General features: G+C 39.2%; 109 protein-coding genes, 16 pseudogenes and 3 riboswitches (2 of these 128 only partly in view). Of the genes and pseudogenes, 29 read left to right on the top strand and 96 right to left on the bottom strand.

Annotation, left to right across the window (positions count from 1 at the left end; genetic code table 11):
• From RGF10_RS22190 to RGF10_RS22210, 5 genes and pseudogenes are all read right to left on the bottom strand, one after another.
• Nucleotides 1-513 (bottom strand): annotated as a pseudogene (locus tag RGF10_RS22190) (response regulator) (it extends 121 nt beyond the left edge of the window).
• Complete coding sequence (locus tag RGF10_RS22195; RefSeq protein ID WP_318505831.1) at nucleotides 506-1,552, bottom strand: sensor histidine kinase; 1,047 nt, start codon at nucleotides 1,550-1,552, stop codon at nucleotides 506-508. Before RGF10_RS22195 ends, RGF10_RS22190 begins: the two are co-directional and overlap by 8 nt.
• Entirely contained in the window at nucleotides 1,549-2,283 is a 735-nt protein-coding gene (gene liaF, locus RGF10_RS22200; protein ID WP_318505833.1) for a cell wall-active antibiotics response protein LiaF, read from the bottom strand. Before liaF ends, RGF10_RS22195 begins: the two co-directional genes overlap by 4 nt.
• Before the next feature lie 144 nt (nucleotides 2,284-2,427).
• Nucleotides 2,428-3,075, bottom strand: a complete 648-nt coding sequence (locus RGF10_RS22205; protein WP_318505835.1) for a PspA/IM30 family protein — start codon at nucleotides 3,073-3,075, stop codon at nucleotides 2,428-2,430.
• Between the two features lie 22 nt (nucleotides 3,076-3,097).
• Nucleotides 3,098-3,451, bottom strand: a complete 354-nt coding sequence (locus RGF10_RS22210; protein WP_318505838.1) for a lmo0954 family membrane protein — start codon at nucleotides 3,449-3,451, stop codon at nucleotides 3,098-3,100.
• A 186-nt stretch (nucleotides 3,452-3,637) separates the two neighbouring features.
• Between RGF10_RS22210 and RGF10_RS22215 the strand changes: the two genes are divergently transcribed.
• The gene (locus tag RGF10_RS22215; protein ID WP_318505840.1) at nucleotides 3,638-4,012 is read left to right on the top strand and encodes a DUF1360 domain-containing protein; all 375 of its coding nucleotides are present in this window, start codon (nucleotides 3,638-3,640) and stop codon (nucleotides 4,010-4,012) included.
• Nucleotides 4,013-4,145: 133 nt separating this feature from the next.
• Here the strand turns inward: RGF10_RS22215 and RGF10_RS22220 are convergent, their stop codons facing one another.
• The 11 genes and pseudogenes from RGF10_RS22220 to RGF10_RS22270 form a co-directional block, all read right to left on the bottom strand.
• Nucleotides 4,146-4,700 (bottom strand): DUF3231 family protein, encoded by a 555-nt coding sequence (locus tag RGF10_RS22220; RefSeq protein WP_318505842.1) that lies wholly within the window; start codon nucleotides 4,698-4,700, stop codon nucleotides 4,146-4,148.
• 85 nt (nucleotides 4,701-4,785) lie between these two features.
• Nucleotides 4,786-4,944 (bottom strand): hypothetical protein, encoded by a 159-nt coding sequence (locus tag RGF10_RS22225; protein ID WP_318505844.1) that lies wholly within the window; start codon nucleotides 4,942-4,944, stop codon nucleotides 4,786-4,788.
• Between the two features lie 104 nt (nucleotides 4,945-5,048).
• Nucleotides 5,049-6,269, bottom strand: coding sequence for a homoserine dehydrogenase (locus RGF10_RS22230; RefSeq protein WP_318505846.1), 1,221 nt, complete (start codon nucleotides 6,267-6,269; stop codon nucleotides 5,049-5,051).
• A 109-nt stretch (nucleotides 6,270-6,378) separates the two neighbouring features.
• A riboswitch (SAM riboswitch) is annotated at nucleotides 6,379-6,489 on the bottom strand.
• Between the two features lie 87 nt (nucleotides 6,490-6,576).
• Nucleotides 6,577-7,716: a trans-sulfuration enzyme family protein gene (locus tag RGF10_RS22235; RefSeq protein WP_318505848.1), complete on the bottom strand. Its 1,140-nt coding sequence runs from the start codon at nucleotides 7,714-7,716 to the stop codon at nucleotides 6,577-6,579.
• Nucleotides 7,717-7,868: 152 nt separating this feature from the next.
• The gene (locus tag RGF10_RS22240; protein ID WP_318505850.1) at nucleotides 7,869-9,011 is read right to left on the bottom strand and encodes a DEAD/DEAH box helicase; all 1,143 of its coding nucleotides are present in this window, start codon (nucleotides 9,009-9,011) and stop codon (nucleotides 7,869-7,871) included.
• Nucleotides 9,012-9,147: 136 nt separating this feature from the next.
• The gene (locus tag RGF10_RS22245; protein WP_318505852.1) at nucleotides 9,148-10,332 is read right to left on the bottom strand and encodes a hypothetical protein; all 1,185 of its coding nucleotides are present in this window, start codon (nucleotides 10,330-10,332) and stop codon (nucleotides 9,148-9,150) included.
• A 161-nt stretch (nucleotides 10,333-10,493) separates the two neighbouring features.
• Complete coding sequence (locus RGF10_RS22250) at nucleotides 10,494-11,654, bottom strand: HD-GYP domain-containing protein (protein WP_318505853.1); 1,161 nt, start codon at nucleotides 11,652-11,654, stop codon at nucleotides 10,494-10,496.
• Nucleotides 11,655-11,934: 280 nt separating this feature from the next.
• Nucleotides 11,935-12,954, bottom strand: coding sequence for a 4Fe-4S binding protein (locus RGF10_RS22255; protein ID WP_318505855.1), 1,020 nt, complete (start codon nucleotides 12,952-12,954; stop codon nucleotides 11,935-11,937).
• 190 nt (nucleotides 12,955-13,144) lie between these two features.
• Nucleotides 13,145-14,380: an ATP-binding protein gene (locus RGF10_RS22260; protein ID WP_318505856.1), complete on the bottom strand. Its 1,236-nt coding sequence runs from the start codon at nucleotides 14,378-14,380 to the stop codon at nucleotides 13,145-13,147.
• A gap of 171 nt (nucleotides 14,381-14,551) precedes the next feature.
• A pseudogene (locus RGF10_RS22265) lies at nucleotides 14,552-15,225 on the bottom strand (response regulator).
• Between the two features lie 51 nt (nucleotides 15,226-15,276).
• Nucleotides 15,277-16,846 (bottom strand): annotated as a pseudogene (locus tag RGF10_RS22270) (ATP-binding protein).
• Nucleotides 16,847-17,059: 213 nt separating this feature from the next.
• Between RGF10_RS22270 and RGF10_RS22275 the strand changes: the two are divergent.
• The 10 genes and pseudogenes from RGF10_RS22275 to RGF10_RS22320 all read left to right on the top strand — a co-directional run bounded on the left by RGF10_RS22275 (nucleotide 17,060) and on the right by RGF10_RS22320 (nucleotide 25,246).
• Nucleotides 17,060-17,425 carry a type 2 periplasmic-binding domain-containing protein gene (locus tag RGF10_RS22275; protein ID WP_318505860.1) on the top strand — a complete coding sequence of 122 codons (366 nt, stop codon included), beginning with the start codon at nucleotides 17,060-17,062 and terminating at the stop codon, nucleotides 17,423-17,425.
• The gene (locus tag RGF10_RS22280) at nucleotides 17,400-18,101 is read left to right on the top strand and encodes a DctP family TRAP transporter solute-binding subunit (protein ID WP_318505861.1); all 702 of its coding nucleotides are present in this window, start codon (nucleotides 17,400-17,402) and stop codon (nucleotides 18,099-18,101) included. The genes RGF10_RS22275 and RGF10_RS22280 overlap by 26 nt, the downstream gene beginning before the upstream one ends.
• A 204-nt stretch (nucleotides 18,102-18,305) precedes the next feature.
• Nucleotides 18,306-19,572: pseudogene (dctA, locus tag RGF10_RS22285) on the top strand (C4-dicarboxylate transporter DctA).
• A 249-nt stretch (nucleotides 19,573-19,821) separates the two neighbouring features.
• A complete protein-coding gene (gene atpB, locus RGF10_RS22290; RefSeq protein WP_318505863.1) occupies nucleotides 19,822-20,541 on the top strand; it encodes a F0F1 ATP synthase subunit A in 720 nt (239 codons plus the stop codon).
• A 14-nt stretch (nucleotides 20,542-20,555) separates the two neighbouring features.
• Nucleotides 20,556-20,927, top strand: a complete 372-nt coding sequence (locus RGF10_RS22295; protein ID WP_318505864.1) for a F0F1 ATP synthase subunit B family protein — start codon at nucleotides 20,556-20,558, stop codon at nucleotides 20,925-20,927.
• Nucleotides 20,924-21,487 carry a hypothetical protein gene (locus RGF10_RS22300; protein WP_318505866.1) on the top strand — a complete coding sequence of 188 codons (564 nt, stop codon included), beginning with the start codon at nucleotides 20,924-20,926 and terminating at the stop codon, nucleotides 21,485-21,487. The genes RGF10_RS22295 and RGF10_RS22300 overlap by 4 nt, the downstream gene beginning before the upstream one ends.
• A gap of 289 nt (nucleotides 21,488-21,776) precedes the next feature.
• Complete coding sequence (locus RGF10_RS22305) at nucleotides 21,777-23,048, top strand: ammonium transporter (RefSeq protein WP_318505867.1); 1,272 nt, start codon at nucleotides 21,777-21,779, stop codon at nucleotides 23,046-23,048.
• 132 nt (nucleotides 23,049-23,180) lie between these two features.
• Nucleotides 23,181-24,158 (top strand): DUF294 nucleotidyltransferase-like domain-containing protein, encoded by a 978-nt coding sequence (locus RGF10_RS22310; protein ID WP_318505869.1) that lies wholly within the window; start codon nucleotides 23,181-23,183, stop codon nucleotides 24,156-24,158.
• A gap of 3 nt (nucleotides 24,159-24,161) precedes the next feature.
• A complete protein-coding gene (locus RGF10_RS22315) occupies nucleotides 24,162-24,875 on the top strand; it encodes an exonuclease domain-containing protein (protein WP_318505871.1) in 714 nt (237 codons plus the stop codon).
• Between the two features lie 110 nt (nucleotides 24,876-24,985).
• Nucleotides 24,986-25,246: an alpha/beta-type small acid-soluble spore protein gene (locus RGF10_RS22320; protein WP_318509648.1), complete on the top strand. Its 261-nt coding sequence runs from the start codon at nucleotides 24,986-24,988 to the stop codon at nucleotides 25,244-25,246.
• Nucleotides 25,247-25,277: 31 nt separating this feature from the next.
• Here the strand turns inward: RGF10_RS22320 and RGF10_RS22325 are convergent, their stop codons facing one another.
• From RGF10_RS22325 to RGF10_RS22360, 8 genes are all read right to left on the bottom strand, one after another.
• Nucleotides 25,278-27,176 carry an ABC transporter ATP-binding protein gene (locus RGF10_RS22325; RefSeq protein ID WP_318505872.1) on the bottom strand — a complete coding sequence of 633 codons (1,899 nt, stop codon included), beginning with the start codon at nucleotides 27,174-27,176 and terminating at the stop codon, nucleotides 25,278-25,280.
• Nucleotides 27,177-27,236: 60 nt separating this feature from the next.
• Nucleotides 27,237-28,970 (bottom strand): ABC transporter ATP-binding protein, encoded by a 1,734-nt coding sequence (locus tag RGF10_RS22330; protein ID WP_318505874.1) that lies wholly within the window; start codon nucleotides 28,968-28,970, stop codon nucleotides 27,237-27,239.
• A gap of 190 nt (nucleotides 28,971-29,160) precedes the next feature.
• Nucleotides 29,161-29,511, bottom strand: a complete 351-nt coding sequence (locus RGF10_RS22335) for a DUF1516 family protein (protein ID WP_318505875.1) — start codon at nucleotides 29,509-29,511, stop codon at nucleotides 29,161-29,163.
• Nucleotides 29,512-29,525: 14 nt separating this feature from the next.
• Entirely contained in the window at nucleotides 29,526-30,218 is a 693-nt protein-coding gene (locus tag RGF10_RS22340) for a response regulator transcription factor (protein ID WP_318505877.1), read from the bottom strand.
• Nucleotides 30,215-31,687: a sensor histidine kinase gene (locus RGF10_RS22345; protein ID WP_318505879.1), complete on the bottom strand. Its 1,473-nt coding sequence runs from the start codon at nucleotides 31,685-31,687 to the stop codon at nucleotides 30,215-30,217. Before RGF10_RS22345 ends, RGF10_RS22340 begins: the two co-directional genes overlap by 4 nt.
• 18 nt (nucleotides 31,688-31,705) lie before the next feature.
• Nucleotides 31,706-32,443: an ABC transporter permease gene (locus RGF10_RS22350; protein WP_318505881.1), complete on the bottom strand. Its 738-nt coding sequence runs from the start codon at nucleotides 32,441-32,443 to the stop codon at nucleotides 31,706-31,708.
• Nucleotides 32,424-33,143: an ABC transporter ATP-binding protein gene (locus tag RGF10_RS22355; RefSeq protein WP_318505883.1), complete on the bottom strand. Its 720-nt coding sequence runs from the start codon at nucleotides 33,141-33,143 to the stop codon at nucleotides 32,424-32,426. The genes RGF10_RS22350 and RGF10_RS22355 overlap by 20 nt, the downstream gene beginning before the upstream one ends.
• 44 nt (nucleotides 33,144-33,187) lie before the next feature.
• The gene (locus RGF10_RS22360) at nucleotides 33,188-34,045 is read right to left on the bottom strand and encodes a hypothetical protein (RefSeq protein ID WP_318505885.1); all 858 of its coding nucleotides are present in this window, start codon (nucleotides 34,043-34,045) and stop codon (nucleotides 33,188-33,190) included.
• A gap of 942 nt (nucleotides 34,046-34,987) precedes the next feature.
• Here RGF10_RS22360 and pxpB point away from each other — a divergent pair.
• The 4 genes and pseudogenes from pxpB (at nucleotide 34,988) to RGF10_RS22380 (ending at nucleotide 37,479) form a co-directional block, all read left to right on the top strand.
• A pseudogene (gene pxpB / locus RGF10_RS22365) lies at nucleotides 34,988-35,547 on the top strand (5-oxoprolinase subunit PxpB).
• Nucleotides 35,513-35,701, top strand: coding sequence for a carboxyltransferase domain-containing protein (locus RGF10_RS22370; RefSeq protein ID WP_318505887.1), 189 nt, complete (start codon nucleotides 35,513-35,515; stop codon nucleotides 35,699-35,701). Before pxpB ends, RGF10_RS22370 begins: the two are co-directional and overlap by 35 nt.
• Nucleotides 35,701-36,699: a 5-oxoprolinase subunit C family protein gene (locus RGF10_RS22375; protein WP_318509650.1), complete on the top strand. Its 999-nt coding sequence runs from the start codon at nucleotides 35,701-35,703 to the stop codon at nucleotides 36,697-36,699. Before RGF10_RS22370 ends, RGF10_RS22375 begins: the two co-directional genes overlap by 1 nt.
• 12 nt (nucleotides 36,700-36,711) lie before the next feature.
• Complete coding sequence (locus RGF10_RS22380; RefSeq protein ID WP_318505888.1) at nucleotides 36,712-37,479, top strand: LamB/YcsF family protein; 768 nt, start codon at nucleotides 36,712-36,714, stop codon at nucleotides 37,477-37,479.
• Nucleotides 37,480-37,528: 49 nt separating this feature from the next.
• On the opposite strand, the gene RGF10_RS22385 is transcribed toward RGF10_RS22380, so the two are convergent.
• The 9 genes and pseudogenes from RGF10_RS22385 to RGF10_RS22430 form a co-directional block, all read right to left on the bottom strand.
• A complete protein-coding gene (locus RGF10_RS22385) occupies nucleotides 37,529-37,978 on the bottom strand; it encodes a threonine/serine exporter family protein (protein WP_318505890.1) in 450 nt (149 codons plus the stop codon).
• Nucleotides 37,979-38,040: 62 nt separating this feature from the next.
• Nucleotides 38,041-38,802 (bottom strand): threonine/serine exporter family protein, encoded by a 762-nt coding sequence (locus RGF10_RS22390; RefSeq protein ID WP_318505891.1) that lies wholly within the window; start codon nucleotides 38,800-38,802, stop codon nucleotides 38,041-38,043.
• 168 nt (nucleotides 38,803-38,970) lie between these two features.
• A complete protein-coding gene (locus RGF10_RS22395) occupies nucleotides 38,971-40,128 on the bottom strand; it encodes a CaiB/BaiF CoA transferase family protein (RefSeq protein WP_318505893.1) in 1,158 nt (385 codons plus the stop codon).
• Between the two features lie 210 nt (nucleotides 40,129-40,338).
• A complete protein-coding gene (gene panE / locus RGF10_RS22400) occupies nucleotides 40,339-41,259 on the bottom strand; it encodes a 2-dehydropantoate 2-reductase (RefSeq protein WP_318505895.1) in 921 nt (306 codons plus the stop codon).
• Between the two features lie 121 nt (nucleotides 41,260-41,380).
• The gene (locus tag RGF10_RS22405) at nucleotides 41,381-43,075 is read right to left on the bottom strand and encodes a hypothetical protein (RefSeq protein ID WP_318505896.1); all 1,695 of its coding nucleotides are present in this window, start codon (nucleotides 43,073-43,075) and stop codon (nucleotides 41,381-41,383) included.
• A gap of 344 nt (nucleotides 43,076-43,419) precedes the next feature.
• Nucleotides 43,420-44,143: pseudogene (locus RGF10_RS22415) on the bottom strand (amino acid ABC transporter ATP-binding protein).
• Entirely contained in the window at nucleotides 44,140-44,796 is a 657-nt protein-coding gene (locus tag RGF10_RS22420) for an amino acid ABC transporter permease (protein WP_318505901.1), read from the bottom strand. The pseudogene RGF10_RS22415 and the gene RGF10_RS22420 overlap by 4 nt, the downstream one beginning before the upstream one ends.
• Nucleotides 44,797-44,883: 87 nt before the next feature.
• Nucleotides 44,884-45,705 (bottom strand): basic amino acid ABC transporter substrate-binding protein, encoded by an 822-nt coding sequence (locus RGF10_RS22425; RefSeq protein WP_318509652.1) that lies wholly within the window; start codon nucleotides 45,703-45,705, stop codon nucleotides 44,884-44,886.
• Nucleotides 45,706-46,020: 315 nt separating this feature from the next.
• Complete coding sequence (locus RGF10_RS22430; RefSeq protein WP_318505903.1) at nucleotides 46,021-46,347, bottom strand: MerR family transcriptional regulator; 327 nt, start codon at nucleotides 46,345-46,347, stop codon at nucleotides 46,021-46,023.
• Nucleotides 46,348-46,536: 189 nt separating this feature from the next.
• Here RGF10_RS22430 and RGF10_RS22435 point away from each other — a divergent pair, with 189 nt between their 5' ends.
• The 3 genes from RGF10_RS22435 (at nucleotide 46,537) to RGF10_RS22445 (ending at nucleotide 48,019) form a co-directional block, all read left to right on the top strand.
• A complete protein-coding gene (locus RGF10_RS22435) occupies nucleotides 46,537-46,707 on the top strand; it encodes a Fur-regulated basic protein FbpA (protein ID WP_318505904.1) in 171 nt (56 codons plus the stop codon).
• 45 nt (nucleotides 46,708-46,752) lie between these two features.
• Nucleotides 46,753-46,890, top strand: a complete 138-nt coding sequence (locus RGF10_RS22440) for a hypothetical protein (protein WP_318505906.1) — start codon at nucleotides 46,753-46,755, stop codon at nucleotides 46,888-46,890.
• A 97-nt stretch (nucleotides 46,891-46,987) separates the two neighbouring features.
• Complete coding sequence (locus RGF10_RS22445) at nucleotides 46,988-48,019, top strand: DUF5667 domain-containing protein (protein WP_318505908.1); 1,032 nt, start codon at nucleotides 46,988-46,990, stop codon at nucleotides 48,017-48,019.
• A 66-nt stretch (nucleotides 48,020-48,085) separates the two neighbouring features.
• Here the strand turns inward: RGF10_RS22445 and RGF10_RS22450 are convergent, their stop codons facing one another.
• The 5 genes from RGF10_RS22450 to RGF10_RS22470 all read right to left on the bottom strand — a co-directional run bounded on the left by RGF10_RS22450 (nucleotide 48,086) and on the right by RGF10_RS22470 (nucleotide 52,776).
• On the bottom strand, nucleotides 48,086-48,298 hold the full coding sequence (locus RGF10_RS22450; protein WP_318505909.1) for a hypothetical protein: 213 nt from the start codon (nucleotides 48,296-48,298) through the stop codon (nucleotides 48,086-48,088).
• The gene (locus RGF10_RS22455) at nucleotides 48,261-50,774 is read right to left on the bottom strand and encodes a tetratricopeptide repeat protein (RefSeq protein WP_318505911.1); all 2,514 of its coding nucleotides are present in this window, start codon (nucleotides 50,772-50,774) and stop codon (nucleotides 48,261-48,263) included. The genes RGF10_RS22450 and RGF10_RS22455 overlap by 38 nt, the downstream gene beginning before the upstream one ends.
• A gap of 461 nt (nucleotides 50,775-51,235) precedes the next feature.
• On the bottom strand, nucleotides 51,236-52,171 hold the full coding sequence (locus RGF10_RS22460; protein ID WP_318505913.1) for a dipeptidase: 936 nt from the start codon (nucleotides 52,169-52,171) through the stop codon (nucleotides 51,236-51,238).
• 112 nt (nucleotides 52,172-52,283) lie between these two features.
• Complete coding sequence (locus RGF10_RS22465) at nucleotides 52,284-52,454, bottom strand: hypothetical protein (RefSeq protein ID WP_318505915.1); 171 nt, start codon at nucleotides 52,452-52,454, stop codon at nucleotides 52,284-52,286.
• A 109-nt stretch (nucleotides 52,455-52,563) separates the two neighbouring features.
• Nucleotides 52,564-52,776: a hypothetical protein gene (locus tag RGF10_RS22470; RefSeq protein WP_318505916.1), complete on the bottom strand. Its 213-nt coding sequence runs from the start codon at nucleotides 52,774-52,776 to the stop codon at nucleotides 52,564-52,566.
• Nucleotides 52,777-53,090: 314 nt separating this feature from the next.
• On the opposite strand from RGF10_RS22470, the gene RGF10_RS22475 reads away from it, so the two are divergent.
• Entirely contained in the window at nucleotides 53,091-53,453 is a 363-nt protein-coding gene (locus RGF10_RS22475; RefSeq protein ID WP_412176760.1) for a cytochrome-c oxidase, read from the top strand.
• Between the two features lie 84 nt (nucleotides 53,454-53,537).
• Here the strand turns inward: RGF10_RS22475 and RGF10_RS22480 are convergent, their stop codons facing one another.
• Both RGF10_RS22480 and RGF10_RS22485 read right to left on the bottom strand, forming a co-directional pair.
• Nucleotides 53,538-54,362 carry an ABC transporter ATP-binding protein gene (locus tag RGF10_RS22480; protein ID WP_318505921.1) on the bottom strand — a complete coding sequence of 275 codons (825 nt, stop codon included), beginning with the start codon at nucleotides 54,360-54,362 and terminating at the stop codon, nucleotides 53,538-53,540.
• A 283-nt stretch (nucleotides 54,363-54,645) separates the two neighbouring features.
• Complete coding sequence (locus tag RGF10_RS22485) at nucleotides 54,646-55,623, bottom strand: ABC transporter substrate-binding protein (RefSeq protein WP_318505923.1); 978 nt, start codon at nucleotides 55,621-55,623, stop codon at nucleotides 54,646-54,648.
• A 218-nt stretch (nucleotides 55,624-55,841) separates the two neighbouring features.
• On the opposite strand from RGF10_RS22485, the pseudogene RGF10_RS22490 reads away from it, so the two are divergent.
• The 3 genes and pseudogenes from RGF10_RS22490 (at nucleotide 55,842) to RGF10_RS22500 (ending at nucleotide 58,520) form a co-directional block, all read left to right on the top strand.
• Nucleotides 55,842-56,817 (top strand): annotated as a pseudogene (locus RGF10_RS22490) (FecCD family ABC transporter permease).
• Nucleotides 56,817-57,845 (top strand): FecCD family ABC transporter permease, encoded by a 1,029-nt coding sequence (locus tag RGF10_RS22495; RefSeq protein WP_318505925.1) that lies wholly within the window; start codon nucleotides 56,817-56,819, stop codon nucleotides 57,843-57,845. The pseudogene RGF10_RS22490 and the gene RGF10_RS22495 overlap by 1 nt, the downstream one beginning before the upstream one ends.
• 81 nt (nucleotides 57,846-57,926) lie before the next feature.
• Complete coding sequence (locus RGF10_RS22500) at nucleotides 57,927-58,520, top strand: MSMEG_1061 family FMN-dependent PPOX-type flavoprotein (RefSeq protein WP_318505927.1); 594 nt, start codon at nucleotides 57,927-57,929, stop codon at nucleotides 58,518-58,520.
• Between the two features lie 85 nt (nucleotides 58,521-58,605).
• On the opposite strand, the gene xerA is transcribed toward RGF10_RS22500, so the two are convergent.
• The 32 genes and pseudogenes from xerA to RGF10_RS22660 form a co-directional block, all read right to left on the bottom strand.
• On the bottom strand, nucleotides 58,606-59,448 hold the full coding sequence (gene xerA, locus RGF10_RS22505) for a site-specific tyrosine recombinase/integron integrase (RefSeq protein WP_318505929.1): 843 nt from the start codon (nucleotides 59,446-59,448) through the stop codon (nucleotides 58,606-58,608).
• 247 nt (nucleotides 59,449-59,695) lie between these two features.
• Nucleotides 59,696-59,851 carry a hypothetical protein gene (locus RGF10_RS22510; protein ID WP_318505932.1) on the bottom strand — a complete coding sequence of 52 codons (156 nt, stop codon included), beginning with the start codon at nucleotides 59,849-59,851 and terminating at the stop codon, nucleotides 59,696-59,698.
• 205 nt (nucleotides 59,852-60,056) lie between these two features.
• Nucleotides 60,057-60,245: a hypothetical protein gene (locus RGF10_RS22515; protein WP_318505934.1), complete on the bottom strand. Its 189-nt coding sequence runs from the start codon at nucleotides 60,243-60,245 to the stop codon at nucleotides 60,057-60,059.
• Nucleotides 60,246-60,557: 312 nt separating this feature from the next.
• Entirely contained in the window at nucleotides 60,558-61,136 is a 579-nt protein-coding gene (locus RGF10_RS22520; RefSeq protein WP_318505936.1) for a biotin transporter BioY, read from the bottom strand.
• Nucleotides 61,137-61,493: 357 nt separating this feature from the next.
• Nucleotides 61,494-62,141: a hypothetical protein gene (locus RGF10_RS22525; protein ID WP_318505938.1), complete on the bottom strand. Its 648-nt coding sequence runs from the start codon at nucleotides 62,139-62,141 to the stop codon at nucleotides 61,494-61,496.
• A 221-nt stretch (nucleotides 62,142-62,362) separates the two neighbouring features.
• Entirely contained in the window at nucleotides 62,363-63,025 is a 663-nt protein-coding gene (locus tag RGF10_RS22530) for a hypothetical protein (protein WP_318505940.1), read from the bottom strand.
• Between the two features lie 14 nt (nucleotides 63,026-63,039).
• Nucleotides 63,040-63,972 carry a M56 family metallopeptidase gene (locus RGF10_RS22535; RefSeq protein WP_318505943.1) on the bottom strand — a complete coding sequence of 311 codons (933 nt, stop codon included), beginning with the start codon at nucleotides 63,970-63,972 and terminating at the stop codon, nucleotides 63,040-63,042.
• A 17-nt stretch (nucleotides 63,973-63,989) separates the two neighbouring features.
• Entirely contained in the window at nucleotides 63,990-64,385 is a 396-nt protein-coding gene (locus RGF10_RS22540; protein WP_318505945.1) for a BlaI/MecI/CopY family transcriptional regulator, read from the bottom strand.
• 420 nt (nucleotides 64,386-64,805) lie between these two features.
• A complete protein-coding gene (locus RGF10_RS22545; protein ID WP_318505947.1) occupies nucleotides 64,806-65,708 on the bottom strand; it encodes a GHMP family kinase ATP-binding protein in 903 nt (300 codons plus the stop codon).
• Between the two features lie 27 nt (nucleotides 65,709-65,735).
• On the bottom strand, nucleotides 65,736-66,698 hold the full coding sequence (gene cbiB / locus RGF10_RS22550) for an adenosylcobinamide-phosphate synthase CbiB (RefSeq protein WP_318505949.1): 963 nt from the start codon (nucleotides 66,696-66,698) through the stop codon (nucleotides 65,736-65,738).
• Between the two features lie 5 nt (nucleotides 66,699-66,703).
• Nucleotides 66,704-67,327, bottom strand: a complete 624-nt coding sequence (locus RGF10_RS22555) for an adenosylcobinamide amidohydrolase (protein ID WP_318505951.1) — start codon at nucleotides 67,325-67,327, stop codon at nucleotides 66,704-66,706.
• Between the two features lie 100 nt (nucleotides 67,328-67,427).
• Complete coding sequence (locus RGF10_RS22560) at nucleotides 67,428-68,039, bottom strand: histidine phosphatase family protein (RefSeq protein WP_318505953.1); 612 nt, start codon at nucleotides 68,037-68,039, stop codon at nucleotides 67,428-67,430.
• Nucleotides 68,039-68,779 (bottom strand): adenosylcobinamide-GDP ribazoletransferase, encoded by a 741-nt coding sequence (gene cobS, locus RGF10_RS22565; protein WP_318505956.1) that lies wholly within the window; start codon nucleotides 68,777-68,779, stop codon nucleotides 68,039-68,041. The genes RGF10_RS22560 and cobS overlap by 1 nt, the downstream gene beginning before the upstream one ends.
• A complete protein-coding gene (gene cobU / locus RGF10_RS22570) occupies nucleotides 68,776-69,315 on the bottom strand; it encodes a bifunctional adenosylcobinamide kinase/adenosylcobinamide-phosphate guanylyltransferase (RefSeq protein WP_318505958.1) in 540 nt (179 codons plus the stop codon). Before cobU ends, cobS begins: the two co-directional genes overlap by 4 nt.
• Complete coding sequence (gene cobD, locus RGF10_RS22575; protein WP_318505960.1) at nucleotides 69,306-70,418, bottom strand: threonine-phosphate decarboxylase CobD; 1,113 nt, start codon at nucleotides 70,416-70,418, stop codon at nucleotides 69,306-69,308. The genes cobU and cobD overlap by 10 nt, the downstream gene beginning before the upstream one ends.
• On the bottom strand, nucleotides 70,418-70,963 hold the full coding sequence (gene cobO / locus RGF10_RS22580) for a cob(I)yrinic acid a,c-diamide adenosyltransferase (protein ID WP_412176658.1): 546 nt from the start codon (nucleotides 70,961-70,963) through the stop codon (nucleotides 70,418-70,420). Before cobO ends, cobD begins: the two co-directional genes overlap by 1 nt.
• Nucleotides 70,964-71,002: 39 nt before the next feature.
• Nucleotides 71,003-71,779 carry a uroporphyrinogen-III C-methyltransferase gene (gene cobA / locus RGF10_RS22585; protein WP_318505961.1) on the bottom strand — a complete coding sequence of 259 codons (777 nt, stop codon included), beginning with the start codon at nucleotides 71,777-71,779 and terminating at the stop codon, nucleotides 71,003-71,005.
• Between the two features lie 22 nt (nucleotides 71,780-71,801).
• Entirely contained in the window at nucleotides 71,802-72,845 is a 1,044-nt protein-coding gene (gene cobT / locus RGF10_RS22590; protein WP_318505963.1) for a nicotinate-nucleotide--dimethylbenzimidazole phosphoribosyltransferase, read from the bottom strand.
• A complete protein-coding gene (locus RGF10_RS22595; RefSeq protein WP_318505965.1) occupies nucleotides 72,842-74,359 on the bottom strand; it encodes a cobyric acid synthase in 1,518 nt (505 codons plus the stop codon). Before RGF10_RS22595 ends, cobT begins: the two co-directional genes overlap by 4 nt.
• Nucleotides 74,352-75,721: pseudogene (locus RGF10_RS22600) on the bottom strand (cobyrinate a,c-diamide synthase). The gene RGF10_RS22595 and the pseudogene RGF10_RS22600 overlap by 8 nt, the downstream one beginning before the upstream one ends.
• Nucleotides 75,722-75,814: 93 nt before the next feature.
• Complete coding sequence (locus RGF10_RS22605; RefSeq protein ID WP_318505966.1) at nucleotides 75,815-76,951, bottom strand: cobalt-precorrin 5A hydrolase; 1,137 nt, start codon at nucleotides 76,949-76,951, stop codon at nucleotides 75,815-75,817.
• Nucleotides 76,948-77,724: a precorrin-4 C(11)-methyltransferase gene (gene cobM / locus RGF10_RS22610; protein WP_318505968.1), complete on the bottom strand. Its 777-nt coding sequence runs from the start codon at nucleotides 77,722-77,724 to the stop codon at nucleotides 76,948-76,950. The genes RGF10_RS22605 and cobM overlap by 4 nt, the downstream gene beginning before the upstream one ends.
• A 1-nt stretch (nucleotide 77,725) precedes the next feature.
• Nucleotides 77,726-78,427, bottom strand: coding sequence for a precorrin-2 C(20)-methyltransferase (gene cobI, locus RGF10_RS22615; RefSeq protein WP_318505970.1), 702 nt, complete (start codon nucleotides 78,425-78,427; stop codon nucleotides 77,726-77,728).
• A gap of 1 nt (nucleotide 78,428) precedes the next feature.
• Nucleotides 78,429-79,624, bottom strand: a pseudogene (cbiE, locus tag RGF10_RS22620) (precorrin-6y C5,15-methyltransferase (decarboxylating) subunit CbiE).
• Complete coding sequence (locus RGF10_RS22625) at nucleotides 79,599-80,738, bottom strand: cobalt-precorrin-5B (C(1))-methyltransferase (RefSeq protein WP_318509656.1); 1,140 nt, start codon at nucleotides 80,736-80,738, stop codon at nucleotides 79,599-79,601. The pseudogene cbiE and the gene RGF10_RS22625 overlap by 26 nt, the downstream one beginning before the upstream one ends.
• A 150-nt stretch (nucleotides 80,739-80,888) precedes the next feature.
• Complete coding sequence (locus RGF10_RS22630) at nucleotides 80,889-81,536, bottom strand: precorrin-8X methylmutase (protein WP_318505971.1); 648 nt, start codon at nucleotides 81,534-81,536, stop codon at nucleotides 80,889-80,891.
• A 14-nt stretch (nucleotides 81,537-81,550) separates the two neighbouring features.
• A pseudogene (gene cobK, locus RGF10_RS22635) lies at nucleotides 81,551-82,338 on the bottom strand (precorrin-6A reductase).
• Nucleotides 82,335-83,318, bottom strand: coding sequence for a sirohydrochlorin chelatase (locus RGF10_RS22640; protein ID WP_318505973.1), 984 nt, complete (start codon nucleotides 83,316-83,318; stop codon nucleotides 82,335-82,337). Before RGF10_RS22640 ends, cobK begins: the two are co-directional and overlap by 4 nt.
• Before the next feature lie 39 nt (nucleotides 83,319-83,357).
• Nucleotides 83,358-84,966 (bottom strand): annotated as a pseudogene (gene cobJ / locus RGF10_RS22645) (precorrin-3B C(17)-methyltransferase).
• A gap of 366 nt (nucleotides 84,967-85,332) precedes the next feature.
• A riboswitch (cobalamin riboswitch) is annotated at nucleotides 85,333-85,525 on the bottom strand.
• A 158-nt stretch (nucleotides 85,526-85,683) separates the two neighbouring features.
• Nucleotides 85,684-85,892: riboswitch (cobalamin riboswitch) on the bottom strand.
• 80 nt (nucleotides 85,893-85,972) lie between these two features.
• The gene (locus tag RGF10_RS22650; protein WP_318505975.1) at nucleotides 85,973-86,449 is read right to left on the bottom strand and encodes a DUF3147 family protein; all 477 of its coding nucleotides are present in this window, start codon (nucleotides 86,447-86,449) and stop codon (nucleotides 85,973-85,975) included.
• Nucleotides 86,450-86,463: 14 nt separating this feature from the next.
• The gene (locus RGF10_RS22655; RefSeq protein ID WP_318505976.1) at nucleotides 86,464-86,829 is read right to left on the bottom strand and encodes a DUF3147 family protein; all 366 of its coding nucleotides are present in this window, start codon (nucleotides 86,827-86,829) and stop codon (nucleotides 86,464-86,466) included.
• Nucleotides 86,829-87,659 carry a formate/nitrite transporter family protein gene (locus RGF10_RS22660; protein WP_318505978.1) on the bottom strand — a complete coding sequence of 277 codons (831 nt, stop codon included), beginning with the start codon at nucleotides 87,657-87,659 and terminating at the stop codon, nucleotides 86,829-86,831. Before RGF10_RS22660 ends, RGF10_RS22655 begins: the two co-directional genes overlap by 1 nt.
• Before the next feature lie 313 nt (nucleotides 87,660-87,972).
• On the opposite strand from RGF10_RS22660, the gene RGF10_RS22665 reads away from it, so the two are divergent.
• Nucleotides 87,973-88,905 (top strand): DMT family transporter, encoded by a 933-nt coding sequence (locus RGF10_RS22665; RefSeq protein WP_412176659.1) that lies wholly within the window; start codon nucleotides 87,973-87,975, stop codon nucleotides 88,903-88,905.
• A 47-nt stretch (nucleotides 88,906-88,952) separates the two neighbouring features.
• Here RGF10_RS22665 and RGF10_RS22670 read toward each other — a convergent pair whose 3' ends face one another.
• Nucleotides 88,953-89,387, bottom strand: coding sequence for a hypothetical protein (locus tag RGF10_RS22670; protein ID WP_318509660.1), 435 nt, complete (start codon nucleotides 89,385-89,387; stop codon nucleotides 88,953-88,955).
• On the bottom strand, nucleotides 89,357-89,947 hold the full coding sequence (phaQ, locus tag RGF10_RS22675) for a poly-beta-hydroxybutyrate-responsive repressor (protein ID WP_318505980.1): 591 nt from the start codon (nucleotides 89,945-89,947) through the stop codon (nucleotides 89,357-89,359). The genes RGF10_RS22670 and phaQ overlap by 31 nt, the downstream gene beginning before the upstream one ends.
• Before the next feature lie 250 nt (nucleotides 89,948-90,197).
• Here phaQ and RGF10_RS22680 point away from each other — a divergent pair, with 250 nt between their 5' ends.
• Nucleotides 90,198-90,896, top strand: a complete 699-nt coding sequence (locus tag RGF10_RS22680; protein ID WP_318505981.1) for an alpha/beta fold hydrolase — start codon at nucleotides 90,198-90,200, stop codon at nucleotides 90,894-90,896.
• A gap of 60 nt (nucleotides 90,897-90,956) precedes the next feature.
• Here the strand turns inward: RGF10_RS22680 and RGF10_RS22685 are convergent, their stop codons facing one another.
• The 9 genes from RGF10_RS22685 to RGF10_RS22725 all read right to left on the bottom strand — a co-directional run bounded on the left by RGF10_RS22685 (nucleotide 90,957) and on the right by RGF10_RS22725 (nucleotide 97,803).
• Nucleotides 90,957-91,532, bottom strand: a complete 576-nt coding sequence (locus tag RGF10_RS22685) for a polyhydroxyalkanoate biosynthesis repressor PhaR (RefSeq protein ID WP_318505983.1) — start codon at nucleotides 91,530-91,532, stop codon at nucleotides 90,957-90,959.
• A 12-nt stretch (nucleotides 91,533-91,544) separates the two neighbouring features.
• Nucleotides 91,545-92,171, bottom strand: a complete 627-nt coding sequence (locus tag RGF10_RS22690) for a hypothetical protein (protein ID WP_318509662.1) — start codon at nucleotides 92,169-92,171, stop codon at nucleotides 91,545-91,547.
• 367 nt (nucleotides 92,172-92,538) lie between these two features.
• Nucleotides 92,539-93,492, bottom strand: a complete 954-nt coding sequence (locus RGF10_RS22695) for a magnesium transporter CorA family protein (protein WP_318505984.1) — start codon at nucleotides 93,490-93,492, stop codon at nucleotides 92,539-92,541.
• 407 nt (nucleotides 93,493-93,899) lie between these two features.
• Nucleotides 93,900-94,169, bottom strand: coding sequence for a hypothetical protein (locus tag RGF10_RS22700; protein ID WP_318505986.1), 270 nt, complete (start codon nucleotides 94,167-94,169; stop codon nucleotides 93,900-93,902).
• Between the two features lie 125 nt (nucleotides 94,170-94,294).
• Nucleotides 94,295-94,870 (bottom strand): ferric reductase-like transmembrane domain-containing protein, encoded by a 576-nt coding sequence (locus RGF10_RS22705; protein WP_318505988.1) that lies wholly within the window; start codon nucleotides 94,868-94,870, stop codon nucleotides 94,295-94,297.
• A complete protein-coding gene (locus RGF10_RS22710; protein WP_318505990.1) occupies nucleotides 94,863-95,786 on the bottom strand; it encodes an FAD:protein FMN transferase in 924 nt (307 codons plus the stop codon). The genes RGF10_RS22705 and RGF10_RS22710 overlap by 8 nt, the downstream gene beginning before the upstream one ends.
• Before the next feature lie 13 nt (nucleotides 95,787-95,799).
• Nucleotides 95,800-96,201 (bottom strand): hypothetical protein, encoded by a 402-nt coding sequence (locus tag RGF10_RS22715; protein ID WP_318505992.1) that lies wholly within the window; start codon nucleotides 96,199-96,201, stop codon nucleotides 95,800-95,802.
• A gap of 158 nt (nucleotides 96,202-96,359) precedes the next feature.
• Nucleotides 96,360-97,028 (bottom strand): amino acid permease, encoded by a 669-nt coding sequence (locus RGF10_RS22720; RefSeq protein ID WP_318505994.1) that lies wholly within the window; start codon nucleotides 97,026-97,028, stop codon nucleotides 96,360-96,362.
• Complete coding sequence (locus tag RGF10_RS22725) at nucleotides 96,976-97,803, bottom strand: amino acid permease (protein ID WP_318505996.1); 828 nt, start codon at nucleotides 97,801-97,803, stop codon at nucleotides 96,976-96,978. The genes RGF10_RS22720 and RGF10_RS22725 overlap by 53 nt, the downstream gene beginning before the upstream one ends.
• 356 nt (nucleotides 97,804-98,159) lie before the next feature.
• Between RGF10_RS22725 and RGF10_RS22730 the strand changes: the two genes are divergently transcribed.
• On the top strand, nucleotides 98,160-99,920 hold the full coding sequence (locus tag RGF10_RS22730; protein WP_318505998.1) for a PhoX family protein: 1,761 nt from the start codon (nucleotides 98,160-98,162) through the stop codon (nucleotides 99,918-99,920).
• Nucleotides 99,921-100,017: 97 nt separating this feature from the next.
• Here RGF10_RS22730 and RGF10_RS22735 read toward each other — a convergent pair whose 3' ends face one another.
• Together RGF10_RS22735 and RGF10_RS22740 are read right to left on the bottom strand one after the other, a co-directional pair.
• Nucleotides 100,018-101,532: a succinyl-CoA:acetate CoA-transferase ScpC gene (locus tag RGF10_RS22735; protein WP_318506000.1), complete on the bottom strand. Its 1,515-nt coding sequence runs from the start codon at nucleotides 101,530-101,532 to the stop codon at nucleotides 100,018-100,020.
• A gap of 132 nt (nucleotides 101,533-101,664) precedes the next feature.
• Nucleotides 101,665-102,310 (bottom strand): annotated as a pseudogene (locus RGF10_RS22740) (LytTR family DNA-binding domain-containing protein).
• Between the two features lie 176 nt (nucleotides 102,311-102,486).
• Here RGF10_RS22740 and RGF10_RS22745 point away from each other — a divergent pair.
• Together RGF10_RS22745 and RGF10_RS22750 are read left to right on the top strand one after the other, a co-directional pair.
• The gene (locus tag RGF10_RS22745; protein WP_318506002.1) at nucleotides 102,487-104,592 is read left to right on the top strand and encodes an MMPL family transporter; all 2,106 of its coding nucleotides are present in this window, start codon (nucleotides 102,487-102,489) and stop codon (nucleotides 104,590-104,592) included.
• Complete coding sequence (locus RGF10_RS22750) at nucleotides 104,549-104,650, top strand: hypothetical protein (protein ID WP_318509664.1); 102 nt, start codon at nucleotides 104,549-104,551, stop codon at nucleotides 104,648-104,650. Before RGF10_RS22745 ends, RGF10_RS22750 begins: the two co-directional genes overlap by 44 nt.
• Before the next feature lie 56 nt (nucleotides 104,651-104,706).
• Here the strand turns inward: RGF10_RS22750 and RGF10_RS22755 are convergent, their stop codons facing one another.
• The 6 genes and pseudogenes from RGF10_RS22755 to RGF10_RS22780 form a co-directional block, all read right to left on the bottom strand.
• Nucleotides 104,707-106,197 (bottom strand): MDR family MFS transporter, encoded by a 1,491-nt coding sequence (locus tag RGF10_RS22755; protein ID WP_318509666.1) that lies wholly within the window; start codon nucleotides 106,195-106,197, stop codon nucleotides 104,707-104,709.
• A 93-nt stretch (nucleotides 106,198-106,290) separates the two neighbouring features.
• Nucleotides 106,291-106,596 carry a hypothetical protein gene (locus RGF10_RS22760; RefSeq protein WP_318506004.1) on the bottom strand — a complete coding sequence of 102 codons (306 nt, stop codon included), beginning with the start codon at nucleotides 106,594-106,596 and terminating at the stop codon, nucleotides 106,291-106,293.
• Nucleotides 106,597-106,658: 62 nt separating this feature from the next.
• A complete protein-coding gene (locus tag RGF10_RS22765) occupies nucleotides 106,659-107,000 on the bottom strand; it encodes a hypothetical protein (RefSeq protein WP_318506006.1) in 342 nt (113 codons plus the stop codon).
• A 21-nt stretch (nucleotides 107,001-107,021) separates the two neighbouring features.
• Nucleotides 107,022-107,741, bottom strand: coding sequence for a cytoplasmic protein (locus RGF10_RS22770; protein ID WP_318506008.1), 720 nt, complete (start codon nucleotides 107,739-107,741; stop codon nucleotides 107,022-107,024).
• A gap of 17 nt (nucleotides 107,742-107,758) precedes the next feature.
• Nucleotides 107,759-108,381, bottom strand: a pseudogene (locus RGF10_RS22775) (YhbD family protein).
• Between the two features lie 142 nt (nucleotides 108,382-108,523).
• Nucleotides 108,524-109,058, bottom strand: a pseudogene (locus tag RGF10_RS22780) (acyl-CoA thioesterase).
• 166 nt (nucleotides 109,059-109,224) lie between these two features.
• Between RGF10_RS22780 and RGF10_RS22785 the strand changes: the two are divergent.
• Nucleotides 109,225-109,605, top strand: coding sequence for a YuzC family spore coat inner layer protein (locus RGF10_RS22785; protein WP_318506009.1), 381 nt, complete (start codon nucleotides 109,225-109,227; stop codon nucleotides 109,603-109,605).
• Nucleotides 109,606-109,674: 69 nt separating this feature from the next.
• Here the strand turns inward: RGF10_RS22785 and RGF10_RS22790 are convergent, their stop codons facing one another.
• Nucleotides 109,675-110,244, bottom strand: coding sequence for a DUF1836 domain-containing protein (locus RGF10_RS22790; protein ID WP_318509668.1), 570 nt, complete (start codon nucleotides 110,242-110,244; stop codon nucleotides 109,675-109,677).
• 141 nt (nucleotides 110,245-110,385) lie between these two features.
• Here RGF10_RS22790 and trhA point away from each other — a divergent pair, with 141 nt between their 5' ends.
• On the top strand, nucleotides 110,386-111,033 hold the full coding sequence (trhA, locus tag RGF10_RS22795; protein WP_318506010.1) for a PAQR family membrane homeostasis protein TrhA: 648 nt from the start codon (nucleotides 110,386-110,388) through the stop codon (nucleotides 111,031-111,033).
• A 103-nt stretch (nucleotides 111,034-111,136) separates the two neighbouring features.
• Here the strand turns inward: trhA and RGF10_RS22800 are convergent.
• From RGF10_RS22800 to RGF10_RS22815, 4 genes and pseudogenes are all read right to left on the bottom strand, one after another.
• Nucleotides 111,137-111,370: pseudogene (locus RGF10_RS22800) on the bottom strand (excisionase family DNA-binding protein).
• Nucleotides 111,371-111,498: 128 nt separating this feature from the next.
• Nucleotides 111,499-112,872, bottom strand: a complete 1,374-nt coding sequence (gene rlmD, locus RGF10_RS22805; RefSeq protein WP_318506011.1) for a 23S rRNA (uracil(1939)-C(5))-methyltransferase RlmD — start codon at nucleotides 112,870-112,872, stop codon at nucleotides 111,499-111,501.
• Nucleotides 112,873-112,884: 12 nt separating this feature from the next.
• Nucleotides 112,885-114,364: pseudogene (locus RGF10_RS22810) on the bottom strand (nicotinate phosphoribosyltransferase).
• Between the two features lie 475 nt (nucleotides 114,365-114,839).
• A protein-coding gene (locus tag RGF10_RS22815) for a diacylglycerol kinase (RefSeq protein ID WP_318506012.1) crosses the window boundary here: on the bottom strand, nucleotides 114,840-115,343 show its 3' portion. Its footprint extends 438 nt past the window's final position; the window shows 504 of its 942 coding nt (coding positions 439-942); its start codon lies off the right edge, out of view; its stop codon occupies nucleotides 114,840-114,842.

Below are 115,343 nucleotides of genomic sequence, written 5' to 3' on the forward strand. Positions count from 1 at the left end.
ATCCGCGATTTCCTGATTCGTTTTTCCCTCGGTCATCAACAGTAATATTTCCATCTCACGACTCGTCAGTTCTTCATGGGGTAACAGCGTTTGCTTCTGGCGCATTTTTAGCATCATTTTTCCTGTTACTTCAGGCTCTAGTACTGACTGCCCATGATATGTATTGCGAACCGCATCGGCAATTTCACTCGCTTTAGAGGTTTTCAGCATATAACTCGTTGCACCAGCTTCAAGTGCTGGGTACACTTTTTCATCATCTAAGAAGCTCGTTACGATAATGATTTTCGCTTCCGGCCAAGCTTCAATAATCTGTTTCGTGGCCTCAATCCCATCCATTTCCTTCATGACCAAATCCATTAAGATAATATCTGGGCGCAAAGACAGAGCGAGCTCGACACCCGTTTTGCCATTGTCTGCTTCTCCAATCACCTCAATATCAGGTTGGGCAGAAAGATAAGAGCAAACACCAATTCTGACCATTTCATGATCATCAACAAACACTACTTTAATCATTGCTTTCCTTCCCTTCTCCCATTCGAGGTATTTTTACTTCAAGACGAGTTCCTTTTTTAGGGATACTAATTATTTTGGTTGCACCACCAATTTCGAGTGCACGTTCGTATATATTTTGTAGCCCATAAGATCCTGCTTTGCTTTTCTCAACATCAAAGCCGATTCCATCATCGACGACCCGTAAAATAATAAAATCATCCCGTTCAATCAACAGGACTTCAAGCTTTGATGCTTTAGAATGACGCAATGTATTGGAAACTGATTCCTGCAAGATACGGAACAAGTGGTCCTCCACACCTTTATCTAACGAGAGCTCCTCTATCTTCCATGAGATCGTCATGGAAACCTTTTGCGAAAGCTCCTGTAAAAGCTCCTTCATCCCAACCTGAAGCGATTTTCCTTTTAATGCTACAGGGCGTAAGTGCAAAAGGAGTGCGCGCATCTCGAGTTGCGACTGATGGATCATTTGCTCAACCAGCTTGAGCTGTTTCGTTTCTCGATCATCCTGATTGGACTTCGTTTCATTAATGGCTGACATCATCATCGAAGCAGCAAATAACTGCTGACTTACTGAGTCATGAAGCTCTCTTGCTAAACGATTTCGTTCCTGTGAGATGATTGCTTGAATCTGACTTTCCTGACCCTCCGCCCTTTCGGTTGCAAGCTTTTGCGACAGCTTAACCTGTTCATTCATTTGCTTTTGAATTTTGACGACTCGTCTATTAATCGACTCTATCTCAATGTATCCAGTTTGCTCTTTAGGCTCAACAGTACGCCCTTCTTCAAGCTCATGAAGTAGTTGATCGACAGCTTGAAGCTGTCTGCGCCAATTCAAACCTGAAAAAATCCCAAAAAAGATTCCAAATGCAATGGTTATGCTCGGGATTGAAATAATAAACGGAATATCCAATACCTGCCTTTGCCAAAGCTCGCTCCAATCTGCAATTGGAAAAGCGATTAGATAGCCAATTGTAATAAGAATAAATAATAGAAGAGAGATAAATATTCCGCTAATGACTTGACGGCCTACTGTGCTCATATCCTTCTCACCTCAATATCTCCGATCATGACTGAGGTGATGATTTTTATTTTTTGCTCAGATGTTTCATAATCAGCTGTTTGAACATGAATATTTTGATTAAACATTTTCGAGCCATGATAATGCAGAATATCCACATTTCCTACCATGACAGAATGATTCACGCTTACCTCAATATCATAGGGAACTAATATTTGCACTTTCCCAATCATATTGCGGATAAAGATGACTGTTTCACCCCTTGGGAGGACCGTATAGCTTAAATCAATAACGGTATCCCCAATCCATGTTTGGATATTGATATCCTCCCATTCGTAAGTGTGCTCAGGTGTTTTTTGGTCTCCAAACATCACATTTTTAAACATAGGTTCCCGAGCAATGATTTCCTCGCCTGCTGACTCAGTTGATGGCTCCTTTACAATTGGGGTAACCATATGGGGTTGTTTCTTTGTTTGCACAAGTTGGACTAATAAATATATAAAAATAGCTAATACAAGAAAACGGAAGGTAATCATTCCTAAAATACTTACCGTTAAAAACAAAATCCCCATCCAAAATAGAAATTTGCCAAATTTCCGTTCAAGGCGCTTTCTACCGACATAAATCATTCCAGCAGCCACTAATATCGAGAAGATAAGACCTTTATTAAAAAACAAAACCTCTAATATCAAAAGTAATAAACTGATTAAAAAGAGCCAGCTAAAATAGTCATTTTTAATTTTACCTAGCATTGGTCAAACCTCCTTTCAATGACTGCTGGATGTTAAGTCGGCTAAAAAACCAGCAAAATTCTATCTTCCCATTAACTATTGTTTTTTATAGGAGTAAAAGGCGTAGAATTTTCCTACGCCTCTCTAGAATAGCAGTTTTCGAATTTAGATAGTAATATTTTCATCCTTTTTTTGTGCCTGTTTTTCTAACTGAGCGATTCTGGCATCAATGGTGTTACGATAGTACTCGCTATTTACTTGATGCTCTAAGCGATCAAGATAGGCTTCAATTTCTGTGAAACGTGATAATGCTTTGTCAGAATAGCTTGTTTCCTCAAGAACTTTGTTCATTTTGTTATGTGCACGAGTGACATTTTCTCGTCCCATTAATTCCAGACGTCGAATCTGCATGTCTTTCAATTTGTGCTTCATTTCTTCATATTTTTGTTCTAACTCACTAAGCTGATTCAATACGGTTTGCAAAGATTCATTTAATCTAACTGCTCTCTCTTCAAAATGAATCTTTTCTGTTAATGCAAATTGATAGAGGTCTGTTTCACCAGCCTGGGACGCAATGTCCGCTTGACGGCTCCGTTTTTGCGCCATTTCCTGGGCTTGCTTAAGTTCACGAGTAAATTGATCCTTTAATGAATATTGACGTTCTAGGAGCTTACGAACCTTTTCTGTTTCTAGTTCGCTTTCACGTAAGTATTGGTTTAATAAAGCTATCGGGTTTTTTTGTTCTTTTTTGTCTAACACCTCGTTTAAATCGGCTAACACTGTGTTTTTAATTCTGGTTAATAAGTTACTCATTTTCGATACTCTCCTTTATTTATTAATAATTTTTATTAAGCTGTGACCATTGTTTTTCGAAGTTTGTGAATGGATCGTTTTCTTCCACTACAACTGAGCTTGAACCGGTTTTATTCCAATTTTTATAAACTAAGTAAAGAATATAAGCAGCAGCTACCGCTAGAATTGCTGGTGCATTGGCTGCAGAAGCCATTAACAGTGCCAAACCGATTAATCCCCAACAAATTTTTGCAAGGAGCTTATCAGCCTGCAAAAACTTTTTTAACACGAAGTATAAAATAAACAAGCTGATTGCAAGACCCACCACTGATCCTAAGTTTGATAACAAGACAATTGCTGCAATTCCACCCGCTAATAGTAATCCAAATTTTTTCATTTTCGACTTCCTCCTTTCATGCTTTCATCTTACCTAGATTTCGGGTTTCTCATAACGAGCCTAAGCTTGATTTTCTAATCAGACTTAAGGCTTAGTCCAAATCAGACTGCTAGTAGTAGCCGTTACATAAACCGTATTTACCAAGGTGATACTAAGCAGAAATGTTCGCAGCGAAGGGGTTTTTTGATGAATGAAATTAATATTAGCCCAATTTCCTATATCATGTTGATTTTGGCGAGCTACCGACTGACGCACCTGATTGTGTTTGATAAAATTACTGAATTTCTACGTAAGCCTTTTATGAAAAAAATTGAAGTAAAAACAGACGAGGGCACGAAAATGAAAGAGGTTCCGAAGTCACTGTTTGGTTATTTATTAAATTGCTATTGGTGTGCGGGTGTTTGGAGTGCCATTTTTTTAGGAGGATTTTACTTACTTTTGCCTAAATACGCAATCATCCTCATTTTTATTTTATCGATTGCGGGAGCGCAAGCGATTATTGAAACCTTTGTCGGGGTTAACATAAAAAAAGTGGATTATTTAGCAAAGAAAGAGGATTAGTGCACATTTAAAATAAGACGGTTTCAATTTACTGACTGATTACTTCCCCAAGTGAAAACAAAACCTCTCCACTAATAATAAACAAGCTTGAGTTATCACCGAACTCAAGCTCATTACCCTGTATTAGATTTCATCATTGGTGTGTTAATAATCCTGGTGGTAAATAGGGAGGTGGTATTTTGAGCCAGCCTCTTTTTCTCATGACCGATTTAATCAAAGCACCATACTTCATTGCTTCTAGTTGGAATTCCAAAAACATAAGTCCAACATCGTTTCGAATAGATTGTGCAGAAGATCCTGCACAGGTGGTGATTGCAGTAGCAATCTTAATACTGACAAGATTGCATATTTCCGAGTCCGTCAGTTTAGCCCCAGCGGGTATCGCGAGCGGATCAGTAATCGGCTTTGGTTCGGATGCATCTGGTAAAGGGATTCCTTCATTCTGCATAAAAACCTTCAGTCGACTCGCTTGTGAGCTAGCCCCACCTAATGTTTTATGAACAACATTTTTGACTTCTGGATCGGTTGTCGAATTAAGACCGATTTGTTCAATTGCAACCGCTTCTTCCAAAATTGTCAAATACGTCCAGCAGGACATCACCTCTCCCACGTGCAACGGCGGCTTTGGTTCTTCATCAAATAAACTATGAATGACTTTTGATAATGCCTCAAAGGTGTGTTCAGGCAATTTTTTACGCACCTCCATTAGAAAGACTTAATAACATGGGAAAAAAAGGTGCTCATAATTTCTACCTTGAGCACCCAATTCTTATTTAGTCTTTTGATAAATCCATGTCACGATCTTTTATATCAGGTTGTCTGCTTCCCTTTTCACCTGTTGTAAACTCGACAAGCTCCTCACTTGTACGATTCCCAAGCTTACTATTATTATTTCGATTGGCATTGGCATTCCCTAATTTTGTTCTGCCCATGACTCACAACCCCTTTATTTATTTTCTCAAAGGTAGTATGAGACAGTTCCATCACCATTATTCCTATTAGTCCAACTCTTGGTTCAAAACAAATTTAAAAATGCTTAAATGGCTAGACGTTCTGAAAAATCCAGTTTCGTAATATCGCCATATACTTCATAGCATTGAAGCTCTGGTGCAGCTTGTGTGATCGTTTCAAGTTCATTTGCTGAACCAGACACAAGTAAAAGGGATGGTCGTAAGAAACCAACGATTTCGATTGTTGATGGCCAGGATAATTCCTTCAAGCCCTTGCCGAAAAGAACCCAGTTAGGTTGTTCTATTTTCGTTTCCTCCACAAGACTATTATTTGTGATGTTAGCATTAGAAGGATTCACTATATGGATAATGTCCTCTACTATCGCGCTTGCAGTTGGGTACATCCCCGCACCAGGTCCTTGGATACAAATGTTGCCGACGATATCAGCCTCAATTGAAATGGCATTTTGCACACCCTCTATCTGATATAAAGGATGGGTTGAGCTTACAAGGACTGGTTTCACAGAACAGCTAACGCCATTTGTGCTTTTTTCAATCGAAGCTACATGCTTAAAGCGTAGACCTAGTGCTGAAAATAGACCAATTTTTTCGGACGAAATTTCAGTAATCCCTGATCGCGTGACATCCGACCAATTGGGCTGCTCCCCAAAAATGACTTGACTTAAAATCATCGCTTTAAAGAATGCATCGATTCCTTCAATATCATTTTTGGGATCCAATTCTGCATAGCCTTGCTCTTGCGCAATGATTAATGCAGCGGAGAAGGAAAGGTTTTCCTCTCTCATTTTTGTTAAGATAAAATTCGATGTCCCGTTTAGTATACCTTCCACTTTTGTTATTCCATTAACATTTAACAGCGTATTCAGGGTCTGAATAACAGGAATCCCGCCTGCCACAGTCGCTTCGAATCCAATCGATACATGGTATTCATCTGCTAATGCCTTCAGCTGTTCCCCGTGATGAGCAAACATTTCTTTGTTAGCTGTAATGATATGACAGCCCTTTTTAATGGCTGATTGCAAATAAGTATACGCCAGATCTCTTCCCACAATCGCATCAATTACAACATCAAGCTTTGGTAGTTGAAGAATCTCATCAAAATCAGTTGTTAACAGAACATCCTGATCTGGTAATGAATGCTTTTCGATATTTTTTACTAATACGGCAATGATTTTCACCTCTTTACCCAATAGAGCCTTAAAGCGACTTTGATGCATCTCAATTGTTTGATAAACGCCTTTTCCAACTGTTCCATATCCTAAAAGTGCAATATTTATCGTTGCCATCTTCTCCATCTCCCTAATAGAAAATTTCATTTCGATTTATGTAGTGTCCAGGTTTATTTAATGTCGTAACAACAAAAAACCCTCTTCATAAGAAGAGGGTTTTTTCCTCCTCTTATCTTTCAGACAGCACACTGTCTGCAGGATTTAGCACCTTTTCAAGCAATGCTTGATGGTTGCCGGACTTCATAGGGCCTGTTCCCTCCGTCACTCATGATAAGAGATTATTTAATTTTTCATTTTATTAAAAATAATTAGCTTACTCTACATATTAGTTAGATTTTCGAAATATGTCAACTAAAATCCACTTTTACTTTGCAGCTTTAGTCATCGCTTGCTCAAAAATGCCAACGATATCTTCTGCATGTTCAATTCCAACCGAAATTCGGACAACCTCAAATGTAATTCCTAATGCGTCACGTGCCTCAGCAGGTAAAGCACGATGCGAGGTAATGACTGGATGGGAAACAGATGTCTCTACACCAGCCAAGGTTGGCGCAATTTTAATCCAGGAAAGATTTTTAAAGAATTCATTTACATTAACTGTGTTAGCAAGCTTGATTGTGACAATCGCACCATATCCGCTCTCGCCGTGTTCAAACGGATAATAAACCTTCTCTACAAGTTTATTGTTTTGAAGGGCAAGGGCTAGCTCTCGCGCGTTTTTGGACTGCTTTTCCATTCTTATTGCTAATGTTTTTAAACCACGCGTTGTTAGCCATGCTTCAATCGGACTTACGTTTGTGCCAAGGTTTACAACCTTTGCGGTTGCCTTTGCTAGCAAGTCCTTTTCACCTACTAGTACTCCAGCTGTCACATCGCTATGACCACCAATGTACTTCGTCGCACTATGAACAACTAAATCTACCCCTTTTCCATATGGCTGGCAATGATAAGGAGTGGCAAATGTATTGTCCACAAGAGTGGTGAGTTTATGCTTCTTTGCAATTCGGACAAACTCCTCGATATCTTGTACTCGAAGGAGCGGATTTGTAATGGATTCTGTGTATAATAATTTTGTATTTGATTTGATTTCTTTCTCAACCTGGGCAAGGTCTGTGAAGGATACGAACGTGACTTCAATCCCGAATTGGTTTAGTTCCCCTTGCAGGAGCTGAAAGCTACCCCCATACAAATCTTCTGCAGCCACAATATGATCTCCACTTTTCACCACAGCTAGTACCCCTGCTAAAATAGCTGAAAGTCCAGATGAAGTTGCGACACCAGCGGGAGCACCTTCAAGAGCTGCTACTGCTTCTGCTAATTCATCTGTATTCGGATTTCCAACACGTGAATACAAATAGTTTCCTTGTCCTTGATAATAGCCCTCTAATTCATCAAGATCAGAAAAAGTAAAAGCTGTCGTTTGATAAATTGGGGTTACTTTACTTTTGATTGGCATTTTGCTTTTTTTAACACCATGTAGTACTTCCGTTTCAAACCTGGACAAAACCGTTCACCTTCTTTTAAGAATAGAAAAACTTATCTGAAAATACATGATGACTATAACAATATCCGTTTGTTTCGTCAATCTCCTATCGGGGAAATCAGTTTTTGTAAGCGAATTCAAATAGATATTTTTATTTCAGCAATCGTTCTGGCCTATTTTTCAGGAGAAACTAATTCACCTTTATAGAAAACCTTCTTCTTACCGGTTAGACCAAGTTCTCGGTAGAATTTCTTCAGTTCTCTTTCCTCTCTATCGGTTACAATAGCCACTACAGTTCCGCTTGCTCCAAAGCGTCCAGTTCGTCCAGAACGGTGAACATATTGATTAATCTCTTTCGGAAAATCAACATGCACAACATGGGTCACTCCCTTAATATCTAAGCCACGTGCTGCAACATCCGTTGCAATCAGAAGAGCAGAATCTCCATCGCGAAATTTCTTCAGTGCAGATTGACGTTCCAGCTTCTTCAATTCGCTATGTAGGATTCCAGCAGAGATTCCTTTAAACGACATTTTAGAAATGGCTACAGATGCTGCGCCTATGTCATTCATAAAGGCTAGTGCTTTAATGTTTGATAACCTCGCAACCTTCTGTAAAATATCGATTTTGTCACGCTGTTCACAAACGATATAAAGATGTTCTACCGTTTCAGCATTAATCGTTTCATCCTTGCTTATTTTAATGAGTTCTGGATTGTTCGTTAATCCCCGCGCAAATTCCTCTGTTGCTAATGGCAAAGTCGCAGAAAAAACTAGCACCTGACGATCAGCCAACGGTGAATTGACAATATGACGTACGGTTGTTAGGTGCTCTGGAATAAGCAATTGATCGCCTTCGTCCAATACGACGGTACGTACCTCGTGCATTTTTAATTTTTTTTGCTTTATTAGCTCGAAAATCCGACCTGGTGTGCCCACGACGACCTGTGGAGACTTCTTTAATTTTTCAAGCTGTCTTTTAACGTTTGCCCCGCCAATAAAGGAAGCACTTCGAATTCCACTTCCTTCTGCCCACTTTTGAATCTCACTTAATATTTGCATACAAAGCTCTTGTGACGAAGCAAGAATAACTGCTTGGACCCCACGCTTATCAATATCGATTTTTTGTAGTACAGGAATTAAATAGCTTAACGTTTTCCCTGTTCCTGTTGGCGACTCAGCAATCACATCTCTGCCAAGAAGCGCAGACGGAATCGATTGCATTTGAACTGATGTCAGCTGTTCAAAACCTGATTTTTCCCAATTAGCTTGAAGGAATGGTTTCAATTCTTGATTATTTACTGTTATATTGATCATAATATCTCCTTTTAGTACATACCAATTTTAAACGTACTTTGTTTCATTTTATTATAACCTTGTTATTCTCGCAAAATCGGTTCAAATTTGTTATGTCAAAATAAAAAGAGGGCAGCGATCTCACTGCCCCCATGAATCATTTATATTTCATTTTGTACGTTTTTGTCCAGGAATAAAGAAGTAACCCGAATCCAAGAATAAGCTGGAGGAATACGACGATCGCATCCCAAAATTGGATAGACGAAACTGGTACGGTAATTCCAGCAACTGAATCCTTGATGACGAACATGATTTGCGGAAGGATATAACCGACTAAAAGTGTTAAGGAAAGAGCCATTCCAACTAAATAGCCTACTCCATATACGATTACAATCCCTTTTTCACCCGCAAATATTTGGTTTGATTGGTTCGGACGTTTTGATAACAGCTTACCCTTTAAATAGTTTTGCGCGTTCTCCATTAAGTTATAGCAGCCGAAGCTATTTTCAAAAACATAATAAAGATCTGTTTTCATATAAATACAGCACTGATAGATCATTCGAATGATGACATCGTATACAATGATCCCACAAATTCCGATTAATAACGATGATGTATTAGGAAAAAGGATCATGAAAAACAGGGCAAGTGTAAGCAAGACAACGTCAAAGCACATACCGGCAAGGTAGAGGCGATTTCGTTTGTTTATCGGAAGGCTCCAAACCTGGGTCATATCAGTTTCAAGTACAACAAGAAACAGGCGATGACCAATCTCCAATTTTGTCGGTAATCCAGCTGCCCGTATGGCTAATATATGTCCGAATTCATGTATGAAAACAAGCACAAAAGAGATGGCCATATAAAATAGAATATTATACATCATAACATCAAAAATAAATAAATCTTTATAATGAGGAATATATTGGGGATTAGTAATGAGGATACCTAAATTGATAAAAAATAGAAGACCATACAGCACAACTGTATAACGGTTAAAGAAAAGCATGCCAAAACGCTCAGGAATCCACAAAAACCCTAGCTTCTCTGAGTTTATCTTCGAGTATTCAATGGTTTGACCATCCACCTCTTGAATCAATTCCATTTCAATTAGCTGCTCTATAAATTCGATTAAATTAACTTCTTCCTGAGGATAAACTGCCTTTAATTCTTTTTCAATCTCCAACAAGCTGTATTCATTCTCGATCATTTCAATCGCATGAATACAAATTGCGGGCATTTCAAAGTATTCACCTGTGAGTTTATCCTCAACGATATAATTCTTTCTGTCTTCACGAATGTCAATCGGATGTAGCTGTATTACTGACTCATATGAAAGATTCAAACTACAACACCCTTATGAAAGAATTTAGGGATGCAAATCTACCAATCATTAGCATCCCCTTAACAACTCTTAATCAAATGCCTAATATTATGCACCACCAACATGTAGTCTTTACTTTATTAAGCTTTCGAATCTTCATTGTATATTCACCTCCTCTCAAGTTATTCTGATATCCCAGGATAACAACTATGGAACTCATCCCATTTTGGAAAAACTTTAATAAAGGCCTCAACTAAGCTAGGATCAAATTGTGTGCCCTTACCTTCAAGAATCCTATAATAAGCTTCAGATGTGGTCATAGCCTTTCGATAGGATCTTGAAGAAGTCATGGCATCAAAAGCATCGGCAATTGAAGTAATTCTTGCCAATATAGGAATTTCTTCTCCAGCTAATTGATTTGGATAGCCTTTTCCATCCCATCGTTCATGGTGGTAAAGTATAACATGAATTCCATTTTTTAATCCCTCAACACCCTCTATTGCTTTTGCACCGACATTTGGGTGTGTTTTAATAATTTCATATTCATCTGAATTTAATTTTTGGGGCTTCATTAATATCTGATCTGGAACATTAATTTTGCCTACATCATGGAGTAAACATGCATAATTAAACTCTTTTAATTCCTTTTTGGAAAACCTACCTAACTCCTCGGCAAGAATTAATGCATAATGAGCAACTCGTTCACTGTGACCTCGCGTATAGGGGTCTTTTAACTCCAACGTTGCAATAACACCTTTTACGATTCCTTGTAATTGAAGGTCAAATGCATTTTCAATAGCATTAATATATCCAGTAAAACGATTTAAAAAAATATAAGCAACTATTCCAAATACAAAAACAAGAATTACTGGGGCAAACACACTAGTCGTATTTAATACCAATCCAACTATAATATATTTTAACAAAGTCCCGCCTAAAACAACCCAATAAAATCGTCTGTTAATGAAAATCGGGGAAAACAGAATAAAAAATATTTCCACTCCATTCCCGCTTTTATATTGGAGTGAAGTTCCATAATAAGTTAAAAGTTCATAAGCCAAAAAAACTATTGTATAACTAATAAAATAAATATATTTTACTTTGTCCTGTCTCCCTTTTTGGACTATATATAATGCATATGGAAGTAATGCAAACATAAAAACATATGTTAAAAAACCAAAAGAACTATTGAAACTAATTTCTTTATGATAAAAAAACTTTGGTATAATAATGTAATAACTTAAGTCATAAGTAACCGATATTAAATAAAACAACGTCAAAAACCAAATTATCGTTCTTTTTTCTTCATTTACTAATGATGCTGCTGTCTTTTTGGCAAACATGTTAAATACCTCACTAGTTTTAATAAATCACTCCAAGGGGGGAATTTATTCGTCATAAATCGACACCTTGCGTTAAATTAATTATAAACCATTATATTTAGGAGTAAAATAGTCACTAATAACAACTAAACTATTTTAAGAAATGTTTATGGAAAAGTTGATTTTTTGTTCTCCATTTAGACAAAAAGCACCGAACTACAATGTATTGCTCCCAAAAGTTAGATTTTGAACTATAACTTTTATGGTGCTATACACCGTTCGGTGCTTTTATTTAGTATTATTAATGGCCAATACTATCCATCATCGGTATTAACACTTTAAAATCGTCATAGGTAATGATCGTATTCCAATGGCCTGTTAATTTTGCAACAATAATAGTGATAGTAAAAACAATAAAGAAAGAAACTGGAATCACCCATTTATTTACTTTCTTTTTACCAACCTGAACCGTCAGTGTATCCTTCACTGGACAAGCCTCAACACAAAGCATACACGCAGAGCACTCTGGCGTTAATACAGCTTTCGTTTCGGAAACACGAATGCGCTGAGGGCATACACGAGTACAGGCATTACAATCAATACAAGAATCTTCATTTCGCTTAATTTTTGTAATCCCTAGTAATGAACCGATCCCAATCAATGCACCATAAGGACATAAAAAACGGCACCAAAAATTTCTAAAGAATAAAGAAAGAACAAATAAGACTAAAATAAACTTAATTGCAAACCCACTTATATTCAAGAAAAATTGTAGCATTTTCACATCAGAGATTATGTTATAAGGGCTCATCATAAAATTTATAGCGTCTACTCCAGGCATATCAATCAAAATGTATTTAATAAAGAACCCTAATAATAAATATTTTAACGGAAATAAAATCCACGTTAACCATTTTGGCAGATCAAACGACTTTTTTTTAAAAAGCTTTTTCCCCAACTTCCCAATCCATTCACTTACTGTACCAATTGGACAAATCCAGCTGCAAAAAGATCGGCGGAATAAAAAACCTGAGCCTACGATAAAAAGTAATAAAACTAAACCAGCAGGATGGACGGGATCAAAATCACCAGACGTGATCCACACTTTAAAACCAACAAGTGCACTAACAGGTAAAAAACCTTCCACTGCCGAAGGGCGCTCAACAAAAGACTCTACCCCTGATGTTGCAAAATGATTATAAAATTGATAAAAGCGAAATCCAACAAATAATATAAAAAATAAAAATAGGAGCTGAACCGTCATTCTTGTATACTCGATCGGTCTTCTTTTTAATTTTCTAACCAACTTTTTGCTGTTCATGCTAGCCCTCCTCATTCATAGCTTATAATATAGGAAAGGAGGCGCTTTTTTCGTGATTTTTTTCACAATCTCACAGGATTTTTGAATGTGTCGAAAAGATTTCAAGAATCCTCCAACAAATGTTCAGAATTAGCGGGACCTTAATATAAAAAAGGCTTGACCACGATTTGGGCCAGCCCTTTGATTGTCTTTATTTTTGATTGATTGGAAGAATCATAGAAACTTTTGTCCCCTGTTCTTTCTTGCTTTCAAAAAGTAGTTCCCCATGATGGTCTTCTATTATTTTCTTGGTAACAAGTAACCCTAAACCCGTGCCATCCTGCTTTGTAGTAAAAAAAGGTTCACCAAGCTTTTTAAGTTTTTCAGCATCAACACCACAGCCGTGGTCTTGAACCGTTACTTGTATTTTGTTAGGACCATTTCCTGCTACAAACACCTCAACAGTACCACCATGATGCATAGACTCAATAGCATTTTTCAAGATATTGATTAAGGCTTGTTTAATTTGTTTTTCATTACACTCCACTAACGGTAAACTACCGCCAGGATTTACAACGATTTTCGACCCATAGTTATCAGCTAATTGTCTCGTTACACTGGTCACATAATCCACAATCATATTGAGATCATAAAAATTAAAATTAGGCGCCTTAGGTCTCCCTAATACCATCAAATCATCAACAATGGAGTTGATTCGATCGATTTCTTGAATCATTATCGGATAAAAATTTACATCACTTTTATCTCTTTCTTGTTGTAATTGTGTAAACCCTTTTAACGACGATAACGGATTTCTGATTTCATGACCGATAGAAGTTGCCATTCTTCCTAATACCATAAGTCTTTCATTTTGGCGCTGAACTTCAAAAACAGAAGTAATAGCTTGCACATAAGATGTAAAACGAGATAGGAAAATATACGAAACAATGGCAAAAACGATTAGCAAAACAATAGGAAATAAAAATCTAGTAGATTGAAGAACAACACATAGAAAAGCATATTTCCCTACTAAAACACTAGCAACTGTCCAAAAGAACCGCTTATTTAAAAATATAGGGACAATAACCATAATAAAAACTTCGACTACATTCCCTTCATTAACACGATCATTTCCCCCAATGTAAATTAACACATAATTAATAGCATCTAAAATGATAAAGCCAAAAGTATAAAAATACTTTACCAAGTATGGTTTTCCGGTCTTAATTAAAAAGATAGCGACAGGTAGAAACGATGTAATGATTAAATATACCCAATACCCCAAACCACCTTCAGGTAGACCTATAGGTTTTTGGTTAATTAATGGATAAAGAATAAAATAAAACGAATCATACCCAAAATAAAAAATATAGAACATCCATAAAAATAATTTTACTGATTTTACCTCTTCAGTAATCATTTGATTTGCGCGAGCTAATTCCAACATAAACAGACCCCTTGTTAAATTCACATAATTTCTACGGCGTTCGAATCTATTTTAATCCAACATTTCACTTTTCTCCATAGTTTACGAGAAAAATTCGTCATATATCTTAAATATACGACATAAATCGACATAATTCCGAACATTCCTGAGTATTTTAACCATTTTCAATCGTTATTTCGAATAGATATAGCGATTGACCGGCGTCCAATCCCACCGTATTGTATATCAATCTTTACCTTTCTGCATTTCTCTAAATACTCTAAATATCGGCGAGCAGTGACTCGTGCTATCCCTAAACCCTCTGCCACCTCTTCAGCGGAGATAGGATAGGAATTACTAGATAAATATGAAACGACTTTCTTTAACGTAACTGCATTTAATCCCTTCGGCAAGTCCACTTGTTCTTCCTCTAGCTCCTTTTGGAATAGAATACCATCCAACTCCTCTTGAGAAATATGCTGCTTCTTATTAACCTGCATGCGGAAAGAATGGTAGTTTTCTAATGCCTTTTTCATCCGTTCAAATTTAAATGGCTTCATTATGTAATCAAAGGCTCCATGCTGGAGGAAAGATCGAACGGTTTCCATATCACTTGCAGCTGTTATGGCAATCACATCAACCTCAAGCCCCTTTGCACGAATTTGCTTTAAGGTAGTTAGCCCATCCTGAGTAGGCATGAACACATCAACCAAAATGATATCTGGTTTCAATCTTTCAATGAGTTCTATTCCGTCGGTGCCATTCCCAGCAACACCGATGACGTGAAATCCAGGGACTTGATTCACAAATTCACGATTAATTTCTTGAACCATTGGATCGTCTTCAATAAGTACTACTTTATACACACCTATCACCCCCGTATGATGAAGGAAGCACTTGAACCGTCCCTCTACTTCTTAAAATGTTATTTGGAAGGATGTTCCGTGGCCCGGTTTCGAGTCGACATGAATTTTCCCTTTGCCCTTTTCGACGATTTGATTGACTAGAAACAGTCCTATTCCTCTGCCTATTCCACCTTTAGAGGAATAACCATATTGAAAAATATTATGTAAATCCTTTTCGTTGATCCCACAACCATTATCTTCAACCAGTATGTTAAGAAGCTTTTCCGTTTGACGTATACTTACATATATTTCATTGCTTTCATTGTCCGTTTGTTTGAATGAATCAAAGGCATTTTCAACGAGGTTTCCAATCATTAACACAAAATCATGATGATCCAATAAATTAGGAAAATGATGCAAATAACTGTGTCGATCTATAATCACTTGGATCCCCAGCTCTTTGCCCCGACTGACTTTACTCAACAATAATCCTGAAAGACTGTCATCCTGAATATTTTTGCTCAAAAACCTAGTCAGTTCCTCCTGTTCCTCTGTAACTTGGAACACATATTCAAGTGCTTTATCCTTATTCCCCAATTGAATCAAACCAGCAATTGTATGTAACTTGTTAATATGTTCATGATTTTGGACCCTTAAGGCATTAACAAAAGCTTTTACACCTGTTAATTCCTCTGCTAATTTTTTAACCTTTGTTCGATCCTGAAAGATTGCAATCGCTCCAACTGTCTTATTTTCTACTTTAATCGGGACGCGGTTACTCACAATCATTAAATTATTAATATATAAATCTTTATTATAAATCGGCCTTTCTAACTGCAGTATTTCTGGAAGATAAGTGTCCGGCAATATTTGTGAAATACTCTTGCCAATGACTTCTCCCTCTACACCGAGAATTTCCTTTGCCCGATCATTAAAAATTGTAATGCGTTCTTCACGGTCAATCGCAATAATACCTTCATGCATCGAGTTAAACGCTTCTGTTCGCTCTACAACAAGTCTGGCAATTTCATGCGGCTCAAGCTGAAACATTTCCTTCTTTAGTTGTCTCGCTAAAACCCATGCCCCCCAGCCACCAAAGATAAACGCAATCCCACCGGTCAGGATGATTTCTTTTTTTACATTCATTAATGTTTCGAGTATAGTCGGAAGCTTAAACCCTGCGATGATGACGCCAATCTGCTTATGATCTTCATTAATTACAGGCACAAACGCCCGAACAACAGACCCAATTTCACCTTTGGCCTCAGAAAGATAAGAATGCTCTGCAAAAGCTGCTCCTTCATCAAGACCTGTTGAGACCTCACCAACTTTATCAATGATTGGATGAGTTAATCTCGTTCGCTCCATATCCATCACGACTATATAATCCGCATCATTAATCATTCGAATTTTCTCTACTGTCTTTTGAAGCTCATCTAACTTCCAGGTTAGAGGCAGGAATATTTTTTATTACTTCAGGAAGCTCAGCCACTGTCCTAGCTGTCAGCATAGCCTGTTCCTTGATTTGATTTTCCTCTTTTTTCGTAAACTCATTTATTAAAATAATTCCTAGGAACAATAATGAGAAGCCTAAAATGAATAGAATCAAGCTCGTAATTTTCCACCGTATTGATATCCTCATACACGAAATCCCCTTCATGTTCTTAACTTCATTGTAACACGAATAATTTATATATTATTTCAAAAAGTGATATGATTGAGAAAAGTGTGAGAGAGTCAATTTGTGATTAATCTAAAATCTTATACTCTCCAGAGCATTTCAATACCTCCAGCATATTCACCACTTTATTTTTTAGGCTTTTTAGTAATCAATAAATTCTAATAGAGGGCTGCTATGAAATCATTTATTTCAATGAGTATCTTAACTATTATTCTATTAATATTTTGGATTGGGACGGATTCACTATCAAAATCAAGAACGGAAGTGTATGACGACGAGCAAGAGGGACTAAAAGACCAAATTATTATTCGCTTTAGCCATGTTGTTGCCGAGAACACGCCAAAGGGATTAGCCGCTCAAAAATTCGCAGAGTTAGTCCAAGCAAAAACAAAAGGTAAGGTCAAAGTGGAGGTTTATCCTAATGGAATCCTCTATTCAGACGACGAAGAGGTGGATGCCCTCACTCGAGGTGACATTCAAATGATTGCCCCTTCCTTCTCAAAAATGACAGAAATTGTACCAGGAGTGGAAGGTTCTTGATTTACCCTTTTTGTTTGAAAATGATGAGCATGTAGAAAAGGTATTTAACGGACAAGTAGGAAAAGACCTGCTTCAGAAGCTAGACGATAAACAGATGAAAGCCATGACCTTTTGGAGTAATGGCTTTAAACAGATGACAAGTAGCAAACAGCCGCTCTTAAATCCAGAGGACTTCAAACAGCAGCGTTTTCGCGTCATGCCTGGGGAAGTCATTATCAAGCAATTTAAACTGCTTGGAGCAGAACCGACTGCCCAATCCTTTAACAATGTCTATCACTCGTTAGAGATCAAAGCTCTCGATGGCCAGGAAAACACCATCTCAAATATTTATTCTAAAGGCTTATACAAGGTGCAGCAGCATCTTACCTTGAGCAATCATGGATACTTAGGTTATGCAGTCATTATGAATGCAGAGTTTTGGAATCAACTAACTCCTTCTCAACAAAAGCAAATAAATAGTGCAATGGTTGAAACAACAAAGTGGATTCAAGATGAAGCTAGAAAAATGAACGATTCACAGCTTAATGAAATACAAAAAAATTCATCTATTCAAATCCATCACTTAACAAGTGAGCAGCAAAACTTATGGAAGAATACATTCCTACCACTTTATTCACAAATTGAAGAAGAAGTTGGCTCTAAACTTCTCCACGATATTCAACAAACTAAACCATAAATTTTATTCGGGGTTTGGACTTCACCATGTGAAGTCCAGCTCCTATTTTTTTTGCCGTGAACAATTAAATGACCAAAAAGAACAAAAAGAACATTATCACCATAATTCAGCATTTTCTCAATTGTCTGTTAATATAAACTCATTCACACCACGTTGTTTGAAAGCGCTAACAATCGTTTTCAATAATTATATAGGGGGATGGAAATGAAAATTAACTTTCGGAATTTAACGGTTCAGGTAATTATCGGGATTTTCATCGGGATTGCCATTGGTTTTACTTTTCCGGCATTCGGAGAACAACTAAAAATAGTGGCAGATATCTTTATTAAAATGATTAAGATGGTCATTGCACCAATTGTATTCTTTACTGTTGTAATCGGCATCGGCAGTATGGGAGATCTAAAAAAGGTAGGGCGAATCGGGGAAAAGCTCTATTATATTTTGAAATCGTCACAACCTTTGCATTAGCGATCGGGATTATTGTCGTAAACTTCATTAAACCCGGGAAAGGCTTCAACACTGACTCAGTTGAAGGTGGAGACGTAAGTCAATTTACCGAAGCAGCAAAAGAGACAAGTCATGGAGCAATGGATTTCATTGTCAATATTATTCCAGATAACATTGTCGCTGCGATGGCAAAAGGCGAATTACTTCCTATCTTATTCTTTGCGATTCTTTTCGGCTTATCCTTAGCTGCTATGGGAGAAAAGGAAAGCCGGTTGTTACTTTATTTGAAAAGCTTGCCGATGTTTTCTTCGGTGTCGTTAATATGATTATGAAGGTTTCTCCAATAGCCGCTTCTGGCGCTATGGCCTACACAATTGGCAAATTCGGTCTTGGGTCACTTTTATTACTTGGAAAATTAATGGGTTCTGTATATATTACGATGTTCTTATTTATCATTGTGATTCTTGGACTAATCGCTAAATTCTACAATTTTAGCATTTTTAAATTTATTGCCTATATTAAAGAAGAAATTTTACTTGTACTTGGAACTTCATCTTCTGAATCAGCTCTTCCACGTATGATGGAGCGTCTTGAAAAATACGGTTGTTCAAAATCTGTTGTTGGCTTGGTTGTGCCAACAGGCTATTCCTTTAACTTAGACGGTACCGCTATTTATTTATCAATGGCCGCCATTTTCATTGCACAGGCTTACGGGGTTGACCTTACCTTAATGCAAGAAATCACATTGCTTGGAATTTTAATGCTAACTTCTAAAGGAGCTGCTGGAGTAACTGGCTCAGGATTCATTACACTTGCTGCAACACTTGCTGCTTTTCCAATGATTCCGGTTGAAGGCATTGCCCTTCTTCTAGGTGTTGACCGCTTCATGTCAGAAGCACGAGCGATTACAAACCTCATCGGAAATGGGGTTGCCACTGTTGTTGTTTCAAAAATGGAGAATGAATTTACTCCTTCACTAGAAGTAGCACAAGAGGGTAAAACAGGTTCACGCCAAGTAATTTAAGCAACCTTAGAAAAAAAAGCGAATCGGAGCTATCGATTCGCTTTTTGCTATGGTTACGGGAAAATAGTTTAATAAGTATTATTTCATTTATAATATTGCTTATGTAAAAATACTGAAAATTTCGAAAAAATGACACAAAAGACCTACAATCATATGTTTGTTATTATAATATAATGAAGACAGATGCTGCATGATTTTCAATTTTTCACCTACCACCTCCTGAAAATTAGCCAGAAAGGGGTAGAATATATGCATTACGAAAGGCCGCTTGTTTCATTTCTTCACGTAACCTTTGATTTATCGATTGTACTCACCAGCACCGTCACAGCCCTCATCGTCTTCCTCTTTGCATACCTAGCAACAAGAAAGATTAATCCCTCTACACCAAACAAATGGCAAAACCTCATGGAATGGCTTGTCGAATTCATCCAAAACATCATGATTAACACAATAGGCATTAAGAATAATTTATTCATTCTTACTACCTGGATGACATTGTTCTTGTTTATTTTGGTTGCAAATCTCCTTGGAATCCCGTTCTCTGTGGTCATTGATGGAGACAATCCCATTGCTTGGTGGAAATCACCTACTTCAGACGCCCATGTCACCATGACTCTCGCCATTATGATGATTGTCTATACCCATTTTCTTGACTTACGACGTCATGGATTAAAACAGTATGTGTTAGGCTATTTCAGACCCTTTAAGCTTTTGTTTCCGATTAATTTATTAGAGCAACTTGCTACTACACTAACACTTGGCCTTCGTTTATTCGGTAATGTTTACGCCTGGGAAGTCATGCTAGCCCTACTTGCTGCTACCGTTAATCATGGGGGATTTTCGGCAGTGTTTGCTTCAATTCCAATGGTAATCTGGCAAGCCTTCTGTATTTTTATCGGAGCACTACAGGCGTACATCTTTGTCACTCTGACCATGGTTTATATTGGGCAAAGAATCACAGCCCACTGAAAGGATGAACAAAAATGGGGGATTTTACAATTTTCGGACTACCAATTGCGTTAGGAACCATGATTTATCAGGCTATTCTATTCACCGTGCTATTTATTTTACTTCGCAAGTTTGTCGTTCCAAAACTTATCGCGGTTCTAGAGACCCGCAAAGGAACAATTGAAAAACAGCTGCTGCTCGCCGAAACCTACAAAAAAGAAGGCGAACAATACGCAAAGGAACAACACGAACTACTCCAAAAAGCCAAATTTGAAGCAAAAGAATTAATGAAGCGAAGTGAAAAAGAAGCGCAGAATCTGATCAAAATGGCCAAGGAAGAAGCGAATATGATCCGGCAACAAGCCTATAACCTTTCCCTAAAAGAACAGCAGCGTGATGCCGGATGAGACACACCTTTACAAAAACGCTGGGAATGGTAACTGAAAATCTCGAATTAAATATTGAAGAAAAATGGATATATGTCTTCTATACTCGGGGGAAAGTCGAAAAGACCGCCTACATCTTAAAAAACTCTGATAAAACAATTGAAGCATACATAAGTAGTTTTCTAGAGGAAAACCATATATCAGAAGATCTTAAAATCGAAATAAAAAAATTCATCAGTGCAGATAATCAAAAAAAGGAAACTGACTGGCATAAATTTTCAGTGTTCCTCATTAAGACGTTATCGGTTAATATCGTGGTTTGTTTTATGCTCGGCCTTGCGATTTTTGCAGGTTATAAAACGGGGGCAGCAGGTGATGCTAAATTTAATCTGTATCCTCTTTTCACTGTAATCGGGGTGTTATTAGGTCTGGTACTCGGTGGATATATTTGTTATGTGATAATGATGAATTACATGAAACAAGACGAAATAAATGAAAAAAAGATCCATTCAAATTTATTAGGAGCGAGTTACGGTGGTATGATTTCTTACATGAAGGAAAAAGACAATCATAAAGAATAAACCATATTTATGTTCACTTGCAAAAAGGAAACCTTCTATAAAATCTCCAGCTCTAAGACGTTACCCTGTTTATAAACATTAGGGTAACGTTTTTTCATTCCTTTTTCTATTTAGTTCCTTTTTCTCTGATAGTTCATGTTAGGTTTTTTAACATAAAAATTCAGAAACTTCAAAAAAACTATTGACTTTAGTTTTTTTTACGCTAAAATAAACGTAAAGATATCGATGTTATATTTTCTTACATCATTTTGTAAGAATTAATAACAAGAGGAAAAAGGGAGGAAGAAAAATGGATGCTACATTTTTGATGAACAGCTTATGGGTAATGTTGTCCGCAGTATTAGTTATTTTTATGATAGGCGGTTTTATCCTGTTGGAGGCAGGGTCGACTCGAATGAAAAATGCCGGTCATATTGCCGGTAAAACAATCTTCACTTTCGGTATTGCTTCATTAGTATTTTGGGCAGTAGGTTATGGTTTCATCTTTGGTACGAATTCTAATTTCTTCATTGGCTTATCAGATTTCTTTTACTCAGGGACACAAATTAAAGACGCTAGTATTTCAACACCCGTTTTCTTTCTTTTCCAATTAGCATTCGCCGGAATTTCTTTAACCATCGCCTTTGGCGGATTTGCAGAAAGAGCGAAATTATCCGTATACTTATTCTTCGCACTTCTTTTCTCAGCACTTGTATATCCTGTAATCGCCCACTGGATCTGGGGCGGCGGTTGGTTAGCTGAACACGGTAAGCAAGACTTCGCCGGTTCAACAGTTGTTCACTTAACTGGCGCTATGGCTGCATTAGCAGCAACAATCTTGTTAAAACCACGTATTGGGAAGTACAATAAAGATGGCTCTCCAAATAACATTTATGGTCACAACCAAGTCTATACCGCACTATCCGTTCTCATTCTTTGGGTAGGTTGGTTTGGATTCAATGCAGGTAGTACCGTTTCAGTCGATGGCGCATTCTTTGGATTTGTTGCTTTAAACACAAACCTTGCTGCTGGCGCAGGTGCTGTTGCTGCATTAATTATCTCTTGGATTGTTCTCGGTAAGTCAGATGTTCCGACAATGTTAAACGGCGCCTTAGCTGGTCTCGTTGCCATCACAGCATCTTGTGCCTTTGTTGAAACTTGGGCTGCAGTAGTGATTGGATTAATTGCTGGAGTACTAGTATTCTATAGTGCTAGATTCTTCGAAAAAATGAAAATTGACGATCCAATCTTTGCTTTATCTGTACATGGTACTGCTGGTGTTTGGGGTACATTATCAAATGGTTTCTTCGCTACAAAAGAATTAGCTACAGTCGGAAAACCAGGCTTATTCTACGGCGGTGGTTTCGAGCAATTAGGAGTGCAAGCATTAGGAATTGTCACTTCTGCAGCATACGCGTTCATTGTTTCCTTTATCATTTTAGCGATTGCCAAAAAGGTTCTTAACGGTCTGCGTGTTTCTGAAGAAGAAGAAATTATGGGTCTTGATATCAGTGAGCACGGAAGCTATGGTTACCCAGAAGTTTTCTTATCAGAGGATCACAGTAAAAGTGTAAATTCATAAGAAATAGAAGCAGCTCACCTAGGAGTGAGGGGTATATAATCCTCCGCTTCCCCAGCCGCTTTATCTAGATAACAAACTTGAGAGCCTCTTTTTAGAGGCTTTCATTGTTTCAAGCGTGAAGGATGTGTCGTCATGACAGAAGTATTTCAGTCATATGAAGCGATCAAAAATTGGAAGGACGAACAAATATCGCAATACCAACTCGATACCTTTACCTTAAATACATTTCATGATCTTGTTATGAAAAAGGTATTTACATTATCAATGTCTCGACTAAATATCGGAGATCCACCGTGTCAATTTGCATGGTTTATAACCGGTAGTGGCGGAAGATTTGAACAAGGACTCATCAGTGACCAAGACCACGGCATTGTGTATGAAACAAACGATAGTAAATCAAACGAATTCTTTAAATCCCTCGGGGAAGAAATATCATACGGTCTAAACATCGTTGGTTATCCTTACTGCGAAGGAAATGTCATGAGTTCAAATCCCAAATGGTGCAAACCACTTGATCAATGGAAAGAGCAGCTTTACAACTGGATGGAAGAAGGCAGCTTCAAAACAATCCGGAACCTACAGATTTTTTTCGACGCTAGATTATTAGTAGGCGAACAAAATCTCGTCCAGGCATTAAAAACGTTTATTTTTGATTACAAAGAGGAAAAACCAATGTTAATCAAACGTTTGATGGAAAATGTAAGCCATTTAAAAAGCGCAGTTGGCCCACTCGGACAAATCATAGTGGAGGAAAAAGGTATTCACACTGGGGCTATTGATCTAAAATATTCCGCTTTTCTACCATATGTAAATAGCATTCGCCTTCTTGCCATTAAGGAGGGCATTACCGCTACATCATCGCTTGATCGACTTAATCAATTAATAACCATCAAACAATATCGCGAAATACTTGAAGTGTGCAGAACGAACTTTCTTCGGTTATTACAATTAAGATTATCACTTTTTAATACAAACGATTCTTACGATGACATCCATTATCTCAATATTAAAAAGCTAAGCCGCGATGAGAAAAAAGAAATAAAACAGATATTAAAAGATGGGAAGAAACTTCATCATTACGTAAATGGGATCATCGAAAAAGGGTGTTAACTTATGGCATTTGAACCGTTTAATCACATTTTAAGAGGGATTCAAGGCGTCTTTGGTGGGGCCCAAGGACAAAATGCACAACAAATCGCCTATATGCGGCAGTTACAACGGGAAATTACATCGGAGGATAAATTAAAAATTCCTTTAGAAAAATTAAATGTTGTAATATTCGATATTGAAACAACTGGCTTCTACCCCGACCAAGGTGATGCCATTATTTCAATTGGCGCGATTAGAGTCTGCGGAAATGTCATCCAAGAAGCTGACAAATTTTATTCCCTCGTCCGCTACGAAAAAACTCTTCCCGAAAAGATTGTGAAGCTCACCGGGATTACTAACCCAGATTTGAAGGATGCACCACCACTTTCTGAAGTTCTCCTCAAGTTCTTTAAATATGTAAAAGACGACACCCTTGTTGCCCATCATGCCGCTCACGAAAAAAGCTTTATCCAACACGCTAGCTGGAAGCTCTTTCGAACGAACTTTAAGCATCGAATCGTTGATACCTCCTTCCTTTATCGTGTTGCAGAACCAACCGAAAAACTAATTCGCTTAGATGATTTTTGTACACACAACGGAATCCCGGTCATTGCCCGCCACCACGCACTTGGTGACGCTAAACTAACTGCACAGCTTTGGTGCCTCTATATGGAAAAACTACAAAAAGAAGGCTACAAGAATTTAAAAGAGATCTACGAACGAGTTGCACGACTATGAATTAGCAATAAAACCCGCCTATCATTGACGATGGTCGGGTTTTTCTTTTGATTATTTCCCCATAACAATCATGCGTTTGGACAAACTATATTCAAAAGGAGGTTGTTATGATGGCAAGGAGAAGAAATAAAATTCTTATTCCTGAGGCAAGAGCTGGACTCGATCAATTGAAGGCTCGGCTAAATAATGAAACCAATCCGGATAATGTAAAGTACGAGGTAGCAAAAGAGACAGGCGTTCCACTAAAGCACGGTTATAACGGAGATTTGACAACAAGACAAGCTGGTAAAGTCGGCGGAAAAATCGGTGGAAGTATGGTTCGCGAAATGGTCAAAATGGCCCAGCAAACGATGATGAAGGATAAGGAATAGAAAGAAGGGCGCCCATCCCCCACACCCTGGGTCAAAGCGCCTTTTCTCCCTTCAGCTGACTTTCGTATAATCCATAATAAAACCCTCTCAACTCAAGGAGCGACTCATGATTTCCCTTTTCCACAAGTGTCCCCTGGTCGAGCACTAGTATCTGATCAGCTTTTTGCACCGTATTCAGCCGGTGGGCTATCACAAAGCTTGTTCGTCCCTTCATTAAGCGAGACAACGCCTCTTGAATCTTTAATTCCGTAATCGTATCTATATTACTTGTAGCCTCGTCTAAAATTAAGATCGCAGGATCAACCAAAATGGCTCGCGCAATCGATAGTAGCTGTTTCTGCCCCTGGCTGATTCCGCCTCCATCTTGTTTTAGAATCGTATCATAACCATCCGGAAGTTTCATAATAAACGAATGAGCGTTGGCCAGCCGTGCAGCTTGCTCAACCTCCACATCACTCGCTTCTAAACGCCCGTAGCGAATATTCTCACGTATGGAGGCTTCGAACAATACGGAATCCTGGAGCACAAACCCCAATTGGCTCCGCAAACTTGCGCGCTTAATTTCCTTCAACTCATTCCCATCAATTAATAAATTCCCACCATCATAATCATAAAAGCGAGCAAGCAAATTAAGAATGGTTGTTTTTCCAGCCCCAGTTGGACCTACTAACGCAACCATCTCGCCTGGTTGAGCATGAAAACTAATGTCGGAAACAGTGTCGCTTTCTTTTTCGTAGGAGAAAGTAACATTCTGGAACAAAACATCGCCCTTAATGGTCGACACTTCGACCGAACTCGTCTTTTCATCATCCGTCTCCTTCTTCTCATCTAAAATTTCAAAAACCCGCTCAGCGCCAGCAATAGCAGATAATAGCGTGTTAAATTGATTGGCCAAATCATTCAACGGACGAGTGAATTGCCTTGCGTATTCGGTAAATACAACAATTACACCAATCGTAATCATCCCTTTTAAAGCGAGCACACCACCTACTCCCGCAATAATCGCAAAGCTTAAGTTATTTAATACATGCATCAGCTTCGGGATAAAACCAGAAATAGTTTGCGCCCAGAATCCCGACACCTTTAATTTCTCATTTCGAAGCATGAATTCTTCAATTACCTTACGCTCTTGTGAAAAGGTCTTAACGATTCGCTGGCCGGAAATAGTCTCCTCGATAAAACCGTTTAGCTCACCTAAATTTCTTTGCTGTTGCTTAAACGATTGACCCGTTCGGTTCGTAATCCATTTCATCCCCGCAAACATCAAGGGTACAACAAGCAAGGTAAACAGCGTCAATAGTGGACTAAGCCAAACCATAACGGTAATCGAACCAATCAACATCAATACACTCGTTGAGATTTGAATGACAGAACTGTTTAAAGTGGAGCTAACATTTTCAATATCATTGGTCACTCTACTCATAATTTCTCCATGCTGTCTCTTATCAAAATAATAAATCGGCAGACAGTGCAGTTGTTTGAATAAATCCACACGGAGCGTATAGACTGTTTTTTGAGCAATCCCAATCATCCAGTAGTTTTGAAGAAAGCTTGATGCAGCATAAAAAATATAAACAAAAATTAACGAGATTAATAACCACCCCAGCCCGTCAGTTTTATTAGCAACAATGTAACCGTCGACAGCTTTCCCTACTAAAATCGGACCTAAAAGACCGAGGCCCGTTGAAACGATGACTAATAACAAAACAAGGACAAACAATCCCTTTTTACGTGATAAATAAGACCAAAGCCGTTTAACCGTATTGAACCAATCATTGGGCTTCGCTCCCTTTCGACGGTTGCCCATATGAGCATGATTCATACCACCCGTACTCCCACTTTGACCGCTCACATTATCCCCTACATTATCGATTTCTCTCGAAACCTTCCGACGCGGATATTGAAATGGTTTCTTAAACTCTTCAAACATTCTTCTCACCTCTATTCGCCCTAATCTAAACATACTCAGCTCACACAACAAGACTTCAAACTAAGCCCTCTTCCACTGTTCCTTCCCAAATTGAGATTGATAAATTTGCTGATAAAGAGCGGATTCCACTAATAATGTAGAATGGTCTCCTTGTGCTAACAGCTTTCCATCATCTAGTAGCAGAATGATGTCTGCCCCCATTGCCGTACTTATTTTTTGCGTAATAATAAAGGTTGTGCAAGTGTAGCCCTTGATCGCATCAAGTAATCTTGCTTCCGTTTTCATATCAAGCGCACTTGTACTATCATCAAACAAAAGGATTTTAGGTTTTCGGATTAAAGCACGGGCGATTGCCATTCGTTGCTTTTGACCTCCAGAGAGATTGACACCCTTTTGCCCAATTACTGTCTCAAATTGTTTAGGGAGTTTTTCAATCGTATCGTAAATCTGGGCAGCCTTGGTTGCTTCGATTATCTCATCCATCGATGCATCCTCCTTGCCCCAAGCAAGATTATCTTTGATTGTGCCTGTAAAAAGCAATGACTCCTGTGGAACAAAGCCAATTTGCTTTCGTAAAAACTCCGGATTCAGTGAACCGATATCTTGATCATCTATGTAAATTGCTCCAGCATTTGCTTCATACAATCTCGGGATTAGTTGAAACAATGACGTTTTGCCTGAGCCTGTTGCACCTAACATTGCAACGGTCGAACCCGCTTCCGCCACAAAGGATAGATCATTCAACACAAATGAATCCGTCCCTGGATACCGAAAAGAAACACAATCAAATTCTACTTTTCCGGCGAATGGACGAACAGAATTCATTACGTTAACCTGCCTGCTTTCCTCACCTTTACCAGAATTCAGAACCTCAAGAATCCGTTGTCCCGAAGCTTTTGCTTTTGAAAAAACAAGAATAATCATAGAAAACATCGACAGCGCTGCGGCAATCCTCGTACCATAATTGACTACCGCAACAATCTCTCCGACCTTCGCATCCCCTGAAGCTACTTGCGTACTCCCAAACCATAAAACACCGAGGATACTAATATTGATCACCAACAATAAAAAAGGCATCGAAAAATCAATCAGCCTGAGCGCAGAAACAGTGCGCGCCATTAGCTCCTTGTTTGCCTGCTCAAACCGCGTCGTTTCATGAGGACCTCGAAGTAGCACTTTGATTAATCTCATGCCTGCAAGATTTTCACGCATAACACTATTAACTTGATCAAGCTTCGCTTGGGAGGAGCGGAACAATTTCCCCGCCTTGTTGAACGCCCATCTTAAAAATAAAATTAGAAAGGGAACCACTGCAATCATAATCAGGGAGAGTTTAACATTAACGATGACAGCCATCACCAATCCACCAACTACAAAGAGCGGAGCCCGCATCATGATGCGCAAGCTCATAAATACCGTATTTTGGATTTGCGTAACATCATTCGTTAATCTTGTGATGAGAGAAGATGCAGGAAAACGTTGAAACTCAGCAAACGATAATGATTGAACCTTCTCAAATAAGCTTTTTCGAATATCAAAGCCAAAACTTTGTCCAGCATGAGCCGCAAAAAAGGAATTCAGTACCCCGGATGTAAACGAAAGCAATGAGATTCCTACCATAATCGCTCCCCAAGTCTTGATGATTACCAAATCCTTTTGTAGGATGCCATCATCAATGATTTTAACCATAAAATAAGGCATAAGCAGCTCTACAACAAGTTCGAATAGCATAAAAAAAAGCGCAACCGCTACGGAAACTTTATATGGTTTTAAGAAAGATAATAGCTTTTTCATTAAAATACCTCCGTTGACTCCACCTTTTAAAAAAACAAGATATTTCGCCATTCTAACGAGTATGTCACAATTCATCATATCGCTTTTGGCAGGTTTTTCAAAATATCTTGATTTTCTCAATCACCACCTACACAATGACCTCATTAAAAATAAAAACCAACAAGTTTTTCACAACTCGTTGGTTTTAGACTTATAGGTATTTCATTCCTAGCGGAAGCATCATCCCTAACAAAACCACTGCTGCAAATACAACAGCAAGGGCAATCCAAAATGGACCAGTATCTTTTCCTTTTTCCTTCCAGGCAATGATCATTTCAAATAAACCAATCACAGCCACCCCAGCTACTGCCTTTAAAATATATAAAAACGTAATGTTATAGAGCGAGAAGAACATCATCAAACCGGTGATAATAATTAATACGTAAGAAGTCCTTAATACCATTTGCAAAACTTTCGTCTTTTTCCCTTGTGATTGAAGGCTGATGACAATAAAAAATAAAACTAAGGCTAAAACCATAGCTGTTAAATGAGCATGAATCATATTATATTTTCCTCCTAATAATCTTTAAAACGATAGCCCGCACCCCATACCGTTTCAATATAATCGGGATTGGACGGATCGTGTTCTATTTTTTCACGGATCTTGCGAATATGAACCGTCACGGTTGAGACATCGCCAGCACTATCAAATCCCCAGATTCGTTCAAACAAGTGATCCTTACTAAAAACCTGGTTTGGATGGGCAGCTAAAAAAGTTAATACATCAAATTCCTTTGTTGTAAAAACGACCTCTTGATTGTTAACAAAGACTCGTCTTGCTGAACTATCAATAATGAGCCCACGAATATAGATTTCATGTGTCTCCGGCTTTTGTCTCATCATTAACCGTTCATAACGCGAAAGGTGCGCTTTAACGCGAGCCACCATTTCGTTTGGACTAAACGGCTTGACTAAGTAATCATCGGCACCGAGACCCAAACCTCGGATTTTATCAATCTCTTCCTTCTTCGCTGTCACCAAAATAATCGGAATATCCTTAACACTGCGGACCCTTTTACATATTTCAAAACCATCAATGTTCGGCAGCATGACATCAAGTAAAATCAAATCATAATCACCGGTAAGCGCTAACCGAAGCCCTTCGTCACCGGTTAATACCATTTCCGTATCAAAGCCATTGATTTCTAAATAATCACGTTCTAATTCGGCAATGCTTTTTTCATCCTCAATGATTAAGATCTTCTTCATGCTATCACCTGCTGTTTCTTCGATTTAGTTGGAAGAGTAATGGTTATGGTTGTGCCAATATTAAGGGAGCTTTCAGCACGAATCGTCCCGTCATGTTCTTCGACAATCATCCTAGCGATCGATAGGCCAAGCCCACTTCCGCCCGTTAATTTACTTCGCGACTGGTCCGCACGATAAAATTGGTCAAAAATGAACGGTAATGACTCCTCCTCAATTCCCGGGCCATTATCGACTACCATTATTTCAACCTGTTCCTCTTTAGAGTTCAATATGAATTGCAGTTCTTTCACATCTTTATCCATATATTTCACACTATTAGCGACAATATTTGCAAGGACACGTTTTAATTTTTCAGGGTCAATCGGCGCACGATAGTCGCTGCCTTTTTCCGACTGGAACGAAATTTGAACGCCCTTTTCCTCCAAATCAAAACTTAATTCTTCAATAAAATCAGCTAAATAGTGGTACAAATCGATTTCCTCAAACTCAAATGGAACCTTGCCCAAATCAAGCTTCGAATAAAGAAAGAGTTCGTCAATTAAATGATCCAGGTCAATCGATTTCGAATAAATCGTTTGAATATAACGCTCTTGTTTTTCTGGTGTATTGGCAATCCCATCACGAAGTCCTTCTACATAGCCTTTAATAGAGGTAATCGGTGTCTTTAAATCGTGTGATATGTGGGCGATTAACTCTTTCCGGTTCTCCTCATATTGCTTTTGAATCGCAAAGGCTTCATTTAACTTTATCCGCATTTCCTCAAAAGACAGGGTTAATTGTCCAATTTCATCATTCTTAGTTGCTTGAATCGAATGGTCCATATTCCCTTCTTTTATTGATTGAGCTGCAGTCTTTAAGCGATTAATCGGCTGAATGATGCTCTTTGAAACGAAATATGTCAAAAGACCATTGGTTGCGACCAAAATGACTAGACATAATCCGATTAGAATCGGAAAAAAGGTTTTAACAAAATGATTCCACGGACTTGCATCCTTCATCACAAATATAGAAATTTTGCCACCATCTTTATCGTAGTAATCATGTTGTTTGATCGCAAAGGTTCTATCTCCAACCTTTTCTAGGTTTCGCATCAAATTCGTCGTTCCGAAATTCGGCAAGTCCGCCTTTTTGATTTCGGAAAGATTTGTTGAAGAATATAGAATTTCACTGTCTTTTCGTATAATAAGCCCTGCATGAAAAGCTGCCAGTCGATTGTCTACCTCATTTAAATATTCATCTTCTTGCAACTGTTCTGGATTGCGGACCGATTTTTCTTTTAGTTCGAAAAAGATAAGTGAATCCTGCTGTAATGTCTTATCACTGCTATGACTTTCTGGTAACAGATAAGTCACTTCCTTAATATCACCGAGAAAGACAATCGATAGGATTCCCCCAGCAATCGCAAATAAAATAATCGGCACAATGATCATCGCAAGATTTGAAAGGATGAGTCTAAGCTTAATCGACATCGGAAATACACCACTCTCTTACGCTTCTTTTTTATTAAACATATAATAGGCAGATGCTAAAAACAATACGGTCGCAGAGAATAAATAAATGAATGTTTGCATCGCCCAACGGATCGAAATATCTCCAATCCATTGCATATACCAATCCAAATAAGAAGCTGGGAACAAATACAGTAAATTAGGGAATAAATACGGTAAAACGAGCATACCTACATAAATTAATATTAACCCCGACATCGCGATTGTACTTGAACGTACTAAGAGAGCAAATAAAACGGCAAATGCAGTTAAAACAAATAAAGGAAGCCAAGATACGAGAAACGCGACGAAACCTAAACCAATATCACCATATTGGAAGCTATTATCAACTACCACACTGCTGATCGTAACAGATAACCAGCTTAATACTAATTGAATAATAATAAAGACTCCAATAGCAGCTGTTTTTGACAAAAATTGCTCCATTCGATTAATTGGCCGCACCAGTAACAGTGTTCCTCTTTCCCCTTCACCGGTAAACAGCTCTGCTGCAGCCATAAAACAAAATAATGGTAAAATGAGCTTCACTAGCAAATCAAGAATCATGTAGTTAACATTTAGGGAAGGAAGCGCCATCCAATCAGTTAATAACATGGTGTCAACCAATAGCTTAATGACTACCGGCAATACGATCGCTAAGAAAAGGAATAGCTTCGTCACCCGCTTCACCAACAGCTTTTCAAGTTCGTTATAAAGATTAGCTGACACTGATTGCATGTGAACTCTCCTCCACTTTCTTAATATAAGCAGCTTCTAATGATTCACCCTGAAGCTTTGAATATGAAAGCTCACCATTAATTAAAAAGGCGAAACGGTTGCAAAGTCGTTCCATTTCAGAAATGTGATGACTTGAAATAAGAAAGGTAACATCAGAATGAATCGCAAGCTGTTCAATCGTTTTTCGAAACAGCAGCAGCCCGTCTATATCTAGTCCATTCGTTGGCTCATCTAAAATGACTAAGCGTGGATTCGAGATCAATGCTAATGCAATCCCAAATCTCTGCTTCATTCCCATCGAGAAAGAAGAAACCTTATCATATTTATAAGGATGTAATCCGGTTAGCTCTAATACCTCATCAATTTTTGTTTTTGGCACCTCTGGATAATAACGCAATGCCATATTTAAATTTTGATAAGCTGTCATGTTTTCATAGGACATCCCGTTACCAATAAAGGCACCGACAGAACGAATAGCCTGTTTATATTGGTGTTCAAGATCTCGACCAAATAGCTCAATCTTTCCTTGGTCTGGCCTGATCAGTCCTGTCATGCATTTTAATAATGTTGTTTTTCCAGCACCATTTGGACCAAGAATTCCTAAAACATCACCTTGATTGACGGTTAATTCGATTGTTTTGATTCCTCTTCCACTGCTATATTGCTTGGATAATCCTGTTATTTGGACCGTTTTTTCCAAGTCATCACCCCCTAATTTCCATTATTTTCATTCATTCTACTAATCTACATTCCGTGACCGCCGTGGCTTACGTCCATTTCTTCTACTTTGTCAGTCGGAATTTCTACTTTCGAAACAGTTGTTTGATTGTAGTCTTTCACTTCAAGCTTGAAGTTCAATACTAAATTATGTTCCTTCCCTTGCTTATCTTTACCCGAAACAACCGCTTTAACTGTTTGTTGTGCGATTCGATCTTCTTTTGTAATAGTAGCGGTCAAATTAATTTGTTTAACGGTAATGTCATGATCCAATTCTGGGATCGTTGGTGTGATGTGAAAATTTGTTTCTGATGCTTCTGTACGGTCCTGTAGCATCACAGAATGCTTAATCATTAGTGAACTAAGCGCATTAGCGGCTAATGGGATTTCTTTACCAGTAAGGTCTAATTCAACTGTTGTTGCGCCATTTTTCGCTTCATCTACCGTAATTTGTTGCTGAAGATTTTTGGTTAATACATCAATCAAATTTTCTACGTCATCTTGAAGCTCAAGGCTTTGTTCACTATGTGGATTTTTTGCGTCCATTTTATAGAATAAATCTGTGCCCTCTTTCGTCACATACCAAGCACCATCTTGCTTGTACAGATTCATCGCGCTTGATTCTTCTGTGTTGGCCATTTCCGTTGAAATCGTACTAACTCCTTGCTTCATATCCCCTTTGTATAAGGAATTCATCGAGAACAATGATTGTTCATTGTCCTCTAGCTTAACGCTCAAGGCCATTGTTGCACTATCTGCTTGATGGGTTTGTTTTAATGCTGATTTATAAAGCTCGTAGCCTGATGTGTTGGCTGAAATGGAATAAACACTCCCTAACAAAATCGCTCCGCTTAATCCGATTACCCCAAGAGTCTTCTTGTTCATCTACCTCTCCTCCTAACCTGAATTTTGTTCACATCAACAGAATAACCAACAGTTCTAAATGCCTTCTAAATAGAATCTTAAATATTTCTTAAATCTTGGCTGGATTAAAGAACAGTGTAAATGTTATATCAATCGGTTGATTGGAGCGGAAGGTGCGAGACTCCTGCGGGAGAAGGTGTTACGGGAGACCCCACAGGCGCATAGCGCCGAGGAGGCTCCCGAACTCCCCCGCGGAAAGGGAGCACCTGGAGCGGAAATCAACAGACAAATTTAAAAAGCCTAAATCAAAGGCAGCAATTGTATAAAAAAACAAGCAAGGAAGTCTTAGCTCCCTTGCTTGTTTTTTGATGTATAAACTATGCTGTAATATCATTTTTAGTAGAAGTAGAACGGGAATCATGAATAACCATTGCTGATTAATCTGATGTTTTCCATGTTGATCCTTGTCGTGTCTTGATGCACATTAGTTGTATGTTGTGATAAAACTTTGATGTCACTGATGATTCTTCGTTGACTCATGTTGCAGAAATCATGCTGTAACTAGTTGAGTTCTAGTTGTTCATATTCTTTTTCTTGATGTTTCAATGATGCTTCTAGCTGAATCTTGTTGTAATCTAGAAGATGTTCTGATGTATGTTCAAAAGCTGTAACCATACGATAATACATTCATGTGATGTATGTCTTGAGGTGTATTTTTTTGCTTATTCCCTCTACGTTTTCAATATACTATTTCAACATACCGAAGACAATGCTTTTCACAGTTTTTTCACATTCATATAGTACTAAATATGAATAAGCTGTGAACAAAAATTCTACATTTTTCTACAAATTAAGCCATTAAATTTATCAGTATAAAGATACATCAGGCTTAGTGTATTTTGAAATTATTAGAATTTTTGAGCAACCTGCATGTTATACTCTTATCAGTAAGGAGGAGTCGAAATGGAGTATACCCTACAAGAGCTGAATGAATATGCCTTGATAATTGATTTTGGTCATATTATTTCAGAAGAGCGGCTATTACATATTCAAACGATTTGCTCCTATTTAGAAAACGAACCTTTCCCTTGGATGGTTGAGATCGTTCCTGCCTTTACCACCATTACTCTTTATTATGACCCTATAAAAATAGTAAAGATAACAGAGGCCCATTCCAGACCCTATCATTTTGTAGCCAATCAAGTGCATACATTAATACAAAAAATAAAATTATTTGAGCTAGGCGAACCTCGAACCATTACCATCCCAGTTTGTTACGGGGAGAACTCGGCCCAGATTTAGAGCATGTTGCAACATACAACAATCTCTCTGTTGATGAAGTGATTGATATTCATTCAAAATCTGACTATATCGTTTATATGATTGGGTTTGCCCCTGGTTTCCCGTATTTAGGCGGTATGTCAGATAAAATTTTCACACCAAGAAAAAGCACACCGCGAATCAGTATTCCTGCCGGGTCTGTTGGAATTGCCTGGAGGACAAACTGGTATCTATCCGATTGATACACCAGGAGGTTGGCAGTTAATAGGGCAAACACCTCTTGCCCTGTTCAAACCAAATGAATCAAGTCCCAGTCTTTTGAATGCGGGAGACCGAATTAAATTTATTCCTATCAGCTACAAACAATTCATCCATTGGGAGGATGATCATCAGTGATGAACATATTAAAACCGGGTCTTTCCACGAGCATACAGGATATTGGTCGTTTCGGCTTTCAAAAATATGGGATCATCACAAGCGGGGCGATGGACCAGCTCGCCCATCGAGTCGCTAATATTTTGATCGGAAATAATGAAAATGAACCAACGCTTGAAATCACTCTATTAGGACCAACTATTGAATTCCTCCAGGACTCGCTTATTTCAATCTGTGGCGGTGATTTATCCCCAGAAATAGGCGGTGAGCAGCTTCAATGCTGGCGCCCGATTTTTGTTAGAAAAGGAAGCATCCTCAAATTTGGTTCATACCGTCATGGATGTCGAGCATATCTCGCTGTAGCAGGTGGACTCGATGTGCCGATTGTGATGAAAAGCAAATCCACCTACTTTCGGGCAAAAATTGGTGGATTATATGGGCGAGCATTAAAGAAAGGTGATCGACTTTCCTTTTGCTCTCTTAGTGATCAATCCACCAAAATCATGGCATTCTTTCAGCAGAAAAACTCAACAAGGCAGTATATAGAAGGAAACTGGTCCATTTCGAAAAGGATCATTCCGAAATACAGCGAAAACCCTACAGTACGAGTTATGAAAGGCAGACAATACCACTTGTTTAATCAACAGAGCCAAGTCTCCCTATTTTCGAAACCTTTTGTCATAACACCACAATCTGACCGCATGGGTTATCGCTTAAAAGGACCATGCTTAGCACTTGCACAACCGATAGAATTAATTTCTGAAGCCGTATGCTTCGGAACCATTCAGGTTCCTGCTGATGGAAATCCGATTGTCTTGCTTGCAGACCGACAAACGATTGGCGGTTATCCTAAAATTGCACAAATCGCTTCTATAGATTTACCGTTGCTAGCACAAGCAAAACCAGGCGATACACTTCAGTTCTCGGAAATTACACATTCAGATGCACAGCGATTGTTTATTCAAAGAGAAAGGCAAATACAACAATTAAAGCTTGGGATAAAATTGAAATATCGATAAGGAGAGGCAAGAATGCATAGAGTCGACTTAAATTGTGATATGGGAGAAGGATTTGGATCTTATAAAATGGGTAATGATGAAGAGCTCTTAAAATACATTAGTTCAGCCAATATTGCTTGTGGTTTTCACGCAGGAGACCCTTCAACGATGAGGGAGACCGTTAGGATGGCATTGGCGCAGAATGTTGGAATCGGGGCACATCCAGGCTTTCAAGATCTTGTCGGGTTTGGCAGACGCAATATCGCGATTACACCACAAGAAGTATATGATCTGATTGTCTATCAAATCGGTGCATTAAATGCTTTCGTTCAATCAGAAGGTGGAAAGCTTCAACATGTAAAGCCACATGGGGCTCTTTACAACATGGCTGCGAAAGATGACGCACTAGCAGCAGCGATTGCCGAAGCAATATACAAAGTAAATCCGGAACTGATTTTGTTTGGATTAGCCAGCAGTCAACTCATAAATGCAGGGAAGAAAATCGGACTTCGTACAGCAAGCGAGGTTTTTTCTGATCGAACCTACCAGATGGACGGTACACTAACCCCCCGAAGCCACCCCAATGCTTTAGTTGTGGGACATGAAGCAGCTATCCAACAGGTCGTTCGTATGGTAAAGCAGGGGAAAGTAATTTCAGTAGATGGTACGAACATCTCCATTAACGCCCAAACAATATGTATCCACGGCGATGGAGAGCATGCGCTTCAGTTTGCTAAAATGATTTCAATCGCATTAAGCGAAGCTGGAATCACGATTTCCAAAATAAATGAATTCATATAAAAAGGCATTCTCAACGATTGAGAGTGCCTTTTTTCTATATTCCTATCGATTAAAACATTCTTTTTGAACCAAGTCTCGTTGTTCTAATTGTTTGATTCACAACTTCAGAAAAAATCAGTCCCATGGCAATCGCACCAGATAACATCGTTGACTTAGCTGCTAAGTTAATCGCTGAACTGTAGTCATTTTCCACAAAATGTCTCATTGCATCATAGGCCATTCCACCAGGAACTAGCGGAATAATCCCCGAAACGCTAAAAATGATAACCGGACTTCTGAAGCGCCTTGCGAACACCTGACTTATCACGGCCACAAAAAACGATGCAACTAAAGTTGCCATTACGATATTCACTCCATTATTTGCGAGTAGAATATAAATGAGCCAACCTAACATCCCAACCAATCCACATTTGATTAACGTGTTCTTTGGAACGTTAAACAGTATGCCAAAGGCTGCAGTTGAGATAAAACTAGTGATGAGCTGCTCAACAATCATCATTTTCTAATTTCCTTTCTATCCTTGCTTAGGAATACACAAAAATTAATCGATAACCAAACAAATTATAAAAACGAGAGCACTACTGCAATACCTGAGCCAATTGCAAACGCAGTTAATAAGGCTTCTGCTCCTTTTGATAGTCCAGAAACTAAATGGCCTGCCATTAAATCACGAACCGCATTGGTGAGAAGCAACCCTGGCACTAACGGCATCACAGATCCAATAATGATTTTATCCAGCTCTGTTCCAAACCCTAATTTTACTAAAAAGAAAGCAATTAATCCGATAACAAAAGCGGCAGAAAACTCCGAGAAAAATTTTATCGGTACAACTTTATGAAGATACACCACACTAAAATAACCCATTCCACCTGAAATGACTGCTGGAATAAAATCTGACCAGCCACCACTAAACATAATTAAAAAACAACCGCTAGCAACTGCCGCAGCAAGCATTTTCGTAAAAAATGAGAAGGAACGGTCGGTTGCTTCAATTTCCTTTAACCTGATGAAAGCTTCATCTAAACTAATTTCCCCACTGCTAATTTGCCTTGAAATACTATTGACCATCGTTACCTTCGTTAAATCAGTTGAACGGTCAATAATTCTAATTAACCTCGTTTTCATGGGCTCGTTTCCTTCAGCAGAAAAGAAAATTCCTGTAGGTGTCACATAGCTATGTGTTTCTTTAACCCCTAATGCTTGGGCAATCCGCATCATTGTGTCCTCAACGCGGTATGTTTCCGCTCCGCTTTGAAGCATGATTTTACCAGCCAAAAGGCATAGATCCATTATTTCATACGTATGAGTCATTTGTTTATCCATCGTTATCTCTCCAAAAAAAACATATATCACAATAATATAGTTTAGCCGAAACACTGGAGTTGAACAACATAGAGTTCCTTTATATATAAAAAACTGTCGGAGAACAAACCTCCGACAGCTTTTTTGTCAACTACCATTGTTTTTTTCTAGTTGAATAATTCTACCAGTCTATTTCAATAATTTACTAATCTCGCTTTTTAAAATACCTTTCTCCTGCCACTGCTGAACAAGCGTGCTGGAGGTTTGTAAAAGCTCTGATAAAATATCAACCGTATGCTCTCCAAGGTTTGGCGGTGGTGTCTGCTGCACTTCATCCAGATCACCGTGCATTTTAATTTGCGGATCTCCCCACCTGGCTTGATAAACAAGATGCTTTGCAGAATCCTTAATTTGGTCCACCTCCAAGATAGGCGTTAAACAGCAATCTACACTTTGACTGAATTCTGTCCACTCCTGTAATGTTGATTCTAAAAAGAGCGCTTTCACTTCCTGATAAATAACATTCCCTTCATCAACTGAACTATAGTGGGCACTGATCCAGTCCTGCCTATTAACGGCTTGACAGAAGTTTTGCCAAAACTTTGGTTCAAGTGCTCCAAGACTTACAAACCGCTTATCCTTCGTTTGATAGATTGTATAGGAAATGACCGTACCATTCAGGACAGGTAAGCCGTGTTTATAGCCTGTTTCTGCCTCCACAATCGCATGAATCCCCATCAGCGAGGTCATCACATCCGTAATCGAAATCGAATGATAGCTCCCCTTACCTGTACGTTCCTTAGCCATTATCCCTGCCAAAATTCTCTCATTTGCGGCAAAAGAACCAAAATAATCAGCAAAGGTTATCGTAGGAAGGGTTGGAACTCCAGCTTGGTCTTTCAATTGCGAAAGTACACCGCTAAGCGAAAGATAATTTATGTCATGACTTCCTAATTTGCTTAATTCGCCTCGTTGACCATAGCCCGTAATCGAGCAATACACAATGTCTGGCTTAATTTGTTTCACTGCATCGTATCCAAGACCAAGCTTGTCCATTACTCCTGGACGAAAGCTTTCCATCAACACATCAGCCTGTTTGATGAGATCCCGAATAGCCATTAGTCCTTCAGGTGTTTTTAAATTTACGGCTACACTTTTTTTGCCACGGTTCATCGCACGAAAAACCGAACCCTCTTTATGGTTGTCAGTGACCTCCGTTGTCCGAGCTAAATCTCCAGCTAACGATTCAATTTTTATCACTTCGGCTCCAAGCTCCGATAGTCTTAGTGAGGCAAATGGACCTGGTATATAGTTTGTAAAGTCTAGTATTCTAATATTTGAAAGCATTATCCGCTAGCTCCCCTTCTATGTACAATTGTAGAGTTTCCTCTGGCCGTTCAATTGACAGCATAATTTCATTGTACAATAAATAATTAGATTTTTTAGAAAATTCGTAACCTAACATTCGACAGGACAAATAGACAAATTTCGGTAGGGAGTATTTAGATTTTTGAGGATTAAAAAAGAACGCTCTATTCGAACGTCCTTTTGGATCATTTATAATGTTTGCTGTCTTTCATACACCTTTTGGTTGGCATAAACGACCTCTAGCACTGGTACGGAGATACCTAGCTCTTTTGCTTTCTGGATCAGGTAACCTTGTAAGTGATCCGCCTCAATCTGAAGCCCTTTTTCCATATCTCTTTGCATTGAAGATTTCATACCTGCGCCAATAGCATTAAGTTTTTTCAACTGTTCTTCGGCAGCGTTCTCGGAAATAGGGGCGTTCATTTCCTTCATAACTGTAGCAATTTCATCTACAAGCTTGGTCATGATTTCTGCTCCCATTGGTTCCTCACGAATCGGCCCCATTGGTGAACGTAGCAAGGTGGTTACTCCAGAGCATGCAGCAATAAACAAATATTTATGCCACATTTCCTGATTGATCTTTTGGCTTAAGTAGAAATTCGCCTTTGCACCGTGAAAGCTTTCTGCTAATCTTTCAATTCTATTCGACTTCTCTCCATTTCGTTCACCAAACATGAGAGTATGAGCTGGACTCGCTTGCAGCACCCTACCTTGAGAATCTAATGTAGACTCAATGAAACACAATCCGCCTAATACTTTATCTGTACCGAAGGCTTCGATTAATTTTTCAACATGTAAAATCCCGTTTAATAGTGGTAGTATCATTGTATTTTCGCCAACATACGGTGCAATACTGCCGATTGCCGCATCTAAATGATAGGCTTTTGTCGACAGGAGAATCACATCATATGGAGCAGCTTCTTCCCCTGCAATGATCAGCTTCGGTTGTACTTTAACATTTCCATTTACACTTTCAATTATAAGACCCTGTTGTTCAAGCTGTTGCTTTCGTTTCGTTCTGACTAGAAATGTAACATCCTCACCTTTTTCTACTAAACGGCCACCAAAATAGCCACCTACTGCACCTGCACCGACAACTAAAATTCTCATTTCAATCCTCCTGGCTGTATTTGATAGAATGAAGATATCCAAATTCTATTATAATGGTAAATTTGTTCCAAATGCACTATTAACCAGCTTATGGTAATAAAATAGTAAAACCACTTTTATGTTATTGACAGAGAACATCCTTATAATAGCTGCAATAACCAGAAATATTATGCTCTACATCATCAATCCGACAGCGGAAGGAATGGTGGCGGATAAAGAATCCATCCAAAATTTTTTCCGGATGTTCAAAATACATCGCAACTTCTGGAAAGAAAAATCCATTTAACTGATAATGAGCTCTGTGATGGATAACCTTTAATAGTTTATCTTCATCAAAGTTTACAAGGAGCTCTTCTTTTTTTAATTCTTTGATTCTATGAATCATTTTATGGGCAGCCATTGTTAATTCCAAAAAGGTTGGATAGGTCGTTTCTCTTTCTAGCATGAAGTCCAATTTGTACTCGACATTCTCCAAACCGAATTGGAAATATTTATCAAGCGGTTGGTAAGCAGTGAGCTCATTGGTACAATAGCTGAGCCAATGGTCATGATGCTTCCAATAATTATTTTCAATGAAATAGGTAAAGGCCTTTTCGACGATCTCAAGCCACTTTGGATTTCGATCGAGATCATATAGTCTCATTAAAGCAAATGCTGCTTCTCCATCATAATAAATAATTCTAAATGCTTCTTTTATCGTTAAATCCGAATTTAAGATATGTACGAACTGACCTGTTGTATCGTTCTGCATGAATTTAATTCCGTTTGCAAGTTGTTCCATAAGCGGCATATATGTTTGATCATTAAATACCTTCGTATACTTTGAAAAAGCAAGAATCGCAGCGGCATTTGCTCCTAGTTTAATCTCAGAATCACTTGATTTTTCTAGAACATAAGCAACCATCTCCCCATTTATTACATAAGCAGCAATGGCTTCTGCTTTTAAATAGGAGAGTGCTCGTTTAATTGGCTGTATCAATTCTTCGGCGTGGGTTAGTTCATAGGCTTCGATAAGCGAATAGGTCGAGCTCGCATGTCGCAAAATATTATAAAAATTAATCTTTTTATTAAAGCATGGGAAATAACCATAAATATATTTCCCGTTTTCCTGAACTTGATTCGCCAGAAATGCAGACGACCTTTGCACAAGCTCTAACACATTATGACTGGATAGGTTCTCAATTTTTCGTCGCCCATTGTTAAGAAAGGCCTCATCAAGCTCAATTAACTCTCCATCATAAAAGAAACCAATTGTCGTAAATAACGTTATGCTTTGTATGGCATTAAAATTAATGGTTCCTTTCATAGAACGATAGTTTTGACAATAGGCATTCATATTGTTTTCACTTAAGTATGCCCGATTGTGCTCTTTATCAAATAGAATGAATGCGTTTGCATTTACCTCTTGTTCTATAAAAGCCAAATTAAAGTCTTTATCTAACGCAATACCGTATCGAAAGTAGTTCATTCTAGTTTTCGTGATTTTTTTAATGAAATCGATAATCGAAAGTTCTTCATGTGCCGTCACGAAATCTGCTTTGATCCATTGCGGAATGGTTTTGTGGGATTTACAGTATTTGGTCGCTTTGTTTGCGGCACTTTTCCAGGATGTCTCAAACTGATTTCCTGTTCCTGAAAAAACAAGCGCTCTTTGTTTCTTGTTTCCAATGGAGAGAAACAGAATCACCTTTTGTCTTGGAGGTGTTTGATGATGTAGATGGTCTATGTGAGGGATCAACTGTTGTTTGAAAGCTTTTAGTATCATTTTGCATTGTTCACCAGCATCGATTTTTCTTCCATTTTCGAATGTTTTCAATGCTATCACTCCAAATTTAAAGGAAACAGCAAATACCCACGAGCATTCTGTGGGTATTTGCCTTGCCTAAGTTTGTATTCTAATCATGATCAAACTCAATTTCCCTTGGACCTGACAATTCATCAGTATTGAAACATTAACAATATGTTTTTTGTACGTGTCCTGTTGATTTCCGCTCCAGGTGCTCCCTTTCCGCGGGGAGTCCTGGAGCCTCCTCGGCGCTAAAGCGCCTGTGGGGTCTCCCGCGACACCTACTCCCGCAGGAGTCTCGCACCTTCCGCTTCAATCAACAGAGTGCTCAAAAATCAACAATGTTCATTAATATAATAAATTATAAATAAGACTTATAACACCTTGCTTAAAAACGCCTTTGTTCTCTCTTGCTGTGGGTTTTCAAACAGTTCACTTGGAATATTTTCTTCGACGATATATCCACCGTCCATAAAGATAACACGGTCACCCACTTCACGAGCAAAGCCCATTTCGTGCGTCACAACCACCATTGTCATGCCTTCTTTAGCAAGCTGCTTCATAACCTCAAGCACCTCTCCAACCATTTCTGGATCAAGCGCAGAGGTTGGCTCATCAAACAACATAATTTTCGGTTCCATTGCTAACGCACGCGCAATCGCAACCCGCTGTTTTTGACCACCTGAGAGGGAATTCCGGAAAAGCATTCGCCTTATCCTCTAACCCTACTTTACGGAGAAGCTCCATCCCTTTAATCTCAGCCTGCTCTTTTGACATTTTACGAACCTTGATTGGTGAAAGAGTGATATTATCAATAACACTTTTGTGTGGGAACAGATTAAATTGTTGAAAAACCATCCCAACTTCAGTCCGAATCTTATTAATATCCGTTTTTTTATCAGCTAGATCAATACCTTCGATATAAATATGACCGCCACTGATACTCTCAAGCAAATTGATACATCTTAGGAAAGTTGATTTACCTGACCCAGAAGGGCCAATAACCACTACTACTTCTTTTTCCTTAATATTAGCATTAATTTCCTTTAAAACTTCATTATTTCCAAATGATTTTTTTAATTTTTCCACCTTAATCATTCTGTTTTCATCCTTCTTTCAACGAGATTAAGTATGGCTGTTAATGACATGGTAAGAACTAAATAAATCAATGCAGCCATTAAATACGGCTCCCAAACACGGTAATACTGACCTGCCATCGCTCGACCCCAATACATTAACTCAGGAGCAGCAATTACAGCAGCTAAGGAAGATTCTTTAATTAGTGTGACAAATTCATTGCCAAGAGGCGGAATCATACGCTTAACCGCTTGTGGCAAAATGACATAACGCATCGCTTGAACATGATTCATCCCAAGTGAGCGTGCAGCTTCCATTTGTCCGTTATCAATCGATTGAATACCCGCGCGAAAAATCTCAGAGATATAGGCTGCCGAATTAAGTGATAAAGCCAAAATGGCTGCAATTACGGCATTTGTTTCTCCTGTAAATATTGGCACAACCCCAAAGTGTATTAATAGAATTTGTACGAATAATGGCGTTCCACGGAAAAATGTAATATAAACATCGAACGGAAAAGCAAGAATTTTATTTCTCATCATTTTCCCTAAACCAATCACCAACCCTAAAACGGTCCCGATCAAAATACCTGCTAATGAAAAACCTATTGTAAGAAGTGTTCCTTGTACAAAGAAAGGAGCATATTCTCCGATGATATCGAACCTAAAATCCATTTTTCACCCTCCTTTGGCGAAAAAATTGCGTAACATCCATTTAATAGAGTTACGCAATTTTTTATATTGTTCCTCGATTATGATTTTTTATTGCTGAGCTTTTAATTCTTCTACATCTGGTTCACTGCCAAACCACTTTTTATAAATTTTAGCATATGTGCCATTGTCAAGAATAGTATTAAGGGCTTTATCGAACTCTGCTTTTAAATCGCTACCTTTAGGAAATAATATGCCGTAAAACTCTGACGCAAATGCATCCTCGTCTTCAATAACGACAAGCTTTTGGTCAGGATTATTTTTTGCATATTCTTCAACAACTGTATTATCCGCTACAACCGCATCTGCCCCACCAGCTAACAATTCCTGAATCGCAAGAACATTGTTCTCAAACTTTTTTAAGTTTGTATTATTTTTGCCTAGAATTGCCTCTGCAGCTTCTTGTCCTGTTGTACCGTTTTGCACGGCGACGACTTTATCCTTAAGGTCTTCTGCACCCTTAATATCACTGCCTTCTTTAACTAAAATCTTATTCGTTGATAAGAAGTATGGTACTGAAAAGTCATAGCTTTGCTTTCTTTCATCATTAATCGTTACAGATGAAACTGCTAGATCGGCACTTTTTCCTTCAATTTCTACGAAGATCGGATCCCAGCCAACGTTCTCAATGTTAATTTCATATCCTGCTTCTTTCGCAACTGCAGAAATAAAATCCACATCAAAACCGACAATTTCTCCCTTATCCATATATTCAAACGGAGCATAGGCTGCATCAGTTACGACTCGAAGTGTTTTCTTTGCTTCTTTACTGTCGTTTCCATCTTCTTTTGCATCATCGCTTGTCCCACACGCTGTCAAAATCAATGAAAACGAAAAGAATAGTACCAACATAAGCATGAATTTTTTTCTCATCAAAAATTAGCCTCCAATAAATATTAATTTTTAGCTCCTCACTGAATATATATTATGTTTTTGTCATTATAAATATTTGAACATAATTTATTATAATCGCAACTGTGTTTTTATTCAATCATTCGCATAAAAAAACTTTATCACACTACTATAGCACAATAAAAACCATGAAGATTTTCATATGGATCTCCATGGTTTTATCAAAACATTATCCTTGAACCCAGCAATACCAACGTTTTCTCAAAAACCGGAAATAAAACTCTTCTCCAAATTACTATAGTCAGTAGTTTTATAGCATTATTCCAAATTTTTCATTTATTCCTTTTGTATTCCGAATCTGGCATTAATTTGCCCTTTTAGCATCTGCTTGCGAATTTTTCTATTTTCTTCTTTGCGAATCTCCTTTAACATTTCCTGTCTGATTTCATTTGTTTGCACCCCCTCTTCCCGCTTATTCGCAATTTCAATTAATATTTCCACATCATCAAAAGAATATTTTCGATTACCTCGTTCTGATCTCTCTGGAAATATCAGCTTTCGCTCCTCATAATAGCGGATTTGCCTCTCAGAAAGTCCCGTTAGCTCGCTAACAACACCAATGGTAATAACCTTTCTGCTTTTATAGGAAGAGTCTAATGACATTTCTCCTCACCTCACTTATTTGGCCTGTTTTACAATGAATTATATATGTATGTAATGAAAATTAACATCATTATGTAAGATTATATAACAGAATTAAATAAATTGTAAGAATAATTAACAAATTTAATGAATTCCCTATCCATTTTCGCTACAATTCTAACAACAAAATATATAAAGGAGTGTTGTTCATTGCCTCTATTACGTGAAGCAGTTGAAAATATGCGCATTGTATTTATTAATCGGCTTATCCGCGTGGGTGCATATAAACAATCCGACCAAGCTCTACACCAACTAACCTTAACAGAACTAATCACTGAATATAAAAAGTCAAAAAAAGAGATCAAATCTAATCTAAAGTAACCCATCCGAATTTTTTATATAAAAATTTAAAAGGAGTGTATGAGTATGCCGACGAAAGAAGCAATTGAGTTAGCAAGAAAAATTGTCGAAATCGATATAAAACGTGATGAAATATGGGAGAATCTAACAATGCTAGCTGGAGATAAGGCTTTTGAACTACTAAGAACGATCCAAAACAGCTAGACACTTCTAAATTTATTTCTCCCCCAAAAAACCACCCTACTGTTCGTAATCTTTAGTGAAAGATGCGATTCCAAAAAAATACATTAGAGGTGGACACATGAATTTATTTTCTAAACATCAAATCAAAAAAATCACTAAAGGATCCCTTGCACTTGTCCTTGCCAGCACCTTCTCATTTTCTTCATTAGCCTTTGCTGATGAAAATACTACAGAGCAAGAAAATTACGAAACGGTAGACCTCTCAAAATTGCAGGCAGAATTAGAAACCACTCAGGAGGAAGCTCCATCCGTTATTCCAGGTGATTTCTTCTATTTCGCTAAAATCGCATTTGAAAAAATCAAACTTGCACTTGTGTTTGATGATGCTAAAGAAGCCGAATTAATGGCCACATACGCCACTGAACGATTAGCTGAAGCCAGTGCATTATACGATGAAGGAAAAGAAACCGAGGCATTAGAAGTTATTCAAACAGCCATTTCATATATGGAAAGCTCACAAAATATTATTGATGAAGAAGTAGCTACCGACCAAGACGCTACACAAGAAACAACCACAGATGAACAGGCAGACCAAGATTCATCTGAAGCTGTTACTAATGCTAGTGATGATCAAGAAACAGCCGTTACAGATGAGGAAAATAGCGAAGATAACCCGTATGCTACAGCAGAAGACGTTTTACGTAATAATATTGCCGCCTTAACAGCAGCAATGAGCCATGTTGGAAATGATCATGCAAGAGCCTCTTTACAAAAAAACATCGATAAAACAAACGAAAAGATTGCGAAAAAACTAGCGAAGCTTGAAAAGAAATACGGACAGGTAGAAGATGAATCTGATACGGATGACCAAGGTACAGAGGATACAGTCATCGACACAGCTCCTACTCCAACACCAGTAACTGAAACAACGGAACCTGCAAATTCTACAATTACAACCGATGCAGGAGAAGAAATCACAACTGACAGCGAAGCTGTGCCAGCGGCCCCAGCTGTTGCTAATCAAGCAAAATCTCAAGAAAAAGCTGAAAAGGCCTCAGTAAAACAAACTAAACAACCCGAAAACGCAAAAGGAAAAAACGCACAACAAAAAAGCAGTGAAAACAAAGGAAATCAAAAAGCAGAAAAATAAACGACAAACACTTGTTGGTCACAAAAAACCCCTGGAACTTATATTCCGGGGTTTTCATCATGTTATTTATGCTTTGTGGTACTGAATCTTTGCACCATTCATGAACCATTTATAATGTTGTACTTTGATTTGGAACATCGTAAGCGGATCATTGAATTTTTCCGGGAATGCATTCATATCCTGTAGCTGCTTTTGGTTTAAATCAATCGTTTGATTGATTTCCGCAATAAGCTCTCGTAACTCATCCTCCTGGAATGTTGAAGAACATTTCAATATCACGTTCAAGCCCTTTTTCAAATAATTCAATTTGCATCAAAAGCTTATCCGCAATCGATTCTGCAATCTCTGTATATTCCTCATTCTCAATAAATGTTTTATATTTCGTACACAGCATTTTCTTATTTTTCGGTAAGACACCTAACACCTTACCTGCACTCTTTAATAAAACCTGAGCAGGAGTCATACGAAGTAAGATGTTCACTTTATCAAGCTGAACCACCCTTGTCATTCGGTCTACATCTCTTCGCCAATCGTCCAATACTTTGAAGTCACACTCGCACTTCACACGCTCCTCCTCAAACATAACATTAAACCCACCAGCTAAATCCTTTAAGAATGTTTGAACTGAATTAAATTCTGCAGCAGATTCACCTATCCAGTTTCTAAGTGAGTCATGGAATTTCGGCAATGCTGTTTGAACAATGTATTCCTCGATTTTCTTGTTCATTTCTCCATTTAACTCCACATGAATTTTCCCAAAGTCACTATCTTCCTTAACAAATGCGGAGGTTTCTCTGAGCAGAATTGGAATAGTTGTCACCACTTCGCTCCGAATTTCTTCTTTTTCCTTCTTGAACAGCTGTTTGACCAGTGATATTGATTCGGATTTTACATCATGAAGCTGATTGATCGCACCAGTCAGTTTTCCAACCATTTGTTGGTTCCAATTAACAGAATGCCCTAAGTTATTCTCCTTCTCAACCCGCTTTTCAACTAATTGATTTAACAGCTTTTGCACAAAGAATAATGCTTTTGCAGCTCTCTCCTCTTCATGCGCTTCTCCATGAATGTCACCGACTAAGAAGTCCGCTAATTGTTGGAGATCGGACCAGCTCGTATCATGCGGTGAGAAAGTCGCAACCTTTGCCTCTGGGAAGAAGCTATTAATAAGCGCAGCCTGATTTTCTGTTTGGTTTCGCTGCCCATGCTCCGATTTTATTATTAAGAACCGAACGGCCAATTTCGGATGATTTTGCTCGATTTGCATGAAAATATGACGCTCTTTTTCCATATAAATATCATTTTCATTTATTAAAAAGACAACGGTATCTGCTAAATACAAGCTTTCCGCATTTCTCTTTTTCAAGTCGGCTGGACTAATAAAAGCAAAGCCCGCTTCCCGAAGAAAGACACTCGGAATTTTAAGTTCACGCCAATTTGTTTCTGTATTATCATCTAAATTCGTAATAGGTGCATGATAAATTTCCGAATCACTTAGTTCAAGGATTTCGTTTGCTTCATTATCTGTTAGCAATACATTCGCACTGTTTGTATCAACTTGTTCATCCCCTATTAAAGCTTTGAAAAAGTCCGAGGTTCCCTTGTTTTGGTTTCCTGCAACTAACACATAATGCGTTTGTTGATCAGCTAAGCGTTCCACTAACCATTTCAGCTTAGGACTTACCGATATATCTTGAGCCTCCGTCCAATTTACAATTGAATCAAATAGATTCAAGCTCACTTCAAGATTGATTGCATTCGCACCAGAGCGAGCAATAACCTTTTCAGCATCTGAAGTCAGCTCACTCTCTTCATTTGGAAACAAGTCATTCCATGCTAATATAGCAGCTGCAGCAAAGGATTGATGGCCATGATCGGCTGTTTTCAGCCAATTCGCAAGCAGCCCAGGCATGATATCAGAAATCTCATTAAGCAAGAATTTTCCTTCTAACAAATCAAAATAGGTTTCTTGATATAAAGCTGATAGCTCCTGCCATGCTTTTCCACTTGAAGCACCTGTCGCCTCAAACATATTATTAAACTGACACAGCCAATCAAAATAGTATTCTCCCTGTCTAAAACCTTTCCAAAGTGCTGCTGCAAGCTTTTCAAAACGGTCCAAATCATGGCTCACCACAATCAGAAGAACCTGAGAAAAATATGCTGGGGTTACTGTCTTCACATAACCATTTTCTACATACCGAATGACAATGTCAGCCCAATACATGTCCTCAGTTCGGACCGTTTCGTTAACGGCAAGTTCAAGGGCATTTTCCCAATCCTTTTGCTCTTCAAAAAACAACTTTGCCAGCTGGGTAACAGTCGGATAATCTGGATTTAGGACAACAGCTTGCTTTATCCTTTGCACAGCCTGCTCTATTTTGCCCTCTTGTATATAGAGCGAAAAAAGCTGGATGAGCACCTCTGAATTTAACGTCATCGAGTCAGAAACAATTGACGTATAAATTGATTCAGCATCCGAATAGAGCTCAAGCTCAAAATAGGCATCCGCCATATTTTTCTTCGCCCATGGCTCTAATTCATTATTGATATTTCCCCATTTGAAGATGGCCGCTTCATAGTCCTTTGCTTCAAAGTACAGCTCACCTTGCGCAAAGCGAATATTGGGCAATTCGCTAAGATTATTTTGTTCTTTTAAATAAGTATCCCCAAGGACCTGAATCGGTTGCCGTTTTTCATTAGGCTCGATAAAGGATTTATAATACGACTTTTTTAATAATTGTTCGTCAGTCATCTAGTTTCCTCCGAATTGTATATTTCTAAGTGTCATTTATTTGGATTGATTAACGATAATGTAGTGCCAGACTTCTATTTTATCAAAGCCACGTTGCAGTAAAATTTCAAATAGCTTTCTTTATTAATACAAAACACATATCGCAACAGTAAATGATTCGTTTAAATCGAAGCAGAATGTGGGTAATATAGGCACTTTATTAATTATCGCATTATCGCAATTTTTAGAATTTTAGTCCATGAGGCTATTATATCGTTTTCTCTACAGTAAGGGTAAGAATTAGCACGGGAAACTAGGGGATATTTGTTAAAATCGTCCGTTGATTTCCACTCCAGGTGCTCCCTTTCCGCGGGGGAGTCTCGCACCTTCCGTTTAAATCAACAAATTGCTTAATAATCAACAACGTCCTTTAATACTGACAATAAAAAAGGAGGAAATGACATCTCCCTCCTACGTGTTTTTTAACGATTATTAGCTGGTAATCGATTGAGAAAGTTTTGATAGGCAAAGCCTCTTACTTCTTCCTCTTTATAAAACTTTAATAGTTCATTGATTAAGTTTTGCGTATTGGCTGCATTTTCAAGATTGAGCACAAATTGGTTGATGCCATCAAAATCCGAACCAAAGCCAATGTGATTTAGGCCTCCCAATCCACAAAAATGATCGATATGCTTAATCAGATCGGCAATCGTTGCCTTTCCGTCTTCTTTAATAAACGGTGGATGATAGACGACATGGATAGTCCCACCTTTTTTGATCAAGGCTCTCGCTTGTTCATCTGTTAAGTTCCGAGGATGAGGGCATAGTCTTTTTGAATTCGAATGGCTGGCAATCGGATATTTTGCAAGCTCTATCACATCCCAAAACGCACGCTCACTTAAATGCGACACATCGGTTAAAACTTTATACTGATTGTTAAACGCGACAACTTCCTTGCCGAACAGCGTCAGTCCGCTGCCGCGTGGTTCGCCTGCTCCATCTGCAGCTAAATTTGCCGTATTCCACGTCAGCCCAACAGACATAACGCCAAGCTGAAACAGAATTCTCAGCTTGGCGAGGTCGTTGCCAATTGCATCCACTCCTTCAAGCGTCAGCATCGCTCCTATTTCTCCAGCCTTCAACTTATAAAAATCAGACCACTTTTTAATTTGCTTCACATCTTCGTTTTTCCCAAGCACTTCCGTGTAAAAGTAATCCACTTGTTCAAGGACTACTTGGAATTTCTGGTCCTGAGGGATGTCTGGCTCGATGAAAATGGCGAAGCATTGGACTTTAACATCACCTTTTTTGAGCCGATCTTTATTCGTATCAAGCCCTGGTGCATTCGTGAATCGTAATTGACCTTTGCCTTCCCATAGCTTGAGCAATGCGTCACAGTGGAGATCGATCACTTCCATATTGTTTTCCTCCTTTCGCTTTGAGTTTTCTATTTTTATTTTATGCTATTTTCCCAACGCTTAAGAATAAAAATCCCATCCTCATAATTCCGAACGAGGATGGGATATCTTTTTATTTTAGCTGATTTTTGATGATTTGGTTTTTCTTTCCCTCGGCGAAAATGTTTGTTTCGTTGTTGATTTTACTAGCTGATATTTCGTCCTTATTAACGAGGTTTGATGTTCCATACGTAACGGGTTTTAAATTGTTATTTGGCGCACCTTGTTCATTCCATTTTCCCATATGCATCAGTCCTTTTCGTTTTTTATAGTATGAGAAAAAACGAAAAATTACATACAGATCCATTTCAGTACACTTAGCTATGAAAATCCAGGTGGCTTACATTTAATAATTATTGAGCATCTTTTTCTGTTTCTGATTGATCTGTATTTTGATCAGTTTCAGCATCTTGGTTATCATCTGTATTTTGATCAGTCTCTGCATCTTGATTTTCCTCAGTGGTAGGGTTTTCGTTTTCGTCGTCCTTGTTCGAGCATGCAGTTGTAACACCGATTAAACTGATTGCTACCATTAATGCTAATATCCATTTTTTCAAACCATTCATTTTCAATTGCCTCCTTGACTGTTGAATTAATTACAGTCCTATCATACAAAAAAGCCCGCAACAAAAGATTGAATTTTCAAACACTTCATAATAATTAACCCCCGCTTTAACTTTTTCATCATTTATTAACGATATGAATCACCTATTCCCGACTAAACTCTCTGGCTTTAATGAAACTGTCCCGCTTTTGTCCTATTGTGCCTAACAAATTCTTTTTCACTATTTTCACAGTGAATTTGTAATACACCACAATAGCTGTTAATAAAATGTTAGTGGTAGTACTTTTACCAAAAATAATAAAGGAGGAATTGATGATGGGTGCAAAGTGGTTTAAGATTGCGGTGGTCTATTTTGCAATTGGTATTATCCTTGGGATCGTAATGGGCATTATTCATGATTTTGAATTAACACCTGTCCACGCGCATATTAACCTTCTCGGCTGGGTATCGATGGGGCTCTTTGGAGCATTTTATCATTTTTATCCACAAGCGGCAGAAACAAAGCTGGCAAAAACACACTTTTGGCTGCATAATTTAGGTGTTCCGCTTATGCAAGGAGGCTTAGCCTATTCAATCTTGTCTGGAAATGAATCCGCCGCAATCGTTATTATTGTTGCCTCGATCGCTGTTGTATTAGGCGGACTACTATTTGCTTGGAATGTGTTTAAAAGTGCTTAAAGTTTAAATAGAATATTAAACCAGGCTATCGTTATTTACGATAGCCTGGTTTTTGTTTTAATCGGAATAACTCCAGTAATCATACTAAAATGTAGAAAGTGCAGGCTCTAACTCTCGTTGATTCTCCTTAATTAAATCATAGGTTATACACATCGGTTTCCCTGTTCTTGGGTCACGACCGATTTCAGCATCAATATTAAAAACGACTTTCAATATTTCTTTTTGCATGACTTCTTCACAAGTTCCTGCTTTAATAAGAATGCCATTTTTCAATGCAATAATATTATCTGAAAAGCGCGCTGCATGGTTTAAATCATGTAAAACCATGATTATTGTTCTATTTTGTGTCTCATTTAACTTCTTCAGCAATTCAAGAACTTCTAATTGATGTGCCAAGTCTAGATAAGTGGTTGGTTCGTCTAAAAAGATAATTTCAGTCTCTTGAGCAAGTGCCATTGCAATCCACACACGTTGTCTTTGTCCCCCTGAAAGTGAATCAACCGTACGAAATTTATAATCGAGTGTATTCGTTACGGTTAAAGCCCAATTAATGACCTCATAATCCTTAGGCGTCAATTTCCCTATTCCTTTTTGATAGGGGAATCGTCCATAAGAAACCAGTTCACCTACTGTTAAACCAAGAGTACTATCATGAGTTTGTGGTAATATCGCCATTTTCTGTGCTAGTTTTTTCGTATTTTCTTTAGCAATTGATTGGCCGTCCAATAAAATGCTACCACTTGAGTGTGGAATAATTCGAGTTATTGCCTTTAGCAAGGTAGATTTGCCACAACCATTAGGGCCAATTATCGTTGTGATTGCATTATTTTCAATCTTTATATTCATATTTTTTACAATTACATTTTCTTGATAACCTACATGTAAATCTTTGGTTACTAACCTGTTCATACCAAGGCCCTCTTTCTAATAATCTTTAACCCATATTCAGTCTATATAAAAATATCTTATACTTATTGATAATGAGAATCAATAACGAATAATGTCTTAGGCGTGAACTTTATGTATGGAAATTTTTGACTCGCTCATTATTGGGGGTGATCCCACTGAAATGTCTTTCTGCTGATTCCAGCAATGGATTCTGCATATTTTTTCAATATTTAAAGGAAAAATGCAAACAAAAAAGGGAATAAAATAGGCTATCACATGATAGTAGTGATAGCCTTTAACTATATTATTTCACGATGCTTTTTAAAATATTATCGATAATTTGATCATTCGCGATTGCACCAGTATACAACCAGCTTTCATCAGGGGAAAACTCATGTACATTTCCAGCTTTTACAGCAGGAATACTCTTCCATAATTTATCATTTAAAGTTGGTGATCCAGTTGCTGTATCACTATTGATTAGGAAGATATGGTCTGCGTCTAGCTCAACTAATTTTTCTAATGAAATAGCATTCCAACTACCTGTCCCACTAGCTGAAATCTCTTTTACCACAGCAGGTACTTTTAAACCTAAATCTTCATACATTACAGCACCACTTGATACGGTTTCACTTACGATGAAGAAGTTCCCGCCTACTAACCATACGGCAGCAACAGAAGGAGTACCTACAGCTGTTTTTATTTCTTCTTTAGCCTTTTCCGCTTTTGCATCGTAATCTGCTAACACTTTTTTAGCTTCTTTTTCCTTGCCAAAAATTTCACCAACCGTTAACAATTCATCGCGCCAGTCATTATTCACTTCTTTACCAATGACATAAGTAGGAGCGATCTTGTTATATTGCTCGTATTTACCGCCTTCAACCATACTTGCAGAGTCCATAATAATTAAATCTGGTGAAAATTTTTGAACGGCTTCAAATGGTAGGTCATAAGGAATAGTTGGAACTCCTTTTAAACTATCTTGTAAATACCCTTGGATACTAGCCCCATCATTTACACTCCACTGAGCAACCGGCTTAATCCCTAAAGCTACCAGATTGTCTTCAAGATAGGAAGCAATGACACGCTTTGGATTTACCTGGACCTTCACTTCATTGCCCATTGCATCTGTTAAAACACGCTCGGTTGTTGCTTCTTTTTTAGTACTGTCATTAGAGTCTGCCTTGTTTTCTTCTTTAGTTCCACAAGCTGCTAGCGATACTGTAAGCAGTCCAACTGCAATTAACTTCATGATATTCTTTTTGCTCAACCCAATAACCATTGGAATCCTCCTAATAATATGATAAACTATCCCTAGATGAAAACGATTATCATTTCCATTTAAAATATATATTTACTTTGCTATGTTGTCAATAATATTTTAAAATAAAATCTTAACCATCATTCGAAGAAAGAAGTCGTTAAAATATGGAGCATTTTGAACAAACTTCTACTAAATCACCAAAAAAGATATTATATAGAAATAACATAATCGGAACCATGATTTTGTTTGTTGGTTTACCGTTATTATTGTTTTCAATCATTGTTTCTATCCATTTTGGAGCAGCCGATCTCAGCCTTTCTACGATATGGGAAGCTATATTTTCTTATGATAGTGGAAATTCCTCGCATACCATTATCAGAGAGTTGAGGCTACCAAGGGCAATTGCTGCAGTTTTAGTTGGAGCAGCTTTAGCCGTTTCTGGTGCCATTATGCAAGGAATGACAAGAAACCCGCTCGCAGAACCGTCGATTTTGGGTGTGTCAGCAGGCTCTGCTTTTTTAATTGCGATTGCTATTGCATTTTTACCTGCACTATCAAATTATGGATTAATCGCATTTTCTTTTATTGGAGCTGGGTTAGGAGTTGGCTTAGTGTTTGGAATCACCTCTCTATCTAAGGGTGGAATTTCACCGGTCAAGCTTGCGTTAGCAGGTTCAGCCATTACATCCCTGCTTAGTGCACTATCGACTGCCATTGGGATTAAATATAATGTTTCAAAAGAAATTAGCTATTGGTATGCAGGAGGAATCTCTGGTGTACAAATGCAACACATAACTTTCCTCGTTCCATTTGTATTGGGTGGATTAATCTTAGCGATTATGTTGTCCCGTTCTATTACGGTCCTTAGTTTAGGAGAGGAAGTTTCGAAAGGTTTAGGGCAAAATACTGGCATCATTAAATTGTTAGGAACAATCGTCGTTTTACTCCTTACAGGAGCGGCGGTTTCTATTGCTGGGATTATTGGATTTGTCGGTCTAGTAATTCCCCATATTACACGTTTTTTAGTAGGCGTCGATTATCGTTGGATTATCCCTTGCTCTGGGATACTAGGCGGAATCTTATTAATTGGTGCAGATATTATTGGCCTGGATGGTAAATGCTCCTTTTGAAACTCCTGTCGGTGCTATCACTGCTATCATTGGAGTTCCATTCTTCCTTTACCTCGCAAGGAAAGAAGGGAGAGGACTATAATGGAAAATCTATTATCCAAAAACCCAAAGAAGAAATTTATTTTCCTATTTTCAACTATAAGTATATTAACAATCATCGTATTTATCCTTAGCATTAACGCAGGGTATATCAAGATCCCGTTCGATGCTGTTTTCGCAACGTTAATCGGCCAAGGTACAGAACAAAATGCACTAACTATTTTTGACTTCCGTTTACCAAGAATCATTCTAGCACTACTTGTTGGGATGGGTATCGCTGTATCCGGAGCCATTCTCCAAGGGATATCCCAGAACCCCCTTGCAGATCCAGGCATTCTTGGTATCAATTCTGGTGCTGGATTAGCGGTTGTTCTTTACATGTTTTTCTTCCAAGAAACAGTTTTTTTCAAAGGGATATTATCGGTATTTATCATGCCTCTGACTGCCTTAGTAGGAGCATTTGTTGCCGCCATATTAATTTATAGCCTTTCTTGGAAAAATGGAAAAGTCACTCCTGTTCGATTATTGTTAGTCGGGATCGGAATTAATGCCGCATTTGCTTCAGGACTAATCATTTTTCAAATGAAAATGGAACCGATCGACTTTATGAAAACAATCGTATGGTTATCAGGAACGATTTGGGGAACAAATTGGACATTTGTGCTCGCCTTGTTACCTTGGCTGTTCTTATTAATTCCTTTCGCAGTATATAAAGCTAGATTCTTAGATGTTTTACTTCTTGGTGATGAAGTCGCTACTGGTGTAGGGGTTCACATTGAAAGAGAAAGACGATTATTACTTATTGTCGCTGTTGCCTTAGCAGGAGTTTGTGTATCGGTCGGTGGAGGAATTACCTTTTTAGGATTAATTGCACCCCATATTGCAAGACGTCTAATTGGGGCAAGGAATGTGAAGGTTCTACCATTAACCGCGATCATCGGTGCCTTATTACTGCTATCAGCTGATACACTAGGCCGAGTCATTATGGCACCTATGGAATTACCAGTCGGATTAGTTCTTTCCATCTTAGGTGCACCTTATTTCATTTACTTACTTATCAAAACCGTTTAACTTTTAACTATTAAAGTTAAACGGTTTTTCATGGACGAATTGAAATTTTTTTAAGTTGAGATAGAAAGGAATTAGGAGAGAATGGAGAAAATTGATTTTTCTAGCGAAGCCGTTACTTCGGAGGCAGAACTTAGGGAACTAATCGGGGTTCCTCATAATTACGTATTGAAAAAGAGCATTTCGATTCTAGATGAGCATTGTAGAAGATTCATAGAGATGTCTCCGCTGTTGTTCCTTTCTACCTCTAACGCTAACGGGACATGTACGGTTTCTCCTCGAGGGGATTTACCAAGCGAAATTAATATATTAAATCAAACTCAATTAGTGATTCCTGATCGTCCTGGTAACAAAAGACTTGATTCGTTTGAAAATATATTATCAAATCCACATGTCGGGCTCGTTTTCCTAATACCTGGGTTAGATGAGGTACTCCGCATTAATGGGAAAGCAACCATCATACAAAATAAAGAAATCCTAGACAAATTAAGTAAAACGGGGAAACCTCCATTACTTGGAATTGGGGTAGATGTAGAAGAATGTTTTATCCATTGTTCTCGTGCACTGAAAAAATCAAGAATTTGGAACCCCGACACATGGTTGGATAAAGAAGCTCTCCCATCAAGCCTTGACATATTTCATGCTCATTTGAAGATTAGTGGAGTGGAATTGAAGTAATATTTATTTACTTCACTATGGCCTAAAAACAAAAAGACACGCATTCATAGATGGGTGTCTTGATATTGAAGTTAATTTATTTAGCCTAAAAATATTTACTGTAAAAATCATGTCTCAGTTTTCCACTCAGCTGTGCATATATTTTGGTCGTTTCACTCTTCTCATGGCCAAGCAGGCTTTGGATCACTTCAAGTGGTGCACCGTTGTTCATCATATGTGTAGCATAACTGTGGCGTAACTGATGTGGATGTATACTCTTTTTTATGCCGGCACGGTTCGATATTCGTTTGATAATATATCGTAAGTTATCAATACTCATCCGCCTTTTTGGCCTTCTTTCCGTAATAAATAAACAAGACTCTTCATCATCTCGTTCATCTAAATACCTTCTTAACCAAATGGAGCAACGGGTATTAAAGTATACTTCCCTTTCTTTATCACCCTTTCCATGGACAATGACTGTATTTGTCCAAAAATTAATATCATCGCGATTTAATTTTACAACTTCCCCAATACGGCAACCAGTTGAATACATAAACTCAAATAGTGCATTTTCCATTGTTGTCTGACATGCTTCTCTCAGATGTTCTATCTCCATGTCTGAAAGGAATTTTGGAATTCTTTTTCCCAATTTCGGCTCTTTTAATTTGGCAGCTGGATTATTTGAGATATATCCTTCTTCATGTGTCCATTTGAATATTGACTTAATGCAGCGGACCCTATGCCCCAAACTAGATCGCTTCAAGTGATTTCCTTCTTGTACAAGATATTCTTTTAGTTTCTCAGTAGTCAATTCACTCATATCCACATCACCGAAGTACCGTAATAGGAGGTTATATTGAAAACAATATGTTTTTAATGTAAGGGATGAATATCCTTCTATACTTTTATCTTGTTGATATTTTTTCCAAGCTTCGGATAATAACATATTCTTTCACTCTCCTACTGTATAAATCCATTAATCTAAATTCTATTATGTTCAAGGAGAGTTTATTTCATACGTTGGATATACAAGAATCGTAGATAATTTATTTTTAAACCTCAAGAAACTTAGTAATAATAATAGAATAGGACCCTTTTCTCAACTTAAGAAGCGCCCTTTTCTTGAGATTAAGTTAGTGATTACTGTCAATAGCCTATTAAACTAACTCACCCTGTTAGTTCAACAAGAAATTTTATTTTTCATCTTCTTTATCAGGTTTTTTTTCTAAAAGTTTAATAATTAATTCATTCTGATTAGTTATTTTATGTAAATCTTTTGATATTAGTGGTAAATAGTACATTATAAAGACAGCAACGGCTAAAAGAAATAGTACAGAAACAAATTGCAATTACCTCATCTCCTCAAAATTATCTTATTAATAAACATTTTTTAATTAACCTAGCCCTTTAGTGAAAAGCTACTGTTCTAATTGAACAATCGCTCCTTTGTAAAAGTATAAGGCTTAACAATTTCTATTCCTTACTAACATTAATATTAATTTGAAAACACGAGAGGATTTTAGGGCGTATACACTTATTTCGGCACTCAACCTCTTATGCACCAGAGGAAGCCATAACAGCTATGCTCCATACAATTAAAACAAATGATATAGTAAGCCAAAATGTGTTCATAGCTGTAGGTTGGTCTTTTTTTATTTTCTTTAATATTTCTACAAGATTAAGACAAAAAATAATAGCTAAAATTGGCATTAAATAGATACTAATAAAACCAAACATTATCATTTGTAATCCCCCCTTATCAAAAAGATAGAAATCACATCACCAAAATAACACCGCCTGTATTACATTATATTCCAAAATCTGTGCAGTCACTATAATTTTAAATTGAACTAAACTGCTCTATAACCGATTAAAGGGCTAAGAAAAATGGACTGCTCAAAAAACAGTCCATTTGTTGAAGTTTCGCGCCCATTAATTGCATAAATAATAAAGCTATTTTTGCGCGGATCGGAACCCATTTACGGGAGAACTAAAAGATTATTAGCCTTTCTCTCCGAGCTAGCTGAAGCATAAACTACAAATCATTAATATTTTTTAGGCTGATTTTATTTGGTCTTTATTTTCTGAAAACAATAACCTAGCAGAAATCAAGCGGTTTCGAACTAAGACACCAATCCACGAAGCAAGGGCAGCCTTGATTAACCCAACAATGATAAATGGAGTAAATCCTCCTGCAAAAGCAGCTGGCCAAGAAAGCTCGGCAGCAACCTTTAGCCACGCAGTGCCAAATGCCAAAGTAACGAGCATTCCAATACTATTAGCAATCACTGCATTCTTGAAGTTGTAGGCTGTTTTTTCCATAAACCATCCGATTAGAAAGGCAGTTGGAAGGAAGCCAACTAAATAACCTCCAGTAGGTCCGATAAGCTTTGAAACTCCACCTGAAAATTCAGCGAATACTGGTACTCCTGCGGAACCAATAATTAAATATAAAATGACCGATAAGGTTCCGTAACGAGAACCTAGGATTGTTGCTGCTAACCCAATAGCAAGGGTTTGTCCTGTAATTGGAACGAGCGGAAGCGGAATTGTAATTTGGGCCATTACGCCAATGATTGCAGCAAAAAGTGCTGTCACAATCATCATTCTCAATTTAAATTGTTGTTTTGCCATTTGTTTCTCCCCTTTAAGTGTAAACTATTTTAATATTTGGTTAACAAATAAACTTTATTAATATTTAAAACATTTGTCAACCAAAAAAGAGGTGCGATCGCACCTCCGATGATTTTATTTCAAAATGTCTGAAAGGGTTTCAAATGAAACATAAAAAGAAATGGCATTCATCCAACTTGTTCACTAAATGACCCAAAAAGTAAGAGCACAATTCTTTTGGAATTGCGCCCTATAACTGAATAACTAAAGTTGCTCATATACTGTTGAACAAACGGAGCAATTTAAATACAATGTTTCCACAATTAATTCGTTTATTGTCAAATCTTCTACTACTTCTATATTATGTTAGACGGAACCTCAGTTGACTTCAATCTGTATTAAATTAGTATCAAGGTTTAATCGTCCTTTTATTTCATCCGTAATATTAAAGAAAATATGTTCCCCTGCTTTAACATTTTTTGTTTTATAACCCTGGGCTGTATTGACAGTGCCATCAGTTCCTGACTGTGTCCAAATAGTAGTATTAATATTTAAGATATGATCAATACAGTTCCCTCTAATTTTCCCTTTTTCTAACCATTCACGGGGTAAAAAATCGTAACCCATACTTTTTTCCGATACAAGAATTTCCACGTCCCCCGCAGGAATCGTAACTTGTCCATTCTTCGGAATTGATAAACCATTAACTTGCAACTCATATATGAACTGATTTTGGGAAAATTCCAACATTTCTTCATCCGAATAATCATTTATTATTTGTTTAATAATAGTCATTAAATATTGATTTCGCTCATTCATAAACTCATTTTGCGTTTGCAGCGATTCAATTTCATTTTTATATTCTGAAATACTTTGCTCCAAATTCTTTATATCGATTTCAACTTCATTTTCCGGGCTTTGCGTTTGTTGTAAGTCATTACCATTTTTGCATCCAATTAATATGGTACTTGTTAATAAGCACAATAATGCTATGATAATAACTTTAGTTTTTCCAATACTCTTCATTTACAAGCCCTCCTTCTAACACTAACCTCTAATTATATTTTACTATAATTATCAAAGCTCTTTGTGACGGTTATTGAAGTAATCTGTCTTATTTATTGATTAAAAGAAGGAGAAATGGCTGATTAAATGAACAGTCTATTTTATTGCATTTTTTCGTCCTATTGTGGAATATCATTAATAAAAATTTGATTTTTTGTTAAGCCTGATTTATGTTTCCAAAATCATTTTAATGACGAAATTATTTCTATCAACTCAGCATACGGAATTTTCCCACTAACTTGTATTACTACATCATTTATTATCGAGGTAAAAATTAATAAATCTTTATCATCGTTATGAGGAGTAAAATTCCAATCTTGAGTACCAATTTGAACTATTTTTTCATTATATCCTGGAGCATGTAAAGGATTCTTCTCGGATGTTTTAACATTCAAGTTGCTTTCCCAAATATGCACTTCACCACTTGAAGTATTGTAAAGTAGGTCCACATTACGTTCTTTCGTATTTTCTGAAACTGGATTCATAAACGCACTGGTTAAAGACAATTTATTTGTTTGCGGTACAAGAATCTTAAATGGAGCATTTTGTTGAATAGTATGTAATCTCTCCTTAACTGTTTCTTGAACAGAAATTACTTTTCTCACCTCAGAGTTTTCCTTAACTATAATGGGCTTATTGGCATTATTTACTGGTTTATTCTTACTAATTCCAGTCTTTTGAGTTTCATTAGACTGTTCTCCTTTGGTTGCTGCTTCTACTGTAAAATCTTTACCGTTAAGGGATAAAACATCAGTATTTATAAATGAAAACATGATTAGTACAATGACCACCGTGAATCCTAATACAGACCACTGATACGATTTATTTTTGAATTGTTTTATCATATGTATTCTCCTCTTTAAAGCCTGTTTTCCCCGGCCATGTTTACTAAATTTGAAAGCTCATAATATCCCGAGGATTCGTCCAATATTTTAATAATCGTCTGTCCATATTCTACTTTTTGATTTATACCCACGTAACTAAGAGCAAGTGCATCACAACCGATTTCCTGATCTTGACGCATTCGCCAATATGCATACCACATAATGGGATTAAACCAGTGAAGAATTAATAGTCCATTCATTAAACAATTCATGATAATGTCTTTTCTTTTTATATGAGCAAGTTCATGATGGAAAATAAACTGCAATTGATTATCTGTTAATCTCTCTAATTGTTTTTTAGACAACAAGATGCGCGGTTTAGTAACCCCTATAACTGAAGGGCTCGTAAGTTTTCCAGATAAAACTAAGGGAATCCTCATATTTATTGACATTCTTTTCTTACAATGTTCAAATATCTGTTCTACAATTGGATCAGCAATATGAGGTTGACGTTTAACATATAGTAATACACGTATATTTTCAACAACAGTTAATATTCCAAAAAAAAGGATCCCTATTACCCAAATATACATAGAGATTTGAACAAAAGAAACTGCTTGGGATTTTAACTCTGTCTTTTGCCTTGAAACATTTTTTTCTGGAAAAACTGATTTAACTGAGCTTATGATATATGTAGACTCTTGGTGAGATGGAACGGTCATCGCAATCGTAGAAGTATGTTTAATTTGAGGTAGAAAATCATGTAATTTGTTTAACCCTTCAGGAAGTGGCGGAAGCATAAGTCTAAATACCAGCGTAAGCCATAGAATATAATGCCATCTTGGCGGTAACTTGTCCTGAATGATCGTCTTAATGAGCAGGATAAGTCCCACTAAAACAGTACACACAATAGTTGTATCAATTACCCAATAAAAAAACTGCTGAAGAAAATGATCAAGGGTACTCATAATCGTGTTCCTTTCATTTATCTATTATCCGAGTTTTTATCAGTCTGATCATCAAGAATCTGTTTTAATTCATCAATTTCTTCACGAGTCAGTTTTTCTTCACGTAAAAAATGAACCAATAACGGTTTGAACGCTCCACCATAAAGGCGCTGTAAGAAAGATTTTGTTTCTACTTGAAGATAATCATCTTGCGAAACAATTGGATAGTAAGCATACACTTTTCCTTTTTCCTGTTGGAAAGCAATAGCCCCTTTCTGGACCAGTCTGTTTAATAATGTCCGAACTGTCTTTGGGTTCCAATCTGTTTGATCTTCAAGCATTCGCACAACTTCATTTGCTGATAAAGGAGAATTAGTCCATAGGATCTTCATAACCTCAAATTCAGCTTCTGATATTTTTGGCAGCTCTTTCATATCCTTCTCCCTTCTTAAGATTACAAGCGTAATCACAATATGATATTACAATTGTAATATCAAACTTCAAAGTTGTCTATAACCTCTTTCTATATTTTGTTAAATTCACCAAATCCCATAACTAATTTAACTATAAAGGAATTAAGTAAGAGTCCTAATATTCTCTTCACCCATTACGATTTTCATTAAATGTGGTATTCAAGAAAATGGCCCGATTGTTGAAAATCTTAATATATGAATATTTTTCTGTTCCTATCTTACCAACCACCTTACTAAATTCAAATATTGTAGTTGTCCGTTTGAATCAAACAAGATCTAGATAAATAACCTATTCGGAATCCTAATCAGCAGAAAAAAATGACTCTTCCTTTTAAAGAGTCACGCCCGTTTGATTAGAGTAAAGAGTAGTCACAACAAATATTAAAAAAAGCTCATAGACTGTTCTTCACATAGAGTTTCTATGGAATTTCCATTTACAAACAAAATTGGTTTTATTCCAACACCTTGTTTTTTCTTTAATTCCAATTCAATATGCTTAATTAACTCTTTAGTTTTATTTAGATTTGGTTCAACCAAAATCCCTATAACTGTTCCGCTATGTGCACAAACTATTCCTCCACCATATGAATGAGCTAATTGCTCGAATTCAGCGAATAAGGGTTTTGGTAGGAATTTTTGATTAATAGTCGCACTAATTGTACTTGCAACACATAATAGTGATAAATCACTATTTTTAATACCTTTTTTCGCTAACTCGTATGCCTTCAAAAACATACATTTATCATTTAAACTATAATCCTTTGGAATTTTATTAAAGGCAATGGTATCAACTACACCACCGAAGTCAAAACCGATTAAATGATATGGGGGTATTGGTCCAAGATTCTCGATTAATTTTCCATTTAAAAAGTCATAGGCGACTGAATCTGGGTACATAACACCATCCGTTGGCTCGACCTCGATTGCGATGCAGGATATTAATTCTTCTGAAAGAGTTAAATTAAAACTATCCGCAACAGCTCGCATTGCTGCAACAATATCAGCCGAGCTACTAGCCAGCCCTTTCCCTACTTTAATATTTGAATTAATAATTAAGGTACCACCAATATCTATCATAAAGTGCTGTAATAGTTTTTCACACGCAGCGATTGCTTTTGCTTTGTTAGGAGACCCAATTATCTCTGTTGATGAAAAGTTAGGAAAAAATGTAGCTTCACTTTTTAAAGATGGGATTGGTAACGTTATTAAAAATGGGGATTTATCTAAAACTCCTTGAACTAATTCACCAAATGTTCCATAGCAAATACCCTTCCCAATTTTCATATTAAAACTCCTAATCTTTCAGCAATCTTATACGTAATGTAATACGTAGGTTAATACTAGTAATAGTAAACAAAAAACAAATGATGTCAGGTTCATTATCTGCACAGTTTTTATGATGTCATCTGCTTCAATCCGCCTAGTTGCTTCTCCCATTTTCGCACGATGAGAAACAACACCGTTATAATAATTTGTCCCTCCTAGCTGAATTCCTAAACCACCCGCAATCATAGATTCAGTTATCCCACTATTTGGACTTGGGTGAAGATGAGCATCTCGAATAAGCATTCTCCACGCATTTTGTATACTTAATCTCTTCATTAGACTTGCAAATAATAGCAAAAATGCTGTTAATCGAGCTGGTATATAATTCGCCACATCATCCAGCCGCGCTGAAGCCCAGCCAAGATTTAAGTATTTTTCATTTTTATATCCAACCATGGAATCTAACGTATTAACGGCCCTGTACGCCATCGCCAGTGGTGCCCCACCGATTAATGCAAAAAATAACGGTGAAATGATAGCATCCACTATATTCTCCGCCACGGTTTCCACCGCACCTCGAGAAATTTCACTCTCATCTAACTTCTCGGTATCTCGTCCAACAATCATTCCCAAGCTACGGCGAGCGGCTTGAAGATTACCAGTCTTTAAATGCTGATACACTTCCATCCCGGCATCGCCAAGTCCCTTCACGGCTATTGTTGTCGAAATCAACCAAATTTCAAGGGCGATCGCGAGCCAATCGTGAACCAATCTAGCTCCATACAGCAATGCCCAAACGACTACATATGAACCTCCGACAATGATGACAGGAAACAGCAGCCCCGCTATTTTAAGCGAACTTTCCCTACTCACAAATTTTCGAATCCACTTTTCTAATTGGCTAATGCACCTACCAATCATAACGACGGGATGCAATAAAAACTTCGGATCCCCCACCACTCTATCAACTACATAAGCTATAAAAATATAAATCGCTTGAATAAGCATGGCTCCTACATATCCTCCTGTGATTGGACCACTTCACGGATGGCGTCATAAACTAGACAGCCGATTGCATTCCCAATGGATGTTGCGACCCCTGCAAATTGGTGTGTTTGATATTTGCTCGAGTTTTGACTCACAGCCACGACAACGGAATCCGTAGTCGTTCCCGTCGCTTGCTCGCCATTTTCATCGAAAATTCCTAAATCTTGTAAGGCTGCTGCTTTCGCTTCCGTCGCCGTGATAATCGAATTGACCACCGCTGATTGGGTCATACTGCTATCAATAAACAAAAAAACGTTAATCGTTGAACATTGGTAAGCAGGGAATGTTGCTCGATGCTTCCCCGCTCTGGCTCGATTTCCAATCCCAGCCGTCACAACACAAACCATCCGAAACTCATCCCCAACCACTTCTTGTACAGATGCAGTATGAATATATGCAGCAGTTTGAAGCCCAATCGAACGAGAAACTGGGTATCCCCACCCCGCAAGCATCTCTTCCATTAGCTTTGTTGGGTCTGTCGCTGAGTAATCAAGCGGAACCTTCCAATTGACGAAGTGATTCGCCCGATTAAGCCCACCCCCATACACCGCACTGCTTAATGTTTCGACCGGCTCAGGTGTGTGGAACAACAAATGGTCTTCTTTTTTTCCATCATCAATCCTGGCCAAACAGCAGATTGATAGCTATTTTTTTCTCGAAAAGGTTGCATCTTCATTTCCCCAAACAAATCTATTTTATGAGCTTCGCATTCGAAAACTCTCTCGTCCCCTTGTCATACTCAACCACTAATCCTGTCCCATGTTTAATGCCGTCATGGTTCCAGAATTGTCTTTCATCACCGATGAGCCACTTGCTGCGGAACCAGCGAATCGGCCCACCATGGCAAACAATCAAGATTTTTTCGTCTTGAGCTGATTGCTCCAACAACTGCTCAAGCCATGCATCAAAGCGTCTGCCCAAATCCAACAGCGTTTCACCATTTGGCGGAGCCAACTCAAACGGATTATCAATCCAAGAAGTCGCTAGCACAGAATCGGACTCCATAATTTGTTCATACGTCAATAGTTCCCAATCTCCAAAATGCATCTCACGAATAGCAGATGAAAGCTCAAGTTGTTTGAGGTTTAGACTTTCCCCAATCATTTTCGCTGTCTCTTGCGTTCTACTTAAATCACTACTATAAAAAGAAGTAATGTTATCTAGAAAATGATTCGGGAAAATTTTCGTAAAATGAATAATTTGTTGACGTCCAACCTCATTTAGCGCTGGATCAGAATGCCCTAAATATTGATTTGCTGCGTTTTCATTGGTTTGTCCATGTCTAACAAAAATAAGCTGCATTACAGAATCCTCCAAATTGCCAAAGATACAAATAAAGCGACTACCTCACTCCATTCAACAAGTGCCCCGTAGCAGTCCCCTGTCAGCATCTCTAATTTTTTATAAATATTAATCGCAAGCAGCCCACTAAAAATGGCTGTGCCTCCTAGTATTAGAATGCCAATACTTCCTATTAAATAATAAGCCACGATTAAAATAAATAAAAGATTCAAAAAAACAATGATCACAGACAAAGATGTCCGCAGCCCTGCTCCAATCCCGCCTTCTTGTCGATATGGAAACAAGCGAATCGCGCTAATTAACAAAAATCTAGCAAAAATTGGACTCATTACTAACATAATCGCACGATCGTGTTGCAGCAATTCATAAACGGCCACCCATTTTCCACCGATTAAACAAATAGCCGCAATGACACCCATTGCCCCAACGCGACTATCCTTCATTATTTCAAGGATTTGCTCACGGCTTTTATTGCTGCCAAAGCCATCCGCTAAGTCCATCCAGCCATCAATATGTAAACCACCCGTAATCCAAATCCACATTAGCACGACCAAAAAGGCCGTGACCGTAGTTGGAAATAATCTTTCCAAGCCCCAAGAAGTCAGATACAAAATAGCCCCAATCACAAGTCCGACCAATGGGAAATAGATTGCACTTTTATGCCAATCATTTTTTGAAATATTGATTTGTGGTAACGGGATACGTGTTAAAAACATCAATGCCGCCAAAAATGCCTTCATAACTTTAACCTCACAGGTAATCCAGATAGAACCGCGTAAGCTTCATCCGCTGCGTGGGCTATCATTTGATTACATTCTCCAAGCAGATCATGAAACAGTCTGCCGAGCGGTGACATGGCGACTCCACCTAAACCAACTTCACTGGAAACAACGATGATCTGTTGATGCATTAGCTGGATTTTTGCTAGCCATGCCTGAACTTCATTTAAGATTTCTAATCGATAGGTTTCATTACGGAGCTCTGCTTCAGGAATTTGAATGATTTTATTTGTCAGCCACGTTGAAAAGCAATCAACCAAAACAACCTCGTAATCCAGATACTGCTCACAGGAGCCGACGAGTTCATACGGCTGCTCGACTACACCCCAATCCTGAGGGCGCCTCTGTTGATGCTTCTCAATTCGGCTTTGCATTTCGGCATCCGTATTCACACCAAATGCGACATACAGGACAGACATATTCGAAGCTATAGCCAGCTTTTCCGCATACTCACTTTTACCAGAACGTACCCCACCTGTTACATAGGTTAACGCCATGTTTCCCATTTCCTCTCTTTTACAACTTCCAACAAGCAAGCTAGAAGTTGGTCATTCTCCTGCTTAGTGCGGACGGCAATTCGGAAGTCTTGCTCCGTTAAGCCCGGATACATCGCACAGGAGCGAATCATAATTCCCTTTTGCCCCATAGCCCATTGAAGCTCTTCCACTTTTAGCGGGCTTGGGAGTCGCACCAATAAAAAATTGGCTTGTCCAGGATAAACAAACCAGCCTAAATGTTTTTCAATCAAACGTTTGATTGAATTACGTTGTTCTTCAATTAAGGCAATCGTTTGCTCCTCATACTCTAGCTCATCTAAACATATTTCACCAGCCATTAGCGCTAGCTGATTCACGCTCCAGGTTACTTGCTTTTCTTGTAATCTAGCGATTATGTCCGGCTTTGAAACGGCATAACCAAGTCGCAGCCCTGGTATCGCATAAAATTTCGTCATCGAACGAACGATGATTAACTTCTTGTATCGTTGAAGCTGCGGGAGCAACGTCACTTGTGTATTTTTCGGAAGAAAGTCAATAAATGCTTCATCGATTACGAGATAGGTGTTGGTTGCTTCAGCTTCTATGGCAATTGCTATTAGCTCTTCTTCGGTATAAATCACACCCGTTGGATTGTTTGGATGACCGATAAATACAAGATCAACCTCTTTAAATAAGGAAAATAAATCGGTAAGGTCCGGTTTAAAATGGTACTCTTCATTGCCATAACAAGCTTTGATACTAGCTCCAAAAGCTGTTGCCAGTTTCTCATATTCTGAGAAACATGGGTAGATAACACCAACCGTTTTTGGCTCTAGCGCTAAAATAATCAGCGCCATACATTCGGCCGCCCCATTGCCAATTATAAGTTGATCTGGCGCGAGTCCAAACCTTGTCGCCAGTTTTTCCTTTAGTTTGCGTTGAGCCGGGTCTGGATAATGAACAATTTTTTCAAGCTCGTTGCGAAGAGCCTCCATCACACGAGGCGGAGGCCCTAGCGGGTTAATATTTGCACTATAATCTAACAGTGGCGTTGAATCGAGTCCAAATTGCTTTTGTGCTGTCAGCATGTCACCGCCATGGCCATATTTTTCAATCCATGCCATTAGTATTCAATTCCTTTCACTGCTGGAACGCCGTCCTGATAATAATGCTTAATTTCCTTCATTTCCGTTACTAAATCGGCTGCATCAAGAATTTCCTGTTTGGCACTGCGGCCGGTAATCACTAGATGCATACTTGGATGACGATGGTGGATGAGCTCGAGAACCTCTTGTATTGGCAGCACATCCTCAATTGGAAAGCTGTTAATCGCCAAAGCATTGTTTAATTCATCTAAAATAACAACATCGTATGCGCCAGATTGAACCTTTTCCTTAGTGAACTCCCACGCTTTTCTTAGCGCCTCACGATGTTCTTCAGGTGTTTTTGTCCATGTAAACCCAATCCCGACCTGATGCATTTCGATACCCATTTTTTCAAACATCATTTTTTCGCCGGTGCTGCGATCAGGTGATTTGATGAATTGAATCATCAGCACTCGCTGGTTGCGACCTGTTGCGCGGATCGCAATTCCCAGTGCCGCGGTCGTTTTCCCTTTTCCATTGCCCGTATAAACTAACACGAGACCTTGCTGCTGCTTTTCACTCAATGTCAGCACCGTCCTTTTATTTATTTTGCCACTTCGAATTTACTTAGCCACAGCTTCGCCTGCTAATTCGCCTTCAAACCACGCAAGCTTTTCGCGTAACGAAACAACCTCTCCAACCAGAATAATTGCTGGATGTTTGATTTCTGCTGCCGCTGCAACTTTTTCAATTGTCGCTAACGTACCTGTTACGGTCTTCTGGCGATGTGTCGTGCCCCACTGAATGATCGCGACTGGGGTTTCTTGATTTTTCCCATGAGATATAAGCTGCTCGCAAATATAATGAAGATTGCCAATTCCCATATAAAAAGCAATCGTATCTATCCCCGTTGCGAGGGCGTGCCAGTTGATATTATCTTCATTTTTATCAGCACGGTTATGGCCAGTGACTACCGCAAAGGTAGATGCGAAATCGCGATGTGTCACCAGAATTCCGGCATATGCAGGTGCAGCAATCCCCGATGTAATCCCCGGAACGATTTCATATGGAATTCCTTGCCTCACCAACACTTCGGCTTCTTCACCAACCCGACCAAAAACGCAAGGATCCCCGCCTTTTAAGCGAGTAACAATCTTGCCTGCCTGGGCATGCTCTATCAACAGCTCATGAATTTTGTCCTGAATCACCTCATGCTTACCTGGGAGCTTACCGACAAATATCAGCTCTGCATCCTGTTTCGCATACGATAATAATTGTTCATTTACAAGTCGGTCATAAAGAACCACATCCGCTTTTTGAATGCATTCCATCCCGTAAACCGTGATGAGCTTCGGATCACCAGGACCTGCTCCAACTAAAAAAACCTTCCCCTTCGTCATTGACACTTTCACTCCTGATCGTTTATTCTTTCCCTGATATTCCAGCAGAAGAGAAGGTTGCCATCTCTTTCACCATTAAAACTGCGGATTGTAAAATTGGAAAGGCTACAGCCGCTCCTGTTCCTTCACCCAAACGAAAGCCTAAATCAAGCAAAGGCTTTTTCCCAAGCATATTTATCGCTACGTTATGACCAATTTCAACAGAACGATGGCCAACAATCATATAACCGCACGCATGCGGATTGATGGCAGCAGCCAATAACCCAGATACCGTACAAATAAAGCCGTCTAATAAAATTGGGATCCGATTTGCAGCAGCAGCTAGCATCGCCCCGGTCATGGCGGCAATTTCCAAACCACCAACCTTTGCTAATACGTCAATCGCATCATTGCGGTCTGGCTGACGTGCCTCGATTGCCTGCTTGATGACGGATTGTTTATGTTTGACTTGGTCTGAATCAAGTCCCGTGCCACTTCCAACTAGCTCTGTAATGTCACGACCACTTAACACCGCTAAGATCGCACTACTTGGCGTCGTGTTGCCAATCCCCATTTCACCAACAATTAAGCATTTAGCTCCTTGTTCGAACATTTTTTGCGCACGTTCATAGCCCACTTGAAGTGCTTGTTCTGCTTCTGCGCGAGTCATTGCATCCTCAACCATGAAATTCCCAGTTCCGTAGCGCACTTTTTTTACTATAACGTCTTCAGCATTCAAATCTGATGCAACACCGACATCGACAATTTCAAACTTCGCTCCAATTTGGCGGCTAAATACATTAATCCCAGCGCCCCCATTCAGAAAGTTGTACACCATTTGTGCTGTTACTTCTTGCGGAAATGCTGATACACCTTCCTTAACAATGCCATGATCAGCAGCAAATACAATCACCGCTGGCGGTGTAACTGTTGGAAAATCCTCTCCGGTAATTTCCCCTAATTGAATCGCGATTTCTTCTAATACTCCAAGGCTGCCAGGTGGCTTTGTTAATGTATCAATATACGCGGCGACCTCTGTGCCTTTTTCTTTGTTGACTGGTTTAATTGCTGTTATTAGATCTATCATTTTACTAATCTCCTTTGCCCAAACTCTAGCATTTTTTCTTCGATAAAATCTAGCTTAACGTGGGCCCTTACGTGGTCAGCCAGACGATCAAACGCTTCCTCGCGCATTTGATTGAAGGACACACGATTGAAGAGCGGGTCTAACCCTTTCTCCTCGCGAATGTGGTTGATAAGCATCGTGCGAAGCTCATCATTATGAAAAACCCCGTGAAAATAAGTTCCAATGACCGTTTCTTCTTTATTTTTACAGCCATCCGTTCCGGTTTCCGTTATGATTAGGGATTTGGCGTCTTCAGCAAGAATCGAGCTGCCCATATGAATCTCGTAACCTTGTACATTCAATATTTTACCACAAAAGGATAATTCACCCTCAGAAAGAACCGTTGTTTTTTCCTGCGTGATTGTCGTTGCAACTGGTAATAGACCAAGCCCCTCCGAATATTGTTCGAGGGATTCGACACCATATGGATCTGCAATCGATTGTCCCAGCATTTGATAACCGCCACAAATTCCGAAAACCTTCGTTTGCTTCTTATTATGTAAATGAATAATTTTTTCGGCTAGACCGCTATCCTGTAAAAACCGAAAATCGTCAATTGTATTTTTACTTCCCGGTAAAATAATCAAATCGGGTTCCTTTAGCTGCTCAGCCCCTGTAATAAAGCGGACATGGCAATCAGGCTCTACAAAAAATGGATCGACATCAGTGAAATTCGATATCTTAGGATATTGAATTACAGCAATATCAATTTCTTTGTCCTGATTTTGCACCGAGCTGTATTGGTTTAATATCACTGAATCCTCTGCATCGATATTTAGGTTAGGTAAATATGGAATAACCCCTAGTACAGGCTTGCCAGTATATTCTTCAAACCAGTCAAGACCTGACTGTAGCAACTTAATGTCACCACGAAATTTATTAATGATTACACCAATGACTCGGTCGCGATCCTCTGGCTCCATCAGCTGCAAGGTGCCAACTAAACTAGCAAATACCCCACCTTTTTCAATATCACCGATTAGAATGACAGGCGCATTGGCAAGTCGCGCGACTCGCATATTAACGAGCTCGCGATCATTTAAGTTCACTTCAGCCGGACTGCCCGCTCCCTCAATCACCATTCGCTCATTCTCATCAGTCAATCGCTCAAGCGCCTCACCAATTAATTTTAACCCGGTAGGAAAAAAATCCCGACGATACGCTCCTGCTTCCATATTTTTAAACGGCTTGCCATGAAGAACAATTTGCGCCTGATTGCCACGGTTTGGCTTTAATAAAATTGGATTCATGTCTGTCGTCGCTTGCACACCAGCTGCTTCTGCCTGCACCCCCTGCGCCCGACCGATTTCCTTTCCATCGACGGTAATATAGGAGTTTAATGCCATGTTTTGCGACTTAAACGGAACGGTTTTATAGCCATCCTGAGCAAAGATACGGCAGAAGGCGGTGACAATTACACTTTTTCCGGCATCAGAATGGGTGCCCTGAAACATAATCGGAAGAGCCTTAGACATGTACTTTAATCTCCTTACATTGGGAAATCCAATTTTCAACCATTTCTGGGCAAGATCCAAAATGGAAATGAGTATAACCGGCAATCAGGTTGTCGCTTAAATAACCCTCTTGCTTTGTACCGCGCATTCCTTTTGTAAAATAAGCCGGTGTAATGGCAGTACGTGGCTTGAAGGTTGAATAATGAAATTCATGTCCCTTTGCCGCTAAACTTCCTTTTAATAAAAAGTTAGCGTCCAAACCAGTGATTTCGCGATAGCCCAGTGCCGCTAATTTCTTTTGCATTTTAACGGAACCGGAATGATGCCAACCATCTCGTACTTGCGTTCGTCTGTTGTTTCAATCGATTCAGTTAAGAACATAAATCCGCCGCACTCAGCAAGTGTCGGTAATCCACCGGCAATCGCATTGGAAATCGATTGCTTGACCTTCACTTGCGCCGCCAATTCCTCTGCAAATTCCTCTGGAAATCCTCCACCAAGGTACAAGCCTTGTACGTTTTCAGGGACGGTCTCCCCAACTAACGGTGAAAACGGAACGAGCTCAGCCCCATACGCTTCAAGCATTTCTAGGTTTTCTTCATAGTAAAAGTTAAACGCTGCATCCTTAGCAATCGCGATTCGGACCGATGGCTGCTCCCGCTTTGTGAAACGACTTCGGGCGATTTCCAGACGCGGTGCTTCCGCTAATTCATATAAACGATCAACATCCACAGTTTCAAGGACCGATTGCGCAACCTTTTCAAAAAATGAATTAAGCTCTCCTCGTTCAACGGAAGGCACTAAGCCTAAGTGCCGCTCGGGAATCGCAAGCTCCTCATCCCGTTTTAAATAGCCAACAACTGGAATGCCGCACTCCTGTTCAATCGCTGTTTTAACTATATTAAAATGTCCTTGGCTACCAATTCGATTGGCAATGACAGCTACGATATTGGATTGCGGCTCAAAGCTTTGAAACCCCTTCACGATCGCTGCGGCACTCCGAGCCATGCTCGCACAATTCACAATTAGCACGACTGGGCTTTTCGTGATTATACTAATCTCCGCTGTTGTCCCAGAATTATTGGTTGGATCCTTCCCATCAAAAAAGCCCATTACACCTTCGATAATCGAAATATCTGTATCGCGACTTCCTCGCTCGATAATTTCTTTGACCAATTCATGATCTAACATCCAGCTATCGACATTACGCGATGGCCTTCCTGTAACAGCGGTATGATAGGTTGGATCAATGTAGTCGGGACCACACTTAAAGCCTTGAACAGTGTAGCCTTTCTTTTTAAACGCAGCCATCAGGCCGATTGTCATCGTTGTCTTCCCAACGCCGCTTCCTGTTCCGGCAATCACTAGTCTTCGATTTGACATGCTAGCTCCTCCTTCCTTTCCTTTTTGTTTGTGTGGTCATTTCGGCTACTTTCGACTTCTGTTTTGGTTACATGAACACCGCACACACTAAATTCACCCCAAAAATGGGATCACTCCAACAGAAATCGTCACATTGCCCGATTTTTTCTTCACCAGCTCTAACTGATCAGCACCGCTATAGAGTAGAGCGGCTGGCTCGCTGACACCATAGGCTCCTGTATATTTAAACACTGTGGCCGATGGCTCCTGGCACGTTATAGTATTTAATTGTTCGGGAGAATAATAGACAAACTCCCAGCCGTGTTTATCAACTACTTCAAGCAATCCTTGCTCATCCTTTTTCAAATCGATTGTGCAAATAGCTTTCACACTTTTCTTTGAAAAATTGAGTTCAGCCAACGTTTCATCGATTACCGATTCAATTTCTGCAGCTGCTGTCCCACGATTGCAGCCAATTCCTAAAGCCAGCACCTTCGGACGATATAAAACGCCATTGTTTAAAATGTCCAATTCAGCACCCTGCAGAATTCGATGCGTAATCACCAAGGCTGCAGAATGTGAAGCAACGGCTAAAGCAGCACCAACCGTAGAATAGACAGTAAAATGGTCTGGGAGCGCTCGCTGATAATCCCACCACTGCTTTTCCCCTGATTCCTGGACAATCGCAACCGGCTCTTCGTTAACAACAGCAGCGCTTACTGGCGTTAGATTTTCCGCTGATTCCCAAACCCAACCGAATCGTTTCCCAAATAAATCTACGGGAATCGTTTGCTGCACATCAGAAGCCGTCGTGATTACTGGATGTGCCCCTAAAGCAGCCGCCACCTCATGGGTCAATTCATTTGCCCCACCAAGATGGCCCGATAACACACTGATGACATGCTCACCTTTGTCATCAATGACGACCACCGCTGGGTCGGACTTCTTATCCTTTAACAGCGGCGCAATCATCCTCACGACTGCGCCAAGCGAAACGATAATGATTAGACCACGATACGCAGGAAACAGCGCAGGGAAAAGGAGGCGAACACTTCCTTCAAACGTCTGAATCCCACGCACTTCTTCATCACCCTTGGCATGCTTGGACATATAAAAAATATCAGCATTCCCAAATGTGTGTCCCAGATTTCGTGCAAGCTCCACACCATGCTTCGTAATCGCAACAACGGCATAATCACTATGTTCACGAACGGAAATCGCCGGAATCACATTCTCCTCTAAGGAAATCATTTCACATCGACCTTTCGGCGGTAGCCATGGGTAAAATGTTTATCATATAGCTTTGAACGATAGTCCTTATTATGAATATTCTCATCAAGTGCCCAGCCGGCGAGTATCATCGCTTGACTGCGAATGCCATTCTTACGCAAATCTTCATCTAGATTTTTAACGGACGTCCGAATGATTTTCTGGTCCGGCCACGTCGCTTTATACACAACCACTACCGGTGTCTCTTCACTCCAGCCAGCTTCAATTAACTCCTTCACTACCTTTTTCGTTAAAGTTGCACTTAAGAATAAGGCGATCGTACATTGATGAGTGGCTAAATCGCGAAGCTTTTCCAGTTCTGGAACAGGCGTCCGCCCCTCAGCACGTGTCAATATAACTGTTTGCGTCAAATCAGGAATCGTCAATTCAGCTTCCGCAGCGGCTGCAGATGCAAACACTGAGCTAACACCTGGAATAATTTCAACCGCGATTCCGGCTTTTTTAACAAGTGCGATTTGCTCCATAATCGCCCCATACATCGCCGGATCGCCCGTATGAACGCGAACAACCTTCTGCCCTTGTTGGATTTTTTCAACCATAATTCCAACCATTTCTTCCAAATGCATCCCGGCTGTTTTCAAGATTTCAGCTGATGGCTTGGCTTTTCGTACCAGCTCTTCACTAACTAGCGAATCGGCATATAAGACGACGTCCGCCTCCTGCAACAGCTTTAAGCCCTTCACCGTAATCAAATCCGGGTCGCCAGCTCCTGCCCCTATTATGTATAACTTCATCTTATTTTCTCACCACCATTAATGATAAATATTCCAAATCTACACCCTCAAGCTCCGACGCCTTCCAAATGATCTCCTCATCAGAAGTAACCTTCGTCACAACCGAAGCCTTCTCAAGTAAATCAAGCTCTTTTAATAACCCAAGCATCGAATCAATGACCTTTGCTACTTTGATAAAAATAATGCAGTCATGGTCTTGTATTACTTTTTTCATCGTCTCAGCATCGGCCTGTGCCGGTACAATCGCAACTTTCTCATCGCCATCCGCAAGCGGCAGCCCTAATCTTGCCGCAGCACCATTAATAGAAGAAATTCCAGGTACGACCTCAATCGGTACCTCTGGATAACGCTCCTGCATTAAACGCATCATATGAATGAAGGTGCTATAAAGCATTGGATCTCCTTCTGTCACAAAAGCGACGTCCTTCCCCTCTTGAAGCTTTTCCCACACACTCTCAACTGTTTCATTCCATCTTTTATCCAAAACCTCTTGGTCTTTCGTCATTGGAAAGACGAGACCAATTAGTTCTTTTTCGTGAGGCTGAAAGTAACAATCAATGATTTTTTGCGCATAGCTTTTACTGCCGCGCTGTTTTTTCGGATAAGCAATGACCGCAGCTTCCTTTAATTTTCGAAACGCTTTGACCGTAATTAATTCTGGGTCACCAGGACCGACCCCGAGACCATATAATGTTCCTAGCATTCTATTCCCCTTCCTCACGCTCTGCAGCAATGATGTAGATTGGATTTAATGATTCAAATCTTGTTAAATTCAATATCGGCTGACTTCTGGAGATTTGTACTAACGTAATGTCCGTTTTATAGCCTCGTTCCTTAAACAAAGCAACGGCCTCAGCCAAATTTTCTATCGTCACCGCATTTAAGACGATTCGTCCGTTTTCGCGTAAACGGCTGCAGCACACATCAAGGATGTCAGCCATACCACCGCCAGTCCCACCAATAAAGACCGCATCTGGAGCTGGGAAATCCGCCAAACCATCAGGTGCTTTACCATGTTTGACAGTGGCATCAACGCGGAACTTTGCCAGATTTTCGCGGCAGTTTTCTAAATCGGCCTCGTTCTTTTCAATCGCAAAGACCTTTCCTTCACGTGCAATCCTGCCCGCTTCAATCGCAACAGAACCCGTACATGTACCAATATCCCAAACAATGCTGTCTTTCTTTAATCTCAATGCACTAATGCTTAATGTTCGTACTTCTTTTTTTGTAATTAAGCCCTTTAACGGCTTTCGTTGTATAAACTGCTCATCGTCAATTCCTAGTGGCCAGACTGGTCCTTCCCCAATTTTTTTTAAAATCACCACATTAAGCGGAGAGAACTCGGTATCCAGCATTTCCTCTAATTGAAACCAGCGGCAATGCTCTGCCTCTCCACCAAGATTTTCAGCTACAAACGCTTCATATTCTATCATGCCAAATGATAATAAATAGTTTGCAAGTTTGTTTGGTGTATTTTCAACATCCGTTAAAATCGCAACCTTCTCCTTGCAGTCGATTCGCTGAGCGAGCCCCTTCATGCTTCGCCCATGCACACTCGTCAAATAAGCATCGTGCCATCTCTCGCCCATTCTGGCAAACGCAAGCTGAATCGAGCTGACAGCCGGGTAAATCTCGATCGGCACCTTGCTTGCTAGGAAACTGCCAATCCCGTAAAATAACGGATCTCCAGAAGCTAGAATCACAACATTTCGCTCCTCGGTTTGCAATCTTTCAACTAATGAGGTTAATCCTCCCTCAATCGCGACCTTTTCCCCACGTAGTCTGGAAAAAAGCTAAGATGCCGTTTTCCACCAATTAACACATCACTTTGATCAATCCAATTTTCATAGAGCGGCATTAGCCCTTGCTTGCCATCATCGCCGATTCCAATCATCTTCATTGATTTCCCCACTGCGGACCGCCTCCCCTAAAAATTCTCCCTTAAGTGTATATAGCGTCATGCTCACTTCGATTCCACCGCCAACCTCTTTTAATGCCTCACTACAGCAATACTCGCACAGCTTTGCAAAAAAAGAATGAATTTCAGCAGCAACCATCATATCGCCAACCTGTGAAGCGGTATTGGCTCCAATGATTTTTTCATAATACTCCACTGGCGCCCCTGCTTCCGCTGCAATTTTTGCTAAAAAAGAAAAATCAACCTCTGCACTTTTCGAGTGAACCATCATTACACCTTGGGCAACCTTTGAAAATTTCCCCATCATCCCAACCATTGAAACACGTTTTAAGCCAACCCGTTTACACTGTTTTAGTGTAAACCCAACAAAATCACCCATCTCAATAAATGCCTCTTCAGGAAGGTGAGGGTACTTCTGCATCGCATACTTTTCGCTACGCCCACCTGTTGTGATGACGACATGCTCGCATCCACTGGCCCGTGCGACATTCAACGCTTGGACGATGCTTGCTTTATAGGCTGACGTCGAAAATGGGACGACAATTCCACGCGTCCCTAAAATCGAAATTCCACCCAATATCCCTAAGCGGCCATTCAGTGTTTTTTTCGCAATTTCCACACCATCTGGTACAGAAATCACGATTTGCACACCTTTTTCAATGGCAAACTCCTGAAGCACTTGTTCTGCGGTTTCCGCAATCTTTTGCCGTGGTACAGGATTGATGGCCGCTTCGCCTACCTGAATGGGCAGACCCTCTTTCGTCACTCGACCAACGCCAATCCCACCATCCAAGCTAATTCCAGGTTGGTTGGTCCACGTAACCGTTGCAATGATTTCAGCACCGTGTGTGGCATCGGGATCATCGCCGCCGTCTTTAATCACAGTTGCCGAGACCTTTTCATTGGCGCTGATTTCACAGCCTTCAATTTGAAAGGTTGCGAATCGGCCAACAGGTAGATAAATTGTTGTTTCTGTTTGCGGCTCGTTTGTGATTAATGCTATAAGCGCTGCTTTTGTCGCCGCAGTCGCACAGGCTCCAGTCGTATATCCTTGTCTTAATTTTTTCTGCTGAGGTTTCTCTTGAACTTCGGTCATCGCTTTCGTTGATTCCTCGCTTAGTTCTTTTTTGTTAGATTTGTCTGTTGATTTCCGATGCTCCCGTAGGAGTCTCGTGCCTTCCACTCCAATCAACAGATCACTCAAAAATCAACAACGTTCTTTAACACAGCCATTTATAAAAAATTACTATCTTTGTTCTGCTAATAATGTTAGGGCGTTTAGTGCGGCTACGGTTACGGTGCTTCCGCCTTTTCTGCCAATATTAGTGATAAACGGAATATCGAGTTTCGCTAGCTCTTCCTTTGATTCAGCAGCTGAAACAAAACCAACTGGCAAACCGATGACTAACCCAGGTCTTGCTTCTCCCTCTTTCACGAGACGAATGAGCTCAAGCAGTGCCGTTGGTGCATTTCCAATCGCATAAATACCACCATCGGCTTCATGAATCGCTTTTCTCATCGAAATAATCGCTCGTGTTGTGTTCAAGCGCTTAGCTTCCTCAACAACATCCGCATCTGAAATATAAACCTTAACTTCACCGCCGTATTTTTCAATTCTTGCTTTATTCACTCCACTTTGAATCATTTGCACATCGGCAACGACCTTTTTTCCGCTCCGAATGGCATTAATCCCCGCTTCAATCGCATCACGGTGAAAGACTAGGCTTTTTCCTAATTCAAAATCAGCAGAAGCATGAATCACCCTTTGTGCCACACGGTATTGCTCCGGTGTAAAACCATGCTCCCCTACCTCTTCATCAATCATTTGAAAGCTAACTGATTCGATTTGCTGTGGTTGAACCGTTACCGGTTTAAAATCTGTACGAAAATCCATTGATTCCATCTCCCTTATTTTTTTGTGTCTGATTCCTGCAAAGGAACCACTTCCATCAACGCTGAAAGCACACCCTCAAAGTTTTGATAAACATGGCCATATTCTAGCTTTGGTCGATGAATCATCACCACTTCAATTCCTAACTCTTTGGCAGCAGCCATCTTTTCACCAACCGAGCCGATTTTCCCGCTTTCCTTTGTAATCATCAACGTAACCCCATACTGTTGATAAAGCGCCAAATCAAATTCCTTCGTAAACGGCCCTTGGATCGCGATAATATTCTTTTGCGGAAAACCTAATGATTCACATTTTTCAAGATTATCCAGACGGGGCAGCATCCGCGCGAGCAAACGCACATCTGGATCGGATAGTAATTTTTCAGTAAAAATCTGTAGCGTTTTACTCCCAGTTGTAAGCAAAACGACTCCTTTTTCTCGGCTGCCAGATTGGCTGCCTCAACATAGCTCTCCACAACCGTCAGTTTTTCATATTGATAGTCTTGCGATTCTCGTTCATAGCGAATATAGGGAACACCAGCCTGCTCTGCAGCCTGAATTGCATTCCGCGATGCTTCCTCAGCGAACGGGTGACTCCCATCAACAACTGCATGTATGCCTTGTTCAACAATTAAACTCGCCATCTCTGAAGATGTTAATCTTCCAATCTTTACTGCAAGTCCAGCCGCTTTAAGTTCCATTGCTGCATTGTCGGTAACCACTGTAGTCAAAAGCTCGTAACCTGCTCCATTGATTTTTCTAGCAAGTGCACGAGCGTCACTTGTACCAGCTAAGACGAGAATCATCGTACAACATCAGCCTTTTCTTGATGGTCGTGATGATGTTCGTGGCTATGGTCATGTTCGTGGTGGTGATGATGCTCATGATCATGATGGTGATGTGCATGCCCGTGGTCATGATCATGGTGATGATGGTGATGTGCATGCCCGTGGTCATGATCATGGTGATGATGGTGATCGATGTGCTCCATTGCCTCAATTCGATAAATACACGTATCACAATTCATCTTTACTTCATCCTGCAAAGCCTCATTCACACGGTCTAATAGAATACTTTCTAATTTTGGATGAAAGCCAAAATAGCCAGCCAGCTTGAACTCAACCTCAGGATATTTTGCTTTAAACTCCTCAAGCATGTTAATCAAACGTTTGATTAGAATTCCGGTAAATAAAAAGTAAGGTAAAATCATTACTTTTTTCGCTCCGAGTTTAATACACCGCTCAATACCAGCATCGACTAGTGGATCTGTAACTCCCATGAACGCCGCTTCAACAAGCTGGTAATTTGTCTTCTCCCAAAATAACCGCGCCATTTTATACAAATCACTATTGGCATCAGGGTCACTACCACCGCGCCCTAATAGGAGAACTGCACTGTCTTGCTCAGGCCTGTTCACATCTTCCCCTATTTCTTCTAATCTTGTTTTTAAAATCGATATGTTTTCCTCATGGATCCCAATTGGACGACCGTACGTAAGTTGAATATGCGGATATTTGGCGCGCGCTTCGTCGATTGCTGCAGGGATATGAATCTTCGAATGACCTGCTGGAAGGAGCATAATTGGAATCACAACGATGTGACTCGCTCCTTTTTGCACACATTGATCAATCCCTTGTGGGACAGTAGGTAATTCAAATTCCAAAAAACACGTTTCAACTAACAAAGACTGGTCTATACGTCCCTTCATCTTCTGGATAAATTGGCGGACTTGATCATTTCCTTCTGGATCTCTACTTCCATGCCCTACAAATAAAATCGACTTCATAATACTTCCTCCCCTTTGTCCATTAGTCTAATGCTGCTGTTAATCTCCACATAATGCAGGTTGTATCGCCAGCTTCGGCGTAATATCGATATGTACAAAGCCTTGTACTTGTTTTACACGCTTAAAGTATTTAAAAAAGCGCTCATTCGGATAGCCATTCTCTTTATAGTCGTGAATGATTCCTTCAATGATGCCAATGATTTCGTCTGGCTGAATCCCTTCGGCAACAATTTGCCCTGGATGACCAGTACGACCAACCGTTTTTCCCCTAAAAACAAATCAAATGCGCCAGAGCGATAGACAATGCCGATATCTTCACGAACTGCACCATAACAAGCCATACCACAGCCATTGAAACCGAGCTTTAGCTCCTTCGGAAGGGTAAGACCTCCGAGCCGCTTCTGCAATTCTTCCGCAAAAGGAATGCTTTCCTTTTTATCGCCGTCACAAAAATCACAAGCTTTTATCGTCAACACATCACCGACTGGCGCAAGCATGAACCCAGCCTCTGATAATTGGTTCGTAATCGCATCAGGATTTGATGTTGGGATTTGCAGCTTTAACTGATGGTCCTGTGTATACTCCAGTACGCCATGTTCACCAACGACTTCCGCAAGTAACAGCATTTGCTGTGCGGTAAATTTCTTATTTGCTACACCAGGGCTTACGGCTAGTTCAAAAATCGATTCAGCCACATGCTGCACTTGAGTTGGTTGCACGTCACCCTTGTCCCCATTCGCCAGTTGCATGGCCATTTCTGCTAAATCCCTGAATGAGAGCTCATCTTTTTTTCAGTTTGAACCTGAGTAATTGGATTCACCTGATCTAACGCCCAAGGCTCTGCTTCTTTTTGCAGGCGCTGATGTAGCTTTAACGGTTGTTCTGATTGATTTAATGTATACTTCCGTTGATATCCGCGCGGTGTGATCATTAAATCTTGATATAAAAAGGTGGATGAATTCCCGACAATAACTGTCGTTAACATCCCAATTTCATGATTTAGCATTTCTTCTAAATTTGTGACCACCACCTGCTCCCGATCACGGTAAGCACTTTTCACCAAACCAACTGGAGTTTCAGGGGAACGGTACTTCAGCAGAATTTTTTGTGCCTCCGCTATTTGTCGCGTTCTTCTCCCACTTTTGGGATTATAAAAGGCAATAATAAAGTCCGTTTTGGCTGCAGCTTCAATTCTGCTTTCAATCAAATTCCATGGTGTCAAATGATCACTCAAGCTGATGGTACAAGCATCATGCATCACTGGTGCTCCTAACAGGGAAGCACATGAATTGATCGCAGAAATGCCCGGAACAATTTCAACCTCGACACCGGTTTCTTTGTTCCAGCCCTTCTCGATTAACACTTCATAAATAAGACCAGCCATTCCATACACACCGGCATCTCCACTCGAGATAACCGCGACTTTATTGCCTCGTTCTGCTTGCTTTACTGCTTCTTGTGCCCGACTTACTTCCTCGGTCATTCCTGTGCTGATAATTTCCTGATCCGTTATCAGTCCTTCGATTAAATCCACATATGTTTTGTAGCCGATCACCATATTACTTTCTTGAATGGCCTCTCTCGCTCTATCCGTGACATGTTCAAAGCTTCCTGGACCAAATCCAATAACGAGTAGTTTTCCTTTCATTTTTATTCCTCCTTTTCCATTTCAATGGCTTAGCAAAGCCTTTCCATACTATTCATCTTGAAGTGCTATTCTTAATCACAAGACTGTGTTAAATTTGTCTGTTGATTTCCGTTCCAGGTGCTCCCTTTCCGCGGGGAGTCCGGGAGCCTCCTCGGCGTTTTACGCCTGTGGGGTCTCCCGCGACACCTTCTCCCGCAGGAGTCTCGCACCTTCCACTCCAATCAACAGAGTGTACTAAAAATCAACATCGTTCTTTAACACAGCCAATCACAAAAAAACACCCCTACGAAGAGGGGTGCGTAAAAAATACATAATAAAGCTAGATCATGCATTCAACACACTTCCACCCATAGTCCCGTAGGTAAATAGAAGTATCTAGGTAAAGGCAGGTCTCCTGACTTTGGTTCATGGTTCCATTGCGTCTTCCCAATTGTTCTTTAGTGACATCCTTGCAATGGAGCTCCCCTATACAGTGGCGGGTACCGTGACGGATTTGTCTACCGTTCTTCCCTTTTCACACAAACCATTTTGTTTGTGCACCTTTTCCTAAATAGTTTATTTAGTTTTTGTCGTAATTTTTGTGACGTTGTAAATCTGCGAGTGAAACCATAAAAAAATCCGTCCAGCTAAGTTGGACGGATTGGATAAAACGAATGAAAACGCAAAAGGACAGGCCTTTATCTGCAAACGTCTCACATTCTCCATCCCCGAAGAAGCTGAAAGCGAATCAATTAAGATAGGTCTCCTGACTTGTGTATCTACCTACTTGAGGACCTTCCCGTACATCATATTTACTTTTTATTAATAAAAAGTATACTTGTACAGTGGCACTCCTCGTTCGTCCACACTAACAGTTGCGGGGGCAGTTTTGGTCTTACACCAAATTCCCTATTAAGCCTAACGGCGCCTTAATCAACAATTAAACTATTAAATTATGAATATCTGCACCATTAAAAGGTGACTAACAACCATATTATCTTAATATTCTTCATCTTTCAACAAAAATTTAAACCAGGACATGCTTTAACGAAGTGGGGACAGTCCCCCACTTCGTTAAAGCAAAAAAGATCTGAAGCCAGCCCAAGCTGGTTTCAGATCTTTTTTGTATGATGAAGCGGCTTCTTATTTCGCGAAAATTTAATTTTTCCCTAATTTGTGCAATCGCAATCGAGCTCCCTAGCCAGAAGAATAAGCCTAAAATAATGCTTAACATCCAATCTTTGCTCAACTGCAAAACGAGCAGGACTGTTGTTACACATACAACCCCACCAATCATCCCAAACACGGAACCATTGGCAATTTTCCCAGCTTTTTTTGAACCCGAAGCTATTCCAACCATTAAGACTGCCGTGAGCATAACGGCAGGAAACGCTGCAAAAATCCCTGCAAGTATTTTCCAAGGTGATAAAACCGTGACTAAGTAGCTAACCATAACAGCCGTGCCGCCTAAGATAAAACGAATAAATAAGTCCTGTTTATTCATGATTTCCACCTTTTTTAGAATGCATAGGATGTCACAAAAACAACTGCAATCGAAACAGCAAACCAACATATAAGCGTCTGAACAAGACCCAGCTTCCAACCATGTTTCGGTAATAGATAACCAGCGATAATCGCAATCAGGATATTAATACTCATCCCAATAATAGCTCCTTTTGATAATATGACCGATTGGCTGATTAACTCTTGCCCATTAAAATCTAAGCGAGTAGTCAAAATAGCGGCTAAATAGACTGCAGGAAATGCAGCAAAGATTCCCCCTGTCTTTTCACCTAGCTTCTTAGCGACAATCGTTGCGACTAGGACGGCAGTTCCACCTAACAGAAAACGAATTAGTGCTGCAGCTACTGAAATTTCTGCCACTACATTCCGCCTCTTTTCATTAATGTCAGATTAGGAGAAGCTTGAGAAAGCTCATTTTTCACAATATTTTTCTTATAAGCATGGTAATATGCAACCGCAACAAACACAGAACCGCCAACCGCATTACCTAAGAATACTGGAACAAAGTTATGAAGATATTCTAGCCATGTAAAGTGCCCTGCAAAAATTGCAGCGGGAATCACAAACATATTTGCGACAACGTGTTGAAAGCCGATGGCAACAAAGGTCATGGTTGGAAACCAAATCCCAAGTATCTTCCCCGTCATATCCTCTGAACCGTAAGATAGCCAAACTGCAGCTGCGACCAGCCAGTTACAGCCTATTCCTGAAAAGAAAGCTTGGATAAAACTTGCCTCCAGCTTATGTTCAGCAATACTAACTGTTTTTTCTAAAAACATATCCGTTTCAGTTAAGCCAACAATATGACCAAAAACGTAGGCAACAAAGAGCGCCCCAATGAAATTACTAACAGTAATAATAGTCCAATTGACTAAAAGCTGCTTTACCGTTATTTTTCGTGCTAACCATGCTAAGGGAACAGCCATCATATTTCCTGTTAACAGCTCTCCACCAGCAATTAAGGTTAAAATAAGGCCAATTGGAAACAACGCTGCCCCTAAAATCGAGCTAATCCCAGCGATTTCTCCAGTAAGTGGTGCTGTAACACGAATAAACAACAAATAGCCCAAAGAAATAAATGCACCTGCCTGGAACCCTAGTATTATAGACTTTAACAAGGAATACTGTGTTTTCTTCTTCCCGTTTTCGACTGTAATATTAGCGATTTGTTCCGGCTTAAAAAAAGCCATGAGTATCAGTTCCTTTCACGAACGATGGTTATAATTGCAAGATAATAAAATGTGAAATACGTCACACGATTCTTATACCCTATATATTTTAACTCATCTTGTTTCACATACATGTGAACGTTTTTCAACTGTTTTTATAACGCTTACATTACTAACATCAAACAAAAACCTCATAGTATATTCCTCCAAAGTCTTACATCGTTTACTAAATCAATTTTGTAGAATAATACATTTTGATATCAATGGAAACAGATTTCCTTTATAATGGTCTATATTTAAGAGTCTGATTATTCTATTGGAAGAAGTGGAAACATTGACTGGAAGGAATAAAAAATTTATTTATTTAACCTTAGTTTTAGTAATGGCTGCCTGGGGATTGAACGTAATTGCAACAAAGTTAATTGTTTCCGCCTTTATGCCCGTAACAATAACAGCGTTTCGGATTTTTACTGCGGGTGTTTGTGTATTTGTTATTCTTGCTTTTATGAAAAAAATTCGTAAACCGACCAAACGAGAGCTTCGTTTTATTCTGATTGGAGCTATCTTTAATGTCGTTATTCATCATTACTTTTTATCAATTGGACTTAAACAAACTTCCGCATCCAATGGCGGACTGATACTCGGTTTAGGACCTTTGTTAACAACCTTACTAGCTATTCTATTTTTGGGGACCTCTGTCACAATGGCCCGAATTGTTAGTGTGGTTCTCGGCTTTTGTGGTGTGATAATGGTTGTCTTAAAAGATGGTAGCATAAGTGGAATTTCGATTGGGGACATATATGTATTTTTATCGATCCTATCACAGGCGATAAGCTTTATTTTTATTAGCAAAATCTCTAGATCGTTAGATCCGCGCTTAATGACAGGCTATATGCTGTTAATCGGTTCATTCTTGTTATTTGTAATTAGCTTAGTGAAGGAACCGCATGGTTTAAATGGGTTAGCCCAGGGGAGCGTCCATGTGTGGCTTGTGTTTTTTGCTTCAGCGTTTTTTGCCACCGCAGTTGGTCACATGGTTTATAACTTTGCAGTTGGACAAATCGGAGCGGCTGAAACTTCTGTTTTCATCAACTTAAATCCGCTTTTTGCATTAATCAGCGCAGTCGTTTTTCTCCATGAGAAAGTAGTTTTAATGCAAGTCATCGGCTTTGGCTTCATCATCGCTGGCGTTTTGGTTGGCTCAGACCTGTGGGTTGAACTGATTAAAAATGCTCGTCAGCGAAAAAATAAACAAATAAGTGCCTAGCACCAGTACGTTACCTTTATACGTACCAGGGTGCTAGGCACCTTTTTTTATTTCGTGTTTAAGAGAACCTTCATGCTTTCTTCAAAACGATTAACAAATTGTTTTTGACTAGTACGAGCTAACTTTACATATTCATTTGTGACTCTTTGCCAGCCATTGCGTGTTTCACGAGAATAATCAACAAATTGCTCGCTCTTTTCTTCAATACTCTTCTCCAAGCGATCAAATAACCCAAACGTTGATTTAATTGGTGTTAAAGCAAGCCCCTCAATGCGGGTTGATACATCATTTAATTGATTCGTAAATTCTCCACTGTTTGTTTCATTGGCATTAGGAAAGTTATTCGAGATTTCTTTAACGATTTCATTGTTCGTTTTCTTCGACTCATTATATAAGCTTGTTAACGATTTTCTAAATTCTTGGTTTAATTTAATAACTTCCTTGACTGATTTTAGAAGCGCATCTTCTCGTTCTTCCCAAATTGTCTTGACCGTTCTAACGTTTGTTCATACTGGTCCCAAACTGTATCAACTAATAAATCCGCTGGATTTGTAAATTCATTCGTTTCGGCCTTTTTTTGAGTAGCTTTTAGTACTACTTGTTCACTCTTCTTCGGATTCATTCTTTTTCTCCCCTTGTCCGCATTTTTTTCTCTATTGGATCCTTCGCTAATAAATGAAGGGATATAGAGCTCAAGAAAGCTGGAATACATGTTAAAAAATTGGTCTAGCATCGATTGGTAGCTCTCTAATTGGTTAGCATAGCCCTTCAAATACGTTACCCCTACGTCCGTAATTGTGTATCTTCGTTTTGCAGGACCCGCACCCGTTGTATCCCATTCCGATTGAACAAGATTTTCCTTCTCTAGTTGCCGTAGTAGTCGATATAAATTCCCTTGGTCAATCGAATGAAAGCCGAATGCTTGGAGCTTTTGGCTTAATTCGTACCCATGGAGTGACATCTTGCTGAGTAGTAATAAGATAAATGGCATCACAAAGTTTTTTGATGGCTGAATGGATTGAGTTTCATTATTCTTTGCCAAGTGCTTTCCACCTCCACTTGTCTATATATGTATTTTACACTTAAGGGTAATTTTCTGTCAATTCTACATATATATAAATTATAAATATTGTTAAAATTGATTACGAATCCTGCGGGATGGGAATAAGGTGTAATATAAACAAGTTGGAGGGATTAATACATGGTAAATTACACAATTAGTAATTCCAGGAATTCCTTATTTACGCCTTGGAGCTGGTGAGCCATTAATCCTTATTCATGGTTTAGGTGAAATGAAAGAAGGATGGCACAATCAGTTTGAGCTATCAGATCAATTTGATTTGATTATTCCTGATTTACGCGGACATGGTGATCATAAAAGTACAATTGGCATCTCAATCCAGAATTTCGCAGCGGATATCGTTCAGTTACTTCAAGAACTCAATATTGAAACCGCTCACATATGTGGCCTATCCTTAGGCGGCCTAGTCGCCCAGGAAATTTATCGCCAAGCATCACATGTCTGTCGATCATTGATGCTAGTCAGTACGTTCCACTATATGCCGAGACAAATTGGAAATTTACTCTATAAATTACGCAAACTCAGAGCCAGCTCGCTTTCGACAGAAGCTCATCAAAAATTAGCCGCTCGTGTTTGTTTGTATTCATGGAGTGAAGAAAATTATCAGCATTTTATAAAATATTACCGTCCTGATCAAGAAACGTATATTAAGTCAGTTGAATCAGCCATGAAAGTAAATAATACTTCCTTACTACCTAAAATAAGCATTCCTACGTTGATTATTGGTGGCCAGTACGATTCCGTTACACCAGTTTGGGTCCAATTGTTAATGCACAAACAAATTAGTCATTCTGAATTTGTGATTATGAGAAATACGGGCCATTATGCAAAATTAGAAGCAAAAGAAGCCTTCAATAAGACATTGCGTGATTTTTTGGAAAAACAAACCCGAGAAAAGCCCGCGTGTTGAACGAAATAGAGGATGACGTACTTTAGTTAACACAAAAGTACGTCATCCTCTATTTTATCGTTAACTATTTGCTTGATTGCTGGATCCTCCTGCCACTACCGCTTCCTTTTGTTCCCCTTTATCAATTAAGGTCTTAAGCATTTCAAATTCTTCTTTAAATGTATTTAATTGAATCAATTCCTTTTTCATTTCTACTAAATCTGATTGTAAATCCTTTGTTTCAGCGAGTTGCTTTTTCGTTTTAATTAGTTCAGATTTTAATTGCTTCGTAAGTTTAATGATTTCTTTCGAAACATCTATCACACTTTCAATATCCTTGTTCGAGGATTGGACAGCCTCGCTCAATCCCCATAGCTGTTCCTCAAGTGAGTCTAGTTTTTCATCTGTTTGATTTTCACGATTGACCAATTTTTCAAGGTCACTTTTTGTTGGAATATTAAGCATGCTTGCAAATAATTCTTGATTTTTTCTTATAAGCTGAAGAGACTTTGTTTGCGAGTCCATGCCTGTCTTTGCAATTGTCTCTATCTCCCCATTATTTTTTATAGTAGATAGATAAAGGTTTAATTGTTTCTCCCAGAGCTCTGTGATTTTATTTAGTACATCATATGTATCATGTAAACTTTGGCTTGGCATTCCTAGCCCTCCTTAAAAGTTATATTTTCGTAAATTCCCAGACTTCTCCATATATTTTTGTAATGGAAACATAGCTGTTTTAAATTGCTTTTCAAGCATGTCAAAAAATAATTTTTGATTTCCATAAAGGATGGAGGCGATCTGCTTCATCTTTTCAATGTATTGCTCTCTGCCTTTTTTTCGGAGCTCAACCATTTGCTCTGTCGCCTGTATATATTTCCCAACCGCATTTGTGCTCGTTAATGCATTGATTGGCGTTAAGGCGATGTTCGTTAATTTATTATGAATTTCATCGAAGACAAGATTAATATCGTGATAAGACTTTTTTGGGAAAAGCTGTTTGATGGTTGTCGTGGTCATTAGGAGTTCCTCACGAGCGGTTCCCTCCCATTCCTGAAGCTCTCGATTAAACTGTTCAGTAATGGCTTTCATATTTTCAGTGCCCTGATTAACCCGTTCTACATACTTCTTAGCCGCATTTAGCAATACTTGATCATAGTGATCTGCTAACTCCGACCATGAATCTAGCTCCTGAAATGCACTTTTCCATAGAAGCTCCATACTAGAGAATTGTCCATCATGTGGAAAGGTAGAATGGTTTTGTCCAATAGCACTATCAGCATTATTTTGATAAATCATCAAATCTCTCTCCTCCTTGCTATCTATTAAGTTGATTTATACCAAAATGGAATCGTATTCTATCAATTATCTATTGTCCATTTTTTCAAAACATTTACGCAACTTAAATTATTATCACAAGAGATGGCTTTGTAAACCTCTGTTTGTCGACAAATATCTGCAATTTTACACCGGTCATTCAAGCTCCTTCATTAGAAATCCACTAAGATACGGATTTTAACTTCAATGAAATGAACGAATAAAGCCGAACATTGTCGACAGAAATAATCGCTCCTGACCTAACAAAACATCATTCCAACTCTCCTTTTATAAAACAAAAGCGCTAGCACAGTCGAGGATCTTTCCTCATTTTGTGCTAGCGCAATTTTTAAAAGAATTTTTTCTTCCAGAATATAAAAGTAGTAAGTCCAGATAGGAATATAACAAATATTAAAATATAAGAGAACGCGTCATGATTATGTTGGAACGGTAATTCAACATTCATACCAAAAAAACTGGAAACCATTGTTGGCAAGGCTAAAATAATGGTTATAGAGGTTAAAAATTTCATGACAATGTTTAAATTATTAGATATAACAGATGCAAAAGCATCCATCATCCCACTTAAAATACTGCTATAAATTTCGGCCATTTCAATAGCCTGTTGGGTTTCAATAATAACATCTTCTAATAAATCTTTATCCTCTTCATACATTCTCAGATGATTTAATCGTAACAATTTTTCTAAAACAATTTTATTTGATTTTAAAGAAGTAGTAAAATAAACTAAACTTTTTTCCAAAGCTAATAATGCATAGAGCTCTTTATTCTTCATCGACCGATGGAGCCCTCGTTCAATTTCATCTGTCTTTTTATTTATTTGCTTTAAGTATCTTAAATAGTAAGTTGAAATTGAAAACAGAATTTGCAAAGCAAAACGTGTTTTTTTATTTGTAAAAAATCCTTTTATTTTATTATTGTAAAAATCACTCAAAATCGGTGTTTCTTTTAAGGAGACTGTAATAAAACAATCCTCCGTAATAACCATCCCGATTGGAATCGTTTCATAAATTGGCAACCCTGCATCATCATGAGTGATATACGGAAAGTCTACGATAATTAAAACGTTATTGTCTTCGCGTTCAATCCTTGATCTTTCCTCATCGTCCAATGCATCCTTGAAAAAATCAACCGGTATATTGAGCTTATTGGCTACCAAATTTATTTCACTTTCACTTGGCGCCGTTAAATTAATCCAGCAGCCTTTTGTAATGTCATCTAATTTTTCGATCTTTTTTTCCCGTTTGCAACGAAGTATTCGATCATAATAAAACCTCCTCATTAACTTGAGGAAGCAAACATACCTTTTAAAGAGTTGATATTATTGTGATTATCACTCCTGCTAATAAAAAGGATAGATCCGACTTCCTCATTAAGACTACTTGGTTCGGGATCAGGAGAACCATGACTACTCAACAATATCAACTCCCTCTTTTTTGTAATTAAATTATTTGTTAAATCATTCAGTGGCTAGCCCATCGTGACCATTAGCCACTTCCGCTTTTCTTTGTCCAGCTCCAGTGGCTAGAGGCTCGGGGTCATAAGTCAATCCAGTCAGAATGTCAAAGTGCGACCTTCCGTCTGGCTCGCCTTATGCCTGTCGCCTCTGAGCAAGCCACTTCCGCTTTTCTTACCATTCTCTATCTTATACCCTAAATAAAGAAAACTGCAATAAAATATTATTACAGTTTACACATCGATCGGGTCGCGACCATTTAACAGATCTTCAATTTTATTTATTAATTCTTCGATGGTATCGAATGAAAAATCAACCTTCGCAAAGACCTCCTGTAAATTAATAATATACACCGGCTCATCTGCTTGTTTTCTTTCATTGAAATGTGTTGTGGATGTTACAGACCAATCGCCATCAATCCAAATGGCAATTTGCTCAACATTACCGTCCCAGATCATTTCCTTAAATAAATCCTTCGCCTGCAATTTCAGGTCAACTTCCATTTTTACCCCCCGAAGCTACGTTCAATTGAATTATAGACTAACCCAATCAAAAAGAAAAGCACAATGCCCCCCACCAAATTAACGCATTACTCCATAAGGGGACTGTCCCCCGCTACGATAACGTATTAAAGTGACATGGGGTTTTCGCTGGTTTTTCCCATTGATTTGCTTGTTCTTATGATGAATAATCCCCCGACGATGGCACCTGTAATTAAGTAAATGCCAAGAATCCAACTACTTTGTGAGTCCGTACCCATCAAAACTCCATGAAGAAGTGCAAAAAAGAATCCAGGAATCGATAGAAAATGAATCGACTTCCAAAGACGTTTTCCAACTATCTTGATCAAATCTGAGGATACCATGATGATTAATATTATATAAAAAGATATTATTCCCAGTGACACCAAAATAGTATCAGTATTTGAAGCAAACGGAACAAAAATTTCTTTTAGACTAAAATGAACTTCTTGATCAAATAGTAAGACTATACCGTGAAAGCTTCCAAACCATAACCCAAGCCAACCTGCCCATTGATGAACTGACCGAAGGATTAATTTATTCTCGGATGAAACATTTGGAAAGCTTTGATACATACCGATCGCCACAGAAATAAAAAACAAAACATAAGCCGTTAACCCCGCAGCCCTCGTTGAACTCCAAACTGTTAATACCTCTCCTAAACGATCGAAAAATTCAACCATGAATCACCACTCCTTCCTTACAATAATTTTCGATTTCCCCACCCATAACAACCGACCCATTCCCCTTTACGCCTAAATAAGCAAGATCAGGCGCCTTTTGTTCAATCCATACCTTCCCTTGTACTGACCCTAGGATTAAAAGACACTTAGCATAAACCTCCGCGATCGTTAAGTTCGGAGCTAAAACAGTCACTTGAATGAAGTCAGAATCTCCATTTTTCAATGTTCTCGGATCGATTATATGATGGACAGTAGCACCATTTTCATTTAACCAGCGTCTCTTTATCGTGCTACTTGTTGCAATGCCCACATCCATCCCAACACTAAATTCAAAAATATTCAAAGTTGGATCGTTAGGATGAACAATGTTAACTTCCCAAGCCCTATCCGTCCCACCCCAAATGGCTAGGTCTCCACCAGCATCAATTACTCCTCTAGTAACACGTTTACTTCGTAAAAGCTCGGATATTTGTTGTGCTGCCCAGCCTTTGGCAATACCACCCAAGTCAACTTCCACTCCCTCAGTTAGCATAATACTCTTCATTCTTGTATCTATACTGACAGGATGAGGAGCTTTAGGAGTGGCAATTGTTTGACCTGATATTCGTTGTTCTATGCTAATTTTTTCAAAACTTCGATCATATCCTATTTCACACATTGTTTTTCCGATGTACGGGTTGAATATCCCATCTGTTTTATGATAAAACTCATTTGCTGTATTAAGAATTTGAAATAAAAAGTCAGAAGCTAGAAAAGGATTACCTCCCGAACGATTTAGCTGTGACAACTCACTGTCTCTAAGAAATCGACTAAGTTTTCCTTCAGTAAAATGAAACATCGATTCTATCTTTTTAGAGGCTGTATCTGACAGACCATAAGTACTAATTTGAGTATTCATAGCAGAAAATGAATGCATTTTACCCACACTCCTACGATGCTCGTCCACTCACGCGGTTTTCATCTACGCTGCTATTCCCAAACTGCTCTTGGGTAGAGTCACTTCCGTTACTTCCAAACTGGCTTTGATTCGAACTATTATCAAAATCCCCACCCCATCCTGATTGAGAATTTGAACCCTGATCGTGATATCCCCTTCCCCCACTCTGTCCCATTTCACCATTTTGATATCCTTCTCCCCATGACGGATTTTCTTGTGCATATGGGTTTTGCTCTGTATTGTTTCCTTGCTCCTGTTGATTACTATTATTTGAGGCTACCTGTTGCCCGCTAGCGCTAGAACCATTAACCTTTTGTGTCATACCGATAAATCCAGTAAACATTGCCACACTGGAAAATCCAATTACCCATTTCAACACATTATTATTTTTCAATTTTTTCTCCTCCTAATTTTGAACTAACTAATAAGCTAAGAATAACGAGAAAAAATGAACAAATTATGTCTATTGTAGGAATATTAATTTAAATATTTTTAGTATTTCAGTACATTTTTGCAAAGAAAAAATCCACCCAAATGGTGGATTTACTGTTATCACTCATCTTTCTTTTTATCATGGTATGGACCAAGTTCTTCAGATGTCTCTACACCATAATTAGGCTGAAACCCCTTAAGTCTAAATGGAGATTTCCCTTTATCTTTTTCAACTTGTTCATGCCGTTGCTTTCTTGTTTTCATAAAAAAATAACAAAGTGAATAGGTGATTAACAGGAGTAATCCTGCAGCAAGTCCTGCACCTTGCCCACGAACAAGCGGCATACTGAAAATGACCACAACAAGGCTTATCAACGCGAACCAGGAGGTATATGGATAACCAGGTAGCTGACATTTCCCGTTATTAGGGCAACCGTTCCTTTTACGCAATTTAATATGGGAGGCAACGATTATCACGTAGGTAAACAGCAGTGCAAAGCCACCCGAACTTACTAAAAAGGTATACACATTGGCTGGCAACATTAATCCTAGACCTAGTCCAGCAAGCATTGCCGCTCCTGAACATAGTATTCCGCGATATGGAACCCCGCCCCTACCTTTAATAAACGATGGTGCATAGCCTTCATTTGCTAAAGACCAAATCATCCTTCCTAAGCCAAAGGTTGCAGCTAACATTGTTGATAGGATGGCCGATACGAGCACAAAATTTATACTGTTACCGGCCCAGCCTAAACCGTGTCGAGTCAAAGCAGCGACGAAAGGACTCACTTCTTCCAGGAAGCGCAGTGGTCGGAATTAATGGAAGTAACACCGCTACAGCTCCAACATAAAGGGTGATTAGTCCAATCACTGTAAAAATAATCGCGCGTGGCACCGTTTTTTGCGGATCCTTCGTTTCCGAGGCTGCTAGACCAATAATCTCAAATCCAGCATATGTGAATAACACCATTAACATACTTCCTGCGATGCCGCCAATTCCCCCAGCAAATATAGGCTCCCTCGTTAATTCTCCAAAACCTACCTGAGGATTACCAGGAAAAAATCCAACAATAAGGGCCAGTCCGAGAATGATAAAACCAACAATGGCAAGTAGTTTTATTACCGCAAGTCCACTTTCTAGTTTGCTCAGCCGCTCAGCACCCAATAAATTTAACAGTGTCACACCTATAATGATGGCTGCACCAAGCAAACCAACCGATATTCCTGGAAACCAGCTTTTTATTAATATTGAGGCAGCTGTCGCCTCACTTGACATAGCAAGAATTAATCCCGTCCAGTAGACCCAACCAACCACAAACCCTAAACCCGGTCCATACGCTTTACCGGCAAATGTTCGGAACGATCCCGGTGCTGGATCTGCTACTGTCATTTCCGATAAGGAAAAAAGAATGACATAAACGATTGCTCCACCTATTAAGTAGGAAAGAATGACAGAAGGACCAGCAGCGTGAAGGGCTAACGACAAACCGAAAAAAAATGAGCCTCCCACAACTGTCCCTAGTCCCATCATAGTTAAATGCAAAACTGACATTCCTTTTTCCATGGTTGTTTCCTCCCGAGTTCGACTATTTTGTCATAGTATCTGTTTATCCTCGGAAAAATATGAATACACAACACATTGTGAACAAGCAATAAAATTAGTGCATCTTATTTAATAAAACATTACATCTTCATTCATAATTTATTCATATTTAACATTTATGATAAGAGCATCAGAAACCTCCCTATTTAAACCCGGTCCTTGTGACCGGTATTTTTTTTGATTTCTGCAGAAGTTCTACATTCTTTTACATAATTCTAAAGTTAATTTTACGAAATTTTACACTATTCGAATATTGACTTAACAAATATCCCTTATGATGAATGTGTTCCTAAATAAGTAATCTATGGAGGTTTATCATGAAAAAAGGGAAAATGATCGCTCCTTTGCTCAGTCTAGCTATTTTAGTACCATCTGCAGCTAATGTTCTTGCACAAAAGCCGGTTTCAATTGATAAGGTTGATTTTATTGGCATGGACGCTCCTAAATCAGAAGAAGAGCTTTCTAAAATGTATAGTAAAGCATCTGCTGTTATTACATACAACGACGGTTCCCAAAAAACAGTTCCACTCGAGTATAAAACGCTGTACCAACCTGGAGATCTCCTTAATGGAAAAACTGCGGGTGCTACCTATGATGTTAATGGGAATGAAATCATTGATCCCGCTACCGGAAAACCCTTCGTCTCAAAAGCACTGGATAGTAATAGTCTACTAAGCGTTAATGGGAAAAGCGGAAAATTGTATATGTTATCCCATTATGAAAGTGTACCAAGTACAATTGGCAATTTGCCTAAGGCTTTAGTGTTAAATACTGTTGAACAGGATAAAAAAACTGGTGAACTTAAGGTGACGGATACCAATCCAGTTGATTTTTCAGCCGATGGCGGAATTTGGACACCATGTGCCGGCTCTTTATCACCATGGAATACACATCTTGGTAGCGAAGAATATGAACCCGACGCAAAAACACATGAGTTAAATCCTGAAAATTCATCAGTCACTCAATTTGCTCGTAACTTCTACAAAGACAACACAGTGATTGGTAATCCGTATCTGTACGGACATTTACCAGAAGTGAAAGTTTCGGCTAATGGAACGGCTACTGCAGTAAAACACTTCAGCATGGGACGTTTATCTTTTGAACGTGTTGTGGTAATGCCTGATGATCGAACTGTTTATTACGGAGATGACGGTGGCTACACAATGAACTTCATGTATGTAGCTGATAAAGCCCAGGATCTTTCAGCTGGAACTCTTTATGCAGCGAAGTGGAACCAAACAGGAGATCAAAATGGTGGTTCAGCAGATATAGAGTGGATTAAATTAGGACATGCTACTGATAACGAAATCAAGGATCTGGCTCAAAATTTAACATTCAGTGATATTTTTGAAACAACTACTGACGATGCTTATGCTGCCGCAAATGGATTTACGAAAATTAAAACCAACTCAAGCGGTGGAAAAACAGAATGGGTAAAACTTAAACCTGGCATGGAAAAAGCGGCTGCCTTCCTTGAATCCCGCCGATACGGAGCACTAATCGGTGCAACATCTGAGTTCAATAAGATGGAAGCTGTAGAGATAAATAAACAAGACAATAAAGTATATATGGCCATGTCTTATATAACTGGCGGAATGGGTACAAGCACTAGTGATCCTGTTGATGATATCCATGTTTCAAGAATTAATGCCGGGGGAATTTATGAACTGAATTTAACTAAGGGACAAAAAGCCCGCGGAGGGGAAGCCATTGCCAGCGATTATGTAGCCTCTACCATGAAGGGTGTGCTAACAGGTGAAGACCTTGCTGTTAAAGATGCAGTCGGAAACACTGCAAATGTTGACAAAATTGCTAATCCAGATAACATTGTCTTCTCTGAAGAGATGAGAACCCTATTTATCGCTGAAGATAGTGGTATGCACGAGAACAACTTTGCATGGGCTTTTAATGTCGATACTAAAAAGCTTTCCCGAATCGCCTCTGTGCCTGATGGAGGAGAAGCAACTGGTCTGCAAATGATCAATAACTTGAATGGACACAGCTATTTAATGCTCAGTTCACAAAGTCCAGGAAATGTTGGCTATATTAATGGTTTGCCAGTCATCGAGAAAAAATAGAAATACACGAATGTGACTAAACTTTAAAAATTATATATTGTGATAATAAAACGGTGCCTTCCCCGCTACTACATGGGGAGAGACACCGTTCATTTTTTTATACTAATTCAGCTACTTGTTGTAACATTGTTCCTTTTTCTTTAAAGCTAGTATGCCATGAGAAAGCTTTCTCTAACACGTGTGGAGTTTGTCCGCCTCTTTCAAGAGCTTCAGCATAGTATGCTTTTAATTGATCGCGGTACATTGGGTGAGCACAATTTTCAATAATAAGCTCAACACGCTCTCTTGGAGCCTTTCCGCGTAAATCAGCATAACCCTGCTCCGTAACAATAACATCTACATCATGCTCAGTATGGTCAACGTGTGACACGAAAGGAACGATACTTGAAATCTTGCCGCCTTTTGCAATTGATTTCGTAACGAAAATACCAAGACGAGCGTTACGAGCGAAATCTCCGGAACCGCCGATACCGTTCATCATGTTTGTTCCCATTACGTGAGTTGAGTTTACGTTTCCGTAAATATCAATTTCAAGAGCAGTATTGATTGAAATTAGACCCATACGACGGATAAGCTCCGGATGGTTCGAAATTTCTTGAGGTCTTAACATAATTTTGTCACGATATTTATCAAACTCTGTATATAGGGATGCATTTCTTGTTTCAGATAATGTAAATGAACAGCCTGACGCAAATTTAATTTTGCCTTTGTCCATTAAGTCGAATACTGAATCCTGAAGTACTTCAGAGTATACTTCTAAGTCAGTGAATTCTGAATCACCAAAGCCATGGAATACAGCGTTTGCAATCGAACCTACACCAGATTGTAGTGGAGCTAATTTTTCAGTTAATCGACCTGCTTTGATTTCTTCACGAAGGAAATCCATTAAATGATTGGCCATAACAACTGTTTCTTCATCTGGAGGAACGATGGCTGATGCTGTATCTGCTTGATTTGTAATGATGATTCCGGCAATTTTTTCAGGCTCAACTTTAATTCCGATTGAACCAATCCGATCATCTACTTTCGTAATTGGAATTGGACCGCGTTCCCCTTGCTTTGCAGGTGCATAGCAGTCATGAACACCAATTAAAGATTCTGGATGTGCTAAGTTAAGTTCAACAATCACTTTTTTTGCATGATTAGCGAAAACGACATTGTTACCAACAGAAGTTGATGGAATAATCGTTCCGTCCTCAAGAATTGCAACCGCATCCAAAATAGCGTAATCGATTTCATCGATGCAACCTTGTCTTACTAATTCTGCAACATGTGATAAATGATTATCAACATAAAGCATTTCAGCTTTATTTATTGATTTTCTCATTACAGCATCCGCTTGGAATGGTAAACGCTTGTTGATAATTTCGGCTTGAGCCATAATTTGATCTGTCTCGGCTAAAGAAGCACCTGTATACACATTTACTTTAAATTCTTCGCCTGCTTCCGCACGCTTTACTAAAGCTAAAGGAACTGCTTTTGCATCTCCTGATTTAGTAAATCCGCTTAACCCCAATGTCATTCCGTCTTTAATCCAAGAAGCAGCTTCTTCTGCTGTAACCACTTTATCATGCAAACGAACGTCCTTAATACGGCTGAAATTCTTTTCCACGATACCATCCCCCTATTATACATCTTTAGACATATTTTACAGGATGTAATACAACAGCTCAGGAAATATGGACGAAATTAGACATTTTTGTGACAAAACACTTAAATTTCGACACAAAACAGAAGGTCTTTGTCAGAAAACTAGTAATTTTCTAAAATAACTAGAATAGGACTGACTCACTGGAATACGATCACCATTATTCATTTTTAAGACAAAGGTGGAATGAGTATCTGGATAGATTTCTTTAATGTGGTTCACGTTTACAATGAATGATCGATGACAACGAATGAAAGATTCCTTTGGCAAAAAATACTCAAACTCCTGTAATGAGTACTTATGCGTGCCTGAATTCGATTCAGAAAACACATGAGTTTTTCGATCTTTTGCTTCGAGATAGACCACTTCCGAAAAGGGAATCGGTACCCAACCATCGTTTATTTTAACCGTCACAAAGGATTTTCCGTCATTGAGTGCCAGGGAAAACAGCCGTTACGCACCCTTGGATCTCACCATCATGAAAAAAAGGCACAGCCATACCATAATAAGGTACACCTAATATGTCTCGATTGATAAATTCAGAGACTTTCTGTCGGGTAGTTAAAGCTTTATTGGTGAGAGTTCCTTCTTTTACAGGGTCACCTGGACTAATTTTCAAATCAATTCGTTTACTCGCTCGATAATAGACATATTCTTGGGTGTTTGAAACGGCAATCGAAGTTTCATCTGAAAATAATTCACCAATTACATCAATAAGTGCAGCTGCCGTTAATCTCTCCATCTGCAACACCTTTCAAATAAATAGTTTAATAGTCATCTATAATTTTACACATTTTCGACAAAACTTTCCATAAAGAGTCACTGCAAATTGACAGTAACTTACTCCTTGACTTAACAAATGGATTTTCAATTGTCATAATAGAGGGTGAAAATATGTTCTTGGGAGGTTGGTTCCTCGTGCACAGACTTGGACTATATATATCACGTTATAAAAAAACAGTCATCCTATTATGGGTCGTGATCATTGCCATTTTTGGCCTATACGCCATAAAGCTTCCATCTGTCCTTAGTGGGAATGGCTTTGAGTTTAATGGCGAATACAAGCAAACGAAACAAATACTTGATGATGATTTCAAGCAACCAAAGTCTGCCATTATTGTTTTATTTGAAAAAGAAAAGAACGTTAATCAGCAAGATTGGGAAAGATTTATCAATACTTCACTCGGAATGGCACAAGATGCACCACTGGTTGAGAGTGTCGTTTCACCTTTTTCACAACAAGGTATGATGAAAGGAAATCATGCATACGGACTTCTTACTTACGAAAAAGATGCGGAAAGCCTTGGTGCTTCGATTGACCAACTTCACAAAACCCTAAAAGACAAAAATGGCATGAAAGTTTCGATTACAGGCGAACCAGTTATTGTAAAGGATTTAAATCAAGCAAGCCAAGAAGATTTAGCTAAAGCCGAGATGATTGGCCTACCGATCGCGTTAATTGTGTTAATTCTTGCATTCGGAAGCCTGGTTGCTGCCAGCATCCCGATCATTGTCGGAGTGTTATCCATAACGACTACCATGGGAATAGTCTATTTCTTTCACTATTCCTTTGACTTAACAATTTTCATCTTAAATATTGTTCCTATGATTGGACTGGCATTAAGTATTGATTTTGCATTGCTGTTTATCAATCGTTTTAAGGAAGAACTCAATACATCTACGGTTGAAGAGGCAGTTGCCACTACGGTCGCGACGGCAGGCAGTTCCATTCTCTTTTCTGCTTCATGTGTTTTTATTGGTTTACTTGGTCTTCTATTCATTGAAATCGATATTTTCCGAAATGTGGCGATTGGCGGAATGACGGTCGTGCTGATTTCAGCGATTTCAGCGATTACCTTCCTGCCAGCTTTTCTGTCCTTACTTGGCCATCGCATTCATTCTGTTAATATCTTTAGAATCAAAGGTGACGGTCAAGGGGTCTGGAGCAGATTTGCCCATCTCGTCATGAAACGCCCAGTTATCATGACCTTGTTCGCTTTGTTGGTTCTAATTACTGCTCTCATTCCAGTAAAAAACATGAATGTTACGGTGCCTGGAATTAATGCCCTTCCACCTTCATATGAGTCAAGAATGGCTTTTGATACTTACGAAAACATATTTGTAGACCAAAAGAAGAGCAGTAAGAATACCGTGGTTGTCGTTCTCGAATCAGAGGAGAACATGCTGGATCAAAATAGCCTGAAAAAGGTCCAAAAGGTTCTAACTCAATTAGATAAGGATAAGGATGTAGATGCTATTGATTCTGTCTTCTCCTTATCTGGAATTACAGATCCGCAGCAATTTGTGATGGCCGTTTCGCAACCAAACAGCAGTTTAGCACCATTGGCTGGACAATATATTTCTGATAATAAAATGTTAGTTAAGGTTTATTTAAAAGAAGCCCTTTCTACAGGAGAAAAAAGAGATTGGGTGCGTAATTGGCTTGACGAAGAGCTTGAGCTTAAATCCTATACTGGTGGGAGCATCAAATTTGAACAAGAAATATTTGATGAAATCCTCAAGCAAATGCCGAAAGGGTTAGCGTTAATTTTTATTTCCACATTCCTGATCTTGATGGTTGCTTTTAAATCATTATTAATCCCGATTAAAGCCATCTTAATGAATGTTCTCAGCCTAGGTGCTACATTCGGAATTGTCGTTTGGATTTTCCAAGAAGGACATCTTGGAATCGATCCTGTTAGCATCACCTTAATGCTACCTGTATTCGTCTTTAGTTTAGTATTCGGATTGTCGATGGACTATGAAGTTTTCTTGATTTCGCGTATTCATGAGATCTATCTTGAAACTGGTGACAATCATACGGCTACCTTAAACGGATTAATTTCAACTAGTAAAATCATTACCTCTGCAGCTGCCATCATGATTGTGGTCACCGGTGCGTTTGCTTTCACAGGTGTGATTCCAGGTCAAACAGCTCGGTGTTGGGATTGCGCTTGCCATCTTTATCGATGCGACAATCATTCGGATGGTGCTCGTCCCATCCTTAATGAAATTACTCGGTGATTGGAACTGGTGGCTATTTGGCTACAAACCAAAATCAACAGCGAAAAATAATGAATAACGAGATCACTTTAACAAAGTAAAGCGCTGGGGGACTGTCCCCAGCGCTTTACTTCGTTAAACACTATTATTCTTCTCCAGCTTATGTTTGTTGATGATAATTCGTTCGTTGCCCATTAGAAAGATAAATAGAAAAGCAAGTACAGATGGCACTAACGCCCACATAAAGGTGTGGACAATCGAATCTGAAAGAGAGCTGATTATTTTATCGAGTATGTCTGCTGGGATTTGATTTCTTACCCCTTCCGATAATATCGAGTTCGCATCTCCCTGCCCATTTCCACCAGCAGTAGGCATTCCAACCCCCATTCCATTAAAGGCACTTTTTATTTCACGAGAAAAATCATTTTTTTGCAGCATCCCAAATACGGTAATGCCAATTGTCATCCCTAACGAGCGAATAAAGTTGCTCGTAGATGATGCGGAGCCCCGTTGTGTCATGTCAAAATGATGAATCGCCGACATCCCCAACACAGAAAATGAAAAACCAACACCGAAGCCTACTACCATCATATATACGGTCAAAAGTCCTCTACTGGTTTCCGGACTTACCGTGCTTAACAGGATAAACCCTGTAATAAGCACGACACAAGATAGAAACATAATGTTTCGATAGCTCATTTTCGTCGCTAAAAAACCACCAACCTGAGCGGTCACGACAGAACCAACCATCATCGGCAGCAGAATCATCCCTGAATTGGTCGCACTGCCCCCGTATACCCCTTGGACAAAGATTGGGATATACACGGTCGCAGACATAAAGGCTGCCCCATAAAACATTGCAACCAGGACACTTCCGGCAAATAAACGGTTTGTGAACATTTCAAACGAAATAATAGGATCCTGAGCCTTTGTTTCAGCCAATAAAAACAATCCTAAAAAGACAATAAACCCGGCAAATAAACCAATAATCATCGTAGAATCCCAATCGTATTTTGAACCGCCAAGCTCAAGTGCGAACATTAAACATATCACTGCTCCAACCAGTAGCCCTGCTCCCCACCAGTCAATCCGCTGTTTTTGATGAACAGGAGATTCCTTATAAAATATCAAAATAAAGACTAGTGCGATAACCCCAAGCGGTAAATTAATATAGAAATTCCATTGCCAGCTTAAGTGATCGGTAATATAGGCACCTAATAACGGCCCGAATATACTCGACATCCCAAAGACTGCTCCAAACAATCCGCTCATTTTCCCTCTTTTTTCAATTGGAAAAATATCAAAGATAATCGTAAAAGCAATTGGCACTAATGCACCGCCACCAATCCCTTGTAATGCTCGATAAATACTGAGCTCCAGGATACTATCTGCCGTTCCACACAGTGCCGAGCCAGCCATAAAAACAATTAATCCAAACACGAAAAAGCGTTTTCGACCATACATATCCGATAATTTCCCAAAAATCGGCATCCCAGCCATCTCGGCCACCATATAAGCAGACACAACCCAGACAAAGCTATCAAGCCCACCTAGCTCACCTACAATGGTCCCCATTGCGGTTACCACAATCGTATTGTCCATTGAGGCCATTAAAATACCAAGCATTAACGCGGCTACAACCCAGCCAATATGACGATCTTCCGTTGTCAATCTCCTCACTCCTTTTGCTGAATCACAGCCAGTTTTCGTATGGAACCATCAACCCATTTTTTTATGTTCCTTTACAATAGACTTCTCATCAACTCGAAATTCATCCTGAAATTCAACCCTTTCAATTTCACAGCCTGAGCCAATGGTGACCCGTTTCCCACGAACAACATTAGCTTTTGTGTTTTCTAAGAAGATCTCGTCTCCTTCGATAATTCCGGCTTCTAGACTGCCTTCCCCAGCAAAAAGAGAAAATATGGACGATTTCCGTTTGACAATAATTGTTTCACCAACCATTTCCTCAACTCTACTTGAAGCGAATCTTGGATTAATGTTTATCGTGTCCGCATTTAGCAAACCAGAGATCTCAAAGCTACCCGTTGATAAAAAGTTCTCAAATTCTGCATCCCCTTTTACTGTTAAGCTACCCTTAATACTAGCCTCATCGCCGAAAGACGCTTCCCCACCTCGAGCGTCCCAAACAGTTTCAACCTTTTAATCACCGCTGTGCCAGCAACAGTGGAATTACCTAAAATTTTGACTTCACCAGCATTTAGGTTACCGTGGACTTCCGTATCTCCGAAAACATCAAATTTTTTTGCCGTCCCACTCTTTAAAATATTGCTTGAACCGTATACCCTAAATTCATCACATACAAAATCGGAAGTTATCGTCCCATCTCCTTTAATTTTTATTTTATTAAAAGAACCTCCACCATAGCTGCCTGAGCCATTTATGACAAGGTTATGATGTTCGCTCATGTGCACCACCTCATTTCCTAATTAAAGTTTAATATTTTCATGTACCAGACCATTCTTTTCGACTCGAAACGCTTCCTTATATTCAACTCGGTCAATTTCACAGTTTTCTCCAATGATTATATGAGTTCCTCTTACTATTTTTGCTTTCGTATTTTCTAATTCAATCATGTCACCTTCAATTAGTTCGGCTTCAAGCTTAATTGGGAAGACTAACTTTAAAAGGTCTCTGATTATGTTAGATTTTTGCTTAACCCGAATTGTACTACCTCCGATTTCTGTTGCCATACAGCCACTTGCCAAAACAATCTCAATTTTCTCTGCTGTCAGTAGTCCACCTACTTTGAAATGTCCTTCCGCTTTAAAAGATTCAGCCTCACAATCTCCACCAATTACTATACTCCCTTGGGATTTAATTTCCTCGGCTTTAACGTGACCATTTATGAAGCCCCTACCTTTTATATCTAGTTCATGGACTTCAGCATTACCACGAACTAAAGCCCTTCCCTCGATTTCAAACTCGTGGCTTACTACATTCCCGCTAATCTTTGCATGGCCACTTATTTTTGTCTTTTCACTTTTTATATCACTGTGAACGATACCTGTTCCACTGCATTTAAAATAAGTACAATCAACTGCAGTATTTATCGTTCCTTTTCCACTAATCAAGACTTGATTAAATTGGCCGCCATTGGAAGCTCCGACCCCATTGATAATTAAATCTCCATGCTTTTCAGAGTTCATTCTACTAACCTCCTTCATTACACAAGCTTTGTTTTTAATTCTTCTATACATGTATTTATGGATAATGTGACAACAACCTTCGTTCCACGTTCAAACTGAACGCTATCTCTATTCGAAGCTATTAAACAAGAGGAAATCCCAAATTTTCGAATTAGGATTACGCTGCTGTCATTTTTTGGACCTGCTCCTCGTAATCAGTTAAGAACTGGATGAGCATTCTTCCTTCTTCTAAATTGATTTCTCCAGACTGAAGCAGGTGATCCACAATATATAAATGCAGGATTTTTGGAAAAGGGTATTCCGATAATGCTCCAGTCTGTTCTTCGTAAAACGTTACCACCATGTCTGAAACAATGTTACGTTTTAATAACAATTCTTTTGCCATTTTAAAATCGGAAACAGACGGAGAAAGCATATCAGCTAATTCGTCTAATGATAATTGGTCCTTCATCGTTTGGATTTTTTCGATTCGTTCTAAAATTTTTTCCTTTGGAAAGAATGTTTCTTGACCTGTAAAGGTTGATTTACGAATAAACCACTCCTCAGGAATTAAATTTTTTCGCTTCCATCTATACAATTGACCATAGGAAATACTTGTTAGATCTAATAAATCTTTTTTTGAAATAAGCTCATTACTCATTTGCTTCGGCTCCTTTCGTTGATTTTAATGTAACATAACACTGTTACGTTTGTAAAAGCCGGAACTTGCTAACGACAGACCCATTAATCTCAATGAACATAAAAAAGCGCCAGGGACCACTTTTATCCCCCAGCGCTTTTAATCATTGATTCCTTGATTCATATAAAGGCAAAATGCCAAGCTTATTAGCAAATTCTTCACTATGCTTACGGCGTTCTTTCCGTAGCGCAATTCTTTGCTTCGCAGAATTAAAAAGCATTTTTTCTTCCTCAGACTCCAGGTACCACTGTTGGAACCCTCATTGGCTTCCCTTCAGAATCTAGCGCAACAAAGGTAAGGAAGGAAGTCGCCGCTAATCGGCGTTCTCCTGTTTTTAAATTCTCCGCCACTACTTTTACAAACACTTCCATCGAAGACTTCCCGACCGACGTCACATAGGATTCAAGACAAACGGAATCCTTCGTTGAAATCGGCATCAAAAAATCAACTGAATCTGTAGACGCCGTCACTGTATCGGCCCGGGAATGTCTAGCAGCAGAAATAGAAGCCACATCATCGATATAAAACATTAGTTTCCCGCCATACAAGGTATTATGATTATTCGTATCAATTGGAAACACACGACTGGTTTTAATAACAAGTGATTCTTTACAAAACTTTTGATTAGGCTCGCCCATGTTCATTTCTCCTTTTATTACACATATTGATTTTTATATTGGATACTAATTTGATTTGTAAACACAACTTTATGCACTGTTCGGTCACTAGTTTGACATGAACCATAATCTCCCAATAAACATATTGTATTATGGCTTCGTATGATTGGAAAGGAGATCTAAGCCTATGTATCCTTACTCAAATTATCCCCTACCGATATACGGTTACCCTAGTTACTATCACCATTATTCCTACTACCGAAACTATCCCCCTGTTGACACGAAAATATTTTCTAGCTCAGTCCACAACTTTCGAATCCTGATGCAACAAGGGAGTATCCTACTTGATAAACTCGCCGAGGCATCGTTTGAAACAAAAATGATGACCGCCGCTCAACAAGGAAAGCAAGCAGAGGTAGAAAAATTAATCCGATCAATTGGTCTAAAAGTTCCAGTTACCACTCATTACACCCCAACAGGGATAAATTTCATCCTATCCACACCACCATCATCAGGCAGCATCGGCAGCTGCTGTTCCCTAACAGTCTCAATGAAATGGGGCAACTAACAAACTCCACTACCTAAACATTTTAACGCGTTACTGCAGTGGGGGACTGTCCCCCATTACAGTGATGCATTAAAGTTCGATGAGGTCGTCAATGAGTTTTTCGGCTGCACGTCTGTACATGTTGCTAATGCTGACGAGTGAAGCGATAAGCAATACCTTTTCTAGCTTCTCATCCCCATCATGCTCGTTCTGTTTCATTTCATTTTTAACTTCTTCAGCTCGTACAGACAAGTCCTCTTTAAAGTCGTCGACATTTTGATTATAAAGATCTAGATAGCTAGAATAGAAGGATTCCAAATCCAATTCGTCCTTAACGACCTTTTCATTAATCCCATCAAGGGTTACCTTAATATCGTTAATCGATAAGGCCCCTTTTAATTGATAAATTAGACTAATTAAGATCAGATGCTCTTTCGAATATTTCTTATTTTTGATTGGGAAAAGCAGCTTACCTTTTGCGTAATTATTAATCATCGTTTTGGTTAAAATCTTTTCTTCATCATTTCGCTTCGTCGGTCCATATTTATTTTCAAATAACTGGATCACTTGATCCATATAAAGGTCAATATTCGGAATATCCTCTATTTCGATTTTCTGTCCAAGCCTTAACTTTTCGACCATTTCATTAAGGTTCCCCATATAAGTACCTCGATTTTGTTTATTTACCATTACATTATAGCTCATTTATCCTAGAAATTAAACATTGACTACATCTTATAATAGGTATATCATTTTAAGTAGTATTAAAAACTACGTGATAAGATGTAAGGGGAAAATAACATGAACACTTATATTCGGGAGCCAATCAACGGTCTCACACATTTAACAGGGGCTATTCTTTCATTTATAGCATTGCTTGCATTAGTCATTAAAGCCGCAATGAAAACTGGATCGCTGCTTACGATAACGGCTGTCGCAATTTTTGGAATTAGTATGATCCTTCTTTATGCCGCATCTGCCACTTACCATATGGTAATCGCAAGGGACAAGGTCATCGCATTTTTAAGACGCCTTGACCATTCAATGATCTTTATTCTAATCGCAGGGACATACACACCGTTTTGCTTAATCACCTTAAAAGGAGTTGCAGGCTGGGTTATGTTTGCGATTGCAACAGGCATTGCCGTTCTTGGTGTTATATTTAAAATGGTTTGGTTCCATTGCCCAAGATGGCTATCAACCTCACTGTATCTTATCATGGGTTGGATGATTGTGTTTGTCATTTCACCTCTTGCAGGCAATATTGAATCTGCCGGGTTGGTGCTATTGGTCCTCGGTGGGGTCATGTACACATTTGGCGGAATTATTTATGCAACAAAGCCCAAGTTCTTGGAATTAAAATATATGGGCTTTCATGAAATTTTCCACATTTTTATTATGCTAGGAACCCTCGCCCACTTTCTGTCTATCTATTTATTTGTACTTTAATAATATACAATATAGAAAAGGCCAATTGCATCAACTAACGCAATTGGCTTTTTTGGTATTTATTTTATTTCCTTGCTAAAAATCGGACGATGACTCCAAATACTTAATCCTCATCCTTAATATCTATATCCTCCAGGAATCGGTTCATTCATGATTTCTTCAACTAGCTTTTTATACTTCTCCATTTGCTTTAAATGGGTATTGAATTGCTCTTTGTAAATTAAATATTGCTCCCCATCAAAAATAGTTCCAGGATTTTCCGTTGTTGGATCAAGCTTTTAACCGCCTCTTCCGGCATATTCAAATATTCGGCTGTTTCTTTTACCGTTAGGTACATGAATTCGATCCTTTCCTTTTCACACATCTCCCAAAAATACAAACCGTGAGCGAACATGTCACATCCTATCCGCTCGCATGTCAGCGTGCTAATTCAGTTTTTATCACTAACGCTAAGACACGCCCTGCCTATTCTCTTAACTCGATCCGAGCCACTGCCTCACAGTGCATCGTCTGTGGAAACATATCAACCGGCTGAACTTCAATTGTTTTGTAGCCCCCGTCTTCAAGTATCCGTAAATCCCTTGCAAGGGTTGCCGGATTACACGAAACATATACGACTCGCTTCGGCTTCATCGCCAAAATGGTCCGTAATAGCGCCTCGTCACAGCCCTTACGCGGCGGATCAACAACCAATACATCTGCTTTTATGCCAGCTTCGTACCAGCGTGGAATCACAGTCTCTGCTTCACCGACAGCAAATTCGGCATTCTCGATTTCATTTAAGAGTGCATTGCGCTTTGCGTCCTCAATGGCTTCTGGAACAATTTCAACACCGTACACCTTTTTTGATGTTTTTGCTAAAAATAACGAAATCGTTCCTATCCCGCAGTATGCGTCTATAACTGTTTCTTCCCCACTCAAATCTGCGTATTCTAACGCTTTGTCATAAAGCACCTTCGTTTGCTCCGGATTGACCTGATAAAACGAACGAGCAGAAATCGCAAATTTAATCTCGCCGATATAATCATAGATAACGTCCTGCCCCCAAAGAACCTGGGTTTCATCTCCCATAATTACATTCGTTTTCTTATTATTGATGTTTATGACCAAGGATTTTAAGCCGTCGATGCGCTCCACAATTTCTGCAACAAGCTTTTGGCGATTTGGCAAATCATTGGTTCTCGTAACCAAGACGACCATTACTTCTCCAGTCACCAGTCCGTAGCGCACCATTATATGGCGCAACAGCCCTTTATGCTCGACTTCATTGTAAGCACGGACACCATACCGACTGCATATCTCTTTTACGACCTGTACCACTTCATCGTTTTTCTCCTGCTGAATTAAACAAGATTCCATATTAATAATTTGGTGAGAGCGTTGCTGATAAAAGCCGCCTATCAATCCGCCTTCGTGCTCACCAATCGGTACCTGGGATTTGTTGCGGTAACGCCAAGGCTCCTCCATCCCTAATACAGGATGGACCAAAACATCCTCGAGCTTGCCTATCCGCGTTAACACCTCGCGAACCTGCTTCTCCTTTGCTACCATTTGCCCCTGATAGCTCAAATGCTGAAGTTGACAGCCGCCACATTCCTTATAAATCGGACATGGTGCGTCGACACGATAAGGGCTTTTCTCAACTAACTCGATTAAGCGACCAAAGCCATACCCCTTCCCAACCTTGGTTACTTTGATCTTGGCCTTCTCACCAGGTAGTCCATTTGCAACAAAAAGGGGATACCCTTCTATTTTCGCTACTCCTGCCCCGTCATGAGTTAAATCCTCAAACATTACCTCAATAAAATCATTCTTTTGTACCGGTACCGTTTTGCTCATATATTTCTTCCTTTACTCTTCCGATTTCGTCATTTCCTTTACCTTTTCTCGGACCTCTTCTATGTTTCTCATTTTATTACTCCAGCATGTTTTGCTTAAATCAACCGGATATTCCTCCAGGATTCATCGGACGCTTATACTCATCCCAAAGCATTTCCAGATTTTCGCGCAAGTATCCGCGGGCTTCCTCCAAACAAGGATTCTCATAAACAAGCTTTCCAGCTACAAAAATATCCTCGTGCAAATCCTTCGCTGTAAAATGAGTAACATCCTTGCTGATATACGTATGGGTCGGATGGAACATTTTAATTCTTTCCTGTTCCTGCGGGCTACCTTCCTCTTCTAACACAATGTAATCACCTTCTGCATGATGATTAATATTGTTGATGATTCGATATACCTTTTTCACCCCAGGCGTCGTAACTTTTTCAGGATTGGACGACACCTTAATTGTATCCTGCATCTTGCCATTTTCATCCTCAATCGCGACGATTTTATACACTGCACCCAAAGCAGCTTGGTCAAAGGCCGTAATCAGCTTGGTACCAATGCCCCAGCTATCAATTTTGGCCCCTTGAGCTTTGAGGTTTAGAATCGTATATTCATCAAGATCACCTGATGCAAAGATTTTCGTGTTCTCAAAGCCTGCTTCATCCAGCATTTTGCGAGCTTTCTTTGATAAAAACGCTAAATCTCCACTATCGATGCGAATCGCCGTAAAATTTATTTTGTCTCCTAACTCCTTCGCAACCTTGATTGCATTTGGAACACCTAAACGCAGCGTATCGTATGTATCCACCAAAAATACACAGTTTTGATGAGTGCTGGCATATTTATGAAAAGCTAAGTATTCATCTCTGTACGCCTGAACCATGGAGTGAGCATGTGTTCCCGATACTGGTATACCAAACAGCTTCCCAGCGCGAACATTGCTAGTCGCATCAAATCCAGCTAAATAAGCAGCCCGCGTCCCCCAAATAGCTGCGTCCATTTCCTGCGCCCGTCTCGAACCGAACTCCAATGCCACACCTTTGCCTATAACCTGCTTCATCCGTGAAGCCTTTGTCGCAATTAGCGTTTGATAATTAACAATATTCAACAAGGCGGTTTCAAGCAATTGAGCTTCCGCCAACGGTGCCTCGACCCGAAGAATTGGCTCATTTCCGAAAACTAATTCACCTTCCCGCATTGACCGTATCGTTCCTGTAAAGCGCATATTTCGCAAAAATTCAATGAAGTCAGCTCCATAGCCAACCTCATCCTGTAAATAATCAAGATCGTCATCTGTAAAACGGAAGCCTTCTATATATTTAATGGCTCGCTCTAATCCAGCAAAGACTGCATAGCCATTGCCAAATGGAAGCTTGCGGAAATATAGGTCAAACACGGCATTGCGATTATGTACTCCATCACGCCAATACGCTTCAACCATATTAATCTGATACAAATCTGTATGGAGTGTGAAACTATCATCTTTGTATTTCCGTTTCATTTCGTTTCCCCCTGCTGCCAGCTTTTTTTTTCAGTATTTCCTATTATGACTAATCTTATTGAATCTTTCCCTCGTAACCCTCTGCCCCATCATAAAGATGGAGCCTGTCTTCTTTTTTTATGGCTGTGTTAAATTAGAGGGTTGATTTCCGCTCCAGGTGCTTCGCTTTCCGCGGGGCGGGCGGTGAGCCTGTCTAGCTACAGCGGTTCAGGGCTCGGGGTCATAAGCCAATCCGTCAAGAAGGTCAAAGAACGACCTTCATGCCGGCTCGTCTTATGCCTGTCGCCCCTGGGCAAACCGCCTCCGCTTTTCCTACTCCTCGTCGCTAACGCTCCTGCTGTGTCTCACCTGTCCCACTGCTCCTGCAGGAGTCTTCGCACCTTCCGCTCCAATCAACTTGTGCCAAAATCAACAATAAGCTTTAACATAGCCTTTAATAAAACAAAAATAGAGCTCGCCCTAGAGCGAACCCAATTTATTCCTTTTTATCAGCATTCTCCCAACGATCAGGTCGATCCTCTGGACGTATTTCTCCAATCGGAACAAATACCTCTAAATGACGGTATAGATTTTCAAACTCAGCAGGTAATAAGCCACCGAATTCTCCATCCAGATTCAATTGAACCACTTCATTAGAACGAACCTTAATCCGATTCGCTTTCGTATAAATGACACTTGGATCATTTACATGTTCACCGCGAACAGCTAATGTTGCAATCCGGATAAAATCAGCTAAATTTGCCTTTTTTAAAATCAATAATGTAAACATACCATCATTAATGGAGGAATCTGGGGCAAGTTTCTCAAAACCACCGACCGAATTAGTCAGTCCGACCAAGAATAGCATGACTTCCCCGTCAAAAATTTTCCCATCATATTCTATGCTTACTTCAGAGGCTTTAATGGATGGAAGCATCTCCATACCTTTCAAGTAATAAGCCAGCTGTCCTAGCATTGTTTTCAGCTTACTTGGAACCTC

It is taken from the genome of Bacillus sp. T3 (assembly GCF_033449965.1).
Classification (GTDB): Bacteria; Bacillota; Bacilli; order Bacillales; family Cytobacillaceae; genus Bacillus_BU.

Coding starts and splice junctions, on each gene's coding strand:
- RGF10_RS22195 (WP_318505831.1), bottom strand. CDS start 1,552: ATGAGCACAGTAGGCCGTCAAGTCATTAGCGGAATATTTATCTCTCTT.
- liaF (WP_318505833.1), bottom strand. CDS start 2,283: ATGCTAGGTAAAATTAAAAATGACTATTTTAGCTGGCTCTTTTTAATC.
- RGF10_RS22205 (WP_318505835.1), bottom strand. CDS start 3,075: ATGAGTAACTTATTAACCAGAATTAAAAACACAGTGTTAGCCGATTTA.
- RGF10_RS22210 (WP_318505838.1), bottom strand. CDS start 3,451: ATGAAAAAATTTGGATTACTATTAGCGGGTGGAATTGCAGCAATTGTC.
- RGF10_RS22215 (WP_318505840.1), top strand. CDS start 3,638: ATGAATGAAATTAATATTAGCCCAATTTCCTATATCATGTTGATTTTG.
- RGF10_RS22225 (WP_318505844.1), bottom strand. CDS start 4,944: ATGGGCAGAACAAAATTAGGGAATGCCAATGCCAATCGAAATAATAAT.
- RGF10_RS22230 (WP_318505846.1), bottom strand. CDS start 6,269: ATGGCAACGATAAATATTGCACTTTTAGGATATGGAACAGTTGGAAAA.
- RGF10_RS22240 (WP_318505850.1), bottom strand. CDS start 9,011: ATGATCAATATAACAGTAAATAATCAAGAATTGAAACCATTCCTTCAA.
- RGF10_RS22250 (WP_318505853.1), bottom strand. CDS start 11,654: ATGTTTGCCAAAAAGACAGCAGCATCATTAGTAAATGAAGAAAAAAGA.
- RGF10_RS22255 (WP_318505855.1), bottom strand. CDS start 12,954: ATGAACAGCAAAAAGTTGGTTAGAAAATTAAAAAGAAGACCGATCGAG.
- RGF10_RS22260 (WP_318505856.1), bottom strand. CDS start 14,380: ATGTTGGAATTAGCTCGCGCAAATCAAATGATTACTGAAGAGGTAAAA.
- RGF10_RS22275 (WP_318505860.1), top strand. CDS start 17,060: ATGAAATCATTTATTTCAATGAGTATCTTAACTATTATTCTATTAATA.
- atpB (WP_318505863.1), top strand. CDS start 19,822: ATGCATTACGAAAGGCCGCTTGTTTCATTTCTTCACGTAACCTTTGAT.
- RGF10_RS22295 (WP_318505864.1), top strand. CDS start 20,556: ATGGGGGATTTTACAATTTTCGGACTACCAATTGCGTTAGGAACCATG.
- RGF10_RS22300 (WP_318505866.1), top strand. CDS start 20,924: ATGAGACACACCTTTACAAAAACGCTGGGAATGGTAACTGAAAATCTC.
- RGF10_RS22305 (WP_318505867.1), top strand. CDS start 21,777: ATGGATGCTACATTTTTGATGAACAGCTTATGGGTAATGTTGTCCGCA.
- RGF10_RS22310 (WP_318505869.1), top strand. CDS start 23,181: ATGACAGAAGTATTTCAGTCATATGAAGCGATCAAAAATTGGAAGGAC.
- RGF10_RS22315 (WP_318505871.1), top strand. CDS start 24,162: ATGGCATTTGAACCGTTTAATCACATTTTAAGAGGGATTCAAGGCGTC.
- RGF10_RS22320 (WP_318509648.1), top strand. CDS start 24,986: ATGGCAAGGAGAAGAAATAAAATTCTTATTCCTGAGGCAAGAGCTGGA.
- RGF10_RS22325 (WP_318505872.1), bottom strand. CDS start 27,176: ATGTTTGAAGAGTTTAAGAAACCATTTCAATATCCGCGTCGGAAGGTT.
- RGF10_RS22330 (WP_318505874.1), bottom strand. CDS start 28,970: ATGAAAAAGCTATTATCTTTCTTAAAACCATATAAAGTTTCCGTAGCG.
- RGF10_RS22335 (WP_318505875.1), bottom strand. CDS start 29,511: ATGATTCATGCTCATTTAACAGCTATGGTTTTAGCCTTAGTTTTATTT.
- RGF10_RS22340 (WP_318505877.1), bottom strand. CDS start 30,218: ATGAAGAAGATCTTAATCATTGAGGATGAAAAAAGCATTGCCGAATTA.
- RGF10_RS22345 (WP_318505879.1), bottom strand. CDS start 31,687: ATGTCGATTAAGCTTAGACTCATCCTTTCAAATCTTGCGATGATCATT.
- RGF10_RS22350 (WP_318505881.1), bottom strand. CDS start 32,443: ATGCAATCAGTGTCAGCTAATCTTTATAACGAACTTGAAAAGCTGTTG.
- RGF10_RS22360 (WP_318505885.1), bottom strand. CDS start 34,045: ATGAACAAGAAGACTCTTGGGGTAATCGGATTAAGCGGAGCGATTTTG.
- RGF10_RS22375 (WP_318509650.1), top strand. CDS start 35,701: ATGAACATATTAAAACCGGGTCTTTCCACGAGCATACAGGATATTGGT.
- RGF10_RS22380 (WP_318505888.1), top strand. CDS start 36,712: ATGCATAGAGTCGACTTAAATTGTGATATGGGAGAAGGATTTGGATCT.
- RGF10_RS22385 (WP_318505890.1), bottom strand. CDS start 37,978: ATGATGATTGTTGAGCAGCTCATCACTAGTTTTATCTCAACTGCAGCC.
- RGF10_RS22390 (WP_318505891.1), bottom strand. CDS start 38,802: ATGGATAAACAAATGACTCATACGTATGAAATAATGGATCTATGCCTT.
- RGF10_RS22395 (WP_318505893.1), bottom strand. CDS start 40,128: ATGCTTTCAAATATTAGAATACTAGACTTTACAAACTATATACCAGGT.
- panE (WP_318505895.1), bottom strand. CDS start 41,259: ATGAGAATTTTAGTTGTCGGTGCAGGTGCAGTAGGTGGCTATTTTGGT.
- RGF10_RS22420 (WP_318505901.1), bottom strand. CDS start 44,796: ATGGATTTTAGGTTCGATATCATCGGAGAATATGCTCCTTTCTTTGTA.
- RGF10_RS22425 (WP_318509652.1), bottom strand. CDS start 45,705: ATGAGAAAAAAATTCATGCTTATGTTGGTACTATTCTTTTCGTTTTCA.
- RGF10_RS22430 (WP_318505903.1), bottom strand. CDS start 46,347: ATGTCATTAGACTCTTCCTATAAAAGCAGAAAGGTTATTACCATTGGT.
- RGF10_RS22440 (WP_318505906.1), top strand. CDS start 46,753: ATGCCGACGAAAGAAGCAATTGAGTTAGCAAGAAAAATTGTCGAAATC.
- RGF10_RS22445 (WP_318505908.1), top strand. CDS start 46,988: ATGAATTTATTTTCTAAACATCAAATCAAAAAAATCACTAAAGGATCC.
- RGF10_RS22455 (WP_318505911.1), bottom strand. CDS start 50,774: ATGACTGACGAACAATTATTAAAAAAGTCGTATTATAAATCCTTTATC.
- RGF10_RS22460 (WP_318505913.1), bottom strand. CDS start 52,171: ATGGAAGTGATCGATCTCCACTGTGACGCATTGCTCAAGCTATGGGAA.
- RGF10_RS22465 (WP_318505915.1), bottom strand. CDS start 52,454: ATGGGAAAATGGAATGAACAAGGTGCGCCAAATAACAATTTAAAACCC.
- RGF10_RS22470 (WP_318505916.1), bottom strand. CDS start 52,776: ATGAATGGTTTGAAAAAATGGATATTAGCATTAATGGTAGCAATCAGT.
- RGF10_RS22475 (WP_412176760.1), top strand. CDS start 53,091: ATGGGTGCAAAGTGGTTTAAGATTGCGGTGGTCTATTTTGCAATTGGT.
- RGF10_RS22480 (WP_318505921.1), bottom strand. CDS start 54,362: ATGAACAGGTTAGTAACCAAAGATTTACATGTAGGTTATCAAGAAAAT.
- RGF10_RS22485 (WP_318505923.1), bottom strand. CDS start 55,623: ATGGTTATTGGGTTGAGCAAAAAGAATATCATGAAGTTAATTGCAGTT.
- RGF10_RS22495 (WP_318505925.1), top strand. CDS start 56,817: ATGGAAAATCTATTATCCAAAAACCCAAAGAAGAAATTTATTTTCCTA.
- RGF10_RS22500 (WP_318505927.1), top strand. CDS start 57,927: ATGGAGAAAATTGATTTTTCTAGCGAAGCCGTTACTTCGGAGGCAGAA.
- xerA (WP_318505929.1), bottom strand. CDS start 59,448: ATGTTATTATCCGAAGCTTGGAAAAAATATCAACAAGATAAAAGTATA.
- RGF10_RS22515 (WP_318505934.1), bottom strand. CDS start 60,245: ATGATAATGTTTGGTTTTATTAGTATCTATTTAATGCCAATTTTAGCT.
- RGF10_RS22520 (WP_318505936.1), bottom strand. CDS start 61,136: ATGGCAAAACAACAATTTAAATTGAGAATGATGATTGTGACAGCACTT.
- RGF10_RS22525 (WP_318505938.1), bottom strand. CDS start 62,141: ATGAAGAGTATTGGAAAAACTAAAGTTATTATCATAGCATTATTGTGC.
- RGF10_RS22530 (WP_318505940.1), bottom strand. CDS start 63,025: ATGATAAAACAATTCAAAAATAAATCGTATCAGTGGTCTGTATTAGGA.
- RGF10_RS22535 (WP_318505943.1), bottom strand. CDS start 63,972: ATGAGTACCCTTGATCATTTTCTTCAGCAGTTTTTTTATTGGGTAATT.
- RGF10_RS22540 (WP_318505945.1), bottom strand. CDS start 64,385: ATGAAAGAGCTGCCAAAAATATCAGAAGCTGAATTTGAGGTTATGAAG.
- RGF10_RS22545 (WP_318505947.1), bottom strand. CDS start 65,708: ATGAAAATTGGGAAGGGTATTTGCTATGGAACATTTGGTGAATTAGTT.
- cbiB (WP_318505949.1), bottom strand. CDS start 66,698: ATGCTTATTCAAGCGATTTATATTTTTATAGCTTATGTAGTTGATAGA.
- RGF10_RS22560 (WP_318505953.1), bottom strand. CDS start 68,039: ATGCAGCTTATTTTTGTTAGACATGGACAAACCAATGAAAACGCAGCA.
- cobS (WP_318505956.1), bottom strand. CDS start 68,779: ATGAAGGCATTTTTGGCGGCATTGATGTTTTTAACACGTATCCCGTTA.
- cobU (WP_318505958.1), bottom strand. CDS start 69,315: ATGGCGTTAACCTATGTAACAGGTGGGGTACGTTCTGGTAAAAGTGAG.
- cobD (WP_318505960.1), bottom strand. CDS start 70,418: ATGGCATGGATTGAAAAATATGGCCATGGCGGTGACATGCTGACAGCA.
- cobA (WP_318505961.1), bottom strand. CDS start 71,779: ATGACGAAGGGGAAGGTTTTTTTAGTTGGAGCAGGTCCTGGTGATCCG.
- cobT (WP_318505963.1), bottom strand. CDS start 72,845: ATGATAGATCTAATAACAGCAATTAAACCAGTCAACAAAGAAAAAGGC.
- RGF10_RS22595 (WP_318505965.1), bottom strand. CDS start 74,359: ATGTCTAAGGCTCTTCCGATTATGTTTCAGGGCACCCATTCTGATGCC.
- RGF10_RS22605 (WP_318505966.1), bottom strand. CDS start 76,951: ATGATTTCCTTAGAGGAGAATGTGATTCCGGCGATTTCCGTTCGTGAA.
- cobM (WP_318505968.1), bottom strand. CDS start 77,724: ATGAAGTTATACATAATAGGGGCAGGAGCTGGCGACCCGGATTTGATT.
- cobI (WP_318505970.1), bottom strand. CDS start 78,427: ATGCTAGGAACATTATATGGTCTCGGGGTCGGTCCTGGTGACCCAGAA.
- RGF10_RS22625 (WP_318509656.1), bottom strand. CDS start 80,738: ATGACCGAAGTTCAAGAGAAACCTCAGCAGAAAAAATTAAGACAAGGA.
- RGF10_RS22630 (WP_318505971.1), bottom strand. CDS start 81,536: ATGGATTTTCGTACAGATTTTAAACCGGTAACGGTTCAACCACAGCAA.
- RGF10_RS22640 (WP_318505973.1), bottom strand. CDS start 83,318: ATGAAGTCGATTTTATTTGTAGGGCATGGAAGTAGAGATCCAGAAGGA.
- RGF10_RS22650 (WP_318505975.1), bottom strand. CDS start 86,449: ATGAATAAACAGGACTTATTTATTCGTTTTATCTTAGGCGGCACGGCT.
- RGF10_RS22660 (WP_318505978.1), bottom strand. CDS start 87,659: ATGGCTTTTTTTAAGCCGGAACAAATCGCTAATATTACAGTCGAAAAC.
- RGF10_RS22680 (WP_318505981.1), top strand. CDS start 90,198: ATGAAAGAAGGATGGCACAATCAGTTTGAGCTATCAGATCAATTTGAT.
- RGF10_RS22685 (WP_318505983.1), bottom strand. CDS start 91,532: ATGCCAAGCCAAAGTTTACATGATACATATGATGTACTAAATAAAATC.
- RGF10_RS22690 (WP_318509662.1), bottom strand. CDS start 92,171: ATGATTTATCAAAATAATGCTGATAGTGCTATTGGACAAAACCATTCT.
- RGF10_RS22695 (WP_318505984.1), bottom strand. CDS start 93,492: ATGAGGAGGTTTTATTATGATCGAATACTTCGTTGCAAACGGGAAAAA.
- RGF10_RS22700 (WP_318505986.1), bottom strand. CDS start 94,169: ATGGAAGTTGACCTGAAATTGCAGGCGAAGGATTTATTTAAGGAAATG.
- RGF10_RS22705 (WP_318505988.1), bottom strand. CDS start 94,870: ATGGTTGAATTTTTCGATCGTTTAGGAGAGGTATTAACAGTTTGGAGT.
- RGF10_RS22710 (WP_318505990.1), bottom strand. CDS start 95,786: ATGCATTCATTTTCTGCTATGAATACTCAAATTAGTACTTATGGTCTG.
- RGF10_RS22725 (WP_318505996.1), bottom strand. CDS start 97,803: ATGGAAAAAGGAATGTCAGTTTTGCATTTAACTATGATGGGACTAGGG.
- RGF10_RS22730 (WP_318505998.1), top strand. CDS start 98,160: ATGAAAAAAGGGAAAATGATCGCTCCTTTGCTCAGTCTAGCTATTTTA.
- RGF10_RS22755 (WP_318509666.1), bottom strand. CDS start 106,197: ATGCTTGGTATTTTAATGGCCTCAATGGACAATACGATTGTGGTAACC.
- RGF10_RS22765 (WP_318506006.1), bottom strand. CDS start 107,000: ATGAGCGAACATCATAACCTTGTCATAAATGGCTCAGGCAGCTATGGT.
- RGF10_RS22770 (WP_318506008.1), bottom strand. CDS start 107,741: ATGAACTCTGAAAAGCATGGAGATTTAATTATCAATGGGGTCGGAGCT.
- RGF10_RS22785 (WP_318506009.1), top strand. CDS start 109,225: ATGTATCCTTACTCAAATTATCCCCTACCGATATACGGTTACCCTAGT.
- RGF10_RS22790 (WP_318509668.1), bottom strand. CDS start 110,244: ATGGGGAACCTTAATGAAATGGTCGAAAAGTTAAGGCTTGGACAGAAA.
- trhA (WP_318506010.1), top strand. CDS start 110,386: ATGAACACTTATATTCGGGAGCCAATCAACGGTCTCACACATTTAACA.
- rlmD (WP_318506011.1), bottom strand. CDS start 112,872: ATGAGCAAAACGGTACCGGTACAAAAGAATGATTTTATTGAGGTAATG.